General features: G+C 60.2%; 104 protein-coding genes (2 of these 104 cut by a window edge). 46 read left to right on the top strand and 58 right to left on the bottom strand.

What is annotated here, in order from left to right; translation table 11 throughout:
• Window positions 1-606 carry the 5' end (the start) of a helix-turn-helix transcriptional regulator gene (locus HB680_RS13690; RefSeq protein ID WP_213939159.1) on the bottom strand. Its footprint begins 891 nt before the window's first position, so 606 of the gene's 1,497 nt are visible here — the first part of the coding sequence; its start codon is at window positions 604-606; its stop codon lies beyond the left edge, outside the window.
• A gap of 258 nt (window positions 607-864) precedes the next feature.
• Window positions 865-1,764, bottom strand: a complete 900-nt coding sequence (locus tag HB680_RS13685; RefSeq protein ID WP_213939158.1) for a LysR family transcriptional regulator — start codon at window positions 1,762-1,764, stop codon at window positions 865-867.
• 148 nt (window positions 1,765-1,912) lie between these two features.
• Between HB680_RS13685 and HB680_RS13680 the strand changes: the two genes are divergently transcribed.
• Window positions 1,913-2,815, top strand: a complete 903-nt coding sequence (locus HB680_RS13680; protein ID WP_213939157.1) for an NmrA/HSCARG family protein — start codon at window positions 1,913-1,915, stop codon at window positions 2,813-2,815.
• 471 nt (window positions 2,816-3,286) lie between these two features.
• Entirely contained in the window at window positions 3,287-4,705 is a 1,419-nt protein-coding gene (locus HB680_RS13675) for an alkaline phosphatase D family protein (protein WP_213939156.1), read from the top strand.
• Window positions 4,706-4,748: 43 nt separating this feature from the next.
• On the opposite strand, the gene HB680_RS13670 is transcribed toward HB680_RS13675, so the two are convergent.
• Together HB680_RS13670 and HB680_RS13665 are read right to left on the bottom strand one after the other, a co-directional pair.
• Complete coding sequence (locus tag HB680_RS13670; protein ID WP_213939155.1) at window positions 4,749-6,032, bottom strand: Zn-dependent hydrolase; 1,284 nt, start codon at window positions 6,030-6,032, stop codon at window positions 4,749-4,751.
• A gap of 141 nt (window positions 6,033-6,173) precedes the next feature.
• Complete coding sequence (locus HB680_RS13665) at window positions 6,174-7,658, bottom strand: NCS1 family nucleobase:cation symporter-1 (protein WP_213939154.1); 1,485 nt, start codon at window positions 7,656-7,658, stop codon at window positions 6,174-6,176.
• Window positions 7,659-8,278: 620 nt separating this feature from the next.
• On the opposite strand from HB680_RS13665, the gene hydA reads away from it, so the two are divergent.
• The 3 genes from hydA to preA all read left to right on the top strand — a co-directional run bounded on the left by hydA (window position 8,279) and on the right by preA (window position 12,573).
• Entirely contained in the window at window positions 8,279-9,718 is a 1,440-nt protein-coding gene (gene hydA / locus HB680_RS13660) for a dihydropyrimidinase (RefSeq protein ID WP_213939153.1), read from the top strand.
• A gap of 212 nt (window positions 9,719-9,930) precedes the next feature.
• Window positions 9,931-11,298 (top strand): FAD-dependent oxidoreductase, encoded by a 1,368-nt coding sequence (locus HB680_RS13655; protein WP_213939152.1) that lies wholly within the window; start codon window positions 9,931-9,933, stop codon window positions 11,296-11,298.
• Window positions 11,299-12,573 (top strand): NAD-dependent dihydropyrimidine dehydrogenase subunit PreA, encoded by a 1,275-nt coding sequence (gene preA, locus HB680_RS13650; protein WP_213939151.1) that lies wholly within the window; start codon window positions 11,299-11,301, stop codon window positions 12,571-12,573.
• A 207-nt stretch (window positions 12,574-12,780) separates the two neighbouring features.
• On the opposite strand, the gene HB680_RS13645 is transcribed toward preA, so the two are convergent.
• Complete coding sequence (locus tag HB680_RS13645) at window positions 12,781-13,401, bottom strand: TetR/AcrR family transcriptional regulator (RefSeq protein WP_213939150.1); 621 nt, start codon at window positions 13,399-13,401, stop codon at window positions 12,781-12,783.
• 135 nt (window positions 13,402-13,536) lie between these two features.
• On the opposite strand from HB680_RS13645, the gene HB680_RS13640 reads away from it, so the two are divergent.
• The 3 genes from HB680_RS13640 (at window position 13,537) to copD (ending at window position 15,262) form a co-directional block, all read left to right on the top strand.
• On the top strand, window positions 13,537-13,977 hold the full coding sequence (locus tag HB680_RS13640; RefSeq protein ID WP_213939149.1) for an acetyltransferase: 441 nt from the start codon (window positions 13,537-13,539) through the stop codon (window positions 13,975-13,977).
• A gap of 67 nt (window positions 13,978-14,044) precedes the next feature.
• Window positions 14,045-14,398, top strand: coding sequence for a copper homeostasis periplasmic binding protein CopC (copC, locus tag HB680_RS13635; RefSeq protein WP_213939148.1), 354 nt, complete (start codon window positions 14,045-14,047; stop codon window positions 14,396-14,398).
• 3 nt (window positions 14,399-14,401) lie between these two features.
• Window positions 14,402-15,262: a copper homeostasis membrane protein CopD gene (gene copD, locus HB680_RS13630; RefSeq protein WP_213939147.1), complete on the top strand. Its 861-nt coding sequence runs from the start codon at window positions 14,402-14,404 to the stop codon at window positions 15,260-15,262.
• A 105-nt stretch (window positions 15,263-15,367) separates the two neighbouring features.
• On the opposite strand, the gene HB680_RS13625 is transcribed toward copD, so the two are convergent.
• Both HB680_RS13625 and HB680_RS13620 read right to left on the bottom strand, forming a co-directional pair.
• Window positions 15,368-16,528: an HlyD family secretion protein gene (locus HB680_RS13625; RefSeq protein WP_213939146.1), complete on the bottom strand. Its 1,161-nt coding sequence runs from the start codon at window positions 16,526-16,528 to the stop codon at window positions 15,368-15,370.
• Window positions 16,525-18,189 carry an MFS transporter gene (locus HB680_RS13620; RefSeq protein WP_213939145.1) on the bottom strand — a complete coding sequence of 555 codons (1,665 nt, stop codon included), beginning with the start codon at window positions 18,187-18,189 and terminating at the stop codon, window positions 16,525-16,527. Before HB680_RS13620 ends, HB680_RS13625 begins: the two co-directional genes overlap by 4 nt.
• 293 nt (window positions 18,190-18,482) lie before the next feature.
• On the opposite strand from HB680_RS13620, the gene HB680_RS13615 reads away from it, so the two are divergent.
• From HB680_RS13615 to HB680_RS13600, 4 genes are all read left to right on the top strand, one after another.
• A complete protein-coding gene (locus HB680_RS13615) occupies window positions 18,483-19,778 on the top strand; it encodes an OprD family outer membrane porin (protein ID WP_213939144.1) in 1,296 nt (431 codons plus the stop codon).
• A 361-nt stretch (window positions 19,779-20,139) separates the two neighbouring features.
• Window positions 20,140-20,958, top strand: coding sequence for an NAD(P)-dependent oxidoreductase (locus HB680_RS13610; protein ID WP_213939143.1), 819 nt, complete (start codon window positions 20,140-20,142; stop codon window positions 20,956-20,958).
• A gap of 26 nt (window positions 20,959-20,984) precedes the next feature.
• On the top strand, window positions 20,985-21,875 hold the full coding sequence (locus HB680_RS13605) for an SMP-30/gluconolactonase/LRE family protein (RefSeq protein WP_213939142.1): 891 nt from the start codon (window positions 20,985-20,987) through the stop codon (window positions 21,873-21,875).
• 122 nt (window positions 21,876-21,997) lie between these two features.
• On the top strand, window positions 21,998-22,864 hold the full coding sequence (locus HB680_RS13600; protein ID WP_213939141.1) for an aldose 1-epimerase: 867 nt from the start codon (window positions 21,998-22,000) through the stop codon (window positions 22,862-22,864).
• Here the strand turns inward: HB680_RS13600 and HB680_RS13595 are convergent.
• The 13 genes from HB680_RS13595 to pedF form a co-directional block, all read right to left on the bottom strand.
• The gene (locus HB680_RS13595; RefSeq protein ID WP_213939140.1) at window positions 22,861-24,588 is read right to left on the bottom strand and encodes a NahK/ErcS family hybrid sensor histidine kinase/response regulator; all 1,728 of its coding nucleotides are present in this window, start codon (window positions 24,586-24,588) and stop codon (window positions 22,861-22,863) included. The genes HB680_RS13600 and HB680_RS13595 overlap by 4 nt on opposite strands.
• Entirely contained in the window at window positions 24,572-25,735 is a 1,164-nt protein-coding gene (gene ercA, locus HB680_RS13590; protein ID WP_213939139.1) for an alcohol dehydrogenase-like regulatory protein ErcA, read from the bottom strand. The genes HB680_RS13595 and ercA overlap by 17 nt, the downstream gene beginning before the upstream one ends.
• 219 nt (window positions 25,736-25,954) lie before the next feature.
• Complete coding sequence (gene pqqE / locus HB680_RS13585) at window positions 25,955-27,097, bottom strand: pyrroloquinoline quinone biosynthesis protein PqqE (protein ID WP_213939138.1); 1,143 nt, start codon at window positions 27,095-27,097, stop codon at window positions 25,955-25,957.
• Window positions 27,075-27,347, bottom strand: coding sequence for a pyrroloquinoline quinone biosynthesis peptide chaperone PqqD (gene pqqD, locus HB680_RS13580; protein WP_213939137.1), 273 nt, complete (start codon window positions 27,345-27,347; stop codon window positions 27,075-27,077). The genes pqqE and pqqD overlap by 23 nt, the downstream gene beginning before the upstream one ends.
• Window positions 27,344-28,081, bottom strand: a complete 738-nt coding sequence (gene pqqC / locus HB680_RS13575; protein ID WP_213939270.1) for a pyrroloquinoline-quinone synthase PqqC — start codon at window positions 28,079-28,081, stop codon at window positions 27,344-27,346. The genes pqqD and pqqC overlap by 4 nt, the downstream gene beginning before the upstream one ends.
• A gap of 159 nt (window positions 28,082-28,240) precedes the next feature.
• Complete coding sequence (pqqB, locus tag HB680_RS13570) at window positions 28,241-29,155, bottom strand: pyrroloquinoline quinone biosynthesis protein PqqB (protein WP_213939136.1); 915 nt, start codon at window positions 29,153-29,155, stop codon at window positions 28,241-28,243.
• Between the two features lie 55 nt (window positions 29,156-29,210).
• Window positions 29,211-29,282 (bottom strand): pyrroloquinoline quinone precursor peptide PqqA, encoded by a 72-nt coding sequence (gene pqqA / locus HB680_RS13565; RefSeq protein ID WP_003253598.1) that lies wholly within the window; start codon window positions 29,280-29,282, stop codon window positions 29,211-29,213.
• Between the two features lie 259 nt (window positions 29,283-29,541).
• On the bottom strand, window positions 29,542-31,062 hold the full coding sequence (locus HB680_RS13560; RefSeq protein WP_213939135.1) for an aldehyde dehydrogenase family protein: 1,521 nt from the start codon (window positions 31,060-31,062) through the stop codon (window positions 29,542-29,544).
• A 254-nt stretch (window positions 31,063-31,316) separates the two neighbouring features.
• Window positions 31,317-33,095: a PQQ-dependent methanol/ethanol family dehydrogenase gene (locus HB680_RS13555; RefSeq protein ID WP_213939134.1), complete on the bottom strand. Its 1,779-nt coding sequence runs from the start codon at window positions 33,093-33,095 to the stop codon at window positions 31,317-31,319.
• Window positions 33,096-33,406: 311 nt separating this feature from the next.
• Entirely contained in the window at window positions 33,407-34,348 is a 942-nt protein-coding gene (locus tag HB680_RS13550) for a quinoprotein relay system zinc metallohydrolase 1 (protein ID WP_213939133.1), read from the bottom strand.
• 16 nt (window positions 34,349-34,364) lie between these two features.
• Window positions 34,365-35,126, bottom strand: a complete 762-nt coding sequence (locus tag HB680_RS13545) for a quinoprotein dehydrogenase-associated SoxYZ-like carrier (protein WP_213939132.1) — start codon at window positions 35,124-35,126, stop codon at window positions 34,365-34,367.
• Complete coding sequence (locus tag HB680_RS13540) at window positions 35,126-36,001, bottom strand: transporter substrate-binding domain-containing protein (protein WP_213939131.1); 876 nt, start codon at window positions 35,999-36,001, stop codon at window positions 35,126-35,128. The genes HB680_RS13545 and HB680_RS13540 overlap by 1 nt, the downstream gene beginning before the upstream one ends.
• A gap of 3 nt (window positions 36,002-36,004) precedes the next feature.
• Window positions 36,005-36,466 carry a cytochrome c-550 PedF gene (gene pedF / locus HB680_RS13535; protein ID WP_213939130.1) on the bottom strand — a complete coding sequence of 154 codons (462 nt, stop codon included), beginning with the start codon at window positions 36,464-36,466 and terminating at the stop codon, window positions 36,005-36,007.
• Between the two features lie 254 nt (window positions 36,467-36,720).
• On the opposite strand from pedF, the gene exaA reads away from it, so the two are divergent.
• A complete protein-coding gene (gene exaA / locus HB680_RS13530; RefSeq protein WP_213939129.1) occupies window positions 36,721-38,613 on the top strand; it encodes a PQQ-dependent methanol/ethanol family dehydrogenase in 1,893 nt (630 codons plus the stop codon).
• A 139-nt stretch (window positions 38,614-38,752) separates the two neighbouring features.
• The gene (locus HB680_RS13525) at window positions 38,753-39,400 is read left to right on the top strand and encodes a pentapeptide repeat-containing protein (protein WP_213939128.1); all 648 of its coding nucleotides are present in this window, start codon (window positions 38,753-38,755) and stop codon (window positions 39,398-39,400) included.
• 174 nt (window positions 39,401-39,574) lie between these two features.
• On the opposite strand, the gene HB680_RS13520 is transcribed toward HB680_RS13525, so the two are convergent.
• Genes HB680_RS13520 through HB680_RS32755 form a run of 3 tightly spaced genes read right to left on the bottom strand, consistent with a single transcriptional unit; the run spans window position 39,575 to window position 41,597 of the window.
• Window positions 39,575-40,213: a response regulator transcription factor gene (locus HB680_RS13520; protein WP_213939127.1), complete on the bottom strand. Its 639-nt coding sequence runs from the start codon at window positions 40,211-40,213 to the stop codon at window positions 39,575-39,577.
• Window positions 40,210-41,472 carry a histidine kinase gene (locus tag HB680_RS13515; RefSeq protein ID WP_213939126.1) on the bottom strand — a complete coding sequence of 421 codons (1,263 nt, stop codon included), beginning with the start codon at window positions 41,470-41,472 and terminating at the stop codon, window positions 40,210-40,212. The genes HB680_RS13520 and HB680_RS13515 overlap by 4 nt, the downstream gene beginning before the upstream one ends.
• 2 nt (window positions 41,473-41,474) lie before the next feature.
• Window positions 41,475-41,597: a hypothetical protein gene (locus tag HB680_RS32755; RefSeq protein WP_256735527.1), complete on the bottom strand. Its 123-nt coding sequence runs from the start codon at window positions 41,595-41,597 to the stop codon at window positions 41,475-41,477.
• Between the two features lie 157 nt (window positions 41,598-41,754).
• Between HB680_RS32755 and HB680_RS13510 the strand changes: the two genes are divergently transcribed.
• From HB680_RS13510 to HB680_RS13485, 6 genes are all read left to right on the top strand, one after another.
• Window positions 41,755-42,939: an ABC transporter substrate-binding protein gene (locus HB680_RS13510; protein WP_213939125.1), complete on the top strand. Its 1,185-nt coding sequence runs from the start codon at window positions 41,755-41,757 to the stop codon at window positions 42,937-42,939.
• 39 nt (window positions 42,940-42,978) lie between these two features.
• Window positions 42,979-43,938 carry a YVTN family beta-propeller repeat protein gene (locus HB680_RS13505; protein ID WP_054615163.1) on the top strand — a complete coding sequence of 320 codons (960 nt, stop codon included), beginning with the start codon at window positions 42,979-42,981 and terminating at the stop codon, window positions 43,936-43,938.
• Entirely contained in the window at window positions 43,935-44,666 is a 732-nt protein-coding gene (locus tag HB680_RS13500) for an ABC transporter ATP-binding protein (RefSeq protein WP_213939124.1), read from the top strand. The genes HB680_RS13505 and HB680_RS13500 overlap by 4 nt, the downstream gene beginning before the upstream one ends.
• Window positions 44,663-45,454: an ABC transporter permease gene (locus HB680_RS13495; protein ID WP_213939123.1), complete on the top strand. Its 792-nt coding sequence runs from the start codon at window positions 44,663-44,665 to the stop codon at window positions 45,452-45,454. The genes HB680_RS13500 and HB680_RS13495 overlap by 4 nt, the downstream gene beginning before the upstream one ends.
• 234 nt (window positions 45,455-45,688) lie before the next feature.
• Window positions 45,689-46,246, top strand: a complete 558-nt coding sequence (locus HB680_RS13490; RefSeq protein WP_213939122.1) for a PQQ-dependent catabolism-associated CXXCW motif protein — start codon at window positions 45,689-45,691, stop codon at window positions 46,244-46,246.
• Between the two features lie 57 nt (window positions 46,247-46,303).
• Entirely contained in the window at window positions 46,304-46,969 is a 666-nt protein-coding gene (locus tag HB680_RS13485; protein WP_054047333.1) for a response regulator transcription factor, read from the top strand.
• A 182-nt stretch (window positions 46,970-47,151) separates the two neighbouring features.
• Here HB680_RS13485 and nahK read toward each other — a convergent pair whose 3' ends face one another.
• The 6 genes from nahK to HB680_RS13455 form a co-directional block, all read right to left on the bottom strand.
• Window positions 47,152-49,749, bottom strand: a complete 2,598-nt coding sequence (gene nahK / locus HB680_RS13480) for a hybrid sensor histidine kinase/response regulator NahK/ErcS' (protein ID WP_213939269.1) — start codon at window positions 49,747-49,749, stop codon at window positions 47,152-47,154.
• Complete coding sequence (gene nosP, locus HB680_RS13475) at window positions 49,718-50,881, bottom strand: nitric oxide-sensing protein NosP (protein WP_213939121.1); 1,164 nt, start codon at window positions 50,879-50,881, stop codon at window positions 49,718-49,720. The genes nahK and nosP overlap by 32 nt, the downstream gene beginning before the upstream one ends.
• Before the next feature lie 261 nt (window positions 50,882-51,142).
• Window positions 51,143-52,327 carry a porin gene (locus HB680_RS13470; RefSeq protein ID WP_213939120.1) on the bottom strand — a complete coding sequence of 395 codons (1,185 nt, stop codon included), beginning with the start codon at window positions 52,325-52,327 and terminating at the stop codon, window positions 51,143-51,145.
• Window positions 52,328-52,536: 209 nt separating this feature from the next.
• On the bottom strand, window positions 52,537-53,343 hold the full coding sequence (locus HB680_RS13465; protein ID WP_213939119.1) for a sulfite exporter TauE/SafE family protein: 807 nt from the start codon (window positions 53,341-53,343) through the stop codon (window positions 52,537-52,539).
• A 9-nt stretch (window positions 53,344-53,352) separates the two neighbouring features.
• Window positions 53,353-54,597, bottom strand: coding sequence for an FAD/NAD(P)-binding oxidoreductase (locus HB680_RS13460; protein WP_213939118.1), 1,245 nt, complete (start codon window positions 54,595-54,597; stop codon window positions 53,353-53,355).
• Between the two features lie 273 nt (window positions 54,598-54,870).
• Complete coding sequence (locus tag HB680_RS13455; protein WP_123508688.1) at window positions 54,871-55,206, bottom strand: metalloregulator ArsR/SmtB family transcription factor; 336 nt, start codon at window positions 55,204-55,206, stop codon at window positions 54,871-54,873.
• A 104-nt stretch (window positions 55,207-55,310) separates the two neighbouring features.
• Here HB680_RS13455 and HB680_RS13450 point away from each other — a divergent pair, with 104 nt between their 5' ends.
• Both HB680_RS13450 and HB680_RS13445 read left to right on the top strand, forming a co-directional pair.
• Window positions 55,311-56,174 (top strand): MBL fold metallo-hydrolase, encoded by an 864-nt coding sequence (locus HB680_RS13450; protein WP_213939117.1) that lies wholly within the window; start codon window positions 55,311-55,313, stop codon window positions 56,172-56,174.
• Window positions 56,175-56,379: 205 nt separating this feature from the next.
• A complete protein-coding gene (locus HB680_RS13445; RefSeq protein WP_213939116.1) occupies window positions 56,380-58,893 on the top strand; it encodes a UvrD-helicase domain-containing protein in 2,514 nt (837 codons plus the stop codon).
• A 48-nt stretch (window positions 58,894-58,941) separates the two neighbouring features.
• On the opposite strand, the gene bkdR is transcribed toward HB680_RS13445, so the two are convergent.
• Window positions 58,942-59,430: an Lrp/AsnC family transcriptional regulator gene (gene bkdR, locus HB680_RS13440; RefSeq protein ID WP_213939115.1), complete on the bottom strand. Its 489-nt coding sequence runs from the start codon at window positions 59,428-59,430 to the stop codon at window positions 58,942-58,944.
• A 186-nt stretch (window positions 59,431-59,616) separates the two neighbouring features.
• On the opposite strand from bkdR, the gene HB680_RS13435 reads away from it, so the two are divergent.
• The 5 genes from HB680_RS13435 (at window position 59,617) to HB680_RS13415 (ending at window position 65,781) form a co-directional block, all read left to right on the top strand.
• Entirely contained in the window at window positions 59,617-60,852 is a 1,236-nt protein-coding gene (locus HB680_RS13435; RefSeq protein WP_213939114.1) for a 3-methyl-2-oxobutanoate dehydrogenase (2-methylpropanoyl-transferring) subunit alpha, read from the top strand.
• Between the two features lies 1 nt (window position 60,853).
• A complete protein-coding gene (locus tag HB680_RS13430) occupies window positions 60,854-61,912 on the top strand; it encodes an alpha-ketoacid dehydrogenase subunit beta (protein ID WP_054054417.1) in 1,059 nt (352 codons plus the stop codon).
• A complete protein-coding gene (locus HB680_RS13425; RefSeq protein ID WP_213939113.1) occupies window positions 61,913-63,184 on the top strand; it encodes a dihydrolipoamide acetyltransferase family protein in 1,272 nt (423 codons plus the stop codon).
• A gap of 7 nt (window positions 63,185-63,191) precedes the next feature.
• Window positions 63,192-64,574 (top strand): dihydrolipoyl dehydrogenase, encoded by a 1,383-nt coding sequence (gene lpdA / locus HB680_RS13420; RefSeq protein ID WP_213939112.1) that lies wholly within the window; start codon window positions 63,192-63,194, stop codon window positions 64,572-64,574.
• A 187-nt stretch (window positions 64,575-64,761) separates the two neighbouring features.
• Entirely contained in the window at window positions 64,762-65,781 is a 1,020-nt protein-coding gene (locus tag HB680_RS13415) for a branched-chain amino acid aminotransferase (RefSeq protein WP_213939111.1), read from the top strand.
• Window positions 65,782-65,847: 66 nt separating this feature from the next.
• Here the strand turns inward: HB680_RS13415 and HB680_RS13410 are convergent, their stop codons facing one another.
• The 10 genes from HB680_RS13410 to HB680_RS13365 form a co-directional block, all read right to left on the bottom strand.
• A complete protein-coding gene (locus HB680_RS13410; protein ID WP_213939110.1) occupies window positions 65,848-66,723 on the bottom strand; it encodes an EamA family transporter in 876 nt (291 codons plus the stop codon).
• Complete coding sequence (locus tag HB680_RS13405) at window positions 66,720-67,811, bottom strand: alanine--glyoxylate aminotransferase family protein (RefSeq protein WP_213939109.1); 1,092 nt, start codon at window positions 67,809-67,811, stop codon at window positions 66,720-66,722. The genes HB680_RS13410 and HB680_RS13405 overlap by 4 nt, the downstream gene beginning before the upstream one ends.
• Window positions 67,804-68,928: a 2-aminoethylphosphonate aminotransferase gene (locus tag HB680_RS13400; protein ID WP_213939108.1), complete on the bottom strand. Its 1,125-nt coding sequence runs from the start codon at window positions 68,926-68,928 to the stop codon at window positions 67,804-67,806. The genes HB680_RS13405 and HB680_RS13400 overlap by 8 nt, the downstream gene beginning before the upstream one ends.
• A 37-nt stretch (window positions 68,929-68,965) precedes the next feature.
• Window positions 68,966-69,811 (bottom strand): phytanoyl-CoA dioxygenase family protein, encoded by an 846-nt coding sequence (locus HB680_RS13395; protein ID WP_213939107.1) that lies wholly within the window; start codon window positions 69,809-69,811, stop codon window positions 68,966-68,968.
• Between the two features lie 30 nt (window positions 69,812-69,841).
• Window positions 69,842-71,074 carry a pyridoxal phosphate-dependent aminotransferase gene (locus HB680_RS13390; protein ID WP_213939106.1) on the bottom strand — a complete coding sequence of 411 codons (1,233 nt, stop codon included), beginning with the start codon at window positions 71,072-71,074 and terminating at the stop codon, window positions 69,842-69,844.
• Window positions 71,075-71,111: 37 nt separating this feature from the next.
• Window positions 71,112-72,212 (bottom strand): phosphonopyruvate decarboxylase, encoded by a 1,101-nt coding sequence (gene aepY / locus HB680_RS13385; RefSeq protein WP_213939105.1) that lies wholly within the window; start codon window positions 72,210-72,212, stop codon window positions 71,112-71,114.
• A gap of 29 nt (window positions 72,213-72,241) precedes the next feature.
• A complete protein-coding gene (gene aepX / locus HB680_RS13380; protein WP_213939104.1) occupies window positions 72,242-73,120 on the bottom strand; it encodes a phosphoenolpyruvate mutase in 879 nt (292 codons plus the stop codon).
• A gap of 76 nt (window positions 73,121-73,196) precedes the next feature.
• Window positions 73,197-73,943, bottom strand: a complete 747-nt coding sequence (locus HB680_RS13375; protein ID WP_213939103.1) for an SDR family oxidoreductase — start codon at window positions 73,941-73,943, stop codon at window positions 73,197-73,199.
• Between the two features lie 5 nt (window positions 73,944-73,948).
• The gene (locus HB680_RS13370) at window positions 73,949-74,779 is read right to left on the bottom strand and encodes a class I SAM-dependent methyltransferase (protein WP_213939102.1); all 831 of its coding nucleotides are present in this window, start codon (window positions 74,777-74,779) and stop codon (window positions 73,949-73,951) included.
• 63 nt (window positions 74,780-74,842) lie between these two features.
• Window positions 74,843-75,853: a GNAT family N-acetyltransferase gene (locus HB680_RS13365; RefSeq protein WP_213939101.1), complete on the bottom strand. Its 1,011-nt coding sequence runs from the start codon at window positions 75,851-75,853 to the stop codon at window positions 74,843-74,845.
• A gap of 786 nt (window positions 75,854-76,639) precedes the next feature.
• On the opposite strand from HB680_RS13365, the gene HB680_RS13360 reads away from it, so the two are divergent.
• The 6 genes from HB680_RS13360 to HB680_RS13335 all read left to right on the top strand — a co-directional run bounded on the left by HB680_RS13360 (window position 76,640) and on the right by HB680_RS13335 (window position 81,780).
• Window positions 76,640-77,023 carry an ectoine synthase gene (locus tag HB680_RS13360; RefSeq protein WP_213939100.1) on the top strand — a complete coding sequence of 128 codons (384 nt, stop codon included), beginning with the start codon at window positions 76,640-76,642 and terminating at the stop codon, window positions 77,021-77,023.
• Window positions 77,024-77,050: 27 nt separating this feature from the next.
• On the top strand, window positions 77,051-77,824 hold the full coding sequence (locus HB680_RS13355) for a formyltransferase family protein (RefSeq protein ID WP_213939099.1): 774 nt from the start codon (window positions 77,051-77,053) through the stop codon (window positions 77,822-77,824).
• Entirely contained in the window at window positions 77,818-79,113 is a 1,296-nt protein-coding gene (gene ectB, locus HB680_RS13350; RefSeq protein ID WP_256735526.1) for a diaminobutyrate--2-oxoglutarate transaminase, read from the top strand. The genes HB680_RS13355 and ectB overlap by 7 nt, the downstream gene beginning before the upstream one ends.
• On the top strand, window positions 79,110-80,279 hold the full coding sequence (locus tag HB680_RS13345) for an aromatic ring-hydroxylating dioxygenase subunit alpha (RefSeq protein WP_213939098.1): 1,170 nt from the start codon (window positions 79,110-79,112) through the stop codon (window positions 80,277-80,279). The genes ectB and HB680_RS13345 overlap by 4 nt, the downstream gene beginning before the upstream one ends.
• Window positions 80,266-81,276 carry a multidrug resistance efflux transporter family protein gene (locus HB680_RS13340; protein ID WP_213939097.1) on the top strand — a complete coding sequence of 337 codons (1,011 nt, stop codon included), beginning with the start codon at window positions 80,266-80,268 and terminating at the stop codon, window positions 81,274-81,276. Before HB680_RS13345 ends, HB680_RS13340 begins: the two co-directional genes overlap by 14 nt.
• Window positions 81,277-81,438: 162 nt before the next feature.
• Window positions 81,439-81,780: a hypothetical protein gene (locus HB680_RS13335; RefSeq protein WP_213939096.1), complete on the top strand. Its 342-nt coding sequence runs from the start codon at window positions 81,439-81,441 to the stop codon at window positions 81,778-81,780.
• Here HB680_RS13335 and HB680_RS13330 read toward each other — a convergent pair.
• Complete coding sequence (locus tag HB680_RS13330; RefSeq protein ID WP_213939095.1) at window positions 81,726-82,484, bottom strand: metalloregulator ArsR/SmtB family transcription factor; 759 nt, start codon at window positions 82,482-82,484, stop codon at window positions 81,726-81,728. The two genes, HB680_RS13335 and HB680_RS13330, sit on opposite strands and share 55 nt — an antisense overlap.
• Before the next feature lie 82 nt (window positions 82,485-82,566).
• Here HB680_RS13330 and HB680_RS13325 point away from each other — a divergent pair, with 82 nt between their 5' ends.
• Window positions 82,567-83,679 (top strand): cytochrome P450, encoded by a 1,113-nt coding sequence (locus HB680_RS13325; protein ID WP_213939094.1) that lies wholly within the window; start codon window positions 82,567-82,569, stop codon window positions 83,677-83,679.
• A 225-nt stretch (window positions 83,680-83,904) separates the two neighbouring features.
• On the opposite strand, the gene HB680_RS13320 is transcribed toward HB680_RS13325, so the two are convergent.
• Window positions 83,905-84,243 carry an FKBP-type peptidyl-prolyl cis-trans isomerase gene (locus HB680_RS13320; protein WP_213939093.1) on the bottom strand — a complete coding sequence of 113 codons (339 nt, stop codon included), beginning with the start codon at window positions 84,241-84,243 and terminating at the stop codon, window positions 83,905-83,907.
• A gap of 174 nt (window positions 84,244-84,417) precedes the next feature.
• Here HB680_RS13320 and HB680_RS13315 point away from each other — a divergent pair, with 174 nt between their 5' ends.
• The gene (locus HB680_RS13315; protein WP_213939092.1) at window positions 84,418-85,491 is read left to right on the top strand and encodes a sensor domain-containing diguanylate cyclase; all 1,074 of its coding nucleotides are present in this window, start codon (window positions 84,418-84,420) and stop codon (window positions 85,489-85,491) included.
• A 34-nt stretch (window positions 85,492-85,525) separates the two neighbouring features.
• Here the strand turns inward: HB680_RS13315 and HB680_RS13310 are convergent, their stop codons facing one another.
• Window positions 85,526-85,834: an RcnB family protein gene (locus HB680_RS13310; protein WP_213939091.1), complete on the bottom strand. Its 309-nt coding sequence runs from the start codon at window positions 85,832-85,834 to the stop codon at window positions 85,526-85,528.
• A 152-nt stretch (window positions 85,835-85,986) separates the two neighbouring features.
• On the opposite strand from HB680_RS13310, the gene HB680_RS13305 reads away from it, so the two are divergent.
• Window positions 85,987-86,592, top strand: a complete 606-nt coding sequence (locus HB680_RS13305; RefSeq protein WP_213939090.1) for a DJ-1/PfpI family protein — start codon at window positions 85,987-85,989, stop codon at window positions 86,590-86,592.
• A gap of 351 nt (window positions 86,593-86,943) precedes the next feature.
• Window positions 86,944-88,755, top strand: coding sequence for a monovalent cation:proton antiporter-2 (CPA2) family protein (locus HB680_RS13300; RefSeq protein WP_213939089.1), 1,812 nt, complete (start codon window positions 86,944-86,946; stop codon window positions 88,753-88,755).
• 191 nt (window positions 88,756-88,946) lie between these two features.
• On the opposite strand, the gene hcnC is transcribed toward HB680_RS13300, so the two are convergent.
• From hcnC to HB680_RS13270, 6 genes are all read right to left on the bottom strand, one after another.
• Entirely contained in the window at window positions 88,947-90,206 is a 1,260-nt protein-coding gene (hcnC, locus tag HB680_RS13295; protein ID WP_213939088.1) for an FAD-dependent oxidoreductase, read from the bottom strand.
• Window positions 90,199-91,608 (bottom strand): FAD/NAD(P)-binding oxidoreductase, encoded by a 1,410-nt coding sequence (gene hcnB, locus HB680_RS13290; RefSeq protein WP_213939087.1) that lies wholly within the window; start codon window positions 91,606-91,608, stop codon window positions 90,199-90,201. Before hcnB ends, hcnC begins: the two co-directional genes overlap by 8 nt.
• Window positions 91,605-91,919 carry a (2Fe-2S)-binding protein gene (gene hcnA, locus HB680_RS13285; protein WP_213939086.1) on the bottom strand — a complete coding sequence of 105 codons (315 nt, stop codon included), beginning with the start codon at window positions 91,917-91,919 and terminating at the stop codon, window positions 91,605-91,607. The genes hcnB and hcnA overlap by 4 nt, the downstream gene beginning before the upstream one ends.
• A 245-nt stretch (window positions 91,920-92,164) precedes the next feature.
• Window positions 92,165-92,704 carry a hypothetical protein gene (locus HB680_RS13280; protein ID WP_213939085.1) on the bottom strand — a complete coding sequence of 180 codons (540 nt, stop codon included), beginning with the start codon at window positions 92,702-92,704 and terminating at the stop codon, window positions 92,165-92,167.
• 299 nt (window positions 92,705-93,003) lie between these two features.
• A complete protein-coding gene (locus tag HB680_RS13275) occupies window positions 93,004-93,942 on the bottom strand; it encodes a hypothetical protein (RefSeq protein ID WP_213939084.1) in 939 nt (312 codons plus the stop codon).
• Between the two features lie 199 nt (window positions 93,943-94,141).
• Window positions 94,142-94,444, bottom strand: coding sequence for a hypothetical protein (locus HB680_RS13270; protein WP_213939267.1), 303 nt, complete (start codon window positions 94,442-94,444; stop codon window positions 94,142-94,144).
• A gap of 200 nt (window positions 94,445-94,644) precedes the next feature.
• Between HB680_RS13270 and HB680_RS13265 the strand changes: the two genes are divergently transcribed.
• Together HB680_RS13265 and HB680_RS13260 are read left to right on the top strand one after the other, a co-directional pair.
• Window positions 94,645-95,328, top strand: coding sequence for a response regulator transcription factor (locus tag HB680_RS13265; RefSeq protein WP_213939083.1), 684 nt, complete (start codon window positions 94,645-94,647; stop codon window positions 95,326-95,328).
• A complete protein-coding gene (locus tag HB680_RS13260; RefSeq protein ID WP_213939082.1) occupies window positions 95,306-96,700 on the top strand; it encodes a HAMP domain-containing sensor histidine kinase in 1,395 nt (464 codons plus the stop codon). The genes HB680_RS13265 and HB680_RS13260 overlap by 23 nt, the downstream gene beginning before the upstream one ends.
• Before the next feature lie 397 nt (window positions 96,701-97,097).
• Here the strand turns inward: HB680_RS13260 and HB680_RS13255 are convergent, their stop codons facing one another.
• Genes HB680_RS13255 through HB680_RS13245 form a run of 3 tightly spaced genes read right to left on the bottom strand, consistent with a single transcriptional unit; the run spans window position 97,098 to window position 99,347 of the window.
• Entirely contained in the window at window positions 97,098-97,508 is a 411-nt protein-coding gene (locus HB680_RS13255; RefSeq protein WP_213939081.1) for an SRPBCC family protein, read from the bottom strand.
• Between the two features lie 28 nt (window positions 97,509-97,536).
• A complete protein-coding gene (locus tag HB680_RS13250) occupies window positions 97,537-98,334 on the bottom strand; it encodes an SDR family oxidoreductase (protein WP_213939080.1) in 798 nt (265 codons plus the stop codon).
• A complete protein-coding gene (locus tag HB680_RS13245) occupies window positions 98,331-99,347 on the bottom strand; it encodes an aldo/keto reductase (RefSeq protein WP_213939079.1) in 1,017 nt (338 codons plus the stop codon). Before HB680_RS13245 ends, HB680_RS13250 begins: the two co-directional genes overlap by 4 nt.
• A gap of 117 nt (window positions 99,348-99,464) precedes the next feature.
• On the opposite strand from HB680_RS13245, the gene HB680_RS13240 reads away from it, so the two are divergent.
• Window positions 99,465-100,382 carry a LysR substrate-binding domain-containing protein gene (locus tag HB680_RS13240; RefSeq protein WP_213939078.1) on the top strand — a complete coding sequence of 306 codons (918 nt, stop codon included), beginning with the start codon at window positions 99,465-99,467 and terminating at the stop codon, window positions 100,380-100,382.
• 206 nt (window positions 100,383-100,588) lie between these two features.
• Here the strand turns inward: HB680_RS13240 and HB680_RS13235 are convergent, their stop codons facing one another.
• The 3 genes from HB680_RS13235 to HB680_RS13225 all read right to left on the bottom strand — a co-directional run bounded on the left by HB680_RS13235 (window position 100,589) and on the right by HB680_RS13225 (window position 104,064).
• Window positions 100,589-101,692, bottom strand: a complete 1,104-nt coding sequence (locus HB680_RS13235) for an FAD-dependent oxidoreductase (RefSeq protein WP_213939077.1) — start codon at window positions 101,690-101,692, stop codon at window positions 100,589-100,591.
• A 15-nt stretch (window positions 101,693-101,707) separates the two neighbouring features.
• Window positions 101,708-103,012 carry an MFS transporter gene (locus HB680_RS13230; protein ID WP_213939076.1) on the bottom strand — a complete coding sequence of 435 codons (1,305 nt, stop codon included), beginning with the start codon at window positions 103,010-103,012 and terminating at the stop codon, window positions 101,708-101,710.
• A gap of 269 nt (window positions 103,013-103,281) precedes the next feature.
• Window positions 103,282-104,064: an SDR family oxidoreductase gene (locus HB680_RS13225; protein ID WP_213939075.1), complete on the bottom strand. Its 783-nt coding sequence runs from the start codon at window positions 104,062-104,064 to the stop codon at window positions 103,282-103,284.
• 1,051 nt (window positions 104,065-105,115) lie between these two features.
• On the opposite strand from HB680_RS13225, the gene HB680_RS13220 reads away from it, so the two are divergent.
• The 3 genes from HB680_RS13220 (at window position 105,116) to HB680_RS13210 (ending at window position 107,736) form a co-directional block, all read left to right on the top strand.
• Window positions 105,116-106,282: an iron-containing alcohol dehydrogenase gene (locus HB680_RS13220; RefSeq protein ID WP_213939074.1), complete on the top strand. Its 1,167-nt coding sequence runs from the start codon at window positions 105,116-105,118 to the stop codon at window positions 106,280-106,282.
• Window positions 106,283-106,295: 13 nt separating this feature from the next.
• A complete protein-coding gene (locus HB680_RS13215) occupies window positions 106,296-106,610 on the top strand; it encodes an NIPSNAP family protein (protein WP_213939073.1) in 315 nt (104 codons plus the stop codon).
• A 142-nt stretch (window positions 106,611-106,752) separates the two neighbouring features.
• A complete protein-coding gene (locus HB680_RS13210; RefSeq protein ID WP_213939266.1) occupies window positions 106,753-107,736 on the top strand; it encodes a cyclase family protein in 984 nt (327 codons plus the stop codon).
• On the opposite strand, the gene HB680_RS13205 is transcribed toward HB680_RS13210, so the two are convergent.
• The 3 genes from HB680_RS13205 to HB680_RS13195 all read right to left on the bottom strand — a co-directional run bounded on the left by HB680_RS13205 (window position 107,729) and on the right by HB680_RS13195 (window position 111,502).
• Window positions 107,729-108,664, bottom strand: coding sequence for a LysR family transcriptional regulator (locus HB680_RS13205; protein WP_213939072.1), 936 nt, complete (start codon window positions 108,662-108,664; stop codon window positions 107,729-107,731). The genes HB680_RS13210 and HB680_RS13205 overlap by 8 nt on opposite strands.
• Window positions 108,665-108,931: 267 nt before the next feature.
• Window positions 108,932-109,870, bottom strand: a complete 939-nt coding sequence (locus tag HB680_RS13200) for a cyclase family protein (RefSeq protein WP_213939071.1) — start codon at window positions 109,868-109,870, stop codon at window positions 108,932-108,934.
• Window positions 109,871-110,293: 423 nt separating this feature from the next.
• Window positions 110,294-111,502, bottom strand: a complete 1,209-nt coding sequence (locus HB680_RS13195; protein WP_213939070.1) for an NAD(P)/FAD-dependent oxidoreductase — start codon at window positions 111,500-111,502, stop codon at window positions 110,294-110,296.
• Window positions 111,503-111,650: 148 nt separating this feature from the next.
• On the opposite strand from HB680_RS13195, the gene HB680_RS13190 reads away from it, so the two are divergent.
• The 3 genes from HB680_RS13190 to mgtA form a co-directional block, all read left to right on the top strand.
• Entirely contained in the window at window positions 111,651-112,637 is a 987-nt protein-coding gene (locus HB680_RS13190) for a DJ-1/PfpI family protein (RefSeq protein ID WP_213939069.1), read from the top strand.
• A 459-nt stretch (window positions 112,638-113,096) separates the two neighbouring features.
• Entirely contained in the window at window positions 113,097-113,393 is a 297-nt protein-coding gene (locus tag HB680_RS13185) for a hypothetical protein (protein ID WP_213939068.1), read from the top strand.
• A gap of 272 nt (window positions 113,394-113,665) precedes the next feature.
• Window positions 113,666-115,343 carry the 5' portion of a magnesium-translocating P-type ATPase gene (gene mgtA / locus HB680_RS13180; RefSeq protein ID WP_213939067.1) on the top strand. Its footprint extends 1,043 nt past the window's final position, so the window shows 1,678 of its 2,721 coding nt (coding positions 1-1,678); its start codon is at window positions 113,666-113,668; its stop codon lies beyond the right edge, outside the window.

Genomic DNA, 115,343 nt, shown 5'->3' with positions numbered 1-115,343 from the left:
CAGCTCTTTCTTTTCCGCGTTTTCCAGAATGTCCAGTTCATAGATCGATACACCGATCACCTGATCACGGCTGTAGCCGGTCATTTCCTGGAAGCCCTGATTGACCTTGATGTAGCGCAAATCGCTGAGACGGCAGATCACCGCCGGGGCCGGGTTGGCGTTGAACGTCTTTTCGAAACGCTGCTCGGCGCTGGCCCATTCGGTGACGTCGTTCATGATCAGCACCAGGGATTCCGCCTTACCGGCGCTGTCAGCCAATTCCATGCTGCGCACACTGTGGACACGCATGCGGTCTTCGTCGTCGGCCGGCATCACTTCCACCAGCACATCACTGAAAATCTCGCCCCGGGCGATGCGGTTGATCGGGTAATTGTCCGCCGGCACCGGGTGATTGTTGCGATAGCGCAAGGCGAAGCGTTGAGCGTATTCCTCGGCATTGGCGCCCAACTCGTCGAGTTGATTGACCCCGTGCATCGCCAACGCGGCGTCATTGGCCCAGAGAATGGTCTGGTCAAGCTCCAGCAAAATCACCCCGTCGGATAAACCGGCGATGATCTGCTGCAACTGACGACGATTGGTTTCGGTGGTCAGGACGTCCTGGCTCATTGGATCTCCACAAAGTGCGGCGGCGCTGTTACGCGCCGCCCTGTGAAGATTACGACCGCGGGGGGTAGCAATCGTGCAGCCGAACAGCTTCTGGCATTGTGAGCACTGTCCCCTTGTGGGAGCGGGCTTGCTCGCGAAGGCAGCGTGTCATTCAGCAAAGGTGTTGCATGTGCGGGCCTCTTCGCGAGCAAGCCCGCTCCCACAAGGGGCGTGTGCAGCCCATTACGTGGGTGATCAACGCCGCACAGGCTGATGCATCTACGACACGTCTGCCGTATTCATCTTCGTGGTCACCATCCCGATGAACGCCGAGACCGCGAGCGGCAGGTGCCGGCGGCTCGGATACAGCACGCTCAGTCCATAGCCGGTGCGCCGGTATTCAGGCAACACCGGGACGAGGACGCCCGCCTGAATATCGAGCGTGGCCATCGCCGGCGGTAGCAGCGCGATGCCGAGTCCGGCCACGGTGGCCTTGCGTAGCGCCTGGGCGGTATTGCCGCTGAAGCGCCCGGCGACTTGCACTTCTTCCTCGCCATTGGGGCCGACCAAACGCCAGGTGGCGTGGCCGCTGGGGTGCGCCGAAATCACGCAGTCGTGGTTCACCAGACCCTGCAATGTACCGGGTGCGCCGTGTGTGGCGATGTAAGCGGGGCTTGCCACCAACCCGTCGCTGCGGGGGTCGACGATCCGCCGGCCGACGTAACCTGAATCGCGCATGGGCCCGCCGCGAAAGGCAACGTCTATCTGTTCTGCAATCAAGTCAGCCTTCCCATCGCTGAGCACAAAGTCGAGTCGCACCCGTGGGTGTGCGGCCAGAAACTCGGCCACCCACTCCATCGGGAACAGGTCGAAAAAGTCAGCCGGCGCCGCCACGCGCACAAGACCACTGGGTTCGCTACTGCCCGTCATCAATTCCTGTCCGGCCTCGAGCAAGCCGTCGACCGCGCCGGTGCAACGCTCATGAAAGCTTTGGCCGGCACTGGTGAGCGTGAGTTTGCGGGTGGAGCGCTGCAGCAGCCGTGTGCCGAGATGCGCTTCGAGTTGCTGCACACGGCGGCTCACGGTATTGGGCGGCAAACCCAGGCGCCGCGCCGCCTCTGCAAAGCTGCCGCTGCGTACCACTTGCACAAACATGGCGATGTCATTGAGGTCGAGCATGGCCGGCGATTCCTGTTTTAGATGGACGAGTGCAATCCAATTCTATCGTCTAGTCAACCAATCGACCAAAACCTACTCTTGAGCTAACGCGCTTGGCCACAAGAGTTCCAGGGCCGCATCGCACCGAAACCATTATTGGAGAACGAACATGACAACCAGCAAAAAACTCATCGCCGTCGTCGGCGCAACCGGTCATCAGGGTGGCGCCGTTGTGCGCGCGTTGCAGGCGGATGGTCAATTCAAGGTTCGCGCGTTGACCCGCAATCCGGCCAGCCATGTGCAGTTGGCTGAGGAAGTCGTGCTGGCGGACTTGAATCGTCCCGAAACCCTGAAAGCCGCGTTTGCCGGCGCACACGGGGTTTTTCTAGTGACCAATTTCTGGGAACCGGGCTCGGACGAGCACGAGCAGGCACTCGCGGCCATCCAGGCGGCGAAAGAGGCCGGCGTCCAGCACTTCATTTGGTCGACGTTGCCGAACGTGGAAGAGATCAGCCACGGCAAGCTTGATGTCCCTCACTTCACCGACAAAGCGACCATCGACCACGTCGTGAAAGAAGCGGGATTCGCGCACCACACGTTCGTGATCGCACCGTTCTTCTACCAGAATCTGCTCGGAGTCATGGCCCCGCAGCAAGCGGATGGGGGCATGGGCTGGGCGATGCCGCTTGATCCGAGCAAACGCGTGATTCACATGGGCGATATCAGCGAGCTCGGCCAAGTCGTGGTCGGCGCGTTCAAGCAGCCGGAACTCGCCGGGCACGGTGAGCATCTGCCGCTGGTGGGCGACTTTCTGAGCTTCAACGAGGTGATCGACACGTTGAATGGCCAGGGCCACACCCTCTCGTTCAAACAAGTCCCGTCCGAGGTGTTTGCCGACTGGTTCCCGGGCGCCAAGGAAGTCGCGCAAATGCTCGCCTACTTCGAAGCCCACACCTACCTCGGCACGGATTCGCGCGATGCCATTGCACTGGCCAACAGGGTCGCCGGTCGGCAGCCAACGAATTTTGCCACGTGGGCCCGGGCGAACTTTGTGATGGCGGCATCTGCCTGAAAACACCCGCTCCCACATTGGATCTACTTGGCCGGTGTCGGCGGATGATCGTTCCCACGCTCTGTGGGAACGAGCAAAAAAGTACGCCGGCGCTGTGACGCGCCGCCCCGTGAAGATTAGGACCGCGGGGGGGGGATCGTGCGGCCGGAATGCCTTGGCCCTGATTGGGAACACTGCCTGCTCGCGAAGCGGTCGATCAGCAAACAGAGTTGCTGAAGGTGATGGCCTCATCGCGTGCCCCCCCGATACACCTCGTACCCTATCGGACTAATGGACAAGAAATTTTGACAGCCGCGCAGCCTTGGCAAGCACAGCCAAATTTCTGTCTACACTGGCTTGCATGGAGTTCGAATCCCCACTCTGAAAGTGGTTTTTCATGGCTCCAGCCATGGGGCCGTTTCAGGAGAATCACCGTTCTTCGCCTGAGCCTATGGAGCAGATGAGCAAACCAATACTCACTGGAGCAGGGATATGGCTATCACACTCGGGCCAATTATTGGCCACACCACAGACGTCTCCGCCAAAATCTGGATCCGCGGCGAGTCGAATGAAGACTCACACTTTTGCATAGGCTTGGTCGACGTCTACAAAGACGCGACTTGGGTAGCGTCCTATCGATGTTTTCTACGCGACTATTACGACTTTACCGGCGCAATTGACGTCGTCGGGCTTAAAGCCGGGACGACCTATCGAGTGGTCTGCAACACCGCCTACATCGCCGATGAACTTGAAGTGGTGCGCCTGATACGGGACGACACGCCGAAAAAACCGCTGAACAGACCCGAGGATTCCGTGCTTGGCACGCTCACCACCGACCGGCAAAGTAACGATGGAAAGCTGAATTTTGCCTTCGGTTCCTGTCGTTATCTGTATTGGGACAATATATTCCAGAGCGACGCCGAAAAAGGTGACAAGACCTTCAGATCGATTCTGGACAAGCACGCGCAAAAACCCTTTGACCTGACACTGATGATCGGTGACCAGGTGTATCTCGACCCCCTCAATGTCTTGCGCCAATACAGCACGCTGGACGAGATGTTTGGCATTTACCGACAAGCCTTCGGGCTGCCCTACATACGGAAGTTGATGAGCCAAGTGCCCACTTACATGATCCTCGACGATCATGAAATCAGAGACGATTGGTCTCGGGAAAAGCTCGACGATGTGGGCAAAGGCTTTTACGTCAGCGCCATGCGGGGTTACGAGTCTTACCAGCACCTGCACAATCCAGCCACACCGAAAGGTCAGTATTGGTACACCTTCAAAAAAGGCGCCTTTCCCTTCTTTGTGATGGATACTCGCACCCTGCGAATCAGCAAACCGACGAGCATCGAGAGCCCGACAATCCTGGGGCGTGAGCAACTGAATGCGTTTTTGACGTGGCTCAGCGAAAACCGCAACGCGCCAATGATCTTTGTCGTATCGAGCGTACCCTTCTTTCCCGATCCCAAATCGGGAGGCGATAAATGGGCGGGGTTCCCCGAGGAGCGAAGCATCATCCTGGAGTTCATCAGGGTTGAAAAAATCAAGAACGTCGTGGTGCTTTCGGGCGATGTGCACAACAGCTGTTTTGCAGGCATGAGCTGCTATCAAGATGCGGATTTTGGTCTGACTTCGCTGGTGGCTTCGCCTTTTTACTGGCCCTATCCCCATGAAAACAAGAGCAACTTCTTCGGAGGTAGAACCCTTGAGTTCATGCAGTGGAGCGACGCCACGCGGCGAGAACGTGATCGCGTGGAATACCGTTACGAAGGCGAAGCCTTCATCGGCGAGGAAAGCTTTATGACGGTCACCGTGGACGCGTCCAAAAAAGGCAAGATCGCCCAAGCGCGAATCTTTGATCGCAAAGGCCAATCACCTGATGACTACCCTGGTTTTTATAAATTCTAAGTAGCGCGACACGGTGCCTGGCTAGCCAGGCACCGCTTCTGTTTCAAGCCGCCAGTTTTCCATCCGAAATCGCCTTCGACGCCGCCAACATCGCCCGCAACAACACCGCACACCCGGCCGCCAGGTCATCCGGCGCGGCGTTTTCGATTTCGTTGTGGCTGATCCCGCCTTCGCACGGCACGAAAATCATCCCGGCCGGGCCGAGTTCCGCGAGGAAGATTGCGTCGTGCCCTGCTCCGCTGACGATGTCCATGTGGGACAAGCCCAGCCCTTGGGCGGCACCGCGCACCGCTTCGACGCAACCTTTGTCGAAGTACAGCGGCGGGAAGTCGGCGGTCGGGGTCAGTTCGTAGGTCAGGCCGTGTTCTTCGCAGGTGGTTTCGATGACTTGGCGCACTTCGGCGATCATCGAGTCCAGGCGTGCCGGTTCCAGATGCCGGAAGTCGAGGGTCATGCGCACTTCGCCGGGGATGACGTTGCGCGAGCCGGGGTAGGCTTGCAGGCAGCCGACGGTGCCGCAGGCGTGGGGTTGATGGCCGAGGGCGGCGCGGTTGACCGCGCCGACGATGACGGCGGCGCCGACCAGGGCGTCCTTGCGCAGGTGCATCGGGGTCGGGCCGGCGTGGGCTTCGACGCCGCGCAGTTTCAGGTCGAACCATTTCTGGCCGAGGGCGCCCATGACCACGCCGATGGTCTTGTGCTCGTCTTCGAGGATCGGGCCTTGTTCGATGTGGGCTTCGAAATAGGCGCCGACCGCATGCCCGCTGACCTTGCGTGGCCCGGCGTAGCCGATGGCGTTCAGCGCATCGCCAACCGAGACGCCATCAACATCGACCTTGGCCAGGGTTTCTTCGAGGGTGAATTTTTCCGCGAACACGCCGGAGCCCATCATGCACGGTGGAAAGCGTGAGCCTTCTTCGTTGGTCCAGACCACCACTTCCAGCGGCGCTTCGGTTTCCACGCCGAGGTCATTGAGGGTGCGCAGCACTTCGACGCCGGCGAGTACGCCGAAGCAGCCGTCGAACTTGCCGCCGGTGGGCTGGGTGTCGATGTGGCTGCCGGTCATGACCGGTGGCAGGTCGGGATTGCGGCCGGGACGGCGGGCGAAGATGTTGCCGATGCCGTCGACGGTAACGGTGCAACCCGCCTCTTCGCACCAGTTGACGAAAATGTCCCGGGCCTGGCGATCGAGGTCGGTCAGGGCCAGGCGACAGACCCCGCCCTTGACCGTGGCGCCGAGCTTGGCCAGTTCCATGAGCGACTGCCACAAGCGGTCGCGGTTGATGTGCTGATGCGTGGATTGCAGAACGTCTACGGCAGCGTTCATGGGGATCTCCTCAGGCTGTTCTTATGAGTTTCTTCAGGCATTTCTTTGGCGTTTGTTATGCCGCCTTCGCGAGCAAGCCCGCTCCCACAGGGGAATGCATTTCAAATGTGGGAGCGGGCTTGCTCGCGAAGAGGCCATCCGCTACACCGGAGATTTCGCGATGGATGGGCTCGAGCGCATCGAACACAACCCGTAATAAATCACCCCACCCAGCGCCGAGCCGGTAAACCAGCCATAGCTGTAAAACCAGCTAAACGCATCGCTGCCCAGCGACAGCAACGTCAGCACCACCGGCACGCCGAACGCGATAAACCCGAACCAGTTCCACGCCGGGTACACGTCATCGCGATAGAGCCCGGCCAGGTCGAGCTGCTGTTTCTTGATCAGGAAATAGTCCACCACCATGATCCCGGCAATGGGCCCGAGCAGGCTGGAGTAACCCAGCAACCAGTTGGAATAGACGGTTTCCAGGCTCACGTCAGAGACGATCAAGCCGAGTTTTTTCAGCAATTCATGGCCCATCAGCAACAGCCCGACCACACCAGTCAGCATCACCGCTTTGGTGCGGTTAATCACTTTGGGCGCAATGTTCTGAAAGTCGTTGGTCGGCGAGACGATGTTGGCGGCGGTGTTGGTCGAGAGCGTGGCGATGATGATCAGCGCCATGGCCACCGCGACCCAGACCGGGCTCTGGATATGCCCGATCAGGCTGACCGGGTCGGAGACGGTGACGCCCACCAGTTTCACCGACGCGGCGGTCATCACCACACCGAGGGCGGCGAACAGGAACATGGTCAGCGGCAGGCCAATAATCTGCCCGACAATCTGGTCCTTCTGGCTTTTGGCATAGCGGCTGAAGTCCGGGATGTTCAGGGACAGCGTGGCCCAGAAGCCGACCATCGCCGTCAGCCCGGCGGCGAAGTAACTGACCACGCTCGCGCCTTCAGGGCGTTTCGGTGGAATCGCCAGCAGCTCGGTCATCGACACATTAGGCATCGCCCACACCAGCAGGCCGATGCCAACCGCCACCAGCAGCGGTGCAGACAGGGTTTCCAGCCATTTGATCGACTCGGCCCCGCGCAGTACAACCCACAGGTTCAGCGCCCAGAACACCATGAAGCCGATCACTTCACCGGTGCCGCCGAGGGACTTCCAGCCTTCGAAAACCGAGCCCAGAAACAAGTGAATCGCCAGGCCGCCGAACATCGTCTGAATGCCGAACCAGCCGCACGCCACCAGCGCCCGAATCAGGCACGGCACGTTGGAACCGAGAATGCCGAAGGACGAACGCAGCAGCACCGGAAATGGAATGCCGTACTTGGTGCCGGCGAAGGCGTTGAGGGTCAGCGGGATCAGCACGATGAGGTTGGCAAACAGAATCGCCAGCAGTGCTTCGCCGACGCTCAGGCCGAAATAGGCGGTGAGCACGCCGCCGAGGGTGTAAGTCGGCACGCAGATCGACATGCCGATCCACAGCGCGGTGATGTGCCATTTGTTCCAGGTTCGTTCGTGCACCTTGGTCGGTGCCATGTCGTGGTTGTAACGGGGACTGTCGAGGACGTCGGTGCCGGCTTCGAGCTCAAACAAGCCGTCGCGCTCGGTCACTTGCGATCTGATCTGTTGCATGGCCACTCCATTGTTCTTTGAATTATTTTTGCTCATCAGGGGCTGACGCTTGAGGGCGCGAGCCGACGATGGCCGGAGGAACTGACAACTTTTACGGACCGGCCAAGGTGACAGCGGCGGCATCAATAAACGTGCCGGGGTCCCCGCTTGCCTCTCGTACCGCACCATAAAAACTTTATAACCAACTGATTTTTATCAGTTTTATTCATTTAACTTTCGAGTCCTGGGTTACTTCCACGCCACTCAGGCCGAATGTGCAGCAAGTTGTCGGAACAGTCAGGACTCAATGTGGTGCATGGATCTTTTTTTCAAAGTTGCGCATCAACCATAGACCATCCTCAAGCGGCTGATTTCACATAGGAAATCTGGTCTTTTTTTCGATCCTGTCAAGTGCGTCAAAATGGTGATCAGCCTCACCATTTTGGTGATTTAAGTTTTTAATCGTTATTTATCAATAGCTTATTATCGATATAAGCTTATAAAAAATAATCTTGCTCATTCCTTGAACTCCAGCTAGCGTCTATTCCTGACAGCGCTGACAGGAATACACCTGTTTGCGTCGGCTTCATATAAAACATTTAGAACCGGCATAAGTCGGTCATGCCTGCGAGGAACTCGGAATGTCTCTGTTGATCCGTGGCGCCACCGTTATTACCCATGATGAAAGTTACCGCGCCGACGTGTATTGCGCCGACGGCGTGATCAAGGCCATTGGTGAAAACCTTGATGTTCCCGCCGGTGCCGAAGTGCTCGACGGCAGCGGCCAATATTTGATGCCGGGCGGCATCGATCCCCACACCCACATGCAACTGCCCTTCATGGGCACGGTGGCCAGTGAAGACTTTTTCAGTGGCACCGCGGCGGGTCTGGCCGGTGGCACCACGTCGATCATTGACTTCGTGATTCCCAACCCTCAGCAGTCGTTGATGGAGGCGTTTCACCAGTGGCGCGGCTGGGCCGAGAAGTCGGCGTCGGACTACGGTTTCCATGTCGCGATCACCTGGTGGAGCGAGCAGGTGCGCGAGGAAATGGCCGAGTTGGTCAGCCATCACGGCATCAACAGCTTCAAGCATTTCATGGCCTACAAGAACGCGATCATGGCCGCCGACGACACCCTGGTGGCGAGTTTCGAGCGCTGCCTGGAACTCGGCGCGGTGCCGACCGTGCACGCGGAAAACGGTGAGTTGGTCTATCACCTGCAACGCAAGCTGATGGCCCAGGGCATCACCGGCCCGGAAGCGCATCCACTGTCGCGGCCGTCGCAAGTGGAAGGCGAAGCCGCGAGCCGGGCGATCCGCATTGCCGAAACCATCGGTACGCCGTTGTACCTGGTGCACGTTTCAACCAAGGAAGCCCTCGACGAAATCACCTACGCCCGCAGCAAGGGCCAACAGGTCTATGGCGAAGTCCTCGCCGGGCATCTGCTACTGGACGACAGCGTCTACCGACATCCGGACTGGCAGACCGCCGCCGGTTACGTGATGAGCCCGCCCTTCCGCCCTCGCGGCCATCAGGAAGCGCTTTGGCATGGCCTGCAATCCGGCAACCTGCACACCACCGCTACCGACCACTGCTGTTTCTGCGCCGAGCAAAAAGCCGCCGGCAAGGACGATTTCAGCAAAATCCCGAATGGCACGGCGGGTATCGAAGACCGCATGGCCGTGCTGTGGGATGAAGGGGTGAACAGCGGTCGCTTGTCGATGCAGCACTTTGTGGCGCTGACTTCCACCAACACCGCGAAGATTTTCAACCTCTACCCGCGCAAAGGCGCGATCCGCGTCGGCGCCGATGCCGACCTGGTGCTGTGGGACCCGGAAGGTACGCGGACCATCTCCGCCAAAACCCACCATCAGCAGGTGGACTTCAACATCTTCGAAGGCAAGACCGTGCGCGGCGTGCCCAGCCACACCGTCAGCCAGGGCCGTGTGGTCTGGGCCGATGGCGACTTGCGCGCCGAGCGTGGTGCCGGACGGTATGTCGAACGGCCGGCGTATCCAGCGGTGTTTGATTTGCTGAGCAAGCGGGCTGAGTTGAATAAGCCGGTTGCGGTGAAACGCTGAGATCGAGGCCTTCGGCCTTCGCGGGCAAGCCCGCTCCCACATTTGAAATACGATCCCCTGTAGGAGCTGCCGAAGGCTGCGATCTTTTGATCTTGTTTTTAAGGTCAAGATCAAAAGATCGCAGCCTTCGGCAGCTCCTACACGGGATGGCGCAGCACCCAACCACTGCCCACCAGAGGCAGACACCTCAAAAAAATATGAGGCCTTAAACCGTGATCAAGACCCTGAACCACCTCCCGCATCCCTACGAAAATGCGGCCGCCCTCGCCGGACATTTCACTGATCTGGCGCCGCCACTCAATGACCGTCAGGCGCATCTGGAAGCCTCGCGCTGCCTGTATTGCTACGACGCGCCATGCGTGAACGCCTGTCCAAGCGAGATCGATATTCCATCGTTCATCCGCAATATCCACACGGAAAACGTCCAGGGCGCCGCGCAGAAAATCCTTTCGGCGAACATCCTCGGCGGCAGTTGCGCCCGGGTCTGTCCGACGGAAATCCTGTGCCAGCAAGCGTGTGTGCGTAACAACGATCACGAATGCGCGCCGGTGTTGATCGGCCTGCTGCAACGCTATGCCGTGGACAACGCGCACTTCAGCGAACACCCGTTCCAACGGGCCGCCGCCACCGGCAAGCGTATTGCTGTGGTGGGTGCCGGTCCGGCCGGTTTGTCCTGCGCTCACCGCAGTGCGATGCACGGGCATGACGTGGTGATTTTCGAAGCCAGGGAAAAGGCTGGTGGCCTCAATGAATACGGGATCGCCAAGTACAAACTGGTGGACGATTACGCGCAAAAGGAACTGGATTTTCTGCTGCAGATCGGCGGCATTGAAATCCGCCACGGGCAGAAACTTGGCGAGAACCTGACCCTGAGCGAACTGCACCAGCAATTCGACGCGGTGTTCCTCGGCCTCGGACTGGCCGCCAGTAAACAACTCGGCCTGGTCCATGAAGATGCGCCGGGGCTGGTTGCCGCCACCGATTACATCCGCGAATTGCGCCAGGCCGATGACCTGACGCAACTGCCGCTGGCCGACCGTTGCATCGTCCTCGGTGCCGGCAACACCGCGATCGACATGGCGGTGCAAATGGCCCGGCTCGGCGCTCGCGATGTGAACCTGGTGTATCGCCGTGGCGTCGAGGACATGGGCGCCACCGGTCACGAACAAGACATCGCCAAGGCCAATCAGGTGCGCTTGCTAACCTGGGCCCAACCGGAAGAAGTCTTGCTCGACGATCAAGGCAATGTGCGCGGCATGCGCTTCGCCCGCACCCACATGCTCGAAGGTCGCCTGCAAACCACCGGGCAAACCTTCGAGCTGGCGGCCGATGCGATCTTCAAAGCCATCGGCCAGGCTTTCGACGGCAGCGCCCTCGCCGATCCGCTGGCCCGGGAACTCAAGCGTCAGGGCGAACGCATCCAGGTGGACGACAACCTGCGCACCAGCATCCCCGGCGTGTATGCCGGCGGCGACTGCACCAGTCTCGATCAGGACCTGACCGTGCAAGCGGTGCAGCACGGCAAACGCGCGGCGGAAGCGATCAACGCGCAACTCATGCTCAACGTGGAGGCTGCGTAAATGGCCGATCTCTCGATTGTCTTCGCCGGTATCAAAGCCCCCAATCCGTTCTGGCTGGCCTCCGCGCCACCCACCGACAAAGCCTACAACGTGGTCCGCGCCTTCGAGGCCGGCTGGGGTGGCGTGGTCTGGAAAACCCTGGGTGAAGACCCGGCGGCGGTCAACGTTTCGTCGCGTTACTCGGCGCACTTCGGCGCCAACCGTGAAGTCATGGGCATCAACAACATCGAGCTGATCACCGACCGCTCGCTGGAGATCAATCTGCGGGAAATCACCCAGGTGAAAAAGGACTGGCCGGACCGCGCGCTAATCGTGTCGCTGATGGTGCCGTGTGTCGAAGAGTCGTGGAAATTCATCCTGCCGCTGGTGGAAGCCACCGGCGCCGACGGCATCGAACTCAATTTCGGCTGCCCTCACGGCATGCCGGAACGGGGCATGGGCGCGGCGGTCGGCCAAGTGCCGGAGTACGTCGAACAGGTCACCCGTTGGTGCAAGACCTATTGCTCGCTGCCGGTGATCGTCAAGCTCACGCCGAACATCACCGACATCCGCGTCGCCGCCCGTGCGGCCCACCGTGGCGGCGCCGATGCGGTGTCGCTGATCAACACGATCAACTCGATCACCAGCGTCAACCTGGAGCAAATGGTCGCCATCCCAACGGTCGGCCATCAAAGCACCCACGGCGGATATTGCGGCTCGGCGGTGAAGCCGATTGCGCTGAACATGGTCGCCGAAATCGCCCGCGACCCGCAGACCCAAGGCCTGCCGATCTGCGGCATTGGCGGCATCGGCAGTTGGCGCGACGCGGCGGAATTCATCGCCCTGGGCAGCGGCGCGGTGCAGGTGTGCACGGCGGCGATGCTGCATGGTTTCCGGATTGTCGACGAAATGAAGGACGGTTTATCGCGCTGGATGGACAGTCAGGGTTACGCCAGCGTGTCGGAATTTTCCGGGCGCGCGGTGGGCAATACCACGGACTGGAAATACCTCGACATCAACTATCAGGTGATTGCGAAGATTGATCAGGAGGCGTGTATTGGTTGCGGGCGTTGCCACATTGCTTGCGAGGACACGTCGCACCAGGCGATTGCCAGCCTCAAGCAGGCAGACGGGACGCATAAATATGAAGTGATTGATGATGAGTGCGTGGGGTGCAATTTGTGCCAGATCACGTGTCCGGTGGAGGACTGCATCGAGATGGTACCGATGGAAAACGGCAAGCCGTTTCTGGATTGGAATCATGATCCGCGCAATCCCTACCACGTTGCGCTGTAGAGAGGGGATTGATCCGGAATCCACCCCTCACCCTAACCCTCTCCCCAAGGGGTAGAGGGGACTGACCGAGGTGTCTTACGAGCTACATCGACCTGAAATTCCGAGTCGAACTCAGGATTTGAAAAGCATGCGGTCTGCTCCCTTCCCCCCTCTCCCCTCTGGGGAGAGGGCTGGGGTGAGGGGTGTTTCTAAAGAACGCCTATATTCTCAAGGCTCCAACCCAATCCCGCGCAATATCACACTGGTCACCGTCTGCACCGCCCGCTCGAACTGCATGTCCGACAACGGCTGGTGGTCATTCAGAATATTCACCTGATGATCAAAGTCCGCGTAATGCTGGGTCGAGGCCCAGATCATGTACAACAGCGCGGAAGGTTCCACCGGCAGGATGCGTTTGTCCTCCACCCACTGGCGAATTTTCGCTTCTTTCATCTTGGCCCAGTCGTACAGGCTCACGTCCAGTTTTTCACCCAGGGTCGGTGCGCCGTGGATGATTTCGTTGGCCCAGACTTTCGAACCGTACGGCCGGCTGCGGGAATGGTTCATCTTGGCGCGGATGTAGCTGCTGAGCACCACCCGTGGGTCGTCGAACATCTCGAAGCACAAGGCGTCCTGCTTCCACACTTCGAGCAGGTCGAACAACACCGCGCTGTACAACTCGCCCTTGGTGCTGAAGTAGTAATGCAGATTGGAGCGCGGCAGTTGCACTTCGGCGGCGATGTCCGCCATGGCGGTGCTGCCGAAGCCTTTTTCGGCGAAGACCTTTTCGGCCCCGAGCAGGATTTTTTCGACGTTACTGCGACGAATCTCGATCTTGTGATTGCCCATGAGGGCTCCCTGACAACAGCGTTGCCCAAGACTAGCATCCGCTCTGGATCGCGGCGACAGACCTTTTTTCACTTTCCCGGGGAAAACCGATTGGGTAGCATCCGCCGCACTTTTCGCCGCAATGGATCACCCACCGTGAACATTCGACCCCGCGTCCCCGCCGACGATGCCGCCCTCGCCGCCCTGTGGGAACGCTCGGTGCGCGCCACCCATGATTTCCTGGGCGAAGACGACATCCGCTTCTTCTATCCGTTGGTGCGCGATGCCTACCTGCCAGCGCTGACGGTGTGGGTCGGCGACAACCCGGACGGCACGCCCGCCGGCTTCATCGCCACTGCCAACAGCAACGTGGAAATGCTGTTTATCGAACCGGCCCACCGGGGCCAGGGCCTCGGCCGCCGACTGCTCGACCACGTCAAAGCGCTGCACGACACCTTGAGCGTGGACGTCAACGAACAGAATCCCCAGGCCCACGGTTTCTATTTGCACTATGGTTTTGAACAGACCGGCCGTTCGCCAACCGATGGCCAAGGCCGGCCATTTCCGGTGATTCACCTGGCGCTGCGACCGGCGTAAACATTTCCCGGCGCGCCGCGTTCATGCTTAAGTGACGCCCATTCATCTGCCCAGAAGGTAACTGACCATGCTGCTGAAAAGACTCCTGACTACCGCCGCCCTGCTCGGCTCGCTGCTCGCCGCTTCGTCGGTGTTCGCCCACGCGCATCTGAAAAGCCAGGTCCCGGCCGCCGACAGCACCGTAAGCGCGCCGACGGAACTGCGCCTGGTGTTTTCCGAAGGCGTTGAAGCGACCTTCACCAAGGTGTCCATCAACGGCGTGCCAGTGAAAAAACTGGCGACTGAAGGCAGTGACAAGAAAACCCTGATCGTCACCCCTGATGCTCCGTTAACAGCGGGTGAGTACAAGGTCGAATGGCACGCGGTATCGGTCGACACGCACAAAAGCGAAGGCGCCTACAGCTTCAAGGTCGGCCAGTAATTCATGACCGACGCGCTGGTGCTGTGCCGCTTCCTGCATTTTGTGGTGGTGTTGATGCTGTTCGGGGCCTGGGTGTTCAGGCCCCTGCTGTTGAAGGCTGGCGCCGAGCCTCTGGATCGGCGTCTGGCGCGCGTGGGTCTTTGGCTGACCGCCGTGGCACTGATCAGCGGCGTGACCTGGCTGCTGCTGATCACCGCCAGCATGGCCGGCGCCTGGCACGCGGCTTTCGATCCGTCGACCCTGGTTTTGGTGCTGCGCAATACCTTTTTCGGCCAGGTCTGGACTTGGCATCTGCTGCTCAACGCGGTGCTGCTGGGGTTGCTGCTGACGCCACTGCGCTCCCACGCGCCGCTGAGGCTGATCGTCAGTGGCCTGCTGCTCGCGACCCTGGCGCCAGTCGGTCACGGTGCGATGCTCGATGGGCTCAGCGGCCAGTTGCTGATTCTCAACCAGATTATTCACTTGACCTGCGTCGGCGCGTGGCTTGGCGGGTTGATGCTGTTGGTGATGATCCTGCGGCAACCGGCCGGCCACTCGCTGAGCACGATCCTGCGCCGCTTCAGTGGCGTGGGTTACGGCTTGGTCGCGGGGTTGGTGATTACCGGGCTGATCAATGTTCGCGTGCTCACCGGCGCATTCTGGCCGACGCCGCTGCTGTCCGGGTTTGCGTTGATTCTGTTGATCAAGGTCGTGCTGGTGGCGTTGATGCTCGGGTTGGCGTTGTTCAATCGGTTGCGGATCAAGGACTGTGAACAGCGGGTGGGAACACTCAAGACCAGTGTGCTGCTGGAGTGGCTGCTGGGGATGGGGGCGGTGGCGGCGGTTTCGTTATTGGGGACCATGCCGCCGATGATCGCCAGCTGAAACACAGATCCCCTGTGGGAGCGGGCTTGCTCGCGAAGGCGGTGTGTCAGGCGACATTGATGTTGAATGTACCGCCGCTTTCGCGAGCAAGCCCGCTCCCACATTTCAGTTTTGTGTGGTGTCAGATTTATCGTTGTGCCCTTCCCCGGCGGTATCAATGCTAACCACCACCGACATCCCCGGCCGCAACCGTTCACTCTGTTCCTGCCCCTCATCCACCGTAATCCGCACCGGCACGCGCTGGGCGATTTTGACGAAGTTGCCGGTGGCGTTGTCGGCTTGCAACAAGCTGAACTCAGAACCGGTAGCCGGTGAGATCCGCTGCACCCGTCCCTTGAATTTGCGATGGTCGAGCGCATCGACGGTGAAGCTCACCGGTTGGCCGACCCGCACGTCGTCCATCTGGGTTTCCTTCATGTTGGCGATCACCCACAACTGGTTCGGCACCAACGCCATCAACTGCGCGCCGGAGTTGACGTAGGCGCCGAGACGCACGCCGATCTGTCCGAGCTGACCATCACGCGGCGCTAAAACGCGGGTGTTGGACAGGTCAATCCGCGCCAGTTGCACCGCCGCTTCCGCGCTGGCCACCGCCGCTTCCAGCGAGCCGCGATTGACGATCACCGTTTGCAGGTCCTGCCGGGCGATTTCCAGATTGGCCTGGGCTTGGGCGACCGCCGCGATGGTCTGGGCGTTGGCGGCCAGGGTCACGTCCAGTTCACGTTTGGACACCGAGCCGTCGTTGATCAACGCTTTGTTGCGGCGTAGATCGGCTTCACTTTTACGCGCCTGGGCCTGACTGTCGGCAACGGCAGCCTGACGCAACTTGATCGTCGCTTCGGCGCTGTTGCGTTGCTGCACCACGTTGGCCAGCGCGGCTTTCTGCACCGCCAGTTGCGCCAGGGATTGATCGAGGTGCTGCTTGTAGATCCGGTCATCGAGGCGCACCAGCAAATCGCCGGCCTTCACAAACTGAAAATCCGTCACCGGCACTTCGTACACATAGCCGCTGAGTTGCGGGCCGATGATCGTGACCTGGCCGCGCACCAACGCGTTTTCGGTGGTTTCCACCGCGCTGCTGAACGGCGGCAGTTGCCAGGCGTACAACACGATCAGCACGCCAACAATGGCAATCGCCGCAAAGCCCAATGAAGAGATAATCCGCACCCGCAGCGAGCGCGGTTCGGTGGCCGGCGTGGACGGTGGCGCCACACCTTCGGGGGTGGCGGCGATGGCGTTGGTGGTCGTGGTGGTCGGTTCAGTCATGAAGAGGTAGCACCGCTGGGTTGAACGGATGGAGTGGCAGGCGCTGGGGCGACGGTTTGGGTGGTGCTCATCAGCCACAGGGCGCGAATGGAAATCCAGATCATGGTCAGCACCGCAATCACGGCGATCAGCATGAACACATCGTTATAGGCCAGCACGTTGGCTTCGCGCGTGGCCGCCGTCGCCAGGCTGCGAATGCCTTGCAGGTTGCGCAGGCTCGGATCGGCGATCATCGAGCCCACCGCGTTGCCGCCGCTTTGCACCCGAGCCGCTACGCGCGGATCAAGCATTGTCAGGTGTTCGACGATGTTGCTGGAATGAAATTTCTCGCGAACGATCTGGAACGTGCCCAGCAACGCCGCGCCGATCAAGCCACCGAGGTTCTGGCAGATCCCGAACAGCACCGAGAAACTCACCAGATTACGCGGGTTGGTCAACACCCGGCGCGTGCCGAGGACCATGGTCGGGCCGAGGAAAAACGTGCCGCCGAAGGCCAGCAGAAACTGGCTGAAGTACATATTTTCCGGGCGGGTCAGGTTGTTTGAATAACTGTCCATGACCGAGCCGACCGCCATCATTGCCAGGGACACGATCAGCGGCATAAACAGGTGTTTGGGGTCAATGGTCAGGGCGCTGGTGGCCAGACCGGCGATGCTGCCGAGCAACATCACCACGTACAGGCTGTGCAGTTGCTGACTGCTCATGTTCAGCGCCTGCATGAAACCGACCGCGCCGGTGGATTGCTCGGACAACACCATGCGAATCAGGATCACCGCCAGGGCCAGGCGAATCATCACGCCGCTGCCGAGCCAACGGGTCATCAGCATCGGGTTGCTGCGGTTATGTTCGATGGCCAGGCCGGCGAGGATCAACGCGATGGAAGTCGCCGAGGCGATACCGATCCACGGGGCTTCCAGCCACCAGTCGATGCGGCCCAGGGACAGCACGGCGCAGAGCAAGGCCACGCCGGTGGCGAGGATGGCAAAGGTCAGGAAGTCGAGTTTTTCGAAGGTCTTGAAGCGGTCACCCGGCGGCAACTTGAGCAGGAACACGCAGCCCAGGGTCAGCAGCGCCATGCCCAACTCGAACAGGTACAAGCCGCGCCATTCGGCGATCTGCATCAGGTCTTCGGAGAACAACCGGGCCAGCGGCAGCGCCAGTTGCGACGCCCCCAACCCCAGCACCAGCGCCTTCATCCGCCATTTCGCCGGGAACGCCTGGATCATGTAATACAGGCCCAGGGAACTCAGCGCCGCGCCGACCATGCCGTGGGCCGCGCGCACGGCGATGGCCGAACTCAGGTCGTTGACGAACAAGTGGCCGAAGGTCACCAGGGCGTAGAGCACCAGGAACACTTCGGTGAACGCGCGCAGGCCGAACTGCTGGCGAAACTTCACCAGCAGCAGGTTCATCGAGACGTTGGTCATCACATAGGCCGCCGGCAGCCAGGCCATCTCGGCGGTGGTCGCGCCCAGCGCGCCTTGCAGGTAAGGCAGGTTGGCAATCACCAGCGAATTGCCGAGGCCACCCGTCAACGCCACCAGCAAACCCACCAGCGCATACGCCAGGCGCTTGGGATTGGAGTGATCGGGCGTCGAAGGAGAACCGGGCAGACTGGGCCGCTCGTGGGGCTGCCAGTCGCGCGGGGCGTAGTGATCCATTCAAGAGCCTTGTTCTGAGATGTCGCCAGTTTGCCGCAAAACTCCCGACAAAACACATAACCCTTGTGGGAGCGGGCTTGCTCGCGAAAGCGGCGGAACATTCAACATCAATGTCGCCTGACACACCGCCTTCGCGAGCAAGCCCGCTCCCACAGGGGTTGGGGTTTAAGCCCCGATGTCATCGTACAACTTGTGATTGACAATCCCGCAAAGCCTCGCAAATAATCGCCGCCATGTTGTACGACGACGTATGACAAAAATAAAAACAACAAGAAACAAAAGGGAACGTCACTGTGAGCAAACTCGTCCGCCATTCCTCCGTCTGCACCCCTCGCCCGACTTTCGTCCGCCGCCACACCCTGAGCCTGATCGGTTGCAGCAGCCTGGCCCTCGCCTTGCCCATGGGCAGCCACGCCGAAGGTTTTGTCGATGACGCCAGCGCCACGCTGAACCTGCGTAACGCCTATTTCAATCGCAACTTCACCAACCCCGCCTACCCGCAGGGCAAGGCTGAAGAGTGGACGCAAAGCTTTATCCTCGACGCCAAGTCCGGCTTCACCCAGGGCACGGTCGGGTTCGGCGTGGACGTGCTGGGGTTGTACTCGTTGAAACTCGATGGCGGTAAAGGCACCGGCGGCACGCAGTTGCTGCCGCTGGATCATGACGGGCGCCCGGCGGACAACTTCGGTCGCACCAACGTGGCATTCAAGGCCAAGCTGTCGAAAACCGAATTGAAGGTCGGCGAATGGATGCCGGTGCTGCCAGTCCTGCGCTCGGACGATGGCCGCTCCCTGCCGCAAACCTTCCGTGGCGGTCAGGTCACTTCCAGCGAAATCGATGGCCTGAAGCTTTACGGCGGGCAGTTCCGCGCCAACAGCCCGCGCAACGATTCGAGCATGGACGACATGTCGATGAACGGCAAAGCGGCGTTCACCTCGGACCGTTTCAACTTCGGTGGCGGCGAATACACCTTTAATGAAAAGCGCACGCTGGTCGGCGTCTGGTACTCGGAACTCAGCGACATTTACCAGCAAGAGTATTTCAACCTGAGCCACAGCCAGCCCATCGGCGACTGGACCCTGGGCGCCAACCTCGGGTTCTTCACCGGCAAGGAAGACGGCAGCGCCCTGGCCGGCGAACTGGACAACAAAACCACCTTCGCCATGCTCTCGGCCAAATACGGTGGCAGCACCTTCTACGTCGGCCTGCAAAAACTCACCGGCGACGATGCCTGGATGCGGGTCAACGGCACCAGCGGCGGCACCCTGGCCAACGACAGTTACAACTCCAGCTACGACAACGCCAAGGAAAAATCCTGGCAACTGCGCCACGACTACAACTTCGTCGCCCTCGGCATTCCGGGCCTGACCATGATGAACCGCTACATCAGCGGCGATAACGTGCACACCGGGGCGATCACCGACGGCAAGGAATGGGGCCGAGAATCGGAACTGGCGTATACCGTGCAGAGCGGTGTGCTGAAGAACCTCAATGTGAAATGGCGCAATGCGAGTATTCGCAAGGACTTCAGCACGAATGAGTTCGATGAGAACCGGATCTTTATCAGCTACCCGATTTCGTTGTTGTGAGGCAGGTTTCGCTTCAAGGCTGAAACCTATTGGCGCGCCAACTTTTTTGTAGCAGCTGCCGAGGTACGAGGCTGCGTTCGGCTGCGAAGCAGTCGTAAAACCTGCGCCCGCGGTCTTTCTGACACGCCGCGTCGCCTAGACTCACGACTGCTTTGCAGCCGAACGCAGCCTCGTGCCTCGGCAGCTGCTACATGAGCCGAACGCAGGCTTCGCCAGTTGCTACAACGATCGCGGGAAGGCAAGACCCTCCGTCAATTTCAACCACCCACGCGTTGACAAGCACCGGAAAGCCTAACGATACTTCGCGCAAGTCATACGACAACCTACAACAACTGCAATGACTCTATATTCAGGAACCATCATGACCACGACTTCCCCTGCCCCTTTCAATCGCCTGCTCCTGACCGGCGCCGCCGGTGGCCTCGGTAAAGTGCTGCGCGAAACCCTGCGCCCCTACGCCAATGTGATTCGCCTGTCGGACATCGCCGACATCGCCCCGGCCATCGATGACCGCGAAGAAGTCGTGACCTGCGACCTCGCCGACAAGCAAGCCGTGCATCAACTGGTCGAAGGCGTGGACGCGATCCTGCATTTTGGCGGCGTCTCCACCGAGCATTCGTTCGAAGAGATCCTCGGCGCCAACATCTGCGGCGTGTTCCACATCTACGAAGCCGCACGTCGGCATGGCGTGAAACGGGTGATCTTCGCCAGTTCCAATCACGTCATCGGTTTCTACAAACAGGACGAAGTGATCGACGCCCGCTCCCCGCGCCGCCCGGACAGCTACTACGGTCTGTCCAAGTCTTACGGCGAAGACATTGCGAGTTTCTACTTCGATCGCTATGGCATCGAAACCGTCAGCATCCGCATTGGCTCCTCGTTCCCGGAACCGCAGAACCGTCGCATGATGAGCACCTGGTTGAGCTTCGGCGACCTGACCCAACTGCTGGAACGCGCGTTGTACGCACCGAATGTCGGCCACACCATCGTCTACGGAGTGTCGGACAACAAGAACGTCTGGTGGGACAACCGCTACGCCGCTGGCCTGGGTTATGTCCCGCTGGACAACTCCGAAGTGTTCCGCGACAAGATCGAAGCGCAACCGATGCCTGCGGCGGATGACCCGGCCATGGTTTATCAGGGTGGCGCGTTTGTGGCGTCCGGCCCGTTCGGCGACTAAACCCACGTTCACAGGAATCAGTCGCCATGCAAGCCGAATTGATTGTCGATGCCCGTAACGCGGTCGGTGAAAGCCCGGTCTGGGTTCCCGAGGAAAACGCCCTGTACTGGGTCGATATTCCCGCTGGGGGTTTGCAGCGCTGGAGCGCCGCCACCGGTCACGTCGATGCCTGGACCGCCCCGGAAATGCTCGCCTGCATTGCGCGGCACAGCGACGGCGGCTGGGTCGCGGGCATGGAAAGCGGATTCTTTCGCCTGCGCCCGCACAACGACGGCAGCCTCGACAGCGAACTGCTGGCCCACGTCGATCACACCCGCCCCGACATGCGCCTGAACGATGGCCGCTGTGATCGCCAGGGGCGTTTCTGGGCCGGCAGCATGGTGCTGAACATGGGCGCCAACGTGGCCGAAGGCACGTTGTATCGCTACAGCAGTGGCCAGCGTGGGCCGATTGAGGCCCGACTCAGCGGATTTCTCGTGCCCAACGGCCTGGGTTTCAGCCCGGATGGCCGGACGATGTACTTGTCCGATTCCCATCCCTTGGCCCAGCAAATCTGGGCCTTCGATTACGACATCGACAGCGGCACGCCGAGCAATCGGCGGTTGTTCGTCGACATGAATCACCTCGAAGGCCGCCCCGATGGCGCCGCTGTCGATGCCGAAGGCTGCTACTGGATCTGCGCCAACGACGCCGGGCTGATTCACCGGTTTACTCCGGATGGTCGGCTGGATCGGTCCCTTGCGGTGCCGGTGAAAAAACCGACCATGTGTGCGTTTGGTGGTAGTCGGTTGGACACCTTGTTCGTGACCTCGATTCGCCTGGGCGATGACCATGATGAACAGTCGTTGGCGGGCGGAGTGTTTGCCTTGAATCCCGGGGTGAAGGGTTTGCCTGAGCCGCTATTTCAGGATTGTTGAACAGCCTAAAAGATCGCAGCCTTCGGCAGCTCCTACAGGATTGACGTTCGCCCGGATGTACCCGGTCTCTGTAGGAGCTGCCGAAGGCTGCGATCTTTTCAACCCTCACGCAGAACAAAATCATGAAACTGCTCGAACTCGAAGACGACCTCACCCACCTCACCCTCGCCCCCGAACTCGGTGCGAGCATCGTCAACTGGACCGTGCGCAGCACCGGTCAACCGTTATTGCGCCGCAGCGACGCCCAAGCGCTGAACACCGGCCTGCCCGGTAAACTCGGCTGTTACCCCTTGGCGCCGTGGTCCAACCGGATTTCCGAGGGCGGTTTCGAGTGTCCCGAAGGCTGGCTCGCGCTGCAGCCCAACAGCCTCACCGATCCCCTGCCCATCCACGGCAGCGCCTGGCAACAACCATGGCGGATCATTTCCCAAACCCGCCACGAAGCCGTCCTGCAACTCGATTGCACCAGCCCTTTCGCTTACCGCGCCGAGCAGCGTTTTCACCTGAGTGAAGGACGCTTGAGCATCGAGCTGAAGGTCACCCATCTCGGCGAACATGCGGTGTGGCACGGTCTCGGTTTGCACCCTTACTTTCCACGCACCGCGCGCACCCAATTGCAAGCCAAGGCCCGGCAAGTCTGGTTGTGCGACGCGGCGAAACTGCCAACCCAACTCAGCGCGATCCCCGACGCCTGGGATTTCCAGCCGCTCAAGGCCTTACCGGAAACGTTGGTGGACAACGGCTTCTGCGAGTGGGACGGCCACTGCCTGATCCAACAACCGGACTTGGGTTATGAGCTGGAATGCCAGGCCACCGGCAGTGATTACTACCTGTTGTACTGCCCGGTGGGCCTCGGGTTTTTCTGCATCGAACCGGTGAGCCACCCGGTCAACGCGCACCACTTGCCCGGCCGCCCAGGCTTGCGTCTGCTGGAGCAAGGGCAATCCACCGCACTGGGCTTCAGCCTGCAATACCGCGCACTCGCCTAACCCAGTAACTGACTCAGCACCGCGCGCAACTTGCCGGGCTTCACCGGTTTGTTCAGCAGGGGCGCATCGAGTCGTTGCAACGAGCGGCGGCATTGGTCAGTGCGGTCGGCGGTGATGATCACCGCCGGGATGGCCCGGTCGAAATGCTCGCGCAAGTGCCGCACCACATCACAGCCCACCACCCCGTGGTCGAGGTGATAGTCTGCCAGAATCAGTTCCGGCGCCCGCCCCTGCAACGCCGCCAGCGCCGAGAATTCATCGGTGGCAATCACCACTTCGCAGCCCCACTGCCCGAGCAACGCGCTCATGCTTTCGAGGATGCTGACTTCGTTGTCCAGCACCAGCAAACGTCGGCCCGGCAACGGATTACCGGTGCCCGGTTGCGGCGCGGCCAGGCTGATCGGCAGCGGCACTTCATGGGAAATCGGCACGTCGATACTGAACACCGAGCCGCGTCCCGGCCATGAGCGCACCTGAATCCGGTAGCCGAGAATCTTGGCGATGCGCTCAACAATGGCCAGCCCGAGGCCAACGCCTTTACGGTCAGCGGCGCGGCCAACGTCCAATTGATTGAATTCGAGGAAGATCGAGTGCAGCCGATCCGCCGCGATCCCGCGCCCGGTGTCCCAGACTTCCAGACGCAGGTTGTCACCCCGACGCCGCGCGCCGAGCAGGATGCAGCCCTCGTCGGTGTAACGGCAGGCGTTGCTGAGGAAGTTGCGCAAGATCCGCGTCATCAGGCGCAGGTCGGTGCTGATCGCGAAGTCGCCCATGTGCACCCGCAGGTTCAGCCCTGCCGCCTCGGCCACCGACTGGAATTCCGACACCAGCGGCGCGAGCAATTCGTCGAGCCGGTACAGCGCCACATCCGGTTTCACCGCCGCCTGATCGAGGCGGGAAATATCCAGCAAATCGGTGAGTAAATCTTCGGCGCCCTCCAGCGCCTGATGCGTGCGTTCCACCAGCACCTGCTCGACGTCGGGCAGTTTGCGTTCGCGCAAGGTCGAGATCAGCAAGCGCGCGGCGTTGAGCGGTTGCAGCAGGTCGTGGCTGGCGGCGGCGAGGTATTTGTCCTTGCTGCGATTGGCGGCCTCGGCGGCGTCTCGGGCATCGCGCAAGGCCTGGGCGATCTGTTTACGTTGGGTGATCTGCTGTTGCAGGTTGCGGTTGGCTTCGAGCAATTCGTCGGTGCGCGCGGTGACCCGCTGCTCAAGCTCATCGTTGAGTTGTTGCAAGCGTTGCTGGGCCAGTTTGCGTTCGGTGATGTCGGCGACAAAGCCTTCCACCAACCCTTCCTGATCAGGCTTGAGCAACAGGTTCATCAGCACATCCAGGCTGCTGCCGTCCTTGCGCCGCAACTGGGTTTCATAGCCATGCAGGCTGCGCTCGGTCTTGAGGATTTCGCCGATGTTTTCCAGCTCCTTCGCACCACCGACGAACAGGTTGCTCGCCAGGTCCGCCAGGGAAAACAGCACTTCCTGGGGATTGTCGTAGCCGAGCATTCGCGCCAGCGCCGGGTTGGCGGCGCGCATGCCCTCCAGGAGGCTGGCCTGGAAGATCCCGTGCACAGCGTTTTCGAACAGCCATTTATAGCGATTGCGCTCGGCTTCCAGTTCATCCAGCCGCGCGGAGAGCTCCGGGTAATGGCTCTTGCGCGCCGAGTGGCTGCCTAATCCGAGTAATCCGGCCAGCGCCCGTTGCTGCTCGTCAGAGGGCTTCGCCATAGACGACCTCGACATCACGCTGACTGGATTCCCGCGGATTGGTCAGGATGCACGGGTCGTGCATGGCGTGCTGCGACAGGAACGGAATGTCCGCCATGCTCACCCCGTGCAGACCCAGGGTTTCGTGGAAGCCGATGGAATGTTTCAGGGCAATCAGGTGTTCGACCAACCGCTTGCAGATCTGCCGGTGATTCAGGCCCCGGCAATCGATGCCGAACGTTTCGGCAATCACCTTGAAGCGCTCCGGCGCCGAGCTGTAGTTGAACGCCACCACGTGTTCCACCAGCACCGCGTTGCACAAGCCGTGGGGCAAGTCGAGAAAACCGCCGAGGCTGTGGGACATCGCATGCACGGCGCCGAGGATCGCATTGGAAAACGCCAGCCCGGCCTGCATGCTGCCGAGCATGATTTTCTCGCGCAGGGCAATGTCCGTCGGGTTGGCGATCATCTGCACCAGGTTGCCGTTGATCAGGCGCATCGCCTCCAACGCATGCGGGTCGGTCAGCGGGCCGTGGCCGGTGGAGACAAAGGCTTCGATGGCATGCACCAACGCGTCGATGCCGGTACAGGCCGACAGGAACGGGTCCATGCTCGCGGTGGTTTCCGGGTCGATCAGCGACACGTCGGGCACCACGGCTTTGCTGACGATGGAGAACTTCATGCGTTCTTGCTGATTGGAAATGATCACGAATTGCGAGACGTCCGCCGAGGTGCCGGCGGTGGTCGGAATCAGGATCAGCGGCGGGCTCGGCACGCGAATGGTGTCCACGCCTTCGAACTCAAGAATGCTGCGCCCATGGGCGACAACGATGCCGATGCCTTTGCCGCAATCCATCGGGCTGCCGCCACCGACCGCGACGATCACATCGCAATGGTTTTCCCGGTACAGGTCAGCACCGAGCATGACTTCTTCGACCCGTGGATTGGGCGAAACGGCGCTATACAGGAAATACTCGATGCCCTGGGCTTGCAGGCTGGCCTCGACATCCGCGACCCAACCGGCGGCAATCACCCCGGGGTCGCTGACCACCAGCACCTTGCGGGCACCGAAGGTCTTGGCGCAATTGCCGACATTGTGCCGGCAACCGGCACCAAAAATGATTTCAGGCGAAACGAATTTACGCAGCTGGCTGAGATTCTGGCTCATTGGAAAGCCTGTTTTTATTGTTTTGGAAGGTAGATCCACACTAAAGCATCCGGCTGCGAATGCAATCAGACCAATGGGTAGCACGATCTCGCATCCACCGCAGATCAACTGTGGGAGCGGGCTTGCTCGCGAAGGCGTCGTGTCAGTCAGCAACCATGTCAGCTGACCCACCGCTTTCGCGAGCAAGCCCGCTCCCACAGGGGTTCTATGTATGGCTACTTATCCGCGATAGATCAGCCGCGAAGCCTTTTCATTGCGCAACGTCAGGTGTTCCATGCCCTGCCCCGGCGCGTCGGCTTCCTCGCGGGCCTTGAGGATCACCCCGTGGTGCGGCGACTTGCTGCACACCGGGTCGGCGTTTTCGGCATCGCCGGTCAACATGAACGCCTGACAGCGGCAACCGCCCAGGTCCTTGTGCTTTTCATCGCAGGAACGGCACGGTTCCTTCATCCAGTCGTCGCCGCGAAAGCGGTTGAAACCGAAGGAGTCGGTCCAGATATGTTCGATGCTGTGCTCGCGCACATTGGGAAACTGCACCGGCAACTGCCGGGCGCTGTGGCACGGCAGCGCGGTGCCGTCCGGGGTGATGTCGAGAAACAGATTGGCCCAGCCGTTCATGCAGGTTTTCGGGCGTTCTTCGTAGTAGTCCGGGGTGACGAAAATCAGTTTGCACGGGTGGCCCTGGGCCTCAAGCCGTTCGCGGTATTCGTTAGTGATGCGCTCGGCGCGCTGCAACTGATCGCGGGTCGGCAACAGGCCGACGCGGTTGAGTTCGGCCCAGCCGTAGAACTGACACGTGGCCAACTCGACGAAATCCGCCTCCAGCTCCAGGCACAGGTCGATGATCCGGTCGATGCGGTCGATGTTGTGCCGGTGGGTGACGAAATTCAGCACCATCGGGTAACCCTGAGCCTTGACGGCCCGGGCCATCGCCAACTTCTGGGCGAAGGCCTTGCGGGAGCCGGCGAGCATGTTGTTCACCGCTTCGTCGGCGGCCTGGAAACTGATCTGGATATGGTCGAGCCCGGCGACCTTGAAGTCGCGAACCTTTTGCTCGGTCAGGCCGATGCCGGAGGTGATCAGGTTGGTGTAGTAGCCCATGTCCCGCGCGGCTTTGATCAACTCGGCCAGGTCCTGGCGCACCAGCGGTTCGCCGCCGGAGAAGCCCAGTTGCGCGGCGCCCATGTCACGCGCCTCGCGGAACACGCGAATCCATTCTTCGGTGCTCAACTCTTCACCGGATTGGGCAAAGTCCAGCGGGTTGGAGCAATACGGGCATTGCAGCGGGCAGCGATAGGTCAGTTCCGCCAACAGCCACAGCGGTGGGCCCGGCGGCGGATTATTCGATCCAGAATTGAGCACGGGCCACCTCCAGAAATGTCAGCACGTCCTCGTCGATGTCCGGCACATTGGGAAAACTCGCGGACAGTAAGCCGATAATCGCCGCCACACTGCGCTTGCCATCCAGCAGATCAAGGACCTGCCCGGCGCTGACGTTGAGTTTGATCATGCCTTCGGGGTACAGCAGCACGTGGCAATCCTGCCGAGGTTCCCATTGCAGGCGAAAACCCTGCCTCAAGGCCGGTGCGTGTTCGCGGCTGATCAGACTCACAGGGCAATCCCCCGGTGCCAGACGTTCGAGGGGGTGACGCTGTGGTACGGCGGGCGTTCCAGCTCATAAGCCATGCTCATCGCATCGAGCATGCTCCACAGCACATCGAGTTTGAACTGGAGGATTTCCAGCATTCGCTGCTGGCCTTCGAGCGTGACGTAGTGCGCCAGGGTGATGCGCAAACCGTGCTCGACATCGCGCCGCGCCTGACTCAGACGGGTGCGGAAATAGTCGTAGCCACCGGCGTCGATCCACGGGTAATGCGTGGGCCAGGCGTCGAGGCGGGATTGGTGGATTTGAGGGGCGAACAGTTCGGTCAGGGAACTGCTGGCCGCTTCCTGCCAGCAGGCGCGCCGGGCGAAATTGACGTAGGCGTCCACGGCGAACCGCACGCCGGGCAGCACGAGTTCCTGGGAGAGGATTTGTTCACGGTCCAGGCCCACCGCTTCGCCCAGGCGCAACCAGGCTTCGATCCCGCCTTCGCTGCCGGGCGCGCCGTCGTGGTCGAGGATCCGTTGCAGCCATTCCCGGCGCACGTCGCGGTCCGGGCAATTGGCGAGGATCGCGGCGTCCTTGAGCGGGATGTTGACCTGGTAATAGAAGCGATTGGCGACCCAGCCCTGAATCTGCTCGCGACTGGCGCGGCCGGCGTACATGGTTTGGTGGAAGGGATGATGGATGTGGTAGTAGGCGCCTTTGGCGCGCAGGGCGGCTTCGAATTCGATGGGGGACATTGGGGGGGTGGTCAAAGTGATTCTCCTGGGCGTTCTGCGGTGTCTGGTCTGGCGCCTTCGCGAGCAAGCCCCTCCCACAGGGGGACTCTGTTGTTCACACATTTTGTGGCCAGTGAAGATCCACTGTGGGAGCGGGCTTGCTCGCGAAGAGGCCGCCGGCTACAGCACAAGATTCATGCCGTCATAAGCAACCTCAACCCCCCGCCGCTCCAGCAACGCCCGTTCAGCCGAGTCTTCATCCAGGATCGGATTGGTGTTGTTGATGTGGATCAGCACCTTGCGCTGGCGGCCAAAGCCCTCCAGCACCTCAAGCATCCCGCCAGCACCGCTTTGCGGCAGATGCCCCATTTCACTGCCCAGGCTCTGGCCGACTTCACACACGCGCATTTCATCATCGCGCCACAACGTGCCGTCCAGCAGCAGGCAATCGGCGCGTTGCATCCAGCTCAAGACTTCTTCGTCGACTTGCCCCAGGCCCGGCGCATAGAACACCGAGGCGCCGTTGCGCAGGTCTTCGATAAACAGGCCGATGGTGTCGCCCGGCTGCGGGTTGCCGCGATTGGGCGAGTACGGCGGTGCGTTGCTGACCAGGGGTATCGCGTGAAATTGCAGGTGTTCGCAAGCCGGGATACTGAACGGCTCACGCGCCAGTCCGATCGGCTGCCACTGCAAGCCGCCGTTCCAGTGTTTGAGCATGCTGAACAGCGGAAAACCACTGCTCAAATCTGCATGAACCCGCTCGGTGCACCACACGTCATGCGGGCAGCCTTCGCGCAGGCTCAACAGCCCGGTGCAATGGTCGATCTGGCTGTCCAGCAGGACGATCCCGGCGATGGCGGTATCGCGCAATCGGCGCGCCGGTTGCAGCGCCGGGAAACTCTCGAGTTGCGCACGAATGTCCGGCGAAGCATTGCACAACACCCAATCCACGCCGTTGTCGCTGACGGCAATCGACGACTGTGTGCGGCGTTGCGCGCGCAGGCTGCCGTTGCGCACACCCGTGCACTGGCGACAGTTGCAGTTCCATTGCGGGAAACCGCCGCCAGCGGCAGAACCGAGAACACGGATGTGCATGAGCAATGCTCCAGAAGGCAGGCCCGGCCAACGCGGCGGCTGGCCGGGTGATCAATCAACGGTTGGCGAAATACATCGTCACTTCGAAGCCAATGCGCAGATCGGTAAACGCGGGTTTAGTCCACATGGGTCAATCCTCTTCTTGTGCCGGGCAATTCCGGTAAAGCCATTAATGCACGGGCCGCCAAACGGCCGAATGCTACTTTCGAAGGAGGTGGCGGCGTGCGTTGGTAGGGGGTGTGGCGGGGTTTTCAAATACACACAAACCCAATGTGGGAGCGGGCTTGCTCGCGAATGCGGTGTGTCAGGCAACATCACTGCCGAATGACACACCGCTTTCGCGAGCAAGCCCGCTCCCACAGGGGAGTTGCAGTGTTGCTGAACGGTCAGAAGAACCCCATCGGGTTGATGTCGTAGCTCACCAGCAGGTTTTTCGTCTGTTGGTAGTGGTCGAGCATCATCTTGTGGTTTTCACGACCCACGCCGGATTTCTTGTAGCCACCAAACGCGGCATGCGCCGGGTACAGGTGGTAGCAGTTGGTCCATACACGCCCGGCCTTGATCGCCCGGCCCATGCGGTAGGCGCGGTTGATGTCGCGGGTCCAGAGGCCGGCACCCAGGCCGAACTCGCTGTCGTTGGCAATCGCCAGGGCTTCGGCTTCGTCCTTGAAAGTGGTGATGCCCACCACCGGACCGAAGATTTCTTCCTGGAAAACGCGCATTTTGTTGTGACCCTTGAGCAGGGTCGGCTGGATGTAATAACCCGTCGACAAGTCGCCCTCAAGCCGTTCCGCCGCGCCGCCGGTCAGCAGCTCGGCGCCCTCCTCCTGGGCAATTTTCAGGTACGAGAGGATCTTGTCGTATTGCTGCTCGGACGCCTGGGCGCCGACCATGGTTTCGGTGTCCAGCGGGTTGCCGCGCTTGATCTTGACGATCTTCTGCATCACCACTTTCATGAAGTCGTCGTAGATCGACTCCTGCACCAGCGCCCGGGACGGACAGGTGCAGACTTCGCCCTGATTGAAGAAAGCCAAGACCAAACCTTCGGCGGCTTTCTCGATGAACTGCGGCTCGGCGTTCATGATGTCTTCGAAGAAGATGTTCGGCGACTTGCCGCCCAATTCCACGGTGCTCGGGATGATGTTCTCGGCGGCGCAATGCATGATGTGCGCGCCCACCGGGGTGGAACCGGTAAACGCAATCTTGGCGATGCGCTTGCTGGTGGCCAGGGCTTCACCGGCTTCGCGGCCGAAACCCTGGACGATATTCAACACGCCGGCCGGCAGCAAATCGGCGATCAGCTCGGCGAAAACCATGATCGACAACGGCGTTTGCTCGGCAGGCTTGAGCACCACGCAGTTGCCGGCGGCCAGGGCCGGGGCGAGTTTCCACGCGGCCATCAGCAGCGGAAAGTTCCACGGGATGATCTGCCCGACCACGCCCAGCGGCTCGTGGAAGTGATAGGCGGTGGTCAGCTCGTTGATCTCGGCGGCGCCGCCCTCTTGCGCGCGGATGCAGCCGGCGAAATAGCGAAAATGGTCAGCGGCCAAGGGCACGTCGGCGTTCAGGGTTTCGCGCACGGCTTTGCCGTTGTCCCAGGTTTCGGCGACGGCGAGGATTTCCAGGTTCTGTTCGATACGGTCAGCGATTTTCAGCAGCACCAGCGAGCGATCCTGGGCCGAGGTCTTGCCCCAGGCATCGGCAGCGGCGTGGGCGGCGTCGAGGGCCTTGTCGATGTCGGCGGCGCTGGAGCGCGGAAACTCGGCGATCACTTCGCCGTTGACCGGCGAGGTGTTGGTGAAGTACTCGCCATTGACCGGCGGCACGAACTCGCCGCCGATGAAATTGCCGTAGCGCGGCTTGAAGGAAACGACGGCGCCGGGTGTGCCAGGTTGTGCGTAGATCATGGTGGGCCTCTGTCTGGGTCGATGCCTGTCGGGCAAACAGGCGATGCACCGATAGTAGAGAGCCCCGCGCGCCAGACGAATGCGCCGTTGGCAGGGGGGACTCTCGTTATTTGGTCGTAGATTTCACACAAATCCAGTGTGGGAGCGGGCTTGCTCGCGAAAGCGGTGTGTCAGTCACATCATTGCTGCCTGACACTCCGCCTTCGCGAGCAAGCCCGCTCCCACAGGGGGGGGGTTATGCGGTGGGCCTGGGATCAGTGTTTGGCCACGACCAGGTCTTTCGGCAACTTGAAGGTCCAGAGCATGCCGCCCTGGTTGAAGTCCTTGATGCGCTTGGCCACTTCGCCGCCCCACAGCGGCACCGCGCCGCCCCAGCCGGAGAGCACCGAGACGTACTGTTCGCCGTCCATTTCCCAGGTCACGGGCGAGCCGAGGACGCCGGAGCCGGTCTGGAATTCCCAGACCTTTTCACCGGTCTTGGCATTGAACGCCTGGAGGAAACCTTCCGGCGTGCCGGTGAACACCAAATTACCTTTGGTGGTCAGCACCCCGCCCCACAGTGGCGCGTAGTTCTTGTGGCGCCAGACTTCTTTGCCGGTGACCGGATCGATGGCGCGCAGCACGCCGATGTAGTCTTCGTTCAACGGCTTGATGGTGAACCCGGCACCGAGGAACGCCGCGCCTTTTTTGTAGGCGATGCCTTCGTTCCAGATGTCCATACCCCACTCGTTGGACGGCACGTAGAACAGCTTGGTGTCCTTGTTGTAGGCCATCGGCATCCAGTTTTTCGCACCGAGGAACGCGGGTGCTACGAACACCGAGCTGCCCTTGGCTTCAGAGCCCGGTGCGCCAGGACGGCTGGCTTCGTTGTAGATCGGCCGACCGTCCTTATCCAGGCCGGTGGCCCAGGTGATTTTGTCCACGAACGGGAAGCCACGGATGAACTTGCCATTGGTGCGGTCGAGCACGTAGAAGAAGCCGTTGCGGTCGGCGGTGGCGGCAGCTTTGATCTCTTTGCCGCCCTCGGTGTAGTTGAACGACACCAGCTCGTTCACGCCGTCATAGTCCCAACCGTCGTGGGGCGTGCTCTGGAAGTGCCATTTGATCGTGCCGTCGTCCGGGTTCAGGGCCAGGCGCGACGACGAGTAGAGGTTGTCGCCCGGACGCAGGTGCGAGTTCCACGGCGCCGGGTTGCCGGTGCCGAACAGCAGCAGATTGGTTTCCGGATCGTAGTAACCGCCGAGCCAAGGCGCGGCGCCACCGGTTTTCCACAGATCGCCGGGCCAGGTCTTGCCCGCTTCGCCGCCGGAGATGCCGTTCTCGATGGCTTTGCCGTCCTTGTAGACGTAGCCCATGTGACCTTCGACGGTCGGGCGAACCCACAGCAAATCACCGTTTTTCGGATCGTAGGCGGAGATCTTGCCGACCACCCCGAACTCGCCACCGGCCACGCCGGTGATCAATTTGCCGTTGATCACCAGCGGCGCGGCGCTGATGGAATAGCCTTCCTTGTGGTCGGCCACCTGCTTGCTCCACACCACTTTGCCGGTGTCTTTGTTCAGGGCCACGAGTTTGGCGTCGAGGGTGCCGAAGAACACCAGGTCGCCGTACAGCGCCACGCCACGGTTGATCACGTCGCAGCATGGGCGGATGTCATCCGGCAGGCGCGCGTCGTATTGCCAGAGTTTCTTGCCGGTGCGCGCATCCACCGCGAACACCCGCGAGTAGGAACCGGTCATGTACATCACGCCGTCCTTGATCATCGGCTGCGCTTGCTGGCCGCGCTGTTTTTCACCGCCGAAGGAAAAGGCCCAGACTGGTCGCAGGTCCTTGACGTTGTCGACGTTGAGGGTGTCCAGCGGGCTGTAGCGCTGACCCTGGACGCCCAGACCGTTGGTGACGATCTGCTCCGGGTTCTTGGGGTCCTGGAGAATGTCCTGGTCGGTGACGGCGGCCAATGCCGAGCCGGACAACAGCATGGCACTGAGCAGCACGCTCAAGACGAAGGGTTGGCGACGTGCGGGTTGGGTCATGACGGCTACCTCTGCGGTTTTTGTTATACCCGGGAAATTTTCCCGGTCTGGTGCAGATTCTTGGGCGCCGCCGCCCTGGTAACAATTGCCCGCAGTGTTGAGATTGCTAGTTCCTTAGTACGGGGTCGGATGATGCCAACCCGTCAGCGCTCACCTCGACCTGTAGCAGCTGGCGAAGCCTGCGTTAGGCTGCGCAGCAGTCGTAAACCCGACTTGCACGATTTTCCTGATGCACCGCGAGCTCTGGTTTCACGACTGCTGCGCAGCCGAACGCAGGCTTCGCCAGCTGCTACAGGGGTTGCGCTGCCGGTTCACTGGTGCGCGGTGGAATCGATGCGGGTCATTTGCTCACGCTCATAGCGCGGATACAGATGACTGACACTGCGAATCAGCTCATACCGGCTCAAACTGATCCCGCCAAAACGCTCGGGAATGGGGCTGCGGATCATCTCGGCCATGTCGCTGCCCTGGACGGCACCGTCGCGCAGCAGGTGATCGAGCCAGGTCAGGTAGTCGCGCATTTGCTCGAAGGGTCTGGCGTCCGTGGCCACCGGGCCGTGTCCGGGCACGATCAGCGTCCAGGGCATGGCTTGCAGGGTGGCGATGTCCGCCAGCCACATCGCCAGCCCCGGGCTGTTCGGGGTGGTCAGGGCCCGTTGATAAAACACCAGATCCCCGGCAAACAGCACGCCGGTTTGCTGGTCGAGAATAGCCAGATCCGCGCCCGTATGCCCACCCAGGCTTAGCAGGCGCAAATCATGGTTCCCAAAACTTTTTACGCCAGGGGTCAGCGTTTCGGTGGGCAACACCACTTCGGTGCCGCGCATCCAGTCGCCCACCAGGCGATACATGTTCTCGGCCATGGCATCGCCCTGCTGATGCAACAGCTCCGTGGTGCCGGCCAGCGCGCCGATCGGCACATCGGTGAAGGCCTGATTGCCCAGTGCATGGTCGGGGTGATGGTGGGTCAGCAGCACTTCGATCACCGGTTTATCGGTGACCGCCGCAATCGCTTTGCGCATGGCTTCGCCATAGCGTTTCGACGGTCCGGTGTCGATCACCACCACCCCGCGCTCGGTGACGATGAACCCGGTGTTGACGATGTTGCCGCCGTTGGCCTTGGCGAAATTATCGGTGCTGCCTTCCAGCAGCCAGGTGTCGGCGGCGATCAGCCGGGGTGTGAGCGAGTATTCAAGCTCCGCCGCCAACGCCGGCAGGCTCAGACCGAGCAACAACAGCAATATCCAACGCATGACGCGCTCCTTTGGGTCAGGGTATCGCCGCATCGAATTGATTGCCGCTGTTGTCGCGCAGCAACAGGCGCGTCTGCCCCGGCCCTTCGATGTCGAAGGTCAGGTTGGGGTTTTCACTGACGGCGGGAAACAGCTCCAGCGTGGCCAGCAACTGATCGTTCTGATCGCGCAATTCAGCATGATTAATGAAGAATTCCGGGATGCCGCTGACCATGCCGTTGTCCATCGGATGCGCCACCTGCAAGCGCACGCGACTGAACTCGCCACGGGGATAACGCCCGCCGAGCACTTCGCCGATGTGCTCTTCCCAACCCGGCTGGGTGCGCACCACGCTCGGCGCCGTGCAACCGCCGCCCGCCGCATCGATCAGGGTCGAGCCGACGTGCCAGACGCCATCACGGGTCAACACCGCCGCGCGCAACGGCGTGGCCTGTTCGATGCGGATGCGGATCGACAGCCAGGGCAGCACCCGGTCTAACGGCTGGAAATCGACGATTTTCGGCAACGGGTTGAGTTCGGCCCAGGCGAGGATTTTCACCACTTCGCCCTTGAACGCCCGGGCATCGATTTCCAGCGGCACCTGGCGCGCATCTTCAGCGAACGGCGGCGCCAGCAGCTTGACCCGCGCATCGAACACGAACGGTGCATCGCCGAGCATTTGCTTGTGATAGAACGCCCACATCACCGACGGCACCGGGTCTTTACCCGGATCGATCTCCACCGCATGGGCGGCCAGAGGCAGCCAACAAGCCAGCAGGCAACTCGCTCGCCAGTTCACTATTGATACATCTCGGGCACTTCGTACTGCAGACCGTAACCGGCGTAAATCGCTTGCACCTTGCCGTCGCGGATCAACGCTTCCAGCGCCTCTTCGATGGCATACGACAATTGACGGTTGCTTTCATGCACCGCCATGCCGATCTCCCAGCGCTGCTTGCCCATGTTCGGGTAGGCGTTTTCCGCCAACGCCACTTGCGGGTCGTGAGCTTCATGCACTTGCCAGTCAACCTCGCCGCGCATCGCCATCACCGCATCGACTTCACCGGCCTTCATCGCGGCAAAGGCCTGGGGCACGCCGGGATAGTGATGGGTCTTGGCGGCGAGCATGCCGTTGAACACCGAGGTCAGGTAGAACGAGGGCACGCTGTCGACTTCGACGCCGATCGGGTGCTGCTCGAACACCGCGACACTGCCCACCGAATCCAGGCGACGACGGTCAAAAGCGACTTGCCATTGTTCGTTCTGGTACGGGCCGAACATCACCACGTGATCGTTTTCCAGTTCACCGAGTTCGTTGCGTTTTTGTGAGTAGTCGCGGTCGTAGGGCACGCGCATCATCAGGTCGGCCAGTTGCTGGTTATGCAACTGGCTGCTGCGCCAGATGTAATCGCGCAGGTCGTCGTCGAGCTTTTCGCCGGCCGGTGCCCAGATCAATTTGAGCTTCACTCCCAGCGCCGTGGCCAAGGCTCGGGCGAGGTCGACATCCACCCCTCGGGGCTGGCCGGCGTCTTCAAAACTGTAGGGGGCGAAATCCTTGTACACCGCGACGTTCAATTCTCCGGCGGCGATCATTTGGTCATAGGTACGGACCTGCGCCTGCACCACCTGGCAGCACAGCAACACAGCACTGATCAACACCGCGAGCAGGCGCATGGATTACTCCTCGACGTGCACGCTGTCCAGGTAGGTACGCACCGCCCACAAGGCTTCCTGACTCAGGTAATCGGCCATTTTCGGCATGTAGACCCGGCCATCGCGCACCGCGCCGTGACGCACCCGTTCGACGAACCATTCATCACCGGCGTCGCCGACATCGAGCATGCGCAAATCGGGGGCGATGCCGCCGGACTTGGCTTCCAGGCCATGGCAGGCCGCGCAGTTCTGGTTGTAGGCCGACGAGCCGATTTCCACCGCCTTATCGTGCTGCGGCGAGGTGCGATACGGGTTCACCGCCGCCCAGCCATCGCCATCCACCGGCACGCCGGCGTCCTTGATCGGAGTCAGGCCCGGGGTTTCCACCGCTTGCGGTACCACGTTGCCATGGGCCCAGACCGGACCTGCGCTGATAAAACCGGCCAGCAGTCCGGCAACAAGCAAGGCGTTGCGTTTTGTTGTCATTGTTATGCCCTCAGGGTTGCACGCAAAACCTCTTTGAAGAGGCTATGGCACCCATCTTAGGAACCGCTTCGCGGCAACCCCATGCTGCTTTGGTGGCCGCCGCCCAGTACCTTGGTAGTAGGGCTTGTGGCGCACACCCAAATCAGGTGCGGTTCGGGAAGTCTTCCCGGCAACAGCGGGACTTTTTCCGTATCCGCCCACCCGCCGGGCGCACCACCCTGTGCAGGCCAAAACCTCCACTGGGAACTGCAACCATGACAATAAGATCGCTACCCGCCCTTTCCCCTCTGTCTATCGCCGTGCAGGCTTTTCTGCTGGTGGGCAGCCTGTCCCTGAGCGCTGTCGGCCACGCCGCGAATGAACCGGCCACCCCGACTCACAACGTCACCTGGGAAGACATCGCCAACGATCACCTGACCACCAAGGACGTGCTGCAATACGGCATGGGCACCAACGCCCAGCGCTGGAGTCCGCTGGCCCAGGTCAACGACAAGAACGTGTTCAAGCTGACCCCGGCCTGGTCCTACTCGTTCGGCGATGAGAAGCAGCGCGGCCAGGAATCCCAGGCCATCGTCAGCGACGGCGTGGTCTACGTCACCGGTTCCTATTCCCGGGTATTTGCCCTCGACGCCAAGACCGGCAAGCGCCTGTGGACCTACAACCATCGCCTGCCGGACAACATTCGTCCGTGCTGCGACGTGGTCAATCGCGGGGCGGCGATCTACGGCGACAAGATCTACTTCGGCACCCTCGATGCACGGCTGATCGCCCTCGACAAGAACACCGGCAAAGTGGTGTGGAACAAGAAATTCGGCGACCACGCCGCCGGCTACACCATGACCGGCGCCCCGGTGCTGATCAAAGACAAAACCACCGGCAAGGTGCTGCTGATCCACGGCAGTTCCGGCGATGAGTTCGGCGTGGTCGGCCAGTTGTTTGCCCGCGACCCGGACACCGGCGAAGAAGTCTGGATGCGGCCCTTCGTCGAAGGCCACATGGGCCGCTTGAACGGCAAGGACAGCACCACCACCGGCGACGTCAAGGCACCGTCGTGGCCGAATGACCCGACCACCGAAACCGGCAAGGTCGAGGCCTGGAGCCACGGCGGCGGTGCCCCTTGGCAGAGTGCGAGTTTCGATCCGGAAACCAACACCATCATTGTCGGCGCCGGCAACCCCGGCCCGTGGAACACCTGGGCGCGCACCTCCAAGGACGGCAACCCCCACGATTTCGACAGCCTCTACACCTCGGGCCAGGTTGGCGTCGACCCGAGCACCGGCGAGGTGAAGTGGTTCTACCAACACACGCCGAACGACGCCTGGGATTTCTCCGGCAACAACGAACTGGTGCTGTTCGACTACAAGGACAAGGACGGCAAAGTCACCAAGGCCACCGGCCACGCCGACCGCAACGGCTTCTTCTACGTGGTGGACCGCAACAACGGCAAATTGCAAAACGCCTTCCCCTTCGTCGACAACATCAGCTGGGCCAGCCACATCGACCTGAAGACCGGCAAACCGGTGGAAAATCCAGGCCAGCGTCCAGCCAAACCGTTGCCGGGCGAGACCAAGGGCAAATCGGTGGAAGTCTCGCCGCCGTTCCTCGGTGGCAAGAACTGGAACCCCATGGCCTACAGCCAGGACACCGGACTGTTCTACATTCCGGGCAACCAGTGGAAAGAGGAATATTGGACCGAAGAGGTCAACTACAAGAAAGGCTCGGCCTACCTCGGCATGGGTTTCCGCATCAAGCGCATGTACGACGATCACGTCGGCACCCTGCGCGCGATGAACCCGACCACCGGCAAAGTGGTCTGGGAGCACAAGGAACACCTGCCGCTGTGGGCCGGGGTGCTGGCGACCAAGGGCAACCTGGTGTTCACCGGGACAGGCGACGGTTTCTTCAAGGCGTTTGATGCGAAGACCGGCGAAGAACTGTGGAAATTCCAGACCGGCAGCGGCATCGTCTCGCCGCCGATCACCTGGGAACAGGATGGCGAGCAATACGTCGGCGTGACCGTCGGCTACGGCGGCGCGGTGCCGTTGTGGGGCGGCGACATGGCCGAGCTGACCAAACCGGTGGCACAGGGCGGGTCGTTCTGGGTGTTCAAGATTCCGAGTTGGGACACGAAAACCGCTCAGAAGTAACGCCGCCTACCTTGCCGATACGACTGACGTAGCAGCTGTCGAGCCCCGGCGAGGCTGCGTTAGCGGTGTGTCAGGCACACCGTCGACGCAGCCTCGTTCCACTCGACAGCTGCTACGTGAACCATTTAGAGGTTTCGTGATGAAATACCTGTCTTTTCTGCTGCTCTTGACCTTTTCCGCCGCTTACGCGGACGACGGCGACGACGCCCCCCTCATCATCAACGGCTGCACCCTCGCCGAGCAGAGCCAATGCCCCGGCGCCAACCTCAAAGGCGCGAACCTGAGCAACCAGGACCTGCGCAGCATGAACCTCAGCGGCGCCGACCTGCGCGATGCCGACTTGCGTCACGCCCGTCTCGACCTCGCCAACCTGGAAAAAGCCCAACTGCAAGGCGCCAACCTGACCCGCGCGAGCCTGCAACAAAGCAACCTGCGCCTGGCCGACTTCAGCGGTGCGACGCTGATGGCGATCCAGGGTTGGGGCCTGTTCGCCCAGGGTGCGCAATTCGAAAACGCCAACCTCAGCGCCGCCTACCTGCAATTCGCTCGCCTATCCGGGGCCAAACTGCACAACGCCAACCTGCGCGCCGCCGACCTGGAAATGACCTGGCTGAGCAAGGCCGACCTCAAGGGCGCCAACCTCAGCGATGCCAACCTGCAAGAAGCCAAGTTCGGCGAAAGCAACCTGGAACACGCCAACCTCAGCGGCGCGCGGCAGCATTATGCGAATTTTCAGGATGCGAATATGGAGGGGTGCAGCGGGTGCCCGACCACTTGGGAAAAATGAGCCGTGAACTGATCGCTCCCACTCCGCGTGGGAACGATCAATCCCCCAATACAACACCAAACCACTGTGGGAGCGGGCTTGCTCGCGAATGCGGTGTGTCAGGCAACATCAATGCTGAATGAGACACCGCATTCGCGAGCAAGCCCGCTCCCACAGGGTCTTGCGGTGATTGAACTAACCCGCCTTGCGCACCACCCCCATATCAATCCCCAAATGCACCAGCTCGGTATGGGACGTCACCTGCAATTTGCTCTTCAACAACGTCAGGTGATTGGAAACCGTCTTGCTGCTGATATTCAGTTGCTCGGCAATCAACCGCGCCGGGGTGCCTTTGGCGAGCATGACGAAGATTTCCAGTTCGCGCTGGGTCATGCTCTGCAAGCGCGGATCGCTGGTGTCCTGTTGCGGATGGCACGCCAGTTGAGTGGCCAGCGGCTGTTCGATGTAGGCATGCCCGGCGAGGATCCGCCGCACCGCTTCGATCAACACTTCCGGCGCTGAGCTTTTGGTCAGGTAACCCGAAGCCCCCGCCTCCAGCGCCTGACGCACCAGCGGCAATTCGTCGTGCATGCTGAAAAACAGCACGCGCAACTGCGGCAAACGCTGGCGCAGGCGGCGAGTCGTTTCGAGACCGCTGATCCCCGGCAAACCGAAATCCATGATCACCAGATTCGGCACGGCTTCCTGGACCCGGATCAGCGCTTCTTCGCCGGTGGCGGCTTCGCGTACTTCCAGCGCCGGCAACAGCGCCCGCAACAAACTGGCGTAGCCCTGACGGACCACCGCATGGTCATCGACCAGCAGAATATTCATGACGCCTCCAAAGGCATGCTCAAGGCCAGCGCCCAACCGGCGCCGGGGTGGCTGATGATCCGCAGTTCGCCGCCAAGGCTGCGCGCACGTTCGAACATTGAGTACAGCCCGACGCCCGGCCGCTGCGGCTGCGCGGCACCGCGACCGTTATCGCGGATCAGTAAGTGCACGCGCCCGCCACGATGCTGCAATCGAACCCGCACCTGACTGGCCTCGGCGTGCCGGGCAATGTTGGTCAAAGCCTCCTGTAACAGGCGATACAGGTGGGTCTTGCTCGGCCCCGACAGCGCCGGCAACCGCGCACTGACCCGCAACTGGCAATCGATGCCCTGTCGGCCCTGCCATTGCTCCACCAACAGACTTAAGGCTTCGGACAGCGGCAGGTGTTGCAGCACCACGGGATACAAGTCGTGAACCAGCGCCCGAAAACCCTTTTGCAGGTGTTCGCAGTTGTGTTCCAACTCGCGCACCGTGCGCTTGACGGTATCTGGCTGATCCGCCACCAGTCGCAACAGACAGGCTTGCGCACGAATACCCGCCAGGTACTGACCGAGGTCATCGTGCAGCGTCTGCGCCAAATGCGTGCGTTCCTGCTCCTGCACCGCGAGCAAGGTTTGCGTCAATTGCGTGTTGTCCGCGCGGGCCTGTTCCAGCGCCCCGGTCATGCGATTGAAATGCGTCGCCAGTTGCCGCGCCTCCGGCACACCTTGCCCGCGCAGCCGCACGTTGAGCTGGCCGGCAGACACCTGCTGCAAGGCACGGAGCAATTCGTCGAGCAGGCCCATGCCCCGACGCACGGCCCAGCGGATGGTCAACAGGCTCACCAGCAGTGCCAGCCCACACAGGAACAGCACTTGTTGCAGAGAGTCCCAGACCTCATCGATCTCGTCCCGAGGATCGACCGCAATCATCACCCGCCGACCGTCCTTCAAATCCAGCACCTGGGCGCTGTGTCGGGCGTCGGCAAACAGCAATCGCCCGAGCCAGGCATCGAGGCCATCCTGCACTGGCAGCCGCGCGGCTTCGCCGGGCTCCAGCCAACGCACCCGCACATGGCGCAAGCTGCGGGTCAGCCGCGGTTGCAGGCTGACCGGGTCACGTTCGGCGGTTTCGCTCAGGTACTCGACTACCGCTTCGGCGGATTGCAGCTCACGTTCCACATCCGCCAGCGCCTGATGCACCAGCAACGCCATGCACGCCAGGGTCACCAGGGCGAAAAAGCCGCAGACCCACAGGTTGATCCGCCACAGGGCCGACACGCCTAGCGCCCCGGCAACGCGGGCGACATCTGCACCAGCGTCGGTCGCGGGCCGTGCAGTTTGTCGACGCCGATCAGGGTCAGAATCAGCAGCAATGGCAGGAGCAGCGCCTTGAAAATACGCATGATCCATCTCCTCCACAGTAATGGCCGTTGAAACCCATGCTAAAACCGCGCCGCCGGAGATGAGTTACTACCTTGGTACTGCCTTAGCGGTACTTTCTGCATATTTCCTCTGCCCCCCGGGCTTCCTATGCTGGCGCTACCCGTCATGGAGTGCCTTATGCGCCAGCTTGCCCCCTACGCCTTGATCTACCTGCTGGCGATTGCCTGCGCCGCCGGGCTGGCGACCCAGAGCCAGGCCGCCGACGCGCCGTTGCAAGTGCAGATCGGCTACCTGGGTTATCGCCCCGATCCGGGGCCGCTGCTGTCGAATGTCATCCCTGAACCCATCGATGCCGGGCTGCGCGGCGCCGAACTGGCGATCACCGACAGCAACAGCACCGGGCGTTTTCTCAACCACAGCTACAGCCTGGTCAGCGCCAGCGCCGAGACTCCGGATGCACTGATCGACGCGGCCAAGGCCCAACACGAACAAGGTCTGCGCCTGTTTGTGGTGAATGCGCCGGTGGAAACCCTGCGCCGCCTCAGCGCGGTGCTGACCGACAGTTTGCTGTTCAACGCCGGCAGCCCGGATGACAGCCTGCGCACCACCGACTGCTTACCGAACGTACTGCACACCTTGCCGAGCAGGGCGATGCTTGCCGATGCGTTGGCGCAATTTTTGGTGGTGCGCAAATGGCAACGGGCGCTGCTGATTGTCGGCCCGACCCCGGACGATCAAGCCTACGCCGCCGCCCTGCGCCGCGCCGCCAAGCGCTTCGGTCTGAAACTGGTGGCGGAGAAAGCCTGGAGCTTCGACAACGATCAACGCCGCAGCGCCCAGGCTGACATGCCGCTGTTCACCCAGACCGCCGAATACGATGTGGTGCTGGTGGCAGACGAACGCGGCGACTTCGGCGAATACGTGCCCTACCAGACCTGGTACCCGCGCCCGGTCGCCGGCACCCAGGGCCTGACCCCGGTGGGCTGGCACAAAACCGTGGAAACCTACGGCGCCGCCCAACTGCAAAAACGCTTCGAGGCCATGGCCGGGCGCTGGATGAATGACCGGGATTTCGCCGCGTGGATGGCCGTGCGCAGCATCGCCAGTGCCGTGAGTAAATTGCGCCAGGTCGATCCGATGGCGATCCGCGCGCTGGAGATCAGCGATCAATTGCCGCTGGACGGTTTCAAGGGTCGCAAGCTCAGCTATCGCCCGTGGAACGGCCAGTTGCGCCAACCGATTCCCATCGTGCAACCGCGCGCGCTGGTCAGCACCTCGCCCCAGGACGGTTTCCTGCACCCGTTCAACGAAATGGACAGCCTGGGCTACGACAAGCCCGAAGTGAGCTGCCGTTTTCCCTGATCGCTCTTCCACCACAACCACAATAAAAAGGAATCCGCCATGCGCCGTACCCTGCTCTCATGCGCCCTGCTGCTTGCCGCCGGGCACGCCGTGGCCAGCACTGCCTGGGTCTCCAACGAAAAGGACAACAGCCTGAGCCTGATCGACATGCAGACCCTGCAAGTCACCGACACCCTGCCCGTCGGCCAGCGCCCGCGCGGTTTGTTGCTGTCCCACGACAGCAAGTTGCTGTACATCTGCGCCAGTGACTCGGACCGCGTCCAGGTCATGGACGTGGCCACGCGCAAGATCATCAAGGAGCTGCCCTCCGGCAAAGACCCCGAGCAATTCGCCCTGCACCCCAATAACCGCTGGCTCTACGTCTCCAACGAAGACGATGCGCTGGTGACGGTGATCGACACCGAAACCTCCAAGGTGCTGAGCCAGATCAACGTCGGCGTCGAGCCGGAAGGCATGGCGGTCAGCCCCGATGGCAAATGGGCGGTGAACACCAGCGAAACCACCAACATGCTGCACTGGATCGACACCAGCACCCAAACCCTGGCCGACAGCACCCTGGTGGATCAACGACCACGTTTCGTCGAGTTTTCCCCGGACGGTTCACAGCTGTGGGCCTCGGCGGAAATCGGCGGCACGGTGACGATTCTTGACGTGGCGACGCGCAAGGTCCTCAAGACCGTGAACTTCCAGATCAAAGGCGTGCACCCGGACAAAGTGCAGCCGGTGGGAATCAAGCTCAGCGCCGACGGCAAGTACGGCTTCGTCGCCCTCGGCCCGGCCAACCATGTGGCGGTGGTGGACGCCAAGACCTTCGAAGTGCTCGATTACCTGCTGGTCGGCCGGCGCGTGTGGCAGATGTCGTTCACCCCGGACCAGAAGCAATTGCTCGCCACCAATGGCGTCAGCGGCGACGTATCGGTGATTGATGTCGACAGCCTCAAGGTCAGCAAATCGATCAAGGTCGGGCGCTATCCGTGGGGCGTGGTGGTGACCCCATGAACGCTCTGGAAGTCAGCGAGTTGAGCTTCGCTTATGGCGCGAAGGAGGCGTTGCGCCAGGTGAGTTTCAGCCTGGTGTCGGGGCGTTTTGCGGCGTTGCTGGGGCCGAACGGTGCGGGCAAATCGACGCTGATTGCCCTGCTGACCCGGCTCTACGATGTGCAACGCGGTGACATCCGGGTCGGCGGCTGTTCGTTGCGCGATGCCCCGCGTCCGGCGCTCAAGCGGTTGGGTGTGGTGTTCCAGCAAAGCACGCTGGACCTGGACCTCAGCGTCGAGCAGAACCTGCGCTACCACGCCGCGCTACACGGTATGTCCCGACGCCAGACCGGCCTGCGGGTCGACGCCGAACTGGCCCGTCAGGCCCTGACCGAACGCCGTCGCGAGCGAGTGCGCGAACTCAATGGCGGCCACCGGCGCCGGGTGGAAATCGCCCGGGCGTTGCTGCACGAACCGCGATTGTTGCTGCTGGATGAGGCCAGTGTCGGCCTCGACCCGGCCAGTCGTCTGGCGCTCAATCAACACATCCGCAGCCTGTGCCGCGAGCAAGGCATCAGTGTGCTCTGGACCACGCACTTGCTCGACGAAGTGCAGGCCAGCGATGACTTGCTGATCCTTCATCAAGGACGACTCGTGGCCAGCGGCCAAGCCGACGCCCTGAGCCTGGAACACGGCGGCAACCTCGGTGCTGCCTTCGCTCGACTGACCACCGCAGGAGCCGCCCGATGAACGCGTATTGGCAGTGTTTCAGCGGGATCGTGCTGCGCGAATGGCTGCGTTTTGTGTTGCAGCGCACGCGGTTTCTCAGTGCGTTGGTACGGCCATTGTTGTGGCTGCTGGTGTTCGCCGCCGGGTTTCGCGCGGCGCTGGGCATCGCGATCATCGAGCCCTACGACACCTACATTCCGTATGAGGTGTACATCATTCCGGGGCTGGCCTGCATGATCCTGCTGTTCAACGGCATGCAGGGTTCGCTGTCGATGGTCTACGACCGGGAAATGGGCAGCATGCGCGTGCTGCTGACCAGTCCCCTGCCCCGGATTTTCCTGCTGTGCAGCAAATTGCTGGCGACGTCGCTGATCTCGCTGTTGCAGGTGTATGCCTTTCTGGCGATTGCCTGGGTCTACGGCGTGCAACCGCCGGCCATGGGTTTGCTGATCGCGTTGCCGGCGTTGCTGCTGGTGGCGTTGATGTTGAGTGCGCTGGGGTTGTTGCTGTCGAATGCGATCCGTCAATTGGAGAACTTTGCCGGGGTGATGAATTTCGTGATCTTCCCGCTGTTTTTCCTGTCCTCGGCGTTGTACCCGCTGTGGAAAATGCGCGAGTCGAGTGAGTGGCTGTATTGGTTGTGTGCGTTGAATCCATTCACCCACGCGGTAGAACTGGTGCGGTTTGCCTTGTACGAACGCTTCAATCCGCTGGCGCTGGCGGTGTGCCTGGGCTTGACGCTGGTGTTCGTGCTGCTCGCCGTGCTCACCTTCAACCCGCAGCATGCCGCCCTGCGCAAAACCACCTGACCACACACCCCCCGTAGGAGCTGTCGAGTGCAACGAGGCTGCGATCTTTGCTTTTAAAGATCAAAAGATCGCAGCCTCGTTGCACTCGACAGCTCCTACGGCTCCTACAGGGGGATTGTGTTGAGCACAGGCACAAAATTACTACTTTAGTACTGCTTTACCTGTCTATCGTCGCATTCCCTTCGCACCGCACCTGGCATGTAATGGGTTCATAACTATAAGGATTGAACCCCCATGCCGCGTGCCCGACGTCGTCTGCTGCGCCCTTGCCTCGCTGCCCTGTCGCTCAGCCTGTTGCTGAGCACTGCGCACGCCGAAACCCCGCTGTTTTCCGCTGACGGCTACCGCATCGGCCTGTACCGCAGCCCGACGCCGAATCAGCTGCAAGGCGCGACCATTCTCGACACCCCTGCCCTGCAAACCCTGCTCAACCAGACACCGCGCCCAGTGCTGATCGACGTCTACCGCCGCCAATGGCTGCAAGGGCGCTTCATCGAAGACCAGCCCCACGAGAACCTGCCCGGCAGCCACTGGCTGGCCAATACCGGTGACGGTGATCTGGCACCCGACTGGCAGGCGTACTTTGCGCGTAATCTGGACACATTCACCGACGGCAATCACCAGCAACCGCTGGTCTTCTACTGCCGCTCCGATTGCTGGTCGAGCTGGAACGCGGTAAAACGCGCCGCCGCCATGGGCTATAAGTCAGTGTATTGGTATCGCGATGGTCTGGATGCCTGGCAAGCGGCGAACCTGCCCGTGGTGCCGGCCCAGCCCGAGCCTTTTCCCTGACCCGAACACTTGCGTGTGGTTGCCCCACCCAAAAACACAATAATGAGGTGAAAGGCTATGTACAAAATTCTGATTGCCGACGATCACCCGCTGTTTCGCGAAGCCATTCATAACGTCATCAGCGACGGATTTCCCGGCAGCGATGTGATGGAAACCGCTGACCTGGACAGCGCCCTGCTGCTGACCCAGGAACACGACGACCTGGACCTGATCCTGTTGGACCTGAACATGCCGGGCATGCACGGCCTCAATGGCCTGATCAACCTGCGCAACGAGGCGCCGACCATTCCGGTGGTGATCGTCTCGGCCGAGCAGGACAAGCAGATCGTGCTGCAAGCCATCACCTATGGCGCGGTGGGTTTCATCACCAAATCCTCGCCGCGCCTGCAAATGACCGAGGCGATCCAGCAGATTCTCAACGGCAATGTGTACCTGCCGCCGGACATCATCCGCACGCAAAAACCCGGCACTCATCGGCGCATGAACGACAACCCGAGCTTCCCGCCGGAACTGCTCCAGGCCCTGACCCGCAAGCAGTTGCTGGTGCTGGAACGCATGACCAAGGGCGAGTCGAACAAACAGATCGCCTACACCCTGGAAATCGCCGAAACCACGGTCAAGGCGCATGTGTCGGCGATCTTGCGCAAACTCAATGTGCACAACCGGGTGCAGGCGATTCTCAGCGCGGGGGACATAGATTTCGGGTCTTACTTACGGCGCTGAAGCACAATCCCTGGACGCAGGACGCGCACTCTGTAGCAGCTGGCGAAGCCTGCGTTCGGCTGCGAAGCAGTCGTAAAACCTGACGCCGCGGTCTTCCTGATCTACCGCGCTGTCTGAACTCACGACTGCTTCGCAGCCGAACGCAGGCTTCGCCAGCTGCTACAAGTTCGGGGCGGCTCAGGCTATCGGGACAGGCCGAGCAAATGACTCATCGCCGTCTTGAGCTTCATCGGCCGCACCGGTTTATGCATCAACGTGTGCCCCAACTCACGAATCTGCAACTTCAGCTCATTGCTGTAGTTGGCGGTGATCATCATCGCCGGGATGGCTGAGCCACGCCGGGCGTTGATCCGGGCCACGGCATCGACGCCGTTCTGGTCGTCGTCCAGGTGATAGTCGGCAATCAGCAAATCGGCTTCCTGGTGATAGTTGTCCACTTGCCGCGCCAGGTCCTGCTCCGACAGCGCCGTGACCACCAGACACCCCCAGCCTTCCAGCAACGTGCGCATCCCCGCACAAATCGCCGCGTCGTTGTCCAACACCCACACCCGCGCGCCACGCAGGCGTTCAAGCATCGGCTCACTCATCAGCAGGCTCGGCAACGCCTTGGGCGCCGTGGCGCTGAGCGGTACTTCAACGGAAAACATCGAGCCCTTGCCCGGCCACGAGCGCACGTGAATCCGGTGCCCGAGGATCCCGGCGATCTTCTCCACAATCGCCAACCCCAGACCCAACCCGCGATCCTGATCCGGACGCTGCACGTCCCCACGTTTGAACTCCTGGAAAATCTCCTCCAGGCGGTTTTCGGCAATGCCCATGCCGCTGTCCCAGACTTCAATCGACAAGCGCTGATGATGCCGTCGACAACCGAGCACCACGCGACCGCTGTAGGTGTAGCGAATCGCGTTGCTCAGCAGATTGCGCAGGATCCGCGCCAGCAACTGAATGTCGCTGCGCACCAGCGCCGAACACGGGATGAAGTGCAGTTCAAGCCCTTCGCTGCGGGCCACTTGGGTGTATTCGGCGGCGAGGTTTTCCAGCAATTCGCTGAGGGCAAACGGCGCAATATCGGCCTTGATTACCCCGGCATCGAGTTTGGAAATGTCCACCAAAGTACCCAGCAGGTTTTCCACGTCTTCCAGAGAATTGCTGACGTTGCGCACCAGAATCGCGTTGGCCACCGGCTCCCGGCGTTCCAGCAACGCGCTGGTAAACAGCCGCGCGGCGTTGAGCGGTTGCAGCAGGTCGTGGCTGACAGCGGCGAGAAACTTGGTCTTCGACAGGTTGGCCTGCTCGGCCTCAAGCTTGGCCTCGCGCAGGCGTGATTCGGCGCGGCGACGCTCATCGATTTCGCGCAACAGTTGATCGTTGAGGGTGGTCAGCTCCGTCGTGCGCTCGCGCACCCGCAACTCAAGGTTTTGATAGGCCTGGTGCAGCGCTTCGGCGGTGCGGCGGCGTTCGGTGATGTCGCGGATCAACACGAAAATCCCCACCACTTCCCCGGTGGCCAGTCGATTGGGCACGTAGGAGCGCAGCATGTAGCGCTCCTGGTTGTTGATGTTGGTTTCGGCGAATTCGAAGGTCACGCTCTCCCCGGCCAAAGCCCGGGCGACGTAGGCTTCCAGGCGCAGGTAATGCTGCTCGCTGTGCACTTCCCGCAGGCTCTGCCCGAGCATCACGCCCCTGGGCCAGCAGTACCATTGTTCGTAGACTTTGTTGGTGAATTCGTAGACCAGATCGGCGTTCAGGTAGGCGATCAGCGCCGGTACATGGTCAGTGATCAGGCGAATCCAGCGTTCGCTTTCGCTGAGCGCTTCGGCGTGCTGATAGCGTTCGGTGATGTCGGTGAAGGTGTTGACAAAGCCACCGGTCGGCAGCGGATGGGTGCGGATTTCCAGGACCCGGCCGTCGTAGAGGCGCTGTTCGCATTCCTGCACCGGCCGCCCGTTGCTGTCGCGACTGGCCGGGGTCAGCAGGTTCAATTCGCTGTCGGCAATCACTTCGGCGAACGGTCGATGGGCCGCCACCGGCGCCAAACCGCTGAGTTCAAGAAAGCGCCGGTTCCACAGTTCCAGGATGCCGTCCGCGTTAACCATCGCCACGCCTTGGGACAGGTTGTCCACCGCCCGTTGCAGCAGATGGGATTTCTGCGCCACCGCTTGCTCACGGCGCACGGTTTCGCTGAGTTTGACGTCGGTGATGTCCGTAAACAGAATCACCCGCCCACCTTCCTGGGTCGGCCGTTCGCTGACTTGCAACCAGCGGCCATTCTGCAAGCGGTACAACAGATTCTGGTCGGCATGGCCGCGCGGTTCTTCGGTGAACAACCCGGTCGCCGTCATCAGGCGCTTGACCTCGGCCAGGTGCATGCCGGCGATGATTCGCACCCGGCTGTTGCCCCAGAACGCCTTGAAGCGACTGTTGAACAGCACGATGCGCTGGTCTTCATCGAACAATACGAAGGCATCGGAAATGCTCTCGATCGCATCGATCAAATGCTGGTGGGCGGTTTCGGCCCGCAGGCGCGCGTCGCTGAGCAAGTGATTGCCAGCCTTGAGTTCGGCCATGGCCTGGTTTAACGCGTCGGTGCGTTCGCGGACCTGTTCGGCCAGCACTACCGAATGCTGGAACGCCGCATATGGATCGTTACCGCGAGTAATACCGGATTCGATGCGTTCGATCAGCGCACCATTGATGCGCTGCAGTTTTTGATTGTCGCGCTGCAGGCCGGCGATCTGCGCCTGGAGCTCAACGGTGTCCAGGGGAACGGCCTCGGGCAATGGCAACCCCGGTGAAGGTCTGGTTGATGTGCATGCCATTGAACTGTTCTCCGTAGGTGTTGAAACCCATCACCCGATGTTCACGTAAAAACGCCCCGATCGGCTCCAGGCTGCCGCGATCTTCCAGTTCCAGACGCCGCAGAAAACAGTCGCAACCGATGGTCAGCAACAGGTCGCCGAGGCGTTCTTCCAGGCCTTCGAACAGTGCTTGCAGGTTCGGCAGCATGGGACCTGGGGTCATGGCAGTGAGGACGATGCCGTTTTCCACGGCGCAGTAAAAACTCAGGCTCAGGTCCGGGTGCACCTGCTGGATGGCGCGCACGTAATACTGCTCGTTGATCCGCACCGCCAACGGGTGCGCGGCGAAGATCCGGTGATCGAGCTCGGCCACCGGCACGCCGATATGGCGGGCGTACTCCTCGGCGGCGGGCTCGGCGTTGAGTTCGAACACCCGTCGCGACGCGCTGTCGGCGCCGGTGACCACCAGTTTTTCCGCCCGGGGCAGAATGTGGTGAGTGGTAAACACTTCGAAGTCGAGCCAGGTGTTGACCAGCACCACCACCGCCGCGCCGCTGTGGAACTCGCCGCCGAAATACACGTGGGTGTGGGTCAGGTAGTTGTCATCACCGGCGGAACCGCCAAAGTGCGGGATGTCGCCCAACGCTGCGCTCAACGCGGCGAGAACCATTTCTTCACGGCTGGACAGGCCATCGAGCAGGGTCAGGGCAAAGCTGTTGCCCTTGATCGGCGCCAGGGTGTTGCTGCGACAACCGCTCACCAGTCGTTCGACCATTTGCTGGGCGTCGATCAGGCTGAAGCGTTCCATTTCGTCGATCAGTTCGATGGCGATGGAAAAGTGCCGATGATCGAACCCCACCGCCGTCACGCAATTGCGGCCGTAACCTTGCGGGGTGATTTCCCCGGCGCTGGTGCAACCCACCAGGCGAATCCCGCCGAAGCTTTGCTGCAAGGCCTGGCCCAGCGCCTGCAAGTCGTACTCGGCGGAACAGAAAAACAGCACAAAACCCAGGTGCGGATGCAACAACTGCCGCGCCAACTCCTGCGCCGCCTGCTGCGCATCGGAGGCCTGGGACATGGCACTGACCACCCCTTCACTCTGGACCTGCTGCATCGTCGCCTCCCGCAGGTGCGCATGTATGAGGTGCGAGTGTACGAAGCCTGCGGGCCGGGACGTATGCTACTTGGGTAGCGGTCTTGGGATTCGATGGGATGAGAGTGTTTATCCACTATCCCCCCAAACACCACAAATCCCCCTGTGGGAGCGGGCTTGCTCGCGAAGGCGTCGTGTCAGTCAGCACTTATGTCAACTGACACACCGCTTTCGCGAGCAAGCCCGCTCCCACAGGGGTTTTGTGTGATGCAAATTCCATTGTTACCAGGTCAACACCGCCCCCACCGCAAACGTATCGGTATCCTCGTTCTGCGCACTCGTATCGTGACCATCGATGCTGAACTGGTTGTACTCAGCCACCAGTTTCAGGTTGTCATTCACGTCATGGAACAGCGCAATCCCGCGCGTCTTGTAGTCCGCACCGCTGCCCACCACGCCGTTGCCGTCGTCATCGGTCTTGCCGTAGGACAGCGCCAAACGGTTCTTGCCCAGTTTGTAGGAGCCCTGCATCAGGTAACCGGTGCTGTCGACGTTGCGCAACGTAGCTTCCCCGGCATTGTTGGTGAAAAACGGGTTGATGCCCTTGGCCTGGAAGCCGGAACCGGTCAGTGACAAACCGCCCATTTTCGCCTGCACGCCATAGCCGAGGCCTTTGGAGGTGACGGATTTGACCGTGGAGTCGGTGTTGTCCGAGGTCTGGTAGCTGCCGTTGACCCAGCTGTAGATCTTCGCCCCGGCAACGTCGAACTGATAGGTGATCTCGCTCTCGGTGCGCGGGTTTTCCTGGTAGGCCTTTCCCAACGGGCTGCTGTCGTTGGTGTCCACCGGGTCCATGATCCCGACCGCCACGCGCAGGCCATCCATCACCGGTGTGCGGTAGGTAATTTGTGACGTAGGGAACGGGTACGGATAGCCGCTGCCAATGTTGCCAAACGACACCCCGCCACCGTCCACCAAGCCCAGGCTGTCGCTGACTTGGCCGTAACCGGCGAGCAGTTCATCGAGCAGGATGTTGGAGCGCGCAAACAGACCGAAATCCTTGCCGATCAGCACTTCGCCCCACTCCGGGTTGGCCACGGTGCCGTAGAACTGGCGCACGTCGATGGCGGTGTCGGTGCCGTTGGTTTCGCTGTCGTTGATCGTCACCCAGAACGAGGCCCGGGCGCCGAGCTTGAGGTCATCGACTTGCTTGCCCATGTTGAAGCCCAGGTAGTTGGGCAAAAAGCCCATCTTGACCCGCGCCTGGCGACGGTCGTACTGGTCGCCAGCGCGGTCGACCTTGCTGTTCACATAGAAGGCGTTGATGTAGCCGTCGGTGGAAAACGTGGTCTGGTCCTTGTCGTACAGCATGATCTCGGCCTCGGCCAATGAGCTCAGGCCAAGGGACGACAGACTGACGATGACGGCAGGCAGGATTCGATGCGTGAAGTTCTTATTGTTGTGCATGACGCGCTCCGCAACAGGGGACAAGTTGTCGGAGGCGATTATCGAAAGCTGACCGGCGGTGTCATACGCTGCCTTGGCGGCGGTTTTGAAGTGCTTTGGAGGGGCCGGGGGTGCGCGGCAAATTCGGCGTAAGACCGGGCCGCGGCAAGGCCCGGAACTTTGGGTGTACGCCTGCGACCGCGACTGGCGCCCAGAAGAACCGGTCCCGGTTAGAAGCCCGCTCTAAATAGCATGTAAGCGGCGACCACGACGCAGACGCTGGCGAAGCCGACTTGCAAGGCGCGGGCGGGAACCCGCGCGCACAACTGGCGGCCAATGACCATGCCGACGATGCTGGCGACGATAAACGCCACGCCCAGACGGTCGATCCTGACGCCGGCGTGAAACGCACCGATCACACCAATGGCCGAAATCAAACTGATGACCATCAACGAGGTGGCGACGATTCCGCGCATCTGCACATCGGTCAGTTGCTTGAACGCCGGGACGATCAGGAAACCGCCGCCCACGCCGAGCAAGCCCGACACCACGCCGGTCACTGCGCCGAGGGCCGCCAGGGTTGCGGTGCATTTGGCGGTCCAGGAAAAGCGCCCGGTCTGTTGATCGAGCATGCAGTTCTTCTGGCCCCAGTTGGCGTGGCCGTGGTCGCTCGGGCCTTCGTCCTGCCGCTCCTTGCGCAACATCCGCCAGGCCACCATGACCATCAGCAGACTGAACAGAATCATCAGGATTTTTTCCGGCATCTGATGGGCGAAGTAAATGCCCACCGGGGAAAATACCGCGCCCAGCAAGGCGATCAGCAACGCCGCGCGATAACGCACCAGCCCATGCCGTAAGCCGTCGATGGCGCCAACCGCTGCCGCGCTGCCCACCGCAAACAACGCGACCGGCGCTGCTTGGGTCATGCTCCAGCCGAGCCCGAGCACCAACGCCGGCACCGCCAAAATCCCGCCCCCGGCCCCGGTCAAACCGAGGACCAGGCCCATCAGCACACCAAAAAAACTTGCCAGCAACATAGGGTTCTCTCAATCGACCTTGGACAACGCCGTCAGCCACTCGCGGCCCTTGAGCATGCCGTTCCAGTAGAACCACGGCAGCAGGGTCGCCTTGAGCCACCACGCTGAACGACGGGGCACGGTCGGGTCGAGGGCAAAGGTCGGCAGCAACTTACCGGCATAGCCAAATTCGGCGAGGATCACCTTGCCCTTCTCCACCGTCAGCGGGCAGGAACCGTAGCCGTCGTATTTGAGCGGCAGCGGTTGTTGCTTGCGCAGGGCCAGCAGGTTTTCCGCGACCACCACGATTTGCTTGCGCACGGCGGCAGCGGTTTTCGCGTTGCTGGTGGAGCAGATATCGCCCAGGCCGAAGACCTCGGGATAACGCACGTGTTGCAGCGTGTGCAGGTTGACTTCGCACCAACCGGCGACGTCGGCCAAGGGGCTTTGGCGGATGAAATCGGGAGAGACTTGAGGTGGCACGACGTGCAGCAGGTCGAAGGTTTTCTCTTCAACCGTCACCGTGCCGGCCGCATCCTTGACCTCGAACCACGCGGTTTTCGCCGGGCCATCCACCTTGATCAGGTTGGAGGTGAAGGCCAGTCGGGCGTTGTATTTTTCGATGTACTTCATCAGCGGCGGCACGAAGGTCGGCACGCCGAACAGCGCGGCACCGGCCAGGTTGAACTCGACGTCGATGTTGTTCAGCACACCGCTTTTCAACCAACGATCGCAGGACAGGTACAACGCCTTTTGCGGCGCCCCGGCGCATTTGATCGGGATCGGTGGCTGGGTGAAGATCGCCCGGCCGCCGCGCAGGTTCTTGACCAGCTCCCAGGTGTAAGCCGCGTGCTGGTAGCTGTAATTGGAGGTCACGCCGTGCTGGCCGAGGGTTTCCTGCAAGCCTTCAATCTTTTCCCAGGCCAGGCGCAGGCCGGGGCAGACGATGAGGTTTTGATAGCCGACGGTACGGCCGTCATCGAGGGTCAGGTGCTTGCTGTCGGCGGTGATATCAGTAACCGACGCCTGTAACCACGTCGCTTGACGCGGCATGACGCTGGCCATCGGGCGCGCGGTGTCTTGCACGTTGTAGGCGCCACCGCCGACCAGGGTCCAGGCCGGCTGATAGAAATGCTGGGCATTGGGTTCGATCACGGTGATGTTCAACGACGGATCGCGTTTGAGCAGGCTGGCGACCAGGCCAATCCCTGCCGTACCGCCGCCGATCACCACGATGTCTGCACTGATGGTTGGGCCCCAGTGTTGATCGTTCATAGGTTGTTCCCTTTTTTCTACTGCACGCATTTAGCCGGGTCAGGCACTCTCTCTGTAGTAGCTGCCGAAGTCTGCGTTCGGCTCGTGTAGCAGCTGCCGAGGTACGAGGCTGCGTTCGGGCTGCGAAGCAGCCGTCAAACCTGAGCACGCGGTTTACCTGAAACACCGCGCCGCCTGATTTTACGACTGCTTCGCAGCCGAACGCAGCCTCGTACCTCGGCAGCTGCTACATCGGCCGAGCGCAGCCTTCGGCAGCTGCTACAACGGGCATCGTCAACCCCAGCTTTTCAATACCGCTCCGCAATACAAACCGGACAGGGTTTTCATCACTTGAATCACTTCATGGCTGGCCAGGCCATAGAAAATGTATTTGCCCTCGCGACGGGTCGCGACCAGGCCTTCATCGCGCAGGATGCCCAGCTGTTGGGACAGTGTGGGCTGGCGCACGCCGGTCATGGTTTCCAGTTCGCCGACATTACGCTCGCCCTGGGTCAACTGGCAGAGAATCAGCAAACGATCTTCGTTGGCCAAAGCCTTGAGCAGCGCGCAAGCTTTGGAGGCCGAGGCCCGTAATTGGGCGACTTCACATTCGGTCAGACTGGATTGCATTTGCAAGATGCCTTCGACGTCACTTAAGCTGCAGACATTATGTGTAAACATAAAGTGTTGCAACCGGTTACTGTCTTCTCACCTCTTTTCACAGGTCTGTGTCCATGCCCGCGCTGATTGAAGCCTTCCTCGACCCCGCCTCGTCGACCTACAGCTACGTCATCTACGAGCACGACGGCGGGCACTGCGCGATTGTCGACCCGGTGCTCGATTACGACCCGGCCGCCGGACGCACCACCACCGTCCAGGCCGACCGCGTGATTGCCTTCGTGCGCGAGCACCAGTTGCAGGTGCAATGGCTGCTGGAAACCCATGCCCACGCCGATCACCTGTCCGCCGCACCGTATCTGCGCCGGGAATTGGGCGGGAAGATTGCGATTGGGCAGTCGATCAGCAAGGTCCAGGGCGTGTTCAAGACCCTGTTCAATCTGGAACCGGAATTTTGCGTGGACGGCTCGCAGTTCGATCACCTGTTCGCCCCGGACGAGTCATTCCTGATCGGCAACCTCAAGGCCATCGCCCTGCATGTGCCCGGCCACACGCCGGCAGACATGGCGTATTTGATCGATAGTGATGTGATTCTGGTCGGCGATACGCTGTTCATGCCGGATGTCGGCACCGCGCGTTGCGACTTCCCCGGTGGCGATGCCCATCAGATGTTCGCCTCGATCCACAAGCTGTTGGCCTTCCCCGCTGGCGTGCGGCTTTACGTTTGCCACGATTATCCGCCTGAGGGGCGTGAGCCGCAGTGCCAGACCACGGTGGGTGAGCAGCGTAAAAGCAATATTCATGTGCATGACGGTGTTGATGAAGCGGCGTTTGTGCAGATGCGTACCCAGCGTGATGCCGGGTTGGGCATGCCGAATCTGTTGCTGCCGGCGATTCAGGTGAATGTGCGGGCGGGGAATATGCCGCCGGCTGAAGCGAATGGCGTGACGTATCTGAAGATTCCGATCAACCGCATGTAGGTCCTTTTAAACAGCATCGTCACACTCGGTATTGTCCGAGTGCCTCTAAATCGCGTCCTAGCCAAAACGCCATCACCGTGTAGTATCCGGAAATAGAATATTTCCAAGTCAGACCCCGCGCCCTTGAGCGCCTCTTCGGGACTGTCATTACACGGTATTCGTCGAAGACAAAACTTCGACGTCAGGATTTTTTAGCAAGGACACCATGAGCACAAAGCCTGTAGCCCCTCAAACCACTGCTGTATCCAATACCACCCTGAATCAGCACCTTTCTCTTCCCAGACGCGCACTCGCCTATCTATTGTCCCGGTCACTCAACGCACTGGGAGCCATTGACGTCGCTTCGTTCCTCAAGGGAAAGGAAAAAGGAATCGAGCAAGGCACTGAAGCCGGCAAGAGCGAAGGGGAACTGATCGGATTTAACGACGGCTACGCGGCAGGACACGCCGTTTTAGAATTTAACGATCTGCGAACAGTCGCCCCGTTACCTGGAGAAGATCACTGCCTGTTCGATGATGAAGTGCTGCCCATCACCGACCTCATCAAACAGAAAATGCGCGCTGAAGTGGCGCAAAAGCTGCCAGATGATGAACAACCCAGCCCGGAACAGTGGGCAATGATCTTCGCCGACACGACCTGCACGTCGGTAATTGCTGGTGCCGGCTCGGGAAAGTCAACGACTCTGGCTTTACGTGTCCTCCTAATGAATATCCATTTGGGCATTGAGCGCAGTCATCTCCAAGTCACCACCTTCACTACCGAATCCAAAATGGATTTGAAGAAAAAAATTGTCAAAATCTTCAAACTTTGGGAAATCGAACTGAGCGAGGAAGAGACCAAGAACCTTGTTCGAACCTTCCACAGCAAAGTGTTCTGGTTCATGAAAGCCTTTTCTGACGGTCCCATCGGCTACTTCGACTTTCTGGGTCCTAACGCGAGCGATGATGACGAAGAACTTGAGAATCCATTTTCGTCCACCATCACTACCGAACAACGTGTCGTGCTCTATAGAGTTTTTAACACGCTCTATGAACAGAATGCAGACTTCAAGAAACAGATTCTGGAGCTCTACAAGTCGGTAGCATTCGCACCTGCAGAACCTATGACGGATGCAATGCGCAAGTCGAGAAAAAAAATCATCAAGGCGATCTCCGAAAAGGATTCGGCCGTTTGCGACGAAATCGAAAAAGCATGGGCAACCCTTGGTCTATGGCCTATTCCAGGTATAGGCGAGCGACAGGTGATCACCATTGAAGGCCACCCGTTCATCGCCAATGGCTATTTGAAGGAGTATGACGCGGTATTAATTCTTGGTTGGCCGGATGCTGGTGACCGTAATGCCGAGGTGCCGACTCGCGACGGTGAACGCTACACCCTCAAACAGGAAAGCAGGAGCAGACAATCCGTAATCGGTGAGTGTTATGCCAAAAACTTCCTGCTACTCAACCATGTGACCGCTGCTCAAACCTTGTTGGACAACGCTAAGCACATGGTTGTACAAGCTCCAAAATTCGACTATCACCTGCCCGGTACAACCCTCAAAGAGACAGACTTGATCGAAGTTTTTTTCTCGGAAGGCAACTACATCGAAAACCTCGGACTAGACGTAGACAAAGCGATCGGGGCAATGAAATTCGCTCCAGGTGATCCACGCAAACCGTTTTATTTAGCCCTGAAATGCTTCTGGAAAGGTTTTCACGCGTATCTGAGAACGATGTCACCCAAACCATTGATTACGTTCAACCAAGCATTCGCTCTATTTGGCGAGCAGAATCCAGAAAATATCAAACGCATTCCTACCGCTCAACTCGACGGTATGCGGCACCTGATGATCGATGAATTCCAGGATGTCTCCGGCCTGAATATTTCCTGGATCCGCCAATGCTGTAAGGAAATCCGTCGGCGTAATCAAGGAAAACCCGGTGTGGGCAATACCTTGATGGCGGTGGGTGATGATTGGCAAAGTATTTACGGCTGGCGTGGCAGTTCACCGCTATACCTCATCGACTTTCACCAGCACTTTCTCGCGCACACACGAGACACGCTGTTCATGCAGAACAATTACCGCTCCCATCAGGCAATCATTGATGCGGCGGAGCAAGTTGTGCGTCCGACTTCAAACGACACAACCAAGCACGGTGTCGCAGCAAATACTAACGTGATCGATCAAATATCGCCGGTCTACCTGCATTACCTGGCGCAGAACAAGAAGATCATCCAGCCCGACGAAACCATCTTGAGTCTTGTGAAACAGGCCTATGACGACGGTGACACCATCCTGATGGTGTTTCGCGTAGGCGCCGTGGAGAAAGCATACCGCAATGAACTGCGCGGCTTACTGAGCGATGCCAGGAGACAGAAGCGTAACGTCAAGTTGATGACCTTCCACAAATCCAAAGGACTCCAAGCCCAATCGGTGTTTGTTATTGGCGATTGTTTCTACATCCCAACGAAATCCAAGCGCAACGACCTGTACAACCTGGCAAATTTGGGCGATGGCAAATCTATGCCCTACGATAGGGCTCAATCAGATGAAGTGTTGCGCCTGGCTTATGTAGGGATTACCCGGGCTGAACTCCGATGCCATTGGCTGGTTGACCGCGAAATTACTACTTCCGATAAGAACAGCGGTAATAACGCGTCGGGCTACGCCAACCTGAAATCCGGATGTTACAAAAAGTGGACAGCTAACGAGTCTTCGGGGGTTTCAACGCTATAACGGAGACGCGAGGCCAAGGATCGGCCTCATCCGTATGAGCGAAAGACACTAAGCCCCCAAGGTCAACCCATTCGCCGGCAACGGCAGCGCGGTTTTGTATCGCACTTGCTTCAGCGCAAAGCTCGAACGGATGTTGGCAACGCCAGGGACTTTGGTGAGGAAGTCCATCATAAAGCGCTCCAGCGACTGAATCGTCGGCACCAACACCCGGATCAGATAATCCGGATCCCCCGCCATCAAGTAACACTCCATCACTTCCGGGCGATCCGAAATCGCCTCTTCGAAATGCGCCAGCGCCTCTTCCACCTGCTTCTCCAGGCTGACGTGAATGAACACATTCACATGCAGCCCCAGCAGGTCAGCATCGAGCAAGGTCACTTGTTCACGAATCAGCCCCAATTCCTCCATCGCCTTGACCCGGTTGAAACACGGCGTCGGCGACAGGTTCACCGAACGGGCGAGGTCGGCGTTGGTGATGCGGGCGTTCTCCTGAAGGCTGTTGAGAATGCCAATATCCGTACGATCCAATTTGCGCATGAGACAAAACCACCTGTTATTTTTGTTTATGCAGATTTTTTATCCTCAAATGACCGCCAACGCAACGAAACACAGATAAATATTCTCCTGCGCCGGGCCTATGATGTTTGTAGGACAAGATTTCCATCACTCATGGAATGACGGTCAGCTCACTACAAGAAATTCACAAGATCGAGCGTAGAAGCCATGAACCAAGCGTACGAACCGCTGCGCCTGCACGTTCCCGAACCATCGGGTCGTCCCGGCTGTAAAACCGACTTTTCCTACCTGCATCTGACTGACGCAGGCTTGGTGCGCAAACCCCCAATCGACGTTGAACCGGCCGACACGGCTGATCTGGCCAAAGGCCTGATTCGCGTGCTCGATGACCAGGGCAACGCGCTGGGCCCATGGGCCGAAGGCGTGCCGTCGGAGATTCTGCGCAAAGGCATGCGCGCCATGCTCAAGACGCGGATTTTCGACAACCGCATGGTGGTCGCCCAGCGTCAGAAAAAAATGTCGTTCTACATGCAAAGCCTCGGCGAAGAAGCCATCGGCAGCGCCCAGGCCCTGGCCTTGAACATCGACGACATGTGCTTCCCCACCTACCGTCAGCAAAGCATCCTCATGGCGCGCGAAGTGCCGCTGGTGGACCTGATCTGCCAACTGCTGTCCAACGAGCGCGATCCGCTCAAGGGCCGGCAGTTGCCAATCATGTATTCGGTACGCGATCACGGCTTCTTCACCATTTCCGGCAACCTCGCCACCCAATTCGTACAGGGTGTGGGCTGGGGCATGGCGTCGGCGATCAAGGGCGACACCAAAATCGCCTCGGCCTGGATCGGCGACGGCGCCACCGCTGAATCCGACTTCCACACCGCCCTCACCTTCGCCCACGTTTACCGGGCGCCGGTGATCCTCAACGTGGTCAACAACCAGTGGGCGATTTCCACGTTCCAGGCGATTGCCGGTGGTGAAGCCACAACGTTTGCCGGCCGTGGCGTCGGTTGCGGCATCGCCTCCCTGCGGGTCGATGGCAACGATTTTGTCGCGGTCTACGCCGCCTCTGCCTGGGCCGCCGAACGCGCACGCCGCAACCTCGGTCCGACCATGATCGAGTGGGTCACCTACCGCGCCGGCCCGCACTCCACCTCTGATGATCCGTCGAAATACCGTCCCGCCGACGACTGGAGCCACTTCCCGTTGGGCGACCCGATTGCGCGCCTCAAGCAGCACTTGATCAAGATTGGCCAGTGGTCCGAAGAGGAACACTCCGCCGTCAGCGCCGAACTGGAAGCCGAAGTGATCGCCGCGCAGAAAGAAGCCGAGCAGTACGGCACCCTCGCCGGTGGCCAGACGCCAAGCGCCGCGACCATGTTCGAAGACGTCTACAAAGAGATGCCGGAGCACTTGAAGCGCCAGCGTCAAGAGTTGGGGATCTGACATGAACGACCACAACACCAGCATTGAATTGGAAACCGCCATGACCACGACCACCATGACCATGATCCAGGCTCTGCGCTCGGCCATGGACGTGATGCTTGAGCGTGACGACAACGTCGTCGTATTCGGCCAGGACGTGGGTTACTTCGGCGGTGTGTTCCGTTGCACCGAAGGCTTGCAGAGCAAATACGGCACCTCCCGCGTCTTCGATGCGCCGATTTCCGAAAGCGGGATCGTCGGCGTTGCCGTGGGCATGGGCGCCTACGGTCTGCGCCCGGTGGCCGAGATTCAGTTCGCCGACTACGTGTACCCGGCGTCGGACCAGATCATTTCCGAAGCCGCCCGCCTGCGTTATCGCTCGGCCGGCGAGTTCACCGCACCGATGACCCTGCGCATGCCCTGCGGCGGCGGCATCTACGGCGGCCAGACCCACAGCCAAAGTATCGAGGCGATGTTCACTCAGGTCTGTGGTCTGCGCACTGTCATGCCTTCGAACCCGTATGACGCCAAAGGCTTGCTGATCGCCTCCATCGAAAACGATGACCCGGTGATCTTCCTCGAACCGAAACGCCTGTACAACGGCCCGTTCGACGGCCACCACGACCGGCCGGTAACCCCGTGGTCGAAACACCCGGCCGCGCAAGTGCCGGACGGTTACTACACCGTGCCGCTGGACGTTGCCGCCATCGCCCGCCCGGGCAAGGAAGTCACGATCCTGACCTACGGCACCACGGTTTATGTGTCGCAAGTTGCTGCTGAAGAAAGCGGCGTCGACGCTGAAGTCATCGACCTGCGCAGCCTGTGGCCGTTGGACCTCGAAACCATCGTCAAATCGGTGAAGAAAACCGGTCGCTGCGTGATCGTTCACGAAGCCACCCGCACCTGCGGTTTCGGCGCCGAACTGGTCGCGCTGGTGCAAGAGCATTGCTTCCACTACCTGGAAGCGCCGATCGAACGCGTCACCGGTTGGGACACCCCCTACCCGCACGCGCAAGAGTGGGCGTATTTCCCAGGACCGTCCCGTGTGGGCGCGGCGTTGAAACGGGTTATGGAGGTCTGAATGGGCACGCACGTTATTAAAATGCCGGACATTGGCGAAGGCATTGCAGAAGTTGAATTGTCGGTATGGCACGTCAAGGTCGGCGACATGGTGGTCGAAGATCAGGTGCTGGCCGATGTGATGACCGACAAGGCGATGGTCGACATCCCTTCGCCGGTGCATGGCAAAGTCATCTCCCTCGGCGGTGTGCCGGGCGAAGTCATGGCGGTTGGCAGCATTCTGATCAGCATTGAAGTTGAGGGCGCGGGTAACTTTAAAGAGTCCGCGCAGCCTGCTGCGGCTGCTGTAAAAGAAGCGCCGGTTGCGGTGGCTTCTAAAGTTGAAGTTGAAAGCAAACCGGTTGCGGCACCGCGCCCCGCCGCCGTGTGCCAAGGCCCGATGGTTGCCCGTGAAGCCGACGAACGTCCATTGGCCTCCCCGGCCGTGCGCAAACATGCGCTGGACCTCGGCATCCAGCTGCGCCTGGTGCGTGGCACTGGCCCTGCCGGGCGTGTATTGCACGAAGACCTCGACGCCTACTTGGCCGAAGGTCAGTCGAACGCCTCGGCGCCGGTTGCCGCTTACGCCCAGCGTACCGACGAGCAGCAAATCCCGGTGATCGGCATGCGCCGCAAGATCGCCCAGCGCATGCAGGACGCCACCCAGCGCGCGGCCCACTTCAGTTATGTCGAGGAAATCGACGTCACCGCCGTGGAAGAACTGCGCGCCCACCTGAACGAAAAACACGGTGCGGCCCGTGGCAAGCTGACCTTGCTGCCGTTTCTGGTTCGCGCCCTGGTCGTCGCCCTGCGTGACTTCCCGCAGATCAACGCCCGTTACGACGACGAAGCCCAGGTCATCACCCGCCTCGGTGCGGTGCATGTCGGCGTCGCCACCCAAAGCGATATCGGCTTGATGGTGCCTGTCGTCCGTCACGCCGAAGCCCGCAGCCTGTGGGACAGCGCCCAGGAAATCTCGCGTTTGGCCACCGCTGCTCGCAATGGCAAGGCCAGCCGCGATGAACTGTCCGGCTCAACCATTACCTTGACCAGCCTCGGCGCGTTGGGCGGCATTGTCAGTACGCCGGTGCTGAACCTGCCGGAAGTGGCGATCGTCGGCGTGAACAAAATCGTCGAACGTCCGATGGTGATCAAAGGCCAGATCGTGATCCGCAAGATGATGAACCTCTCCAGCTCCTTCGATCACCGGGTGGTCGATGGCATGGACGCGGCGCAATTCATCCAGGCCATCCGTGGCCTGCTCGAACAACCCGCGACCCTGTTTGTGGAGTAAGCCCAGAATGCAAAACTTGAACACCACGCTGCTGATTATCGGCGGCGGCCCTGGCGGTTATGTGACGGCGATTCGCGCCGGCCAACTGGGCATTTCAACCATTCTGGTGGAAGGCGAATCGTTGGGCGGCACCTGCCTGAACATCGGCTGCATTCCGTCGAAAGCGCTGATTCACGTCGCCGAGCAGTTTCATCAAACTCAGCATCACAGTCAGCATTCGGCCTTGGGCATCAGCGTTTCGGCGCCGACCCTCGACATCACTAAAAGTGTTGAATGGAAGGATGGCATTGTCGATCGCCTGACCACCGGCGTTTCCGCGCTGCTGAAGAAACACAAGGTCCAGGTCATTCAAGGCTGGGCCAAGGTCATCGACGGCAAGACCGTTGACGTCGGCGACACGCGGATTCAGTGCGAGCACCTGGTGCTGGCCACTGGCTCGAAAAGCGTGAACCTGCCGATGCTGCCGATTGGCGGACCGATCATTTCCTCCACTGAAGCCTTGGCACCGAAGTCCGTGCCGAAACGCCTGATTGTGGTCGGTGGCGGTTACATCGGTCTGGAACTCGGGATCGCCTATCGCAAGCTCGGCGCCGAGGTCAGCGTGGTCGAGGCTCAGGATCGTATCCTGCCGGCCTACGACGCAGAACTGACGCACCCGGTGCACGAAGCATTGAAGCAACTTGGTGTAAAGCTTTACTTGAAGCACAGCGTTCAAGACTTTGATTCTGCTAGCAATATACTGCAAGTGCTTGATCCGAATGGCGACACCATCAACCTGGAAACCGATCAGGTCCTGGTCGCTGTCGGTCGTAAGCCGAACACCCAGGGCTGGAACCTCGAAGCGCTGAATCTGACGATGAACGGTTCGGCGATCAAGATCGACAACCGCTGCCAGACCAGCATGCGCAACGTCTACGCCATCGGCGACCTGAGCGGTGAACCGATGCTCGCGCACCGGGCCATGGCCCAGGGCGAGATGGTCGCCGAGCTGATCAGCGGTAAAACCCGCGAATTCAACCCCACCGCCATCGCCGCCGTGTGCTTTACCGACCCGGAACTGGTGGTGGTCGGCAAGACCCCATCTGAAGCCGAAGCGGCTGGTCTGGACTGCATCGTTTCGAGCTTCCCGTTCGCAGCCAATGGCCGGGCGATGACCCTGGAGTCGAAAACCGGCTTCGTGCGAGTGGTCGCTCGTCGGGACAATCACCTGATTGTGGGCTGGCAAGCGGTGGGGGTTGGGGTGTCGGAGTTGTCGACGGCGTTCGGCCAAAGCCTGGAAATGGGCGCGCGGCTGGAAGACATCGCCGGCACCATCCATGCACATCCGACGCTGGGCGAGGCGGTGCAGGAAGCGGCGTTGCGTGCGCTCGGGCATGCGCTGCACCTCTAAAATCAAGCGCAACCCCTTGTAGCAGCTGTCGAGCGGAGCGAGGCAGCTGCTACAAGGGCCAATCGATGGTCGCAGAGATCGAATTCCAGGCTGCGAAACAGGCCCGGAATGAAGTATTGTTGTCCCCATCCAAAAAACGTCAGAAGCCTTGAACCGTTTCGGCGGTTGTTAAGTGATAGAGGGTGTCATGGGTAACGAAAGCATCAATTGGGACAAGTTGGGTTTTGACTACATCAAGACAGACAAGCGTTTCCTGTCGTACTGGCGTAACGGCTCCTGGGACGAAGGCACCCTGACCGAAGATAACGTGCTGCACATCAGCGAAGGCTCGACTGCCCTTCACTATGGTCAGCAGTGCTTCGAAGGCATGAAGGCCTATCGTTGCAAGGACGGTTCGATCAACCTGTTCCGCCCGGACCAGAACGCCCTGCGCATGCAGCGCAGCTGTGCACGCCTGCTGATGCCGTTCGTCGAAACCGAGCAGTTCATCGAAGCCTGCAAAGCCGTGGTTCGCGCCAACGAGCGTTTCATCCCGCCTTACGGCACTGGCGGCGCGCTGTACCTGCGTCCGTTCGTGATCGGCGTGGGTGACAACATCGGCGTGCGTACCGCCCCCGAGTTCATCTTCTCGATCTTCGCGATTCCGGTCGGCGCCTACTTCAAGGGCGGCCTGACCCCGCACAACTTCCTGATCTCCAGCTATGACCGTGCAGCCCCACAAGGCACCGGCGCGGCCAAGGTCGGTGGCAACTACGCCGCCAGCCTGATGCCGGGCTCCCAGGCCAAGAAGGCGCATTTTGCCGACTGCATCTACCTGGACCCGATGACCCACACCAAAATCGAGGAAGTCGGTTCGGCCAACTTCTTCGGGATCACCCACGACAACAAATTCGTCACCCCGAACTCGCCGTCGGTACTGCCGGGCATCACCCGTCTGTCGTTGATCGAGCTGGCAAAATCGCGTCTGGGCCTGGAAGTGGTTGAAGGCGACGTGCTGATCGACAAGCTGTCGGACTTCAAGGAAGCCGGCGCCTGCGGCACCGCTGCCGTGATCACCCCGATCGGCGGCATCAGCTACAACGACCACCTGCATGTGTTCCATAGCGAAACCGAAGTCGGCCCGGTCACCCAGAAGCTCTACAAAGAGCTGACCGGTGTACAGACCGGCGACATCGAAGCGCCAGCGGGCTGGATCGTCAAAGTCTGATCCTGCCGCACACAAAAAGCCCACCCACCGCGTCTGCGGTGGGTGGGCTTTTTCGTTACGGCCCGCTTATGCCTGCCGGACCCGAGGCCTGAGGAAGAACTGATGGTTGAGGGCCACTGTCGCCAGGATGCACATCAACAGGATCGGCAGCCGCCATTCGCCGAGGAACACCGTCTGCAACGCAAACGCAATCACCGGGATCAGTGAGTTGATCTGGGTGAACCGCGTAACGCCCACGTGGTGCAGGCAGGTCTGCGACAGGAATGACGGGATGATCATGTTGAAGAACACCAGGAACAGCAGTTCCGGGATCTGATAGACCGGAACCGCCAGCCTGGACAATTCACCGCTGACCAGCAAATAGCCAAACGCGGCCAACGCCAGCAAATAGCAGCGTACGGCGACAATAGAATTGGCCGACAGATGCGCCCGTGTCGCAAAGCTGTGTGAGAGCACGAAATAGGCAAACACCGACATACCGGCGAGCACGGCGGCCACCAGCGCAGCCACACTGGTTTGGGTCAGCACGAACGCCATGTAAATGGCCAGCACACACACCAGGGCTTTCCAGAGGTCCCGGGCCTTGAGGCTGGCGCAGCAGGCGGAGGTCAGGAAAAACACCGAGATGTAGAACTCGGCCGTTGAATGGGTGGCGCTGTAATAGGAAAACACCCAGTTCAGAATGAACGCCACCGACATGCCCAGCCAGTAGCGCCAATGCTTGAGCACCGCCAGGTGCAGGGTTTTGAAACGCGCCGCTTCCACCACGTTGAAGACAATGCTGGAACCGATGGCCATGTAGAACAGCGCCACCGTCATGGGGATCCCCGCACCGACATGGCTGAGGAAAACGATGGCGATCGCGGTCAGCACGGCGTACACGACATTCAGGGCATAGCCCTTGGCCAACGAAAGATCGAGGTGACTGATCTCGGTATTCAATAGGTTTGTCTCATATGATCCTTCATGCAGGCAATTGCCCGGTCGATGTCCGCAAGACTGAACCAGCCCATGTGAGCAATGCGTAACACCCTGTCCTGCCAGTGACCGGCAGCCGGTGTGGCGAACAGATTGTAGTTCTGTTCCAGCGCCAATTGTAATGATTGGGCGCTGATGTGCGCCGGCAGGCTGATCGCGGTGACGCCCGGGGATTGAAACGGCGCACTCGCGAAACTGCCCAATCCCAGCCCTGGCAGGGCTTCCTGACACAAGGCCCGCGCCTGAACGTGCCGTTCGTAAACGTGATCCAGCCCTTCGGCAAACAGCAATTGCAGGCTGGCCTGCAGTCCGCGAAAACAACTGATCGAGGGCGTCGACGGGGTTTGACACAGTTGCGCACTGGCGAGGGCGCGCTGGAAATCGAAATACAGACCGACCCGGGCACCCTTGGCCCGCTCTTGCGCCCGCTCGTTGGCGACCACGATGGCCAGGCCCGGTGGCGCCATCAAGCCTTTTTGCGGCACCGTGATCAGGACATCCACGCCCCATCGATCCATGTAAATCGGGGTCGTGCCGGCGCTGCTGACGGCATCGCAAAATACCAGCGCGTCGGAATGAGCCTTGACGATCCGCACCAGGTCTTCGAGCGGGTTGAGCACGCCGGTCGAACTTTCATTGTGGGTGATCAGCACCGCATCAAAGTGCTGGCCCTGCAACAACCGTGTCAGCGCCTGCGGATCCGTCGACTCCCCTGGCGCACTGCGCAGGCGGGTCAGTTGTTCGGGCGCGTGCAAACCGCGTTCGGTGATCTGCGCGAACAACTCGCCGTAAAACCCGGTGTGCAGCGACAGCACCTTGTCGTCGGGCCGCAACACGTTCTGCACCGCCGCTTCCAGCCCGCCGGTGCCCGAGCACGTCAGGAAAATCGCCGGGTGACGCGTGCCCAGCAGCGCCCGGACATCGCGGTCCACGGCGGCATACACGCCTTTGAATTCATCGCTGCGATGGCTGACCATCTGCTGGCTCATGGCTTCAAGCACCGCTGGCGCCAGAGGGGTCGGACCGGTGATACGCAGGTTGATTTCATGCATGGGCGGCAGGCTCGATCAGTTGGGATGAAGAGGTAACGTTGCGCAGTGCATCGGCCAACCGATCGATATCGGCGCGGACCAGTTCACCGATACAGCCGATCCGGAAGGACCTGGCGGTCGAGTAGGTGCTGGGGTAGATAATCAATTGCGCGGCTTCAAGGTGCCGATACAACTGCTCGAATGACAGGGCGAAGGTCTCGGGCAACAGGAACGTCGTGATCATCGGCGCCCGATGATGCGCGTCGAGCAGCGGCACGATGCCTTGCTCGGCCAGCCGTCGAACCAGGTGTCGATTGAGCTGCTGATACTTGTCCAGGCGTCGCTCGGCCTTGCCCTCACGGGCCCATTCATCCAGCGCCTGATCGAACGCCAGCAGCACATGGGTCGGCGGCGTAAAGCGCCACTGATGACCGTTTTCCAGCTTGCGCCACTGAGCATTCAGATCCAGGCTCAGGCTCCGCCGCACGCTGGGTTGCAGCGCGGCTTTGCGCGCGATGACAAACGCAATGCCCGGCACCGAGTGCAGGCATTTGTTGGCCGACAAGGCCACAGCCGCCAGGGCTGGCGAGTCGAACGGAATCGGCAGCGCGCCGAAGGTGCTGATGGCATCGAGCAGCAGTTGCACCGAACGCCGCTCACAGACGCTGGCCAGTTGCGCCAGGTCATTGAGCACGCCCAAGCCAGTCTCGAAATGCACCAGCGCCAAGTGGCTGATCTGCGGATGCTCCAGCAAAAAGGCGTCCACCCGTGCCGGGTCGATGGCCGTCTCGGTATCGCACTGCAACGGCACGTGATGCAGGCCATAAATCTCGCAGATTTCCAGCATCCGTTTGCTGTATTCGCCGTTGACCAGCACGCCGATGCAGTAATCGGTCGCCGGCAGGCAACTGGTCAGCATGGCTTCGACGGCGAAGGTGCCGCTGCCCTGCACCGGAATCGCCGCAAAGGCGTCACCGATGGCGTAAGCGTCCAGCAATTTCGAACAGATTCGCGAGGTCAGCTCGGACGACGCCGTCGTCCGGGAGCCGATATCGTCCAGCATGGCGCTTTTCACCGTGGCCGAGGTGTTGAGCGGGCCGGGTGTAAAAAGCACTTGGGCATCTGTGTTGCGCATCATCAGCTCTCTCCGGATAAACCAGTGGGCACAGGACCTCTCAACGATGCCGGGTGGGCGTCGAGATGTGAAAAATAGGGTTGCCGGGATCGTTTCGTTTCGACGCGTAATAGGTGTCGTACAAATCTTTGTGGGCCGCCCCGGCGGCGAAGGTGAAAAACAGCATGCGGCGGTCAACCGCCGAGTTATTGCGCGCCGAACGATGGGGGACATAGGAGTCGAACAGAATCACGTCGCCAGCCTGGGCCGTGATCGGTTGCCACTCGAACTTGCGGCTCGTCGCCTCTTCGATGTCACCGTTCAGGGTGCCGCCGCGCTGGTAGTTGAACAGCGGCCTGGGCCCCATCGGGGTGTCCAGCATCTGCTCGACGTCCTGGGCATCGTGTTCGTGCAGATACCCCGGCGCGACTTCCAGGCAGCCATTTTCCAGGGTGGCGGGGTCCAGCGCGATGGCTGCGGTAATGTGGTAGTGCGTGTCAAAGTGACGATAAGCCGCGATGTCCTGATGCACACCGAAGGCACCACCGCCCGGGTGCTTGAAGTTGCACTTGTCCTTGAACAAATGGAACGGCCCCTGGGCGATATCGCTGATCACCTGCTGCAAGCGGCTGCTCAGGTGGTCCTGAATGTAGGGGGTGCTGCCGGCCAGCCATTCGATCCGGCACACCTCCAATGGGTTACTCGATTCGCCGACCACCACGGGAACGCTTTCATCGCGCTCCCTGGCGGCTGCCATGTCCGGGTCCTGATGACGACGGGCCAACACCTCACGCCCGGCCACGAGCAACTGCTTGCACGTATCATCCAGACGCCCCAACTCGTCGGCCGTCAGGCCCTGCCGCAAGACGGTGAAGCCTTGTTGCTTGATATCAATATACGAAGACATGGCATGTTCCCGGCTAGGTAAAGATTGTGATCAGACGCCCAGCGGCGTTGAGCTCAAGCGCTCGAGCGCGGTGTTGAAGACGCTGTCAGTGGTGCACAGCACCATGCGCACGCTGTTGTCGCCTTCCTTGCCATAGACACAACCCGGGACCACCGCGACTTTGCGCTCGTTGAGCAGGTACGCCGCCACCGCCTCGCCTTCGGTACTGGCCGCCGCTTTGTAACTCGACGGCAATGAGCGGTAGAGGCCGCTGATGTTCGGGAACAGGAACATCGCGCCATGGGGCTCGCGGTTCCAGGTAAAGCCGAACTCGGACGTCAGCCTGGCGCGACTGATTTCCGCACGCGAAGCAACCATCTGCGACGAAGACGTCAGCCACGTGTCGCGAGCCGGATGGCGCAACAGGGTTTCGGCGATAGCCTGGTACTGGATGTTCACGCCCAGGTACATGTAGTCGTGGATTTTCTTCGCCAGTTCAATCACTGCTTTCGGGGCGACCATCCAACCGATACGCAACCCGGGCAAACCGAACTTTTTCGAGAAGCTGTTGATGGTGATGGTGTTGTCCCGCAGCCCTTCGATACCGAATGCCGGGGTGTGCGAACGCCCGGACGTCATGGTGTCGTACACCTCGTCATGAATGATCCAGGTGTTGTTACGGTTCGAGAATTGCGCCAGGGCTTTCCAGTCTTCAGCGCTCAGGACATAACCGCTGGGGTTTTCCGGGGAGTTGATAATGAAGGCCTTCGCCTGGTCGATCGACTGAGTGGCCAGCAGATTGGCCACTTCGTTGCCACCGGCCGCGCGGGACACCTGGGCGACCTGGCGGCTGAGCAACTGAATGGTCCGCGAGTACAGCATGTACGACGGGTCGGCCAGCGCAATGGCATCGCCCTGCCCCGTCACCGCCAACATCGCCAGGGTGATCGCTTCCACGCCACCGTGGGTGATCATGATTTCAGTGTGTGGATCGACCTCCAGCGAATAACGCTGGCGGTACCAGTCCGAGACAGCCTGGCGCAGCCCCAGGGAACCTTGCGAACCTTCGTAACGCTTGGCGCTGTCGAGGAAGGTTTCATAGCTGAGGTTGCGGTGCTTGATGTCTTCGATTGCGTAGTCCGGCGGGCCGAAAACCGGTTCGCCAAAACTCAGGTCAGCGATCGAAGGATCTTCCTTGGCTTTGCTCGAGATGGCTTTGGAGGCGTAGATGCCCATCGCCTGGACAATGGAATTGACCGGCATTTGTTTGGATGAACTCGACATGATTTAAGGTGCCTTGAAAAGAGAAATTGGAAAGGGGTTACACCAGGTTTTCCTTGAGCCGACGCGCAACCACGGGCGGCGGCATGGTGGGCCGGCCGAGGTTGTCGAGCGCCCCGCAATTGACCGGCACATGAATCAGGTGCGGTCCTTCAGGCCGTTGCGCCAACGCCTCTTGAAGGTCAGCGATGGAGTGGCAACGGGTCGCGCCGCGATAACCGCACGCCAGGGCGATGGCGCAGAAGTCGACGTTATAAGCAGCACTCTTCTGGCCGCCGGTAGAGTCGTACGTCTGGTTATCGATCACGATGTGCGTGAAGTTGCGTCGTGCGCTGATCGCGATACTGGTCAGGTTCCCCAGGTGCATGATCGCGGCCCCGTCCCCATCGAGCACATAGACGGACTGCTCCGTGGCCAATGAAAGGCCATGGGCGATGGCGCTGGCGTACCCCATAGAACCCACGCAATAGAAATTGCGCGGTCGGTCATCGATGGTGAACAACTCGCGACCGGTCTTGCCCGTGGTCGCGACCAGCACGCTGTCCGCCGGGGTGTGGGCGACGATGGCACTCAAGGCCTGGGCACGACTGGGCAACTGCACGGATGCAGCCGCCGGGGCGAGGTCCGGCACAGCGCCGGAGGCCGTGAACGTGCCGCCCTCGATCACCAGGGCATGGGTTTTTTCAGTGGTTTTGATCGCCTGCTGCGTGGCGCGCAACAGCGCCCGTGCAGCCTGCGGGTCCTTGGGCAGAACCTGCCAGGGGATGCCCAGCAACGTCAGCAGGTCGGGCGTGATCTTGCCCATCAGTGCGTGTTGCGGTTCATCTTTCTCGCCCGGCGTCCCGCGCCAGGTGACCAGCAGCAGCGTGGGGATCTGGAACGTATCGTTCAGCGAGGTCAACGGGTTGACCATATTCCCCAAACCGGAGTTCTGGCACATCACCGCCGCCGATTCACCGCCCAGCCACAGACCACTGGCAATCGACAGCGCATCACCTTCACTGGAGGCGATGAGGTAACGGGTATCCTGGCGCGCGATACTTTCGTTGATCAGCGGGGTCAGGAATGAGCAGGGAACACCCGTGAGATAACGGATGCCGCCACTGACCAGTTCATCGACAAAATCAGATGCGTCAATCATGGTGATCCTTCACTTAACCGAGGATGAAGTCAGGCGGTGGCCGGCATCAGGTATTTGTCTTCGGCCAACTGCGCTTCGGCTTCGCCGGTCAACATGAAGATCTCTTCAAGGGTGGCGATATCTTTTTCGATGAACGATACGTTCTCGTTCTTCTGGATCTGCTGGGTGATGCGCTTCATGGCATGGATGGAAGCACGCAAGCTGTGGTTGGCCCAGATGACCGTGCTGATGCCGGCCTCTTTATAAAGATTGGTTTCCACGCTGGAGTACTTGGTCGGCACGATGATGACCGGGCATTGGTCCTTCCATAGTTCCTTGAACTCCAGCACTTCGCTGGCGTCCTTGCGCTTGGAGTGGATCAGGATCGCGTCGGCGCCGGCAGCGTGATACTTGTGCGCGCGCTCCAGGGCTTCATCCATGCCCAAGCCGCTGATCAGCGCTTCGACGCGGGCGACGACCATGAAGTCGTCGTCCAGTTGGCTGTCCTTGGCGGCGCGCAACTTGCCGCAGAACTCATCGGCATTGGCCAGGTCATTGCCGCCGGAGATGAATGAGTTGACCTTGGGAAAGAGTTTGTCTTCCAGGCAAACCCCGGCGATCCCGCGCTGGCAGAGTTTCTTGGTCAAGCGACGCACGTTGTTGAAGTTGCCGAAACCGGTATCGCCGTCGACCAGAATAGGCACCGACGTGTGATCGCTCATGAACTCGACGATGTCGAGGATCTGCGTCCAGGACGCCTCGTTGCGATCGCACAAACCCAGGGACGCGGAAATCGACAGACCCGATGCCCAGAGCCCCTTGAAGCCGCTCTCTTGCGCAATCCTGGCGCTCAGAGCGTTGTGGGCTTCCATGAGGAAACTGGTGTTTTTGTCCTGAATCAATGACTTCAACGTTGTTGTTTTTTTCATTGTCGTATTCCTTTAGAGGGTCATTCCATGAAGGACGGAGGTGTTGCGTTTGCAAGGCACTGCTACAGCGAGCGGACTACAGCCCTCCCGCCAGATCAATAAAACTGCCGGTGACGTAAGAGGACTGTTCGGACAGCAACCACAAAACGGCAGCGGCCACTTCTTCCGGTTCGCCACCACGGCCCATGGGCAAGCGGGACTTGAGCTTGTCGACCCGGTCCGGGTCACCGCTCAAGGCATGAAAGTCGGTGCGGATGAAACCGGGGCGTACGGCGTTGACCCGAATGCCATCCGGCGCCACCTCTTTGGCCAGGCCAATGGTCAAGCTGTCCACCGCGCCTTTGGAGGCGGCGTAATCCACGTATTCACCGGCCGAACCCAGTCGCGAAGCGGCCGAGGACACATTGACGATGGTGCCGCCCGCCCCGCCGTGCTTGTTCGACATCCGCAAGATCGCGTGTTTGCAGCACAACACGGTGCCGAACACGTTGGTGGCGAACACCTGACTGATGCGTTGCCAGTCCATGTTTTCCAGGCGACTCGCCTGGCCCACCGTGCCGGCACTGTTGACCAGCGCGGTGAGACGCCCCAAACGCGCGTCGACTTCCAGAAACAGCCTTTCGACGTCACGCTCGACACTGATGTCGGCCTGCACCGCGATGGCTTTGCCACCGAGCGCTTCCAGTTGCTGACACAGCGCCTCTGCAGCACGGGCGTCGCGCAGGTAGTTGATACACACCGCGTACCCCTGCTCCACCGCCAGCCTGGCAGTCGCCGCACCAATCCCGCGACTGCCGCCGGTGATAAGCATCACGTTGGACATGACGCTTACTCCCCGATCTTCTTGATCACGTAGTACGTGAACTGGCCGATCTGCTGGCGAAGTCGATCCCGCTCAGCGATGTAATCCTGTGCGGTGCCTTCGCTGACCATCCGCTCGACGCGGCTCAATACATCGGCCAGTTCCTGTTCATCCAGCAAGGCAAAGTGCGAGTCACCCTGGCGGAATTCCAGCGAGGCCAAAGAGTGTGGATCGAAATAACCGGCCTTCTGAATAATGCTGTCGATATTGATCACCCGATCGGTAATCTCGAAGCCGATCGTGCGCAAGAAGGCTTGTAACGGTTCATATTCGATAAATCGCGGCTTCATGCGATTGACCGCTTTTTCAATCAACTTGCCCCACCACACACCGTTTTCCAGTTGATTATGGGTGATGGTATTGATCAGAATAATCCCGTCATCCTTCAGTGACTTGGCCGCTTCACCGAGAAAATGCTTCACCGCTTTAAAATCATCGGCCGGGTCCAGATGATGCAAGGACTGATTACACATCACCGCGTCGTACACTTGGCCTTCGCTGGCATACAGGGACAAGTCGCATTGTTTCCAGACGGCGTTATTCAGGTCGTGGCTTTCGATCTTTTGCTTGCACTGCGCCAACATGTTTTCGCTGTAGTCCGCGCACACCACATTAATACCCGTGCGCGCCAACTCCAGTGCATAGTTACCGGTGCCACAACCTGCATCCATCACGGTCATCAGATGCGCAGACTTATTCAACTTGGCCAGATAACCCAGAATAACTTCAATGCCGACAGCAGTTCGCGTCTTATCATAATTAATAGACGTCGTATTATAGTGCTCGTATTTACTCACAAGACATTCTCGACTTATATAACAGTGAATTGCCGCCCGGCACTGACAACCCGATAAACAGGTTCAGGCAGAGGCGATAAGGGAAAACAGCTCTTTTGCTTTAAAACCCATGCGGGTTTTTATCTTATGGTTGGTTCTGCCAATTTCGATGGTGTCCAATCCTTCCTGTTTGGCATAACGGAAGGCTTCCAGCATGCACACGCTATAAGGGCTGAAGTCGGTCTTGTCATAAGACATGCCCGCCGCCCATATATGCAAGGTCTTATCATGAACAAAGCAGACCATGACCCCTAAAACCAGGTCATGCTCCTGCACGCTGATAAGGCGGATCAACCCGGCGCACGTTTCCACAAACGGCTTGAACGCCGCCGGCGGGTAATAATCCGGGGTGCCGTGCCGGGCACTGGTGACGCAGACCAGTTCGGCGATCTGCGCCAGATCGGCCACCGGCAACGCCTGCACGCGGGCCTGATGATCACTGGCCTTGAGTTTTCTTTGCTGGCGATTCATTTCCCGGCGACCGTCTGCGGGCAGCCCGGCAATATAGTCTTCTACCGTGTCGACACAGGCGATGTCCATGAAGTAACGGTCCCACATGAAACTCGCCTGATAGCCCTCGAAAACACCGGCGGACACCAGTTGATCATTGGCGATGTTGATCAAGCCGACATACTTGGCCCCCAGGCGGGAACCCAGCGCTTTTATCGACTTGAATATTTCGCCGCGAATCAAATCAGGCTGATCCGTCACCGCAACAATCTCACTCTGATAACCATGCATGATATGGCCAAGACAGACGAGACCGTCATTGAAGTTCAGACCGGTCGCACGGGACAAAGAACCAAAAGGGTCGGGAGAGCGTTGTGAATAGACAACGGTAAAACCCACCAGCGTGGTGTGCTGATAAGCAAGAATATAGTAGGCGTCAAGAATGGGCAGCAGCGGGTAATAATGGGCAGCCCTGAGAAAACGGACATCATAGAAAAACGAAGCATGGGCGGCGGTGTTCAGCCCAGTTATGTCACTCAAGGGCAGTTGTTCAAAGTCGCTAATTATTTTTATTAATGTACTCATACCGTAACAATATCCATATCCCGAGTTCATCCGTTCGCCAAACCTAGCGCACCGAACAGAACACGTCAAGAAGCAACAATTCTTAATTCAAGTACTATATCCAGACTGTTTCGGCGACTTGAATCCACGGTGGACGGAGACTGTTTTTAGCCATCAAGCACAACAAAACCGGGACCCAAAACGAATAACCCAGACGAAAACCAACCCTGTCTGCCGGGCTTCCCCATCAATACTATTTTATAAAACGGACACTTGAGAAATGGGCTTTCCAATGAAAATTAATTGCAGAACGATGGTGCCAAGTCGCCGCATAAACACTGGCCTATACAGGTACTTGATACAGCCTTATATAGGTAGTAATACGTAGAAGAATTATTTTGAAATATATTCTGTCAAAAACTTGCACCCTCGAAATACTCGACTATACATTGCTGGGGCCGCACGGACTTGCGCAGCCAGAATCGCCAAAAGGGGCGGTTTTTCAGAGGGAGCTGAACACGATGATCATCACCGCCAGGCACCGCTTGATCAGCAGCAATCTGCCTGCAACCCCGTCTTCGGACACCCACGCTCTGACCAGCCGCACCCTCCTCCACTCGATAGACCCGTTCATCGCGATATTCAGCCCGTAACGGCGTCGACTTCGCCGCCGGATCACCTCGCGCACCGGCAACCCAGCCGCTTCATTCACGCCTGGAACGACTGCTCGACAGCGCGCAGATCGCGCGTCTCCAAGATTTGAACCCGTGTAATCCAATAGCCTAAAAACAACAAAGGAAACGGCTCATGCTTGTAAGAAAACTCGACGACGTCCGGAACACCGACAGCCACAAGAAAGCCGAGACCTGGGACAGCGTACGCATGCTGCTGGCCAGGGACGGCATGGGTTTCGGTTTCCACATCACGACCATGTACGCCGATACCGAAACGAAAATGCAGTACCTCAACCATCTGGAATGCGTGTACTGCATGGCAGGCGAAGCCGAGATTGAAGACGTCAAGACCGGCACCCGACACGTCATCACGGCGGGCTCGATGTACGCCCTCAATGAACATGACAGTCATGTCGTGCGCTGCAAAACCGACTTTGTCATTGCCTGCGTGTTCAATCCGGGCCTGATCGGCAACGAAACCCATGACGCCTCGGGCGCGTACCCGGCATCGGCGTAAGACGCATGTCTTGAAAAGGATTTTCTTATGTTGATCGGTGCCATTAGCGACTACCTGAAGTCCTGGCGTTCGGGAATTGACTTCGCCTACCTGAATTTCAAGGATCACCCTCGCGGCTGCGAGATGCTGGAACACCTCATCGAGAACGGTCACAAGCCGTCCCTGGTCATCGAAGAACTCTGCGAGGCGGGCATCGCCGGCACGCTGGAGCAGAATGAAGTGCTGCAGCAATTGCCCGGTTATATCCCGGGCGAAACGGCTGAAAACCTGTGCCGTCGCCACGACATCCCCTACCGGATCGTCAGCAACCTGAATGATGAGCAATGCCTGCACCTGATTCAGGCCAGCGGCGTCGAACTGATCATTCTGGGCGACACACGCATCATAAAATCGCACCTGATCGACGCCTCGGGCATGGGCATCATCAATGTGCATCCCGGCATTTTGCCCGAGGTTCGAGGCAACAATCCCTACGCCTGGGCCGTGCTTGAAGGGGCGCAACAAGGCGTCACCGTGCACTTCATCGACAAGGGCGTCGACACCGGCCCGATCCTGAAGAAGGTGCTGCTGGACACCGCGCCGAAAAACTACGCGGCGCTGGTCAAAAGCCTGAACACCCTGTGCGCCCAGGCGCTGGTCAGCGTGCTGGACAACCTGGCCAACGGCCTCGTCAGTGTCAGCGTACAACCCGATAACGCCCCGCCCACCCGTAAAGAAGCGTCCAAAGACATCAAGAAGCAGGCAAACCACATTCTGGAAAGTGGCCGCATGAGCGCGCCAGTCAGGGAGCAAGAATGCTGAATATCTTCGAAGAAAACGAATCCGAAGTCCGGACTTACTGCCGCAGCTTCCCGGCGATTTTCAAGAAAGCCGCCGGCTCCCTGATCTTCGACGCGCACGACACCCCTTACGTCGACATCCTCAGCGCCGCTGGCTCGCTGAACTACGGGCACAACGATCCGGACATCATCAAAGCCGTTATCGATTACCTGGCCGAAGGGCACATCGTTCAGTCGCTGGACCTTCACACCGACGCCAAGCAAAGGTTCATCAGCACCTTTGTCGAGCGCATCCTCAAGCCCAGAAACATGCACTACAAGCTGCTGTTCCCCGGCCCCACGGGGACCAACGCTGTGGAAGCGGCCTTCAAACTGGCGAGGAAATCCACGGGTAGAAAGAACGTCATCAGCTTCAGCGGCGCATTCCATGGCATGAGCCTCGGCGCGCTGGCCGCAACAACCAACAAGAAGAAACGCGCCGGTGCCGGCGTGACCCTGAACGACGTCACGATCCTGCCCTACGACAATGCGTTCGGTGAGCGCATCGATACCGCCACCCTCGTCGAGCAAATGGTCCTCGACCCGAAGTTCGGCATCGACGCCCCGGCCGCGTTTATCGTGGAAGTCATACAGGGCGAAGGCGGACTGACGGCAGCCAGTACAGCGTGGCTCAAGCGTATCGAAGCGCTGTGTCGCAAAGTGGGCGCCCTGCTGATTGTCGATGACATTCAGTGCGGCTGCGGACGCTCAGGCAAATTCTTCAGTTTCGAAGACGCGGGCATCAGCCCCGACGTGATTCTGTTGTCCAAATCCCTCAGCGGCTTCGGCACGCCGCTGTCCCTGGTGCTGGTCAAACAGGAAAACGATGTGCTCAATCCCGGCGAGCACAACGGCACCTTTCGCGGCAACAACCTGGGTTTCGTCGGTGCCACCGCCGCCATCGAAAAATTCTGGAGCAACAACGCGCTGGAACAAGGCGTGCAGGAGCGCGAGCGCTACATCTTCAACCGGGTCAACCGCTTGATGAACACTCACGGCCAGCACCAATTGCAGTACGTCGGACGCGGCCTGCTCAGCGGCATTCGCTTTACCGACCCGCAACTTCCTTCGCGTCTTTCAGACAGGTTGTATGAGCAAGGTTTTATCGTTGAAACCTGCGGCCCGCTGGACGAAGTGTTGAAGTTCCTGCCGTCCCTGGTGATCGACATCCCGCTGTTGGCGCGCCTGTTCGACGCCATCGAAAAAGAACTGAAACAGCTCTTCGATGTACACCACCAGGACACGCGAAAAAAACAAGGAGCCTTGTCATGAGCGATAACACCTCGATCCTGTTCAACAGCCGCACCGCGATGTTCGATAACGTGCGCAAAAGCTTCCTGGAGGCCGAATCCCTGCCACCGGCCTGCTACAAGGACAAAGACTTCTACAATGCCGAAGTCGACAACATCTTCCTCAAATCCTGGTTGTTCATCGGCCGCGCGGAAAAACTGCCGACGCCCCTCGCCTACTTCGTGGTCGACATCCTGAACGAATCCGTTCTGGTGACCCGCAACGACGAAGGGAAAATCCAGGCCTTTCAAAACTTCTGCCGTCACCGTGGCGCGCGGCTGCTCGATGGTCATGGCGTGGCGAAACAGATTCGCTGCCCCTATCACAACTGGGGCTACTCCCATAACGGCGACCTGGTCGGCGCGCCCGACATGAAACGCACCGAACACTTTTCGAAAGCCGATAACGGCCTGCTGAAAGTCAGGCTCGAAAGCTGGGCGGGGTTTCTCTTCATCAACTTTGACCCCGATGCCGTACCGCTGCTGGACTACCTCGGCGACCTGCCGAAAACCCTGGAAAAGTACGACCTGGCCAACATGCACTGCATCAAGGAAATCGATCACGCCGTGGCGTGTAACTGGAAGCTGTACACCGAAGTCGACATGGAGGATTACCACGCCCCCACAGTGCATCCGTTGTCCATCGGCCAGCAGGTGTTCCCGAGGCAACCATCGAGCGGCGAATACGAGACGACCTTCTACGAGTGCCCGAAAACCGTGTCGGTCATGTCCACCGATCACGGTCCGGTTTTTCCGCACATCGAGGGCCTCAGCGGCAAAGCCGCGACCGGTACCTACTTCACGATGATCTACCCGGGGTTTTTCCTGGTGACCACCCTCGACTCCTGCTGGTGGATCAACAAAATCCCGGTGGACGAGACGAACTCTGCGGTCGATGTCGGCTACTGCTTTCCGAAAAGCACCGTGGCACGGGACGACTTCGAAGCGATCTCCAAACGCTACATCGAGCGTTGGGATATGGTGATCGACGAAGACAACAAGATTTGCGAACGGCATCAGCGCGGCATCAGTTCACGCTGGAGCCTGCCCGGCAGGCTGTCCTTTCACGAAGAAGTGGTCAACGTGATGAACAACTGGGTCCTGGACCGCGTATTGCCACAGGAGAGCACGACAGATGCCCACTCATAGTTCGTCCAGACCGACCTACCAACTGATCCTCATCGGGTTGCTCAGTTCGGCGTTCTTCAGCGCGACCTTCATCATGAACTACGTGATGCACCTGGACGGCGGCCACTGGGCCTGGTCGGCCGCGCTGCGGTTTCTGTTCATGCTGATGCTGCTGTTTCCGTTCCTGTTGCTGGCAAAAGGCACGGCTTTCATGGCGGAACTGTTCCAGGTTTTTTTCAAGAATCTGGTGTTCTGGTTGATCGCGGGGACGATCGGTTTCGGCGTGTTCTATGCCGGGATTTGCTACGCCGCCGATTACTCCCGTGGCTGGCTGGTGGCCGCGACCTGGCAATCCACGGTACTGGCTAGCCCGCTGGTGCTGGTGTTGTTCGGTCTGAAAATGCCGACGCGGGGGATTCTGCTGTCGATCTTCATTGTGCTGGGCGTGGTGCTGGTGAACTACGCGCAGTTCAAACAAGGGATCGCGACCAACGACCTGCTCTATGGCGTGATCCCGGTGTTGATCTCGGCATTTGCCTACCCGATCGGCAACCAGATGTTGAACGGCGCCAAGACCGGGTCGCTCAAAGCGGTGAAGAAAATCGACTCGACGGTCCTGACCTCATCGGCGGCATGTGTCTTCCTGATGAGCCTCGGTTCCGTGCCGTTCTGGCTGCTGCTGGTCCTGTACGTTCAACCGCCGCCGCCTTCCGCCGGTCAAATCTATGGCAGCCTGTCGGTCGCGCTGTTTTCCGGCGTGTGTGCAACCAGCCTGTTTTACTGGGCGCGGAACAGCACCACCTCGGCGATGCAGATTGCAGCGGTCGATGCGACACTCGCCGGCGAAGTCATCGTGACCCTGATCGCGGAAATGCTGTTCCTCAAGCAACCGGCCCCGGACGCCCTGTCCATGGTCGGGCTGGTCATTATTACCCTCGGGTTGATCGGCTATTGCTATCGCAGCGCCGCCAGCGCCCCGGCCAAACCATTGGTGGTGATAAAAGGCGAGTCGCCGTAAGACCGGCGGCTTCTCCCTGAGCAGGTGCCATGCGCACACGCGAACGGGAGAAGCCGGCATTCTGATCGATGGGTCCGCGCCGGGACAAAATCATCACTAGACTGCAAGAGGTTTGACTCCGCAGCGGATATCCATTCACAGCCGACTATCAGGCGCCTGACCATGGGAAGACTTTGGCGAAAGTATCTGGCCTTGCTGGACACCGACTTCACCACTCAGGTGTTCGACAACATCAAGAACCTGCTGGTCTGCGCGCTGCTGTTCGCGGCGGGCACCAATGCGTTGCACAGCGAGCATCGCCCCTACATGGGGCTGCTCACCTCGGATGTCGCGGGCTGGGCGCTGATCGTGGTGTCGGCGCTGCTGATGCTGCTGAACGTCAGCGACGGTATACGGCGCTTGTCCCGGCTGCCGTATCACACGGCGTTCCAGGTGATTTTGTTTCTGATTTATCTGGTGCTGGCGGTGCGGGTGGTAGAAATTGTCTGGGATTTTCGCGCATAGGAAAGATCGGCGGGCAACACCAGATCAAACCGCGCGCCCAGCTCTTTACGCCCCGCCGCCGTCAATGCCAATGCCCGACTGTCCAGGTCCTGGGTCACCCATTTGCGCTTGATTGCCACCTGCAATAACGCCGCCCCCAGCGAGCCGCCCAGGTGCGGCCGGCGCATGCTCCAGTCCAGACACGGGCAAGCGAAGCGACGACGCAGCGTATTCAAGTCTTTGACCTCGATGCCCAGCCCTTCGAAAAACGCTTCGCCGCTGTCGCTCAGTTGATAAACCTGCTCGTCGGTTTCCAGCAACCACCCCGCTTCGATCATCCGGTCATGCAGCAACACCGCCAGGGTGCCGGCCATGTGGTCGTAGCAGGTGCGGGCGAATTGCAGGCGATCCGGCGTGCGCGGGTTGAAGGTGGGCGCAGCGTTCTGGCCGATGACCATCAAGGCTTCCAGCGCCTGGGCCACCCGTTTATCGGCGAGGCTGTAATAACGATGGCGGCCCTGGATGTGCAGGCGCACCAGCGCCAGATCCTTGAGTTTGGCCAGGTGCGCGCTGGCGGTGGACGCGCTGACCTCGGCAATCGTCGCCAGCTCGGTGCTGGTGCGGGCGTGGCCATCCATCAGCGAACAGAGGATTTTCGTCCGGGCCGGTTCCGCAATCGCGGCCGCTACCTGAGAGACGCCGATGTCGTGTTGTTCAACGTTCATATTTCGCTCCCGGACGAATCAAGGCCTTTGTGAACTGGAGATAGTAGCAACACTTTCCCCACCACGAACAAGGCTGCGCCCCATGGACCCGATCATCGCTGCGACTCATGCCGATCCTTATCCCTACTACGCAAAACTACGCACCGAGGGTGGGCTGGTTTTTCATCAAGGACTGAAACTGTGGGTGGCCAGCAGCGCGGCTGCCGTGGCGGCAGTATTGGCGCATCCGGATTGCCACGTACGCCCGTCGGCTGAGCCGGTGCCGAAGACAATTGCTGAAGGTCTGGCGGGTGAGGTGTTTGGTCGATTGATGCGTATGAATGAAGGTGAGCGCCAGGGTTGCCCTCGGTCGGCGATTGAGCCGGGGCTTGCATTGATTGATGTGAATGAGGTTCGGGCATTGGTCAGTGCGCGGTTGATCACACCCGACGCTGACGGATTGACCAAAGCGATGTTTCGCGGACCGGTTTGTGTGGTCGCTGCGTTGCTGGGATTTTCACCGGCTCAGGCTCGGGTTGTCAGCGAGTTGACCGCCGACTTCGTGGCGTGCCTTTCGCCGCTGAGCCATCAGGCTCAACTCGACGCTGCCCACGCGGCGGCTGAACAGTTGCAGGGTTATTTCAATGAGTTGCTGGATGATCCGGATGCGCAAAGTTCGCTACTGCTCGGCATTCGGCAGCGGTTCGTGTCTTCGGACAATGAAATGCTGATCGCCAACCTGATCGGGCTGTGCTCGCAGGCGTATGAAGCCACGGCCGGGTTGATTGGCAATGCGCTGGTGACATTGATTCGAAACCCGTCATTGCAACGTGATTTGTCCTCAACCGACGACCTGATCGCAGAATGTCAGCGCTTCGATCCTTCCGTGCAAAACACCCGCCGTTTTGTCGCCGCCCCCTGCGAAATCGACGGCATCAGCCTGAACCCCGGCGACACGATCCTGGTGCTGCTGGCCTCGGCCAATCGTGATCCGCTGCTGAACGACACCCCCGATGCTTTCATTCTTGATCGCCCGAACCGTCGCAGTTTTACCTTCGGCAGCGGCCGTCACCAGTGTCCGGGGCAGCTGTTGGCGCTGAGCATCGCCAGTGCAACGTTGATGCAAATTCTTGCCCTGAAACCCAAGCTGGACAGTTTGACCTGGCAGTACCGCCCTTCTCTCAATGGGCGTATTCCGCTGCTCCGCACAATGTAAAACCCTGATGTACCGCGTTATCGTTCTTCGCGAGCAAGCCCGCTCCCACATTGGTTCGGTGTGCATACAAATCCCTCTGTGGGAGCGGGCTTGCTCGCGAAGACGGCGTGACAAACAACACCTCTCCGTCGACCAACACAAACCCCTGTGGGAGCCGGGCTTGCCCGCGATGACGGCGTGACAAACGACGCATCATTTCCAGACTGACGGTCGCCAAGAAACCCATCAATCATCCCGCGTCAAAACCTCCAGCAATTCAATCTCAAACACCAGATTCGAATTCGGCGGAATCGCCCCCATCGTCCGCTCGCCATACGCCAGGTGCGCCGGCACCAGCAGTTTGCGTTTACCGCCCACCTGCATGCCCATGATCCCCTGGTCCCAGCCTTTAATGACCCGACCAGTCCCGATCACGCATTGAAAAGGCTTCCCTCGGCTGTAGGAAGAATCGAACTCTGTGCCGTCTTCCAGCCAACCGCAATATTGCGTGGTGATCAGCGCGCCCTTGACCGCTGCTTTGCCATCGCCCAATTCAAGGTCGATTACCTGAAGCTCATCATTCATTACATGCACTCTTCTGTTCATTCCCCCGAAAGGGCTTCATGGCCGCCGTTTTCCCAGAATTGAGCGCAATTGGCAACCGTTCGGGCAGGTTTTGCTCTATTTCCGGGCGTAAGCGTGAACTAAGATAAGCAGCATCACCTCCACGGTTAACCACGCCATGACGGCTATCCCTGAATGAGTGTCCTCTGGATCAGCGCTGCCATTGGCTCAGTGATGCTTGCCTTGTTGGTCGTGCTGCTCTGTCGCCTGTATTTCCTGCAACAGCAACTCACCGAATGCCGTGCGCTGATCGCCAGCCTGTCCACGGGGCAAAACATTCATCTGGACGGTGACGCCGAGCGCTTCAAGCGCAGTCAGTATTTCGCCCGTATCGGCACCTGGGATTGGGACGTGGATACTGACAAGCTCTACTGGTCGGAGGCGATCTACGGCATGTTCGGGTTCAAGACCGGCGAAGTCACACCCTCCTACGCCTTGTTCTGTTCCTGCGTGCACCCGGACGACCGGGCCAAGGTCCGCGCCGGGGAATTACGCTGCCTGGAAACCGGCGAAAACCATGACGAGGAATACCGCGTGGTCTGGCCCGACGGCACCATTCGCTGGTTGCGCGAGACCGGCAACGTGGTGAAAAACGATCATGACACCACGATCAAAATGATGGGCGTGGTGCGCGACATCACCGAAGAAAAAGCCTCCGCCAGTTACCTGCAACACTTGGCCCATTACGACCCGCTGACCGGCCTGCCCAATCGTCTGGTGCTCGAAGAACGCCTGTCCGATGCGCTGGAACAGGCACGCATCAGCGCCACACGGGTAGCGCTGGTGTTTGTCGACCTCAATGGTTTCAAGGCGATCAACGATCATTACGGCCATGCGGCTGGCGACCGGGTGCTGGTCACCACCGCCACGCGACTCAAACGAATCCTGCGCTCAACCGACACCGTCGCCCGGATTGGTGGCGACGAATTCGTGGTCATCCTCCAAGGCCTGCCACCCGGCATCAACTTGCAGGATGAAGCACGCAGCATCTGCCAGAAAATCTTCGTCGAACTCTCACCGCCGGTGACGATTGGCAATGATCAGCGACACATCGGCACCAGCCTCGGGGTCGCGGTGTTCCCGGACCATGCGCCGAGCATGGATCGGCTGATTCATATTGCGGACCTGGCGATGTATGAGGCCAAGCGAAGTGGGAATAATCAGTATCGGTTGGGGATCACCAGCCCGACGCGTGTTCATAGCGAGTAACGCCGAACGCGCGCCAAGACACTGGCTATACGGTTTAACGCTCCACCGGCGTGACATCCACAATCGTCCCATTCGTAATCTTCACCATCATGTACTTGTCATTGATCTGCACCCACTGTGCATCCGACGCCGGTGCCTTCAGGCCTTTTTCCTTCCAGTTTTTCACGGCTTTTTCGCTGCGCTGATACATATCCGGCGCGCGGTCGCCTTTTACCAGACTGCGGGCGTTGTTGACGCCGGGCTGAACGGTTTTCTGGGGGGTCTCTGCGGCTTGGGCGATGGGGCTGATGGCGGCGATGCCTGCGACAAGGGCGAGGCTGGCTATAAGGGTTTTGCTGTTCATCGGTGAACCTCCTGGGATGTCGTGGTGATTGAGTTCCGACTGCGCGCGTGGCGAATCATTCCTTACTGTAGCGATGATTTTGCGGCGCACTGTATCGCAGACATCACGTGGAGGCGGCGTAGGCTGCCTGAAAACCATCGGGACTCACCGCCATGCACATCGCCATTCTGACCTTCGATGGTTTCAACGAACTGGATTCGTTGATCGCCTACGGCATGCTCAGCCGGATATCGCTACTCGGGGACCCGGACTGGCGGGTGAGTATCGCTTCGCCGACGCCGTGGGTAACTTCGATGAACGGCTTGACCATCGATTCGCACATCGATCTGCAGCAAGCCTGCGAATCCGATGCGGTGCTGTTCGGCAGCGGCAGGAAGACCCGCGAAGTGGCCGCCGACCCGGCAATCATGGAGCAACTGAAATTCGACCCGGCGCGGCAATTGCTGGGCTCGCAATGCTCCGGCACGTTTCTGTTGGCCAAACTCGGCGTGCTTGGAGAGGCCCCGGCGTGCACCGATACCACCAGCAAGCCCTGGGTGCAGGCGGCGGGTGTGAACGTGGTCAATCAGGCGTTCTACGCCAACGGCAACATTGCCACGGCGGGTGGGTGCTTTTCGTCGCAATACTTGTCGGCGTGGTTTTTGGCGCGGCTCAAGGGCACAGAAGCGGCGCGGGAAGCGCTGCACTACTTCGCGCCGGTGGGTGAGAAGGATGAGTACGTGGCTCGGGGGATGGCGCATATCGAGGCGTACATCTGACAGGTGGGTTACCTGTTAGTACGCCTTCGCGAGCAGGCTCGCTCCCACATTTGATCTCAGTGGTTCACTGATTCTGCGTTCACCGAAGCGCCCCTGTGGGGGCTTGCTTGCGAAAGCGGTGTGTATGTCGAAAGGGATGTTGAAGGTGAGGGCCTCTTCGCGAGCAAGCCCGCTCCCACAGTTGATCCGGGACACCCGCAAATCATGCGAGCGACACAAATCCCCTGTGGGAGCGAGCTTGCTCGCGATGGCGGTGTGTCTGGCAACATCATTTCATCTGCCGGGCTGACGCACGCAGCCCCAGCCTTTATCCTTGTCACCCCCGCTATACCGAGTCTATGGAGTTTCGCCATGCCCCATGAAGGCAACCTGTTGCAAGCCGCTGTCGTGTTTCTGTTCGCGGCGGTGCTCACCGTGCCTTTGGCCAAACGCCTGCAATTGGGCGCGGTGCTGGGTTATTTGTTTGCCGGGGTGATCATCGGGCCGTCGGTGCTGGGGTTGATCGGCAATCCGCAAAGCGTCAGCCATATCTCCGAACTGGGGGTGGTGTTGCTGCTGTTTATCATCGGCCTGGAACTGTCGCCACGACGTTTGTGGGTGATGCGAAAATCGGTGTTTGGTGTTGGCTTGGCGCAAGTGCTGCTGACGGGCTCGATGATTGGCGTGCTGGCGTTGTTTGTGTTCGGCCAGTCGCTGAACAGCGCGATTGTGCTGGGCCTGGGCCTGGCGTTGTCGTCCACCGCGTTTGGCCTGCAAAGCCTGGCGGAACGCAAGGAACTGACCAGCCCCCACGGGCGACTGGCGTTTGCGATTCTGCTGTTCCAGGACATCGCGGCGATCCCGTTGATTGCCATGGTGCCGCTGCTGGCCGGCGGCGATCACACCACCAGCGCGGCGCAAGATTTGAACCATGGTTTGCGGGTGTTGGGCAGCATTGCGGTCGTAGTGATCGGCGGGCGTTACCTGCTGCGACCGGTGTTCCGGGTAGTGGCCAAGACCGGTCTGCCGGAAGTGTCCACCGCCACCGCGTTGCTGGTGGTGATCGGCACCGCGTGGCTGATGGACCTGGTCGGCGTGTCCATGGCCCTGGGGGCGTTCCTCGCCGGCTTGCTGTTGGCGGACTCCGAATACCGTCACGAACTGGAAGCGCAGATCGAACCGTTCAAGGGTTTGCTGCTGGGGCTGTTCTTCATCAGCGTCGGCATGGGCGCCAACCTGAGCTTGCTGCTGAGCGCGCCGATCACGGTGCTGGGCCTGACCCTGCTGCTGATCGCCATCAAGTTGCCGCTGCTGTTTGTCGTCGGTCGACTGGCCGGTGGCTTGGGCAAGGTCAGCGCGATTCGCCTCGGCATCGTACTCGCGGCCGGTGGTGAATTTGCGTTTGTGGTGTTCAAGATCGGGCGCGATCAGGGTCTGTTCGAGCCGCGCCTGTACGACTTGCTGGTGCTGACGATCACCTTGTCCATGGCCGTGACGCCGTTACTGTTACTGCTGTGCGCACGGCTGTATTCGCCGAAAGTGCAGCCGGTGGTCGTGCCGGAGAAATTCCGCGAAATCGACACCGACTCCCCGCGTGTGGTGATTGCCGGCATGGGGCGGATGGGGCAGATCGTGGCGCGGATTCTGCGGGCGCAGAACATCAAATTCGTGGCGCTGGATACCTCGGTGGAAACCATCGAACTGTCCCGCAGCTTTGGCGGTGTGCCAGTGTTTTACGGTGACCCGATGCGCCCGGAAATCCTCAGTGCGGCCAAGGTTGAGCAGGCGGAATACTTTGTCATTGCCACCGACGACCCGGACACCAATATCAAGACCGCCGAAGTGGTACATCGCTTGTACCCGCACATCAAAATCATCGCCCGGGCGCGCAACCGTCAGCACGTTCACCGTTTGGTCGACGTCGGCGCCGAGGCGATTCGGGAAACCTACTATTCCAGCCTGGAAATGAGCCGGCGCACGCTGGTTGGCCTCGGGCTGACCCAGGCCCAGGCGGATGCGCGGATCAAGCGCTTCAAACATCACGATGAACAGGTGCTGGAAGCGCAGCACGCGGTGTATGACGATGCGGCGAAGGTCTTGCAAACGGCGCAGGAAGCCCGGGCGGAATTGGCCAAATTGTTTGAGTCCGATCAGTTGGAGGAGCAGGAGTCGGGTAAGGTTTGAAGGCCTGCGTAACAGACAGGCCGCCTTCGCGAGCAAGCTCGCTCCCACAGGGAGGCTTCGGTGAACACAAAATATGTGGACGACCGAGACCCACTGTGGGAGCGGGCTTGCTCGCGAAAGCGGTGGATCAGGCGAGAAGGATGTTGGATGTGACGGCCCCTTCGCGAGCAAGCCCGCTCCCACAGGGGGGATTACGCCATTTCCCGCTCTTTCACCTCAAACCCGGCCTTCACTTCAAACCGATCCGCCAGAAACGGCGTGATGTCCAGCGGCAGCGGTTCGTGGTTCACCAGTTTATCCAGCAGTACCCCGGTGATCGCCGACGTCAGGATACCGGTGCGGAAATGCCCGCACGCATTCAGATAACCCTCCACGCCCTTCATAGGCCCAAGAATCGGCAGTTCATCCGGCGATCCCGGACGCAGCCCGGCCCAGGTGCGCTTGAGGTTGACGTCGGCCAGTTCCGGGATGCAGCGCACCGCGCCTTGCACCAGCCCGGCGATTTCCGGGTAGGTAGTGGTGACGTCGAAGCCCTTGTCTTCAGTGGTGCTACCGATCAGGATTTCGCCGTTGTCCTTCTGCGCCACGTAGCAATCGCTGGTGGTCAGGCAACCGCGCAGGATCTTCGGCATGCGCTCGGTCAGCAGAATCTGGCCCTTCACCGGGTTCACCGGAATACGAATGCCGGTGGCCTGCTCGCTCAGGTCCGCCGCCCAGGCACCGGCCGCGTTGATCAGGGTGTCGCAATGAAACACCCCGGCCTCGGCGGTTTGTACGCCGGTGACCCGCGAACCGTGGTGCAACACCCCAGTGACGTTGGTGTTGAAGTACATGTCCACGCCGTTCTGCCGCGCGCCTTCGGTATAGGCATCGGCCAGGCGGAACGGGCTGACCTGGTGATCGCAAAGAAACTCCAGCGCCCCTCTTGCCTCGTGGCTGACGGCGGGCTCGGCTTCGCGCAGGGCAGCCTGATCGAGCCAGCGCACCTGATCCGCCAGGTGCGGAATACAGGCGACGATATGCTCGGCGTAGAGTCGATCCTCATCGTCGTAGATCACAAACTTCAGCCCGGTCTTCTCGAACTTGAAATCCATCCCGTGGTTGTCCTGCAGCTCCTTGTGCAGCGCCGGGTACATGGCGTTGGACTTCAAGGCGAAATCGAAGAATGACTGCGGCAGGATGTGCGGCGTGCTGGAGTCCACCACCACCGCCGAGCCGTGGGCTTCGCGCTTGCGATTGGCCGACATCATCCGAAAGAAAATCACCCCGCAACCCAGGCCCACGGATTCTCCGATGGCCCACAAGCCGCCGGCGGAGGCCCGGGTCGCGTTACCCGGACGCTTGAAGTCGATCAACGCGACCTTGAGGTTTTTGCGTTTGGACAATTGATAGGCGCAGGACGCCCCGATCACACCGCCGCCGGCGATGACCACGTCATAGAACTTACTCATGATTGGCAGCCTCCGTGGCGGCGTTGTGGAAGGCTGAAAACGGAATCGGATCGATCGGAAAGCGCGGTCGCAACCAGCCCACGTCCTGGAGCCCGGTGGCTTCGCGCAGGCGATCGCTGCAATAGCCGACGCACATTCGGCCCTGACAGTCGCCCATCGTGACCCGTGTGCGCATTTTCAGGCTGGCGATGTCTTGCACGCCCTGCTCCAGCGCCCGGTCGATGTCGGCGCGGGTGGCGTGTTCACAACGGCAGATCACCGTATCGGCAGCGGGCAATGCGGTCTGTCCGGCGCCGCGTTCGGTGTAACGATCGACTGCGGCACGAAAGCGTACGATCGACTTGAGTTTCGACAGGCAACGGTCACGCCTGACCAATGCCAGCTCCGTGTCCAGCACATCCCGTTGCAACAGGATCGACAACGCCGCGATCCGCCCGGCGAGCATCGCTGCTTCGCCGCCACGAATCCCGCCCATGTCACCGGCCAGGTGCACGTGAGGCTCGTTGCTTTGTTGCCAGATATTGGCACTGGCCCGCAGGTAGCCGTCGTCGCTGAAACCGTGGTTCAGACCAATTTGCTGGCTGAGTTGGGTGCGCGGGATAAAGCCATAGCCCACCGCCAACGTCTGGGCCGGAATTTTCTCGGCGCGGCTGAGGTCCGGCACCCAGGTGCTGGAATATGGCGCCACCGTAACGGATTGCAGCTCGCCATCGCCCTGAGCCTCGACCACGCCCCAGCCGTAATACATCGGGATGCCGTGCAATTTGAGGAACGCCAGCATGCTCAAACCGTCGAGAAACAACTGCGGTTTGTTCAGCAACGCCAGGCTTTCCCGGGCGATCTTGCCGAACGCGCAGGCCTCATAAACCCCGGCGACCGTCACCCCGGACGCGTGCAACTGACACGCCACCAGCGGCAGCAACGGCCCGGTGCCGGTAATCACCACCGGCCCTTGGGGCTTGACCACGCCACTCTTGATTTGCAGTTGCAGGCCGCCGAGCAGAATCACGCCGGGCAAGGTCCAGCCGGGAAACGGCACGCTGCGCTCATGGCAACCGGCCGCCAGCAGCAGTTGCGGATATTCGATTTCGTGCAAGCGCTCATCACCGTCCAGCACCACCAGCGCACGAGTACCCTCGGCACCGACCACACGATGATTGAGCCGCACATCGATCAGGCCCGATTGTTCCTGGAATTCGCCGTGCAGTTTGCCCAGCACTTCGGAGTAACGCGGCCCCAGATAATCAAGCTGAACGCCATCGCGCAACGGTCCGCGATAGACCACACCGCCAAGTCGCGAGGCTTCTTCGAGCAAGGTGCAGCGCACGCCATGCCGGGCCAGTTCAATGGCCGCGGCCATGCCCGCCGGCCCGCCGCCGACGATCACCGGATGCAGGCTCATAAGACCTCCTGCTCGACGACGCGATTGACTTGGGTTTCGACGGTCATGCCGTCACGGACGAGGGTCTGACAGGCGCGACGCTTGTGCCGGCCGTTGATTTTCACCAGGCAGCATTGGCACACGCCCATGCCGCAATAGGCGCCACTGATTTGATCGTGATCGTTGCGCGCCACCTGGCGCAGACCAAGGGATTGAATGACCGTGAGAACGGTTTCGCCGATAGCGGCGCTGACCGGTTGGCCGTTGATGTGCACAGTCATATCCGCCCTGACCAGCGGCTGGATATCGAAGGTTCTGTCTAAGCGTTGCATTGCGATGTTCTTCCGTGAAAGATTCAGGTGGGTTTCGTCAGCTCCATGCTGCACTACACCTTGCTGGCCAACTGAATACATAACTGCGAGGAGGTCTGCATTGGTACTTCGACAGCGCGATAGCGGCGCCTCAAAGAACTGTAGTCGATGCCGCAGCGAGGGCTTGGATCATTTACGTTAAGCGATATTTCAAAATGAAATATTGATCCACGCCAGTGAAACCGCCCCCCGCTTCAGCCCGGGCCTCAGTTGGAAAACACGTACTGCCCCTTGATTTTTTTCGGACCGATAAATGCCAGGTCCGGGAACAGCAATGTCTTGAGCCAGGCCACATAAAACACAATGCCCAGCGTGACAGCGGCCCCAATCAGCGTCGAAACGGGGTCCTCGGTAAAGCCTTTAAACAACTGCGCAGACTGGCTGAGGGAAAGGATGACGTAGACGGTGAAATACTGCGCCCGATGCTTGTAGAAGCCGTAGGCAAACCACAACGGAATAAGTGCCGCGAATACGGTGAAAAACACCGTCGCCTTCGGCCCGATCATCGAGCCCAAAAAGAACCCGACGATGGCACCGAGCACCGCTTGTGCAATGGTCAGCCCGAGCAGGATTTTGACCTTGCCTGCATGCTGCTCCTGTCGTGCCGGTTCCAAGTGCGAGCCGATCCAGTAAGCCAACACCTTGTCCTTGATCGCCCCGCCGGAAAACGCCTTGAAGGTCTCGGTTTTCGAGCGTCCGGCGTCGAGCATGGCCACGATCTGCTGTTTGATTTCCTTCTTGTCCAACTCAATTCTCCCTGACACACCCAGATAAAATGTGGGAGCGGGCTTGCTCGCGAAGGCGGTGTATCAGCCAATACAAATGCTGAATGTAAATCCGCCTTCGCGAGCAAGCCCGCTCCCACAGTTATTAAATCGCGTTACATAGTGCCCTAGAAAGCAAAACGCCGCTTCTACCAGAGGCAGAAGCGGCAGAGGCATGCGCCTCAGAGGGATCAGTGCATGAACAGGGCGATCAAAATGATGATCGGGATGGGCACGCCAAGAAAGAACAGAAGTAGTGAGCGCATGATGATTCTCCTGGGTTAGCGAACAGGTGGCAAAGTGGTGGTCGCATAGGCGTCCGATTCCAGATACACCACGGCATCCCGACGACGACCGCCAAAAGTCGCGGCCAGGCTGGCAAAGAACGCACCGGCCAGCAGCGCAATGAACATCCACAACGCGGTCCAGGCAGCGACTTTGGCGGCGGTGTCGGCGGCTTGTTGAGCGGCCACTTTGGCGTCGGCAATCGCTTTCTGGGTCCGGGCGTAGACTTCATCGACCCGGCGCTCGGCGTCGGCTTGAGTCAGGTTGGTACGCTGGGCAACCAGTTGGGCGAGGTAGGTCCGGTCTTCGGCGGCCAGTTGACCGTTGTTGCTCAGGCTGCGCACGAAGATGCGGGTCACGGTGCCACGGGCGGCGTCATCGCTGACGGCGACCGGGCGATCATCGCGGAACAGGCTGTCGACGAAGTAACCGTACTGATCACTGTTGGTATTACCGGCAGCGGTGCCCGCCGCTTGGGTCACGGCACTCGCAGCGCCACGGGCGACACTCGCCCCGGCCTGCACACCCCCACTGACGATGCTGCTGACCGAGCCGACCACCAGGGTCGCGGTCACCAGCGTTGCCACGCACCAGGCCAGAAAGCCATGGGCCGTGTCACGGAAATAGACTTCATCACCATGCATGTTGGCCCACTTCACCCGCAGGCGACCGGCAATGTAACCGCCGAGTCCCGACGCCACAATTTGCGTGACCGCCAGCCAAATGATCGTTGAAATGCCCAGGCCCTTGGCGCTGACGCCCTCGTTGGCCCACGGTGAGACAGCCGAAAAGCCCAGGCCGAAGCCGAGCAACACCAGAATCAGCGACAACGCCGCTGCGGCAGCAGCCCCGGCGAAGATCGCGCCCCAGGACACGCCAGAGAGCGTGCTTGACTCTTCTGCGGCAGGATAAAACCCCTCTGAGGATCTATTCATTATTGTTCAGCTCCAGGCATGAAAGATGGTGTTACAACTCGTCGAAACAGGAATTGCAGACACCGTGCCAGTCGCCAAATTTAAATAAATCGTTGTAGATCAAAAGGTTAAAAATTCTAAAAATCCTAAGACCTTGCATTTTGCAATAGCTGCTTAATATCAGCGGGTTTTATGCATTGGGCCCGGCGCTGCCGTGTGGTTATTTTCGCTTGTAGCTTTTATTACCGCTTGGCGTCAGGCAATACACGCCGCCTCGGGGGCCGGTGCAGAACGTGCTGGTGCCGCACGCGCAACCATCGTTGCTCTGTAACAGCGACTGCGGCCGCGCCTGGCTTTGGCCGCCATACATGGCCGAACAGCTCTTTTTCGAGGCGCTGATAGAGCCGTCGTTACACAAAAACAGTTCGCCGTCGCAACGATCAATACCGCCCTTCTTCCCAGAACACGGGGTATTACCGGCCCAGGTGGCAGAACTGATCACGCTCAGCATCAGTACAAACATCGGCATCCAGCCACGACGAATCAACGTGCGCACAGTGCAACTCCTATCAAAGTCATGGCCCGATGATATCAACCTTACACGCAAACAAACGCCGCATACGCAAGGTTCCTCAACCAACATGAAAGTTAATTTAATAACCCGCGCGCATTTCTTGGCAAAATGCCCTCATTCTGTAACGAACTGAATAGCAGGCCCGCCCTATGACCCGCATCTTGACCATCGAAGACGACGCCGTGACCGCCCGGGAGATCGTGGCTGAATTGAGTAGCCACGGTCTGGACGTGGATTGGGTGGACAATGGCCGCGAAGGCTTGGCGCGCGCGGTCAGTGGGGACTACGACCTGATCACCCTCGATCGCATGCTGCCGGAACTCGATGGACTGGCCATCGTCACCACGCTGCGGACCATGGGCGTGGTCACGCCGATCCTGATGATCAGTGCCCTCTCCGACGTCGACGAGCGCGTGCGGGGCCTGCGTGCCGGCGGTGACGATTACCTGACCAAACCGTTCGCCACCGATGAAATGGCCGCGCGGGTGGAAGTGTTGCTGCGTCGGCAGAACACCGTCAGCGCCCAAGCCACTACGCTGCGGGTGGCGGATCTGGAACTGAACCTGATCAGCCACGAAGCCAGCCGCAGTGGTGAATTGCTGACCCTGCTGCCCACCGAATACAAATTGCTGGAATTCCTGATGCGCAACACCGGACAGATTCTGTCGCGAATGATGATTTTCGAAGAGGTCTGGGGTTATCACTTCGACCCCGGCACCAACCTGATCGACGTGCACATCGGCCGCCTGCGCAAGAAGATCGACCCACCGGGCAACGTCCCGTTGATCCGGACTGTGCGAGGCTCGGGGTATGTCATTGCTGAACCCCTCTAAAGGCTGGCGCTCTTCCAGCAGCCGCTTGCTGGCGCTCTACAGTTCACTGTTCGTGGCCTGGAGCGGGATCCTGATGGGGGTCATGTATTACGAGGTGTCCGGCTACCTGGACAATTTGGCCAAGCACTCGTTGATGCAGCGCCAACACCTGTTCTCGCGCTTTCAGGGTGAGCAACTGGTGGATGCCCTCGCCGCCAGCATGACCTTTGACATCCGCGGTATCGACGCCTATGGACTGTTCGACGCCCAACATCGCTACCTCAGCGGCGCCCTGCGGGAAATCCCGGCGGACTTGCCGCTGGATGCGCGCATTCACATGCTTGCCAACTGCGCCGAATCCGACGACCCGACCCTGCCCGCCGACAGTTGCGACGCCGTGGCCACCCCGACCCTCGACGGTCGCTGGCTGGTGCTGGTGCGGGACAACGGTTCGTTGTTTGCCGTGACTCAGATCATCCTTCACGCGCTGTTCTGGGGGGTGTCCCTGACCATTCTCCCCGGCATCGCCGGTTGGCATCTGTTGCGCCGCCGCCCGCTGCGGCGTATCCGTGCGATCCAGGCCAGCGCCGAAGCCATCGTCGCCGGTGACCTGACCCATCGCCTGCCCCTGTCCAACCGTCGCGACGAACTGGACATGCTCGCCGCGATCGTCAACGCCATGCTCGAACGCATCGAGCGCTTGATGAACGAAGTCAAAGGTGTGTGCGACAACATCGCCCACGACCTGCGCACGCCGCTGACCCGCCTGCGGGCGCAGCTCTATAGGATTCAGCAACAGGCCGACGAGAGCTCGCCTCTGGTGCAGCAACTCGATTCAGTGCTGGCCGAAGCAGATACGTTGATGGCACGGTTTCGCGGGTTGCTGCGGATTTCCGAACTGGAGGATCGTCAGCGGCGTTCCGGGTTTGTGCAGCTCGACCCAGTGCCCTTGCTGCGGGAACTGCATGACTTTTATCTACCATTGGCGGAAGAAGGCGAACTGACTTTCTCGCTGGAACTGCCCGCGGTTTTACCTTCACTGAATGGCGACCGGGCGCTGTTGTTCGAAGCCATTGCCAACCTGCTCAGCAACTCGATCAAATTCACCCCGCCCGGTGGCCAGGTGATTTTGCGCGGGATCAATCAGGGCGGGCATACGCGGATCGAAGTGCTCGACTCCGGGCCAGGCATCCCGCCGTCTGAACGTGAAGCCGTGTTCCAGCGCTTTTATCGGGCCGAGGGTGGCAATCAGCAGAGCGGGTTTGGCCTGGGGCTGTCGATCGTCGCGGCGATTGTCAGCCTGCACGGCTTCACCCTGGAAGTCGGCACCAGCGACAGCGGCGGCGCGCGGTTGGCGCTGGATTGTCGGCAGAGCCTGATCCCACAGACCTGACAGACACAATGAAGATCCGCCTGAGGGAGCGAGCTTGCTCGCGAAGACGGTGTGTCAGTCGGCAATGATATTGGCTGACAGTCCACATTCGCGAGCAAGCCCGCTCCCACAGGGGATCTACGGCGAATACAAAATCTGTGCTCACCACCAACCCCTGTAGGAGCAAAGCTTGCTCGCGAAAGCAGCGTGTCAGTCGACGTTGAGGTTGACTGATACTCCGCATTCGCGAGTGGGCTCGCTCCCACAGGGGATTTTCAGTGAACTCGGAATCTGTGTTGGGCGCTGATCCATGTGGGAGCGGGCTTGCTCGCGAAAGCGGTGTGTCAGTCGACATCATTGCTGACTGACAGTCAGCATTCGCGAGCAAGCTCTGCTCCTACAGGGATTGTGGTGGGGCTTAGGCCGGGTAGTTGGCGCGGAGGGCTTCGAGGCCGCCCTTGTAGATCCCGTCGAACAGCGCTTCCACTTCTTCTTCAGTCACGCCTTTGGCCGTAAACCGACCAGACCAGGTCACCCGCGCGCCCTGCCCTTGGACTTCTACGCGCAAGGTCGCCAGGTAATCGGTGGCCGGGAACGGCGCCTGCTCGATCGAGTAGCTGTAGGTTTTGCCTGCGTTGTCGAACGCTTGCAGACGCTCGATCACCCCCGCGCCATCCGCCGTTTGCAGGCTGCGCACGCGCCCGCCTTCGCTCAGTTCGCTTTTCACAATAAACGGCAGCCAGTCCGGCAGCGAGTCGAAGCCGCCGATCAATTGCCAGACCTGGTCGGCCGAAGCCGGAATATCGATAGTCGCTGATGCAGTTGCCATAAATGAGTGTCTCTCTATGAATTCAGGTTCAGATTGCCATGCTGTCGACGACGCCGCCATCCACGCGCAACGCCGCGCCGGTGGTGGCCGAGGACAGTGGCGAGGCGATGTAGGCGACCAGGTTGGCGACTTCTTCGACGTCGGCCACGCGCTGGATGATCGAGCTCGGGCGGGCCTTGCGCACGAAGGCGTCGGCTTCTTCCCGGGCGCTGCGGCCTGACTGGGCAGTGGCGTCCTTGAGCATCTGTTCCAGGCCGTCGGTGAAGGTCGGGCCAGGCAGGATCGCGTTGACCGTCACCCCGGTGCCAGCCAGCCGTTTGGCCAAACCGTGGGACACCGCCAGGTTGGCGCTTTTGGTCACGCCATAGTTGATCATGTCGGCCGGGATCGCCACCCCGGATTCCGAGGACAGGAAGATCACCCGACCCCAGCCGTTCTTGACCATCTCAGGCGTGTAGTGCCGGGCCAGGCGCACGCCGGAGATCACGTTGACTTCATAGAAGCGCGTCCACTCACTGTCCGGCGCATCGAAGAAATCCACCTCGTTGAAGATCCCGAGGTTGTTTACCAGGATGTCCGCCCGGGGCTCGGCAGCGAACAATTGCTCGGCGCCTTGCGCAGTGCCGAGGTCGGCGGTCAGGCCACGCAGTTGCGCGCCCGGCACCTGTTCACGAATGCTCGCCAACGCCTGTTCTACCTTGGCCGAGTCGCGGCCGATCACCACCACCGTGGCGCCGGACTCGGCCAGCGCCTTGCTGATGCCCAGGCCAATGCCGGCGGTGCTGCCGCTGACGATGGCAAGTTTTCCAGTCAGGTCGATTTTCATGCCACACCTCCCGGCAATGGAGCCCGTTCAGAGATCAGTTTCGAGTCACGCATTGCCTGCCAGAACGCCGCAGGAATCACCTCATTCAACGCTGCCACATCTTCAGCGATGCGATCAGGACGGCTCGAACCCGGAATCACCGCCGCCACCGCCGGGTTGGCCAGGGAGAACTGCAACGCCGCCGCTTTGATGCTGACGCCGTGAGCCGCCGCAATCCGCTTGATCTGCTCGACCTTGTTGACGATCGCCGGGCTCGCCTTCTGGTATTCGAAGTGCGTGCCGCCCGCCAGGATGCCCGAGCTGTAAGGACCGCCGACCACGATTTCAACGTTCTGCGCCAAAGCCGACTCCATCAAACGCTGCAAGGCGCGATCATGGTCCAGCAGCGTGTAGCGACCGGCCAACAGGAAACCATCCGGCTGGGCTTCGGTCAGGTCCAGGGTCAGTTCGCACGGCTCAACTTTGTTAACGCCCAGGCCCCAGCCCTTGATCACGCCTTCTTCGCGCAAACGGGTCAGCACTTTGAACGCGCCGGTGCGGGCCTGGTTGAAGTATTCCAGCCATTGATCGCCGTAGAAATCCTGGGCGATGTCGTGGATCCAGACGATGTCCAGGCGATCGGTTTGCAAGCGCTTGAGGCTGTCCTCGATCGAACGCATGGTCGCGTCGGCGCTGTAGTCGTTGACGATTTTGTTCGGGCGACCGTGTTCAAACACGCCAGCCTTCTCGCCGAGGTCACGGGCGGCGGTGTCTTCGATTTCATCGAGGATCACCCGGCCGACCTTGCTGCTAAGCACGTAGTCGTCGCGGTTGTACTGGGCCAATGCGGTGCCGAGGCGAATTTCCGACAGACCAGAACCGTAGAACGGCGCAGTGTCGAAGTACCGCACGCCGGCATCCCAGGCGGCGTGCACGGTGGCCATCGCCTCTTCTTCCGGGATGGCGCGGAACATGTTGCCCAATGGGGCGGTGCCGAAACCCAGGGTGCCGGGCAGTTTGTCTTTCAAGCTCATGGGTGATTCCTCTTGAGTGTCGAGGTCAGCTTTGGTGACCGTTGAGCCGATCGTAGATTGCAGCGGTCGGACCGTCCAAGACATAATACGCAGCACTTGAGTCCCAAGAGGTCTGACATGATCGACATCCGCCAATTGCGCTACTTCGTCGCCGTCGCCGAGGAAGAACACGTCGGTCGCGCCGCCGAACGCCTGCACATTTCCCAGTCGCCCCTGAGCCGGCAGATCGCCCAGCTCGAAGAACGCCTGGGCCTGACCCTGTTCGAACGCAGCCAGCAACGCATCCGCCTGACCCGCGACGGCCAGACCTTCCTGGCCGAAACCCGCGCCCTGTTGACCCACGCCAATCGCCTGGAATCCCTGGGCAAGCGCCTCGGTCGTGGCGAAGAAGGCGGGTTGTGCATCGGCTACATCGAAAACGCCATGCATGCTGGCGTGTTGCCGAATGCCCTGCGCATGTTGCGCGCGGACCGGCCGAATGTGCACGTCGCGCTGTACAACCTCAGCTCCGCCGAACAATTGGAAGGCCTGCGCCAGCGTAGTCTGGATATTGCCCTGGTGAGTGAGCCACCCGTCGCCGATGACCCGGACTTGTTGGGTTTTCAGGTGCTGGACGACCCGATGCTGCTGGCCTTGCCCGAGCACCATCCATTGGCCCATCAGGCCACGTTGGGCCCGGCAGACCTGGCGGATCAGGAATGGATCGGCGTGCAACACCGGCAGAACTGCGCCAGCCGCGAAGACTTTGTCAGCGCCTGCATTCGCGCCGGGTTTACGCCGGACATTCGCATGGAGGCCACGGAACCGTTTACCGCGCTGGGGCTGGTGGCGTCGGGGTTGGGGATTGCGATGATCCAGAAAGGTTTGAGCCGCAATGCCCCGCCCGGTGTGGTGTTGCGGGAGGTACCGTGGATCTCGTTTACCACGCCGTTGTGGGCGGCGTGGCACCGGATTAATTTGAGGCCGTTGGTGGAAACATTCAGGAAAGTCCTGACAGAACCTATGGGAGCGGGCTTGCTCGCGAAAGCAGTCTGACAGTCGACATCTCTGCTGAATGAGCCGGCCTCTTCGCGAGCAAGCCCGCTCCCACAAGAGACCTGCGCCGTCCGCACATCTTGCGAACAACACCAAACCCATGTGGGAGCGGGCTTGCTCGCGAAGGCGTCGACTCAGGCAACATCTGCGTGAACTGACACACCGCTTTCGCGAGCAAGCCAGCTCCCAAAGGGGGATTGCGGTGTTTAGTGGATCTCGGTGATTACCCGCTCCGCCAACGCCAGGCAACTGGTCAAACCCGGGGATTCGATGCCAAACAGGTTCACCAACCCCGGCACACCATGCTGCGCCGGGCCGCTGATGATGAAGTCAGCGGCCGGTTCTGTGGGACCGGTGATCTTCGGTCGAATGCCGCTGTAGGCCGGTTGCAGGCTGTCATCCGGCAATCCTGGCCAGTAGCGGCGGATTGCCTGATAAAAACCCTCCGCCCGACGCGGATCGACGCGGTAGTCGATGTTGTCGATCCACTCCACATCCGGCCCAAACCGCGCCTGTCCGCCCAGATCCAGGGTCATGTGCACACCCAACCCGGCACTTTCCGGCGCGGGGTAAACCAGGTGCCGAAACGGCGCACGACCGCTGAAACTGAAGTAACTGCCCTTGCACAATCGCGCTTTGGGAACGTGCTGCTGTGGCAAGCCGCTGATCCGGCTAGCGACCTCAGGCGCAGACAACCCGGCGCAATTGATCAACTCGCGGCAGCTCAGCGTCATCGGTTGCGCGCCACCCATTTGCAGCTCGAAACCTTGCTCGATACAGCGGGCCGCCAGCAACGGCGTATGAAACGCGACCGACGCGCCCGAGGCCTCGGCGTCCGCTTGCAACGCCAGCATCAACCCATGGGAATCGACAATGCCGGTGGACGGCGACCTAAGCGCGGCAACGCAGGACAACGCCGGTTCAAGCGCCCGCGCCTGCTCGGCGTCGAGCCATTGCAGATCATCGACGCCATTGCGCAAACCTTGCGCCAACAACCGTTGCAGCGCCACGACCTGATCATCATCGGTGGCCACAATCAACTTGCCCAGCCGCTGATAATCCACCCCGCGCTCATCGCAAAAGGCATACAAGCGCTGCTTGCCTTCGACACACAGCTGCGCCTTGAGGCTGCCACTCGGGTAATAAATCCCCGCATGGATCACCTCGGAATTACGCGAACTGATGCCCACGCCAATCCCCTCGCCAGCCTCGACCACAATCACGTCGCGCCCACTCAAGGCCAAGGCCCGAGCCACCGCCAGACCGACCACGCCGGCCCCGACCACCACGCATTCAATATCGATGCTCACCTGCCCTCCGCTCATTCAAGCCAGACCCCGTTCCCGATAATCGATCAGGCTGGAGAAAATCGCCAGCAGCAGCGCCATGACCACGAAGAAGATCAGCACCAGGAAGTACGAACCGGTGAACTGTACGATCAAGCCGATCAGGATCGGCACGATCACCCCGGCCATATTGCCGCAGAAGTTCATGGTGCCGGCCAGCACACCGGTTTTCGAGGTACCGCCGAGGATCGACGGAATGCACCAGTACATGCCGCACCAGCGGATGAAAAACATCGCCACACACAGCAGGCCGATCGCTTTGCTCGCCTCGTTGGCATAGGCCACCGCCAGCATGCACAGCGCCGCCACCAGCGCCGAACCGCTGAACATGCTGCGCATCACCAGGTTCGGTGAGGCGCCGCTGGATTTCCACTTGTCGCCGAGATAACCGCCCACCAGTTCGCCGACGAAGCCGCACATGAAGATCAGGAACGTCGCGCCGCCCATGCTCGAAATGTTCAGACCGTGGGTCTGGTGCAAGTAACTGGGCATCCAGGTCAGCAAGCCGTAGAACACACTGAGGATGCAGCAGTAACCGGCGAACATCGCCAACACCGAGCGGTCCTTGAGCAGTTCTTTCAGAGCGATGCTGGTCACCGCGCCGGGTTGGCTGGTCTTGCGATTGCCTTCGGTGATGTGCGCCAGTTCCGCGGCGTTGACGCCGGGGTGTTCGCTGGGGTGGTTGCGGATGTATTTCCAGGCCAGCACACCGGCGAGCATGGTGCCGACCCCGGCGATCACAAACGCAATGCGCCACGAGTCGAACCAGCCGATCAGGCCCGCGATGATGATCGCGCCAAACGCGCTGCCCAATGGGGCGCCGCCATCCACCAGCACCGCGCCGCGCCCGCGTTCGTTGGGGGTCAGCCAGGCGCCGTTGAGCTTGGCGCCGGCGGGCATGATCGGCGATTCGGCGATGCCCAGACCCATGCGCGTGATCAGCAGAATGATCCAGTTATGCGCGCCAGCGGCCAAGGCCTGGAATGCGCCCCACGCCACTGTTGCGATGACGATCACACGCCGGGTCTGGAAGCGATCCAGCAGCATGCCGCCGGGAATCTGCATCAACGCGTAGGACCAGAAAAACGCGCTGAGCATCAAGCCCTCCAGCGCTGGCGGGATCTGGAATTCGCTGGAAATCAACGGTAAGGCCACCGACAACGAAGCGCGGTCGATATAGTTGATTGCGGTCAGCAGCAACATGATCAGGAAGATTCGCCAGCGCACGCTGGTGGGACGCTCGGCGGCGGCCAGGGAAAGGGTTTCGGCACTCGGATTGTTCATGAGGGGCGCTCTTTATTTTTGTGGATGCAAGCGGCCCAATGCCTGTCAACTAACACACAACCCCTGTGGGAGCGGGCTTGCTCGCGAAGGCGTCGTGTCAGGCAACATCTGCATGAACTGACACACCGCATTCGCGAGCAAGCCCGCTCCCACAGGGATTACGGTGACTGACGGACATCGGCAAGCAGCCCCACTCTAATCAGGCGCCCTCCAAGTGAATAATGATGGGATCTGCTTGGGGGATCACCAAACGTCATCCCCCGCGAAGATCAGAACGTGCCGGGGTAGCTGCCGCCATCCAGCAACAGGTTTTGCCCGGTGAGGAAGCCAGCCTGGGCGCTGCAGATGAACGCGCAATAGGCGCCGAACTCCTCGGGCTGGCCGAAGCGCTGGGCCGGCACATGTTTGCGCCGTTGCTCGCTGATGCTCTCGACGCTGGTGCCATTGGCGTCAGCCGCAGCGCTCAGCGTCTTGTGCAAACGCTCGGTTTCGAACGGACCGGGCAGCAAGTTATTGATCGTCACGTTGTTCCCGGCCAGCCGCGACTGACGCGCGAGCCCGGCGATAAAACCGGTGAGGCCGCTACGGGCGCCATTGGACAGGCCCAGCACGTCAATCGGCGCCTTCACCGCGCCGGAGGTGATGTTGACGATGCGCCCGAAGCCGCGCTCGGCCATGCCATCGACGCAGGCCTTGATCAGCTCAATGGGCGTGAGCATGTTGGCGTCCAGCGCCTTCAGCCAGTCCTCGCGCTGCCAGTCGCGGAAGTCACCGGGTGGCGGGCCACCGGCGTTGTTGATCAGGATGTCGACCTGAGGACACGCCGCCAGCACCCGCTCGCGCACTGCGGGCTCGCTGATGTCCCCGGCCACGGTGCGCACTTCGACGCCCAGGCTGCGCAATTCTGTAGCGGCAACCTGCAAGGCGTCTTCGCCGCGGGCGTTGATCACCAGGTTGACGCCCTCCTTCGCCAAGGCCCGCGCACAGCCCAATCCCAAGCCTTTGCTGGCGGCGCAGACAATCGCCCAGCGCCCCGAAATGCCCAAATCCATGATGTGTCTCCTGTTGATTGTGAAATGAGAATGACTGCGTGAGTGACGTATCCGAGCCATGTGCCAGGCTTTAGAACCACCCCTCACCCTAACCCTCTCCCCAAAGGGGCGAGGGGACTGACCGAGTCGTTTATTCGAGATACATCGACCTGAAATATCGAGTCGAACTCAGGTTTGAACAGCATGAAGATCGGCTCCCTTCCCCCCTCTCCCCAGCGGGGCGAGGGAACTGACCGAGTCGTTTATTCGAGATACATCGACCTGAAGTATCGAGTCGAACTCAGGTTTGAACAGCATGAAGATCGGCTCCCTTCCCCCCTCTCCCCAGCGGGGCGAGGGAACTGACCGAGTCGTTTAGTCCAGATACATCGACCTGAAATATCGAGTCGAACTCAGGTTTGAACAGCATGAGGATCGACTCCCTTTCCCCCTCTCCCAAGGGGGGGCGAGAGGACTGACCGAGTCGTTTAGTCCAGATACATCGACCTGAAATATCGAGTCAAACTCAGGTTTGAACAGCATGAAGATCGGCTCCCTTCCCCCTCTCCCCCCAGGGGGCGAGAGGACTGACCGAGTCGTTTAGTCGAGATACATCGACCTGAAATATCGAGTCGAACTCAGGTTTGAACAGCATGAAGATCGGCTCCCTTCCCCCCTCTCCCCAGCGGGGCGAGGGAACTGACCGAGTCGTTTGGTCCAGATACATCGACCTGAAATATCGAGTCGAACTCAGGTTTGAATAGCATGAGGATCTGCTCCCTTTCCCCAGGGGGGCGAGGGGACTGACCGAGTCGTTTAGTCGAGATACATCGACCTGAAATATCGAGTCGAACTCAGGTTTGAACAGCATGAAGATCTGCTCCCTTTCCCCCTCTCCCCCTTGGGGAGAGGGCTGGGGTGAGGGGTGGATCTTGCAGCCACCACATCCTCACCGACCAGCTCCCATCCAGCAAGTGATGACAAACAGTCATCACCGGATCAGACCTTTTCATTATCAGCCGCCCGCCCCGCTTATTACTGTCTCCAGACCAATAAGAAACCGGAGACACCCATGAACCCGTTCCAGTTTTATTTCCCCACGACCTTGAAGAGCGGCAACGGCCTGGTGCGTCAGGCCGGTGCATTGCTCAAGCCGCATGTTCAAAAAAAACTGCTGGTGGTCACCGATCAGGGGCTGATCGCGTCCGGGGTGATGGAAAGCTTTTTCGCCTCGCTGGCTGAAAGCGAAATCCGCTACGAAGTGTTCGCCGGGGTCGAACCGAATCCCACCACCGACGTGCTGGAACGCGCGGTGGCCTTTCTCAAAAGCCATGAGTGCGATGCAGTGATCGGCGTCGGTGGCGGCAGCAGTATCGACACCGCCAAAGGTGTGGCGGCGATGGCCACCAACCCCGGCAACATCCTCGACTACGAAGGCTACGACAAACTGCTGCACCCGCCGCTGCCGATTTTCGCCATCCCGACCACCTCCGGCACTGGCAGCGAATGCACCGCGTCCACGGTGTTCACCAACACCAAAACCCTGTTCAAGACCGTGATCATCAGCCCGGCGCTGTTTCCGAAACTGGCGATTCTCGACGCCGAACTGACCCTCAAACTACCGCCGTCGATCACCGCCGCCACCGGCATGGACGCCTTGACCCACGCCATCGAATCCTACGTGTCGAAGCAGGCTAACCCGGTCAGCCAGGCCCTGGCCCTGCAAGCGATCAAGATGATTTGCACGCATCTGCCCAAGGCGTTTTTCGTCGGTTCCGACCTGCATGCCCGGAAGCAGATGCTGCTCGCTTCATTCCTCGCTGGGGTCGCGTTTGCCCAGTCGAAACTCGGCAACGTGCATGCGATGTCCCACACCTTCGGCGGCGTATTCAACATCCCCCACGGCATCGCCAACGCGACGCTGTTGCCCTACGTCATCGAATACAACCTGGCGGCCTGCCCGGAGCTGTTCCGCGAGATTGCCATCGCCATGGGCGAAGACGTCGACGGCCTGAGCCCCGCCGATGCCGGCTACAAAGTGGTGGAGCACGTGATGGCACTCAACCGGGCCATCGGCATCCCCGCCAACATCAAGGACCTGGGCGTGGACCTCGACTACATGCCGCAAATGGTCAACGACTCGATGCGCAGCGGCAACGTGCTGGTCAACCCGCGCCTGACCACCGCCGCCGACATCGAACGGATCATCACCAACGCCTACCACGGCATTCATTCCTGAGGAAACGAACCCCATGTTTTACGAAATGCGCACGTACACGATCCAGATCGGAAAAATGCAGACCTACCTCAAGCACTTCGAAGAAAACGGCCTGCCGGTGATCTCCCGCTACGCCACGCTGGTGGGCTGGTGGTACACGGAAATCGGCGAGCTGAACCAGGTGATCCATATCTGGGCCTACGAGAGCCTGGATGAACGAATCAAGAAACGTGCAGCGCTGTATCAGGATTCGGATTGGCTGGAAGGGTTTGTGCCGATCGCGTTTCCGATGCTGGAGAAAATGGAATCGAAACTGCTGATCGCGGCGGATTTTTCGCCGATCAAATAAACCCCAAACGCCACCGCCCCCCTGTAGGAGCTGCCGAAGGCTGCGATCTGTTGATCTTGTTTTTTAGAATCAAAGTCAAAAGATCGCAGCCTTCGGCAGCTCCTACAGGGGCGGTATGGCGTTCAAATCCAAGGACAACCTCATGTGCGACCACAACACCAATAACATCGCCGCCGACCACGCTCCTGACATCAAAAAACTCCTCGAAGGCCTGCCCACCAACTGGGGCAAGTGGGGTCCGGACGATGAAGTCGGCGCGCTGAATTACCTGCAAAGCGCCGAGATCCTGCGCGGTATCGCTTCGGTTCGCCAGGGCAAGACCTTCACCCTGCAAGTCCAAATCGGTCACCCAAAAGGCGAACCGCTGTGGCCCGGCCGACGCCCGTCGATGCGGGTCAACGTGCTGGACAAGGGGCATTTTCTCGCGGGTAAAACCCACTTCGACGGCCATGTGGAATACGCCGACGATGTGATCTTCATGCACCTGCAAGGCTCGACCCAGTACGACGCGTTGGGCCACGTCTGGCACGACAACAAACTGTGGAACGGCTACGACGCCATGAGCACCATCGGTAGCATGGACAAGGCCAGCATCCTGCCGATTGCCGAGCGCGGGATTGTCGGGCGTGCGGTGCTGATCGACATGGCCCGTCATCGCGGCAAAGCGGTGCTGGACAAGGGTGAAACCTTCAGCCATCTGGACTTGTTGGCGGCGGCGAAAGCCCAGGGCATCGAGATCGAGAAACGCGACATTCTGATCATCCGCACCGGTTGGATCGGCTCGTTCTACGAGCGCGAACCGCAAGAGTTCTACAAGGATTTCGCCGAGCCGGGCCTGACCTTCAGCCGTGAATTGGTGGAATGGTTTCACCAGATGGAAATCCCCAATCTGGTCACCGACACCATGGCCAACGAAGTGGCGGTCGACCCCACCACTGGCGTGCTGATCCCACTGCACAACGCCTTGATGCGCAACCTCGGCGTGACCTTTACCGAAGTGGCGCTGCTCGATGAGCTGGCCAGCGATTGCGCCGCCGACGGCCAATGGAAATTCCTCTACACCGCCGCACCGCTGAAGATCGTCGGTGGCACCGGGGCGCCGGTGAATCCGATTGTGATCAAGTAGTCAGGTCGTTCTGCAGTTCGTTGATCAGCAGGGTCGCCGCCGGAGACACATCGGCGCCGACCCGGCTGATCACGCCGTAGGGTTCGTTCAACGCACGCAGCGACACCGGCAGCTTCACCAGCAAATCATGTTGCTCGCAGAACCCGGCAACTTCCGCCGGGATCACCGCCAGCAACGTCGGGTCTTGCTGCACCAGCAGAATGGTGGCGAAGATCGACGAGGTTTCCAGCGGATAACGCGGAATTTGCAGTCCGGCCTCGTTGAGTTCACGTTCCAGGGCATGGCGCATCGGCATGTCCTTGGGGTAGACCAGCCAACGGTAGTCGCTGAGTTGCGACAACTGCAAAGACCCGGCACACGCCAGTGGATGGTCCTTGCTGGCGACCACTGCCAAGGGTTCTTCGCTCAGTTCGATGCAGTCATACGCGTCCGAACGCTGGCCAACGCTGGTGCGACAAATCGCCAGATCCAGCCGCCCCTGATCCAGCAGCCCCAACAATGTGGCACTGGTGTTTTCCACCAGCTCCACCGACAGCTCCGGCTGCTTGAGGCGCAACGCGGTCAAGGCCCGGGTCAGCAACGGCACCGCGCCCATGATGACCCCTACCGAAAGCCGCCCGCCCTGCCCTTGCAGGATGCTGAGCATTTCCTCGTGCAGATGCTCGACATCGCTGTGGATCAACCGGGCGTAGCGAATCATGCAACGCCCCATTTCATTGGCCACCAGGCCTTTGGGCTGGCGTTCGAACAGCGGCATGCCGATCAGCGATTCAACTTCATGCAGGGCTTTGGTGGCGCCGGATTGGGAGATCGAAATCTGCTCGGCGGCCTTGTGCAGGGAGCCCCGTTCATCCAGAGCGATCAGCAGGCGCAATTGTTTGAGTCGCAGGCGTGAGGCGATGCTGGCGAGGGAAGGCACCGTATCCATGTGTTCTCCATTCCAGGAAAAAAAGCGTAGGTAAAAAACAGACTTTGTAGCAGCTGGCGAAGCCTGCGTTCGGCTTGTAGCAGCTGGCGAAGCCTGCGTTCGGCTGCGAAGCAGTCGTGAAACCTGAGAACGCGGTCCAGCTGAAGCACCGCGCTGACTAATTTCACGACTGCTGCGCAGCCGAACGCAGGCTTCGCCAGCTGCTACATGGGTATTGGGCCAAGGGATGTGTTGTGTCATCCCCGACCCGCCCGCAACGAGTAGCTATCAGTGAATCGCCACCGGGTTGATGTTGACCTGGGTCGAGCCCTTGTACAGCGGCTGGCCGAGCACGAACATGAACTCCCAGGCCTTGTCTTTGACCAGGGCGCGGCTGTCGATCAGCTCCAGATTGTAGATGCCGTTTTTGGCCAGCATGTACTGGTTGACCGGGAACTCCTGACCGTCTTTCGCCGGGTAGATTTCCGACGCCCAGGTGTCACCGCCGAAGGCAACGATCTGCTTGTCCACCAGCCATTTGGCCGCGGCCATGCCGATGCCCGGTTCCACGGCGAGGAACTTCTTGTTGTCCTTGCCCAACAGCTCCAGCCAACCTGTGTTGAACAACACCACGTCGCCTTTCTGGATGGTGATGCCTTGCAGGTCGAGGGCCTTCTGGATATCGGCGACGGTGAATTCGGTTTTCTCCGGCACGATTGGCGTGCCGTACACAGCCGTCATGTCCAGCACCACGCCACGGGTGACGATCGGCGGGACCTTCTCGATGCCGAGTTTCTTCACACCTTCGACCGTGACGAAATCGGCGGCGCGATTGCCGTTGTAGTAGACGTAGTCGATGCCGATATGGCCGATGCCGTTGAGCTGGGTGCCGACGCCGGTCCAACCCACCACCAGTTCATCGTTGAAAGTGAATTTGTTCGGGCCCATGGTCGTGCCACCCGCCTCGCCCGGCTGGACATTGGTCAGGTTGAAACTGCGATGGCGGAAGGCCGGAAGGGTCTTGTCGATCGGAACGGCCAGCGGGTAAGTCTTGCCGGTCTTGATCAGTTTGGCGGCGTTGAGCACCGAGTCGGCGTTGAGCAGATTGAGCGCACCGATTTCATCGTTGGCGCCGTATTTCGAGGGGTACCATTTTTCGCTGTCGGCCGCCTGGGCCGCGCTGAAGGTAATAAGCAAAGTGAAGGGCAGTATCAAACGATTAAGCATGGGGGCGTCCTTATTGGGTTGTGGTGAACCCAAGGTACGCAGCCCGTCGGCGGGGAAACAGACAGGAATGGGCAATACATTTGTTCTGGATAGGCACAGGTGGCGCAGGTGGCGCGAGAGATGCGGCTTGCTCCCACAGAGGCCGACGCTGGCCACAAATCTCACGAACGGAACAGAACCAATGTGGGAGCGAGCCTGCTCGCGAAAGCGGTGTGTCAGACAGCAATGATGTTGAATGTGATGGCCTCTTCGCGAGCAGGCTCGCTCCCACAGGGATTGAGGTTGACCATCAGTGCTGCGTCCACCAGAGATCCAATGTGGGAGCGGGCTTGCTCGCGAAGGCGGTGTGTCAGACACATTAATGTCGACTGACACGACCCCTTCGCGAGCAAGCCCGCTCCCACATTGATCAGCGGCGTTACATCAGCCGTAGGACACTTCCGGGTTACCCGCCTCCAGCGCAGCAACCCGATTGGCCGCCGGCGGGTAGATCCACTGGGTGTTGATCATGCGCTTGCGGGCCTTGCCTTCGTCGTGGGTGAGCAGCACCTGGCGATCCCAACCTTCGGTGTACACCGCGCCCCACTCGCCCAGGTCCAGGCAGGTGGCGTAGAACGGCTGGCGGTATTCCAGGGTCGGCACGCCCACCAGATCGGCGGCGACGTTATGCCCGGCGAAGCGGCCCATGAAGATCGCATGCTGGCAGGACATCAGCGAGTAATGGCCTTCGTCATCGGTCAGGGCCATGGCCACATCGCCCGCCGCGAAAACGTGATCGGTGCCGACCACACGCAAGTCGCCGGTGACTTCGACGCGACCCTGGCGATCCAGTCGGGTAGAGATTTGCGAGGTCAAGCCACTCGCAATCATGCCGCCCGTCCAGATCACAGTCTTGGCTTCGATGCGTTTGCCCGCAGCGGTGAGCACACCGTTTTCATCGATCGCCACCACACCGGAACCGACCTGGAATTCAATGCCCATCGACGCCAGCGCTTCGGTAATCATCGGCCGTGGTTTCGGGCCCAGATCCGGGCCGATCTCTTCGTTGCGCTCGATCACGATGATTTTGAACCGGGCATCAGGACCATGTAGGTTGCGCAGACGCTCAGGCAGTTCAGTGGCGATTTCCAGGCCAGTGAAACCACCGCCGACGACCACGATGGTGTTGCGGGCCGGCGAATCCGGCAGGTCGCTCAACTCTGTCAGATGACGATCCAGCTTTACCGCATCGGATAACTGATCCACGGCAAATGCATTTTCCACCAGGCCCGGCACCGGCGGACGGTTGAGCTTGCTGCCGCTGGTCAAGACTAGCCGATCATAGGGCACGCTGATATGTCGGCCATCAGAGGTCAGCGCATGCACCACCCGCTCGCTGGAGGTGTCGATGCGCTCCACCTGCGCTTCGATGAACTTGACCCCCGCCGCTTCCAGCAACGGCAACAATGGTGAGCTCATCTCGTGAGGCGCGTGTTCATGCAGGCGCGGACGAATGACGATTTCCGGCTTGGGGGAAATCAGGGTAATTTCCACATCGTCAGTCTTGCCGTTGAGGTCCAGCACACGGGCCGCGCCCAAGGCGCTCCAGACACCGGCGAAACCGGCGCCGACGATCAATATTTTCCGGGACATGATGGTTACCTTCGTTCTCGTGATGGAGGCAGACAGCGAGCGACTGTCTGCCGTTTCGAAATCGATGGTAGGGTTGAACGCTGGCGCCCGAAATGACATAAAACCCTGAAATCCTGCCGTTTTTTACCCGGCGTTGTGGAAGCTCTCCATGAATGACATTGCCCAACCGCGCTCGATCGTATTCGTCGCCTACCCCGACATGGGCCTGCTGGATTTGACCGGGGCGCAAACCGTGTTCTGGGCTGCCTCCAAAGCCATGGCCGAACGCGGTTTGCCGGGGTACGAGCGCCACACCGCGAGCCTGACCGGTGGCCTGATCCAGACCGCCGAAGGGCTGGTGGTCGAGACCTTACCCCTGAGCGATTTCGCCGAACACAGCATCGACACCCTGATCGTTCCCGGTGCGCCGAATATTCGTCAGGCAATGCACGATTCCCTGGAGCTGGTCGCCTGGCTGGCGGCGGCGTCGGCCAAAGCCAAGCGCACCGCCTCGGTGTGCAGCGGCACGTTTCTGCTGGCCCAGGCCGGGTTGCTCGAAGGCCGGCGCGCGGCGACTCATTGGGCGATGTGCGACATGCTCAAGGACGGCTTTCCGTCGATTGAAGTCGACAGCGACGCGATCTTCGTCCAGCAAGGCAACGTGTGGACGTCGGCGGGAGTCAGTGCAGGGATCGACCTGGCGCTGGCGTTGGTGGAAGCCGATTGCGGCCGCGACGTGGCACTGCAAGTGGCTCGGGAATTGGTGGTGTTTCTCAAGCGCCCCGGCGGCCAGGCCCAGTACAGCCAGATGCTGCAGGCGCAGACTCAGGACGGCGCCGCCTTCGACGACTTGCACCTGTGGATCGCGCAGAACCTGAGTCGCGAAAACCTCACGGTCGAGGTGCTGGCCGAACAGGTGCAAATGAGCCCGCGCAACTTTGCCCGGGTCTACAAACTCAAGACCCGCCGCACCCCGGCCAAAGCCGTGGAGGTGCTGAGGCTGGAAGCGGCCCGGCGCCTGCTGGAAGACTCCGAACGCAACATCGACCAGATCGCCCGGCAATGCGGGTTTGGCGATGAAGAACGGATGCGCTTTACCTTTCAGCGCAATCTGGGGATTTCGCCGAGGGATTATCGGAATCGGTTTTCTCGTTGAATCACGGTTATCCGCGATCGGCGTAGGAGCTGCCGAAGGCTGCGATCCTTTGATCTTCGCATTCCATCAGCCGCCGACGATCAAGATCAAAAGATCGCAGCCTTCGGCAGCTCCTACAGGGGACCATCATTAACTGTCATTTACCTGAACAAGTTCTAACTTCAATAATCGGATTCGAAGTTTATCCATTCAATAGCGCATTAATCGAACATTTACGGTTGACTTGCCCCACCTGCCTGAGTAAATTGCGCGGGCCGGTTTCACAGGCCTTTTTTCAACTCACAAAAGAATCCAATGGACACAGTATCTAGTCGCTGTCGGGTAACTGCGAATTCGCAGGATCTGGCACATAACCCAGAACATGACGGGACTCGACTTTGCGGTCGGGTGAGCTGCGCTAGAGCTTGATGCTCCACCGTAACTTGCCTCGCCGGCGTCAGTCCGGTCCAGAGGTATGTTATGAACTTCAAATCCACTGTAATGCCCGGCGTACGCGCCTTTGCCTCGACCATGCGGGTCAAGCTCTGCCGTGAGCGCCTCGCCACGGCGGCGGGCCGCGCGCCGTTTTCCAGCCCATCCTCCCCTGCCAAGGCACACCTGCGTGCCAACTGGCGCGTCTGCCCGATGACGGGTCAGCTTCAGCAACGCTGGAGCGTCGACGACAGCCAGGAACCACCGAGTCGGCGCATCGCGCGTCTGTTCCGACAGGCGAGCCTGATGCTCGGCCTGTTCCTCGGGGCGCGCACTTTCAATTGAACTGAAGGCACTTTCAAAGTCCTTCCCTTCCCGTTTTCCTTAGTTGGAATTCGATAACTTCTTATTGCCTGTTAAATAGTGAATTAGTTATGGACGAAGCCAGTAGACGGTTCGCTGCCCACAATTTTTCAGTTGCGGGCCAGCGAACGTTAAACCCTGAAACGCAACTATCAGAATCGATCGCTTTTTTGCGGCTCGACATACGCGCGCTCGTCTTTAATTAGCTGAGGTGCCTGTGTGTCGTGCCGCAAGCCTGCGGCAGGAGCACAGCAATGACCCTTGTAAACACCGCAAAAAAAGCCACTCGCGGCGCCAGCACCGACAACGCCAAACTGTCGATGCGCGCCGCCCGGGAAGCGCAAAACGGCCTGGCCGTGACGCTGACCAACCTCAACGCCACCACTGATGGCCTGACCGATCTCGAAGCCCAAGGCCGCCTGGCGCGCAATGGTCACAACGAAGTGGCCCACGACAAGCCGCCTCACGCCCTGGTCCAACTGCTCAAAGCCCTGAACAATCCCTTCATCTATGTGTTGCTGACCCTGGCCGGCATCAGTTTCTTCACCGATTACTGGCTACCGATCAGCAACGGTGAAGCGGATGACGCCGACCTGACCAAAGTCATCATTATCATGACCATGGTCAGCCTGAGCAGCCTGCTGCGGTTCTGGCAGGAATACCGCTCGTCCAAGTCCGCCGAAGCCCTGAAAGCCATGGTGCGCACCACCGCCACCGTGCTGCGTCGCGAGCATCAGGACGGCAAACCGCTGCTGCGGGAAGTGCCGATGCGCGATCTGGTGGCCGGCGACATCGTGCAACTGAGCGCAGGCGACATGATCCCGGCGGACATCCGCCTGATCGAATCCCGCGACCTGTTTATCAGCCAGGCGGTGCTGACCGGCGAAGCGTTGCCGGTCGAAAAGTACGACACCCTCGGCAACGTCGCGCAGAAATCCGCCATCAGCGCGGCGCCTGATCAATCGAACCTGCTGGACCTGCCGAACATCTGCTTCATGGGCACCAACGTGGTCAGCGGCACCGCCAAAGCCGTGGTGGTCGCTACCGGGGCGCGGACTTACTTCGGTTCCCTGGCCAAAGCCATCGTCGGCTCCCGGGTGCAAACCGCGTTCGACCGTGGGGTGAACAGCGTCAGTTGGTTGCTGATCCGCTTCATGCTGGTGATGGTGCCGATCGTGTTCCTGCTCAACGGTTTCTCCAAGGGTGACTGGGGCGATGCGTTTCTGTTTGCGTTGGCGGTGGCCGTCGGTTTGACCCCGGAAATGCTGCCGATGATCGTCAGCGCCAACCTGGCCAAAGGCGCGATGGCCATGGCCAAGCGCAAAGTGGTGGTCAAGCGCCTCAACGCGATCCAGAACTTCGGTTCGATGGACGTGCTGTGCACCGACAAGACCGGCACCCTGACCCAGGACAAAATCATCCTTGAACACCACGTCGACAGCCACGGCCGGCGCGACGATTCGATCCTGGAACTGGCGTGGCTCAACAGCCACCATCAGAGCGGTCTGAAAAACCTGATGGATCAGGCGGTGGTGCAGTTCGCCAATGCCAATCCAGCATTCCGCGTACCTTTCGCGTACAGCAAGGTCGACGAATTGCCGTTCGATTTCGTGCGCCGGCGTCTGTCGATCATCGTCAAGGACAGCCGCGACGATCACCTGATGGTGTGCAAAGGCGCGGTCGAGGAAATGCTCTCTATCGCCAGCCACATTAATGAAAACGGCCAGGTGATCGCGCTGGATGCACAGCGGCGCAAAGACTTGCTGGCTCTGGCCAACGAGTACAACGAGGACGGTTTTCGCGTGCTGTTGGTCGCCACCCGCGACATCCCGAAAGCCCAGAGCAAAAACCAGTACCACACCGCCGATGAGCGCGACCTGGTGATTCGTGGCTTCCTGACCTTCCTCGATCCACCGAAGGAAACCGCCGGCC

The organism is Pseudomonas sp. dw_612 (assembly GCF_018449725.1).
Taxonomy (GTDB): domain Bacteria; phylum Pseudomonadota; class Gammaproteobacteria; order Pseudomonadales; family Pseudomonadaceae; genus Aquipseudomonas.
Note: the sequence above shows the minus strand (reverse complement) of the source record. Positions and strands in the feature narration are given on the sequence as shown.

Bases quoted from the DNA above. Each gene is read 5' to 3' on its own strand.
- exaA (WP_213939129.1), top strand. From the start codon at position 36,721: ATGACAATAAGATCGCTACCCGCCCTTTCCCCTCTGTCTATCGCCGTG.
- HB680_RS13520 (WP_213939127.1), bottom strand. From the start codon at position 40,213: ATGAATATTCTGCTGGTCGATGACCATGCGGTGGTCCGTCAGGGCTAC.
- HB680_RS13540 (WP_213939131.1), bottom strand. From the start codon at position 36,001: ATGCGCCTGCTCGCGGTGTTGATCAGTGCTGTGTTGCTGTGCTGCCAG.
- HB680_RS13210 (WP_213939266.1), top strand. From the start codon at position 106,753: ATGTGCGACCACAACACCAATAACATCGCCGCCGACCACGCTCCTGAC.
- aepX (WP_213939104.1), bottom strand. From the start codon at position 73,120: ATGAAAAAAACAACAACGTTGAAGTCATTGATTCAGGACAAAAACACC.
- HB680_RS13460 (WP_213939118.1), bottom strand. From the start codon at position 54,597: ATGAACGATCAACACTGGGGCCCAACCATCAGTGCAGACATCGTGGTG.
- HB680_RS13455 (WP_123508688.1), bottom strand. From the start codon at position 55,206: ATGCAATCCAGTCTGACCGAATGTGAAGTCGCCCAATTACGGGCCTCG.
- HB680_RS13425 (WP_213939113.1), top strand. From the start codon at position 61,913: ATGGGCACGCACGTTATTAAAATGCCGGACATTGGCGAAGGCATTGCA.
- HB680_RS13185 (WP_213939068.1), top strand. From the start codon at position 113,097: ATGAACTTCAAATCCACTGTAATGCCCGGCGTACGCGCCTTTGCCTCG.
- HB680_RS13335 (WP_213939096.1), top strand. From the start codon at position 81,439: ATGGGAAGACTTTGGCGAAAGTATCTGGCCTTGCTGGACACCGACTTC.
- HB680_RS13405 (WP_213939109.1), bottom strand. From the start codon at position 67,811: ATGCATGAAATCAACCTGCGTATCACCGGTCCGACCCCTCTGGCGCCA.
- pqqC (WP_213939270.1), bottom strand. From the start codon at position 28,081: ATGTCCCCCATCGAATTCGAAGCCGCCCTGCGCGCCAAAGGCGCCTAC.
- HB680_RS13450 (WP_213939117.1), top strand. From the start codon at position 55,311: ATGCCCGCGCTGATTGAAGCCTTCCTCGACCCCGCCTCGTCGACCTAC.
- HB680_RS13360 (WP_213939100.1), top strand. From the start codon at position 76,640: ATGCTTGTAAGAAAACTCGACGACGTCCGGAACACCGACAGCCACAAG.
- HB680_RS13465 (WP_213939119.1), bottom strand. From the start codon at position 53,343: ATGTTGCTGGCAAGTTTTTTTGGTGTGCTGATGGGCCTGGTCCTCGGT.
- copD (WP_213939147.1), top strand. From the start codon at position 14,402: ATGACCGACGCGCTGGTGCTGTGCCGCTTCCTGCATTTTGTGGTGGTG.
- HB680_RS13435 (WP_213939114.1), top strand. From the start codon at position 59,617: ATGAACCAAGCGTACGAACCGCTGCGCCTGCACGTTCCCGAACCATCG.
- HB680_RS13525 (WP_213939128.1), top strand. From the start codon at position 38,753: ATGAAATACCTGTCTTTTCTGCTGCTCTTGACCTTTTCCGCCGCTTAC.
- HB680_RS13560 (WP_213939135.1), bottom strand. From the start codon at position 31,062: ATGATCTACGCACAACCTGGCACACCCGGCGCCGTCGTTTCCTTCAAG.
- HB680_RS13195 (WP_213939070.1), bottom strand. From the start codon at position 111,502: ATGTCCCGGAAAATATTGATCGTCGGCGCCGGTTTCGCCGGTGTCTGG.
- HB680_RS13375 (WP_213939103.1), bottom strand. From the start codon at position 73,943: ATGTCCAACGTGATGCTTATCACCGGCGGCAGTCGCGGGATTGGTGCG.
- preA (WP_213939151.1), top strand. From the start codon at position 11,299: ATGGCCGATCTCTCGATTGTCTTCGCCGGTATCAAAGCCCCCAATCCG.
- HB680_RS13320 (WP_213939093.1), bottom strand. From the start codon at position 84,243: ATGAATGATGAGCTTCAGGTAATCGACCTTGAATTGGGCGATGGCAAA.
- HB680_RS13670 (WP_213939155.1), bottom strand. From the start codon at position 6,032: ATGAACGCTGCCGTAGACGTTCTGCAATCCACGCATCAGCACATCAAC.
- pqqB (WP_213939136.1), bottom strand. From the start codon at position 29,155: ATGCACATCCGTGTTCTCGGTTCTGCCGCTGGCGGCGGTTTCCCGCAA.
- nosP (WP_213939121.1), bottom strand. From the start codon at position 50,881: ATGCAGCAGGTCCAGAGTGAAGGGGTGGTCAGTGCCATGTCCCAGGCC.
- HB680_RS13485 (WP_054047333.1), top strand. From the start codon at position 46,304: ATGTACAAAATTCTGATTGCCGACGATCACCCGCTGTTTCGCGAAGCC.
- HB680_RS13270 (WP_213939267.1), bottom strand. From the start codon at position 94,444: ATGTTTGTACTGATGCTGAGCGTGATCAGTTCTGCCACCTGGGCCGGT.
- aepY (WP_213939105.1), bottom strand. From the start codon at position 72,212: ATGATTGACGCATCTGATTTTGTCGATGAACTGGTCAGTGGCGGCATC.
- copC (WP_213939148.1), top strand. From the start codon at position 14,045: ATGCTGCTGAAAAGACTCCTGACTACCGCCGCCCTGCTCGGCTCGCTG.
- HB680_RS13500 (WP_213939124.1), top strand. From the start codon at position 43,935: ATGAACGCTCTGGAAGTCAGCGAGTTGAGCTTCGCTTATGGCGCGAAG.
- HB680_RS13665 (WP_213939154.1), bottom strand. From the start codon at position 7,658: ATGCAACAGATCAGATCGCAAGTGACCGAGCGCGACGGCTTGTTTGAG.
- HB680_RS13430 (WP_054054417.1), top strand. From the start codon at position 60,854: ATGAACGACCACAACACCAGCATTGAATTGGAAACCGCCATGACCACG.
- HB680_RS13265 (WP_213939083.1), top strand. From the start codon at position 94,645: ATGACCCGCATCTTGACCATCGAAGACGACGCCGTGACCGCCCGGGAG.
- HB680_RS13490 (WP_213939122.1), top strand. From the start codon at position 45,689: ATGCCGCGTGCCCGACGTCGTCTGCTGCGCCCTTGCCTCGCTGCCCTG.
- HB680_RS13685 (WP_213939158.1), bottom strand. From the start codon at position 1,764: ATGCTCGACCTCAATGACATCGCCATGTTTGTGCAAGTGGTACGCAGC.
- hydA (WP_213939153.1), top strand. From the start codon at position 8,279: ATGTCTCTGTTGATCCGTGGCGCCACCGTTATTACCCATGATGAAAGT.
- HB680_RS13225 (WP_213939075.1), bottom strand. From the start codon at position 104,064: ATGGATTTGGGCATTTCGGGGCGCTGGGCGATTGTCTGCGCCGCCAGC.
- HB680_RS13255 (WP_213939081.1), bottom strand. From the start codon at position 97,508: ATGGCAACTGCATCAGCGACTATCGATATTCCGGCTTCGGCCGACCAG.
- HB680_RS13315 (WP_213939092.1), top strand. From the start codon at position 84,418: ATGAGTGTCCTCTGGATCAGCGCTGCCATTGGCTCAGTGATGCTTGCC.
- HB680_RS13190 (WP_213939069.1), top strand. From the start codon at position 111,651: ATGAATGACATTGCCCAACCGCGCTCGATCGTATTCGTCGCCTACCCC.
- HB680_RS13340 (WP_213939097.1), top strand. From the start codon at position 80,266: ATGCCCACTCATAGTTCGTCCAGACCGACCTACCAACTGATCCTCATC.
- hcnB (WP_213939087.1), bottom strand. From the start codon at position 91,608: ATGAGCCTGCATCCGGTGATCGTCGGCGGCGGGCCGGCGGGCATGGCC.
- HB680_RS13415 (WP_213939111.1), top strand. From the start codon at position 64,762: ATGGGTAACGAAAGCATCAATTGGGACAAGTTGGGTTTTGACTACATC.
- HB680_RS13605 (WP_213939142.1), top strand. From the start codon at position 20,985: ATGCAAGCCGAATTGATTGTCGATGCCCGTAACGCGGTCGGTGAAAGC.
- HB680_RS13400 (WP_213939108.1), bottom strand. From the start codon at position 68,928: ATGATGCGCAACACAGATGCCCAAGTGCTTTTTACACCCGGCCCGCTC.
- HB680_RS13355 (WP_213939099.1), top strand. From the start codon at position 77,051: ATGTTGATCGGTGCCATTAGCGACTACCTGAAGTCCTGGCGTTCGGGA.
- HB680_RS32755 (WP_256735527.1), bottom strand. From the start codon at position 41,597: ATGCGTATTTTCAAGGCGCTGCTCCTGCCATTGCTGCTGATTCTGACC.
- HB680_RS13620 (WP_213939145.1), bottom strand. From the start codon at position 18,189: ATGGATCACTACGCCCCGCGCGACTGGCAGCCCCACGAGCGGCCCAGT.
- HB680_RS13470 (WP_213939120.1), bottom strand. From the start codon at position 52,327: ATGCACAACAATAAGAACTTCACGCATCGAATCCTGCCTGCCGTCATC.
- HB680_RS13300 (WP_213939089.1), top strand. From the start codon at position 86,944: ATGCCCCATGAAGGCAACCTGTTGCAAGCCGCTGTCGTGTTTCTGTTC.
- HB680_RS13200 (WP_213939071.1), bottom strand. From the start codon at position 109,870: ATGCTTAATCGTTTGATACTGCCCTTCACTTTGCTTATTACCTTCAGC.
- HB680_RS13310 (WP_213939091.1), bottom strand. From the start codon at position 85,834: ATGAACAGCAAAACCCTTATAGCCAGCCTCGCCCTTGTCGCAGGCATC.
- HB680_RS13680 (WP_213939157.1), top strand. From the start codon at position 1,913: ATGACAACCAGCAAAAAACTCATCGCCGTCGTCGGCGCAACCGGTCAT.
- HB680_RS13305 (WP_213939090.1), top strand. From the start codon at position 85,987: ATGCACATCGCCATTCTGACCTTCGATGGTTTCAACGAACTGGATTCG.
- HB680_RS13550 (WP_213939133.1), bottom strand. From the start codon at position 34,348: ATGCGTTGGATATTGCTGTTGTTGCTCGGTCTGAGCCTGCCGGCGTTG.
- HB680_RS13230 (WP_213939076.1), bottom strand. From the start codon at position 103,012: ATGAACAATCCGAGTGCCGAAACCCTTTCCCTGGCCGCCGCCGAGCGT.
- HB680_RS13220 (WP_213939074.1), top strand. From the start codon at position 105,116: ATGAACCCGTTCCAGTTTTATTTCCCCACGACCTTGAAGAGCGGCAAC.
- HB680_RS13215 (WP_213939073.1), top strand. From the start codon at position 106,296: ATGTTTTACGAAATGCGCACGTACACGATCCAGATCGGAAAAATGCAG.
- HB680_RS13555 (WP_213939134.1), bottom strand. From the start codon at position 33,095: ATGACCCAACCCGCACGTCGCCAACCCTTCGTCTTGAGCGTGCTGCTC.
- HB680_RS13365 (WP_213939101.1), bottom strand. From the start codon at position 75,853: ATGAGTACATTAATAAAAATAATTAGCGACTTTGAACAACTGCCCTTG.
- HB680_RS13610 (WP_213939143.1), top strand. From the start codon at position 20,140: ATGACCACGACTTCCCCTGCCCCTTTCAATCGCCTGCTCCTGACCGGC.
- HB680_RS13275 (WP_213939084.1), bottom strand. From the start codon at position 93,942: ATGAATAGATCCTCAGAGGGGTTTTATCCTGCCGCAGAAGAGTCAAGC.
- HB680_RS13395 (WP_213939107.1), bottom strand. From the start codon at position 69,811: ATGTCTTCGTATATTGATATCAAGCAACAAGGCTTCACCGTCTTGCGG.
- bkdR (WP_213939115.1), bottom strand. From the start codon at position 59,430: ATGCGCAAATTGGATCGTACGGATATTGGCATTCTCAACAGCCTTCAG.
- hcnA (WP_213939086.1), bottom strand. From the start codon at position 91,919: ATGCAACGCTTAGACAGAACCTTCGATATCCAGCCGCTGGTCAGGGCG.
- HB680_RS13505 (WP_054615163.1), top strand. From the start codon at position 42,979: ATGCGCCGTACCCTGCTCTCATGCGCCCTGCTGCTTGCCGCCGGGCAC.
- HB680_RS13625 (WP_213939146.1), bottom strand. From the start codon at position 16,528: ATGACTGAACCGACCACCACGACCACCAACGCCATCGCCGCCACCCCC.
- HB680_RS13345 (WP_213939098.1), top strand. From the start codon at position 79,110: ATGAGCGATAACACCTCGATCCTGTTCAACAGCCGCACCGCGATGTTC.
- HB680_RS13675 (WP_213939156.1), top strand. From the start codon at position 3,287: ATGGCTATCACACTCGGGCCAATTATTGGCCACACCACAGACGTCTCC.
- HB680_RS13510 (WP_213939125.1), top strand. From the start codon at position 41,755: ATGCGCCAGCTTGCCCCCTACGCCTTGATCTACCTGCTGGCGATTGCC.
- HB680_RS13325 (WP_213939094.1), top strand. From the start codon at position 82,567: ATGGACCCGATCATCGCTGCGACTCATGCCGATCCTTATCCCTACTAC.
- HB680_RS13390 (WP_213939106.1), bottom strand. From the start codon at position 71,074: ATGTCGAGTTCATCCAAACAAATGCCGGTCAATTCCATTGTCCAGGCG.
- ectB (WP_256735526.1), top strand. From the start codon at position 77,818: ATGCTGAATATCTTCGAAGAAAACGAATCCGAAGTCCGGACTTACTGC.
- HB680_RS13645 (WP_213939150.1), bottom strand. From the start codon at position 13,401: ATGGGCAATCACAAGATCGAGATTCGTCGCAGTAACGTCGAAAAAATC.
- pedF (WP_213939130.1), bottom strand. From the start codon at position 36,466: ATGACAACAAAACGCAACGCCTTGCTTGTTGCCGGACTGCTGGCCGGT.
- HB680_RS13445 (WP_213939116.1), top strand. From the start codon at position 56,380: ATGAGCACAAAGCCTGTAGCCCCTCAAACCACTGCTGTATCCAATACC.
- HB680_RS13495 (WP_213939123.1), top strand. From the start codon at position 44,663: ATGAACGCGTATTGGCAGTGTTTCAGCGGGATCGTGCTGCGCGAATGG.
- HB680_RS13240 (WP_213939078.1), top strand. From the start codon at position 99,465: ATGATCGACATCCGCCAATTGCGCTACTTCGTCGCCGTCGCCGAGGAA.
- HB680_RS13600 (WP_213939141.1), top strand. From the start codon at position 21,998: ATGAAACTGCTCGAACTCGAAGACGACCTCACCCACCTCACCCTCGCC.
- lpdA (WP_213939112.1), top strand. From the start codon at position 63,192: ATGCAAAACTTGAACACCACGCTGCTGATTATCGGCGGCGGCCCTGGC.
- HB680_RS13250 (WP_213939080.1), bottom strand. From the start codon at position 98,334: ATGAAAATCGACCTGACTGGAAAACTTGCCATCGTCAGCGGCAGCACC.
- hcnC (WP_213939088.1), bottom strand. From the start codon at position 90,206: ATGAGTAAGTTCTATGACGTGGTCATCGCCGGCGGCGGTGTGATCGGG.
- HB680_RS13245 (WP_213939079.1), bottom strand. From the start codon at position 99,347: ATGAGCTTGAAAGACAAACTGCCCGGCACCCTGGGTTTCGGCACCGCC.
- HB680_RS13260 (WP_213939082.1), top strand. From the start codon at position 95,306: ATGTCATTGCTGAACCCCTCTAAAGGCTGGCGCTCTTCCAGCAGCCGC.
- HB680_RS13330 (WP_213939095.1), bottom strand. From the start codon at position 82,484: ATGAACGTTGAACAACACGACATCGGCGTCTCTCAGGTAGCGGCCGCG.
- ercA (WP_213939139.1), bottom strand. From the start codon at position 25,735: ATGAGCCAGAATCTCAGCCAGCTGCGTAAATTCGTTTCGCCTGAAATC.
- HB680_RS13205 (WP_213939072.1), bottom strand. From the start codon at position 108,664: ATGGATACGGTGCCTTCCCTCGCCAGCATCGCCTCACGCCTGCGACTC.
- HB680_RS13595 (WP_213939140.1), bottom strand. From the start codon at position 24,588: ATGGCGAAGCCCTCTGACGAGCAGCAACGGGCGCTGGCCGGATTACTC.